Raw genomic sequence first — 112,474 nt, forward strand, 5'->3', positions numbered from 1 at the left:
GACAGCAGACGGCGGACGCACCAATCCGGCATCATGCCGACATGAAGATCTATCTCGTCGGCGGCGCGGTGCGCGACCGGTTGCTTGGGCTGGCTCCCGGCGACCGCGACTGGGTCGTGGTCGGTGCCACCCAGGCGGCGATGGAAGCGCAGGGATTCAAGGCTGTCGGTCGCGACTTCCCCGTGTTCCTGCACCCCGATACGGGCGAGGAGTACGCGCTCGCGCGCACGGAACGCAAGAGCGGACGGGGCTACCGTGGCTTCGTGGTCGATGCCGATCCCTCCGTGACGCTGGAAGAGGATCTACAGCGGCGCGACTTCACTCTCAATGCCATCGCGCAGGACGCCGACGGAACGCTGATCGACCCGTACGGAGGGGCGCGCGACATCGACGCGCGCGTGCTGCGGCACGTGAGCCAGGCCTTCGTCGAAGATCCCCTGCGCGTGCTGCGCGCGGCGCGGTTCATGGCGCGCTTCGCATCGCTGGGTTTCACCATCGCGCCGGAGACGATGGCGCTGATGCGCGAACTGGTCGCCAGTGGCGAGCTCGACGCGCTGGTGCCGGAGCGGGTGTGGCAGGAACTCAGGCGCGCGCTGGCGTCGACGACGCCTTCTGCCTTCCTGTCCACGCTGCGTGCCTGCGGGGCGCTGGCCGTGGTGCTGCCCGAGGTGGATGCGCTGTACGGCGTTCCGCAGCGCGCGGAGTATCACCCGGAAGTCGACACGGGCGTGCACCAGGAGATGGTCAGCGACATGGCCGCGCGCCTGGCGCCCGGTGATGCGTGCATCGGGTTCGCTGCGCTGGCCCACGACCTCGGCAAGGCGTTGACGCCGGCCGACATGCTGCCGAAGCACATCGGGCACGAGCACGCGGGCGTCAGGCCCGTGCTCGCCCTGTGCGAGCGCCTGAGGGTGCCGGCCGACTACCGCGAGCTGGCGGTGATGGCGTGTCGCGAGCATCTCAACGTGCATCGCCTGGCCGAACTGCGCGATGCCACGGTCGTGGAGCTGCTCACCCGCTGCGATGCCTTCCGCCGTCCCGAGCGCATTCCGTGGCTGGCCACGGTCTGCGAGGCGGACAAACGCGGACGTGGCGACCATGCAGAGGCGGACTATCCGCAGGGCCGGGAACTGCTGCGCCTGCACCAGGCGGCCCGGCAGGTCAGCACCCGCGACGTGGCCTGCGACGGCATGACCGGGCCGCAGATCGGCGACGCCGTACGCGCCGCGCGGGTTGCCGCCGTGCAGCGCGCCCGTCGGATCAGCGGCTGATCCACCCGCATCCCATTTCACACGTGGGCGGGTATTGTCGCGTTCGCGGCACGGGAGCCGCATCACGCCATCCCATCACTCGAGGGTCCGTCATGGAATGCACGCGCACCATTCTGTACCTCTGCCTGGCCGGCGCCGGCCTCTGGGGCTCCGAAGCCCGGGCCGACGATGACTATGTCAACTGCGAAAGCCGCAACGACCGCTACCAGAGTTGCCCGATCTCCACCTCGGCCTACGTCACCCTGGACCGCCAGTTGTCCAGCACCTCGTGCGTCCAGGGCCGCAGTTGGGACTACAACCGCCGCGAGATCTGGGTGGACGACGGCTGCCGCGCGACCTTCCGCGTGCACACGAGTTCGTCCGGCCACCATGACGGCAGCAAGGATGCCAAGGTGGCGGCCGGGGTGCTCATCGGCGCGGCCATCCTCGGTGCCATCGCCGCCAACGCGGACAAGAAGGACAACAAGTACGACGACGACCGTTACCAGGGGCCGCGGCATACGTCGTATGTTCCCGGCTGGATGATCGGCACGTTCGAAGGCTACAACCCGATGTACAACAGCGACGTGACCCTGACCATCGACTCCGATGGCCGCGCAAAAGCCCGTTCCGGTGGCCAGACCGTGAACGGCTGGATCAACGACGGCCGCCTCAACGTCGGCAACACCACGTTCGACATCGACCAGTCCCACGACGGCCTGGTCACCTCGCAGGTCGGTGATCGGCACAACGAGGTGCGCTACCGCCGCGTTCGCTGAACGTCGGAAGCCCGTGGAGGAAGGACGCTTGGCGTCCTTCCCTCATGGTCACGGGACAGGCCGGCAGCTGAGCTTGTTGCCGAAGAAGTCCACGCTGGCTTCGCCCTGGTGTTCCCAGTACTCGATACCGCTGCGGCCGTACTTGGCGCCGCTGGCTGCCGGATGCGGGAACACGATGGCCTGGTCGTTGCCCCAGGTCATCACCGCCGCCGCCGGATCGAGGTCGTTGTAGAAGGTCATCGTGAACGGCTTGCTGTTGTCGTCGCAGCGGTATTCCACCGCCTTCTGCACCACCAGGCCGGGCGCATGGATCGCCAGCTCGACCAGGCGGGTCCTGTAGGACTCCAGCACGCACAGGCGCACATCGTCCGCCTTCCAGCACTCGTCGCGTCCCTTCACCCAGCCGCGCTGCATCGCAGGGTCGGCGTCCTTGGCTTCCGCGTAACGCGTGGCAAGCTGACGGTCGAGCGCGGCCAGTTCGGCGTCGGTGCAGACCAGCTTCTCCGCCTCGCTGGCGGCCTTGGCGCAATCGAACGAGGGCGGTGCCAGCGCGGGAGCGGTCTCCGGCGCTGCCACGTTCGCGGCAGGAGCCGTGGCGGCGGGCGCGGGGGCGGGCGCTGTAGCGGCAGGCGCGGGGGTTTCGGGCGCGCAGGCTGCCAGCAGGAGCAGAGGGAAGCACAACAGGGGCGACTTCATCGGCGGTCTCCGGCACGGGGTGCGGCGCATGCTAGCGCCGATCGCGTGAAGGCGTGCCGTCAGCGCGAGAGGCGCAGCCGGCTGATCGTGCCGCGCCCCGGCGCCGACTGGATCGACAGCGTCCAGCCCAGGTGTTCGCACAGGCGGGCCAGCAGATCCAGTCCGATGCCGCCACCTTCGCGACTGCCGCCGCGCGCCAGCTGTGCGTAGATGCGGCTGATGTCTTCCGGCGTCATGCCGTGCCCGGGATCCTGCAGGGTGACGGTGGCATCGGCGTCGAGGCGGATGTGGATCTCGCCGCGGTCGCTGTTCTCGACGGCGTTGCGCAGCAGGTTGCCGATGGCCGCCTGGACGATGTGCAGTGGCGCGGACACCGTGCATGGCAGCAGTTCGTCGACCACGATGGAAAGATCCTTGCCCGCCAGCAGGTGGCGGTGGTCGTCGATGATGTCCGGCAGCAGTTCATGCAGCATCACCACTTCGTTGCTGCGCGACAACCGTGCCGGGTCCTTGGCGAGCGTCAGCAGCAGGGCGATCAGGCGCTCCACGTCGCGGGCCGTGCGATGGATGCGTTGCACCTGCTGGCGCGCCGGCGCCGGCAGGCCGGGTTGCTCCAGCGCCAGTTCGCTGGCGCCCGCCATGATGGCGATAGGCGTACGCAGCTCGTGGCTGGCGGTATCGATGAAGGTGCGCTCGCGCTCGACGAAGTCATCCTGGCGGCGCAGGTAATCGTTCAGGGCGTTGGTGATGACGTGCAGCTCGGAGCTGGCGCCATTCGCCACGACCACGCGCTGGCCGGCATGATCGGGAGAAAGCGCGCCGATATCGTTCGCCAGGTCGGACAGGGGGCGCAGCGCCGTCCGCACGCCCCGGGCGACCATCACCCCTATGACCACCAGCGCGATGAACGCCAAGCCCAGTGATCCCAGGAGCAGGGCGTCCTCGATGGTCTCGATCCCGGTGATGTCGCGCACGACGAAGTAGTCAACGCCCTGCACACGCTGGACCAGCACCACGTTCTCGCGCCCGCCGAACCAGAAATCATCGTGCACGCCCTGCGGCAGCATCGACAGACCGGGCGGGGGCTGGCGGCCCGGCACCCGGTAGAGCTGTATCGCGCCGGTGTCACGCCATTCGTGGCCCGGATCTGCGGCCTTCTGCTGGACGTAGTGCACGATCTCCTGCTGGAGCAGCGACTTCCAGACCCAGTCCTCGAGGAAGTCATCAGCGAAGACCAGGATGATGATGGCGGCCAGCAATACCGCGTAACCCCCGAGCAGGCGCCTGATTTTCGCATGCAGGCTACGGCGCTTTTCCATCGCGTCCCTCCGAGTGGGTGACCGCCAGACGGTAGCCGGTGCGGGGCAGGGTCTGGATCAGCTTCACCGGGAATGGGCCATCCACGCTGCGGCGCAGTTCGTAGATGTGCGAGCGGAGCATGTCGCCATCCGGCGGGTGGTCGCCCCACAGCGCATGTTCCAGCTGCTGCCGGGTGACGGCAGCAGGGCTGGCCTGCATCAGCGTTTCCAGCAGCTTGCGGCAGGCGGGATACAGATGCAGCACCTGCCCGGCGCGGGTGGCCTCCAGCGTGGCCAGGTCGAGTTTCAGGTCGTGCACTTCGAGCACCTTGCGCCGCTGCCGGCCGTGCATCCGCGCCATCAGCGCCTCGAGCCGCACTTCGAGTTCCGGCAGGTCGAACGGCTTGGTCAGGTAGTCGTCGGCGCCCGCGCGGAAACCGGCGATCTTGTCGGGCAGTTCGTCGCGCGCGGTCAGCATGATGACCGGCACGCTGGAGTCGTGCTCCTCGCGCAGGCGGCGCAGCACTTCCGGGCCCTCCAGGCGCGGCAGCATCCAGTCCAGCACGATGGCGTCGTAGACCTGGGTGCTGGCCAGGTGCAGGCCGGTCACGCCATCGGGCGCCGCGTCCAGGGTGTGGCCGCGCGCCTCGAAGTAATCGAACAGGTTCGCCACCAGGTTCCGGTTGTCTTCGATGACCAGCAGCCGCATCGGCAAGGTCCGCGCCAGCAGGGGAAGGACCGGCAGCATCGCAGGCCGGACGTCGAAGCGCCGTCGGAATTCCGACGAATCTCCTACGCCCCATCATCCACGATCATGCGCCGCGTTGCAGACCGGCATGCCCCCCATGCGCCCGATGCGCCTTCAACACGCCCCCGGCTGGCAGACGCCGCTGCTGCTCGTGCTGATGCTGTGGGCGCTGCTGGCGGGACTGGGCATGCGCGAGCCGATGCCGGCGGACGAACCACGCTTCGTGCTGGCCGCGCGGACGATGGTGGAGACCGGCCAGTGGCTGTTCCCGCACCGCGGTGCGGAACTGTATGCGGAGAAACCTCCGACATTCATGTGGTTGCAGGCCACCAGCTACCTGCTGGTGCGCAACTGGCAGGTGGCGTTCCTGCTGCCGTCGCTGCTGGCCGCGCTGCTGACCCTCGGGTTGTCTGGTGACCTGGCGCGCCGTCTGTGGGGCCGGCACACGGTGCCCTACGCCGTCTTCGGCCTGTTCGTCTGCCTGCAGTTCGCCCTGCAGGCCAAGCGCGCGCAGATCGACATGGTGCTGGTGGCCATGACCACGCTGTCGCTGTGGGCACTGTTGCGCTACCTGCTGGAGAAGCCGAGTCCTTGGTTGCTGGCCCTCGGCACCTTCGCCGCCGGCCTGGGCACGGTGACCAAGGGTGTCGGCTTCCTGCCGCTGCTGGTGTTCCTGCCGTGGCTGTGGGCGCGACGGACGGCATCCCGCGCGCTGCCCGCACCGCGTGGCGTGCACGTGCTTGCAGGCGTGGCGGGATTCCTGCTGGGCGCGGGCACCTGGCTCGTGCCGATGCTCGCGACGGCGCTCTCTTCCCCGGATCCTGCGCTGCAGGCGTATGCGCGCGAGATGCTGTTCAAGCAGACCGGCACGCGCTATGCCAACGCATGGCATCACGTGAAACCCGCGTGGTACTACCTGCAAGCGATGCTGACGCTGTGGCTGCCCGGCGTGCTGCTGGCGCCGTGGCTGCTGCCCGCGTGGTGGCGGCGCGTGCGCCGGCCGGATGCGCGCCACGTCCTGCTGCTGGGTTGGACGGCGCTGGTGCTGGTGTTCTTCAGCGCGAGCCCGGGCAAGCGCGAGGTCTACATCTTCCCGATGCTGCCGGCATTGGCGGTGGCGGCGGCACCGCTGCTCCCGGGCCTGTTGCGACGACGCGCGGTGCGCGCAACGCTGTGGTCGTACATGGCCGTGCTGGCATTGGTCGCAGGGGTGCTGGGCGCGTGGCTGTCGATGGCGCCCCCCGAGCGCCTGCAAGCACTGCTCGACGGCCGCGGCATGGACATGGCGACGGTCGCGCAGCTGAGCCGATGGCTGCTGGGATTTGCAGTCGTGGCACTCGCCGCGATAGTCGCCGCGCGACGACATGTGGCGGTGGCGCTGGTCGCCGTGACGGCCGCACTGTGGACGTCGTATGGCATGGGCTTCATGCCGGCGCTCAGCCCCGACAGTTCGGCCCAGGCGTTGATGCAGCGCGTCGGCGAGCGGATCGGTCCGGATGCCGAACTGGCCATGCTGGGCTGGCGCGAACAGCATCTGCTGCAGGCGGACCGGCCCGTGACCGACTTCGGCTTCAAGCAGCCCTGGGCGGCGCAGTGGCAGCATGCGCACGCGTGGCTGCTGCAAGCACCGGCGAAGCGCTGGCTGTTCCTGCGCAGCGAAGCCATCGGCCCGTGTCTGGATCCGGCGAAGGTGGTCGACATCGGCGCATCCAACCGGCGTGCATGGATCCTTGCACCCGGGGATGCCTGGATCGAAGGCTGCGATGTGCCACCCGACTGGTCGGCGGATGTCAGCGAAGACTGAATCCGGAACAACGCCGCGTGCAGGCGGGAATCATTCGCGCGTGACTTAACGCGTTTCCGACGGCTGTCCGACTGCGCTACGACATCGCGGCCACGAGCATGCGTGCACCTTCCTGCATCCGCATCCGCATGCCCGTTCCGTCGCTCCCGTCCTCCGCTCCAACGACAGGTCCCGGACCGCGCCTCGCGTTGGTGTCCATTCCCTTGCTGCTGATCGCATGGCAGCTGGCATGCCGCATCGACCTGCCCTGGGCGGGCTGGCTGTTCCACTGGGAAGGCGATGCGTGGTCGCTCAAGCGCAGCGTGTTGCTGGAAACCGTCCTGCATCGCGGCGGCCGCACCGCGAGCCTGCTGGCCTGGCTTGGCCTGCTGGCCGCCACCCTGGTGCACTGGGCGAAGCCTGCATCGGCTCCATGGACGCGTCCTGCCGCCCGCCTGCTGCTGGCGCTGCTCGCGTCCACCGCATGCGTGGCCCTGTTGAAGGCGGTCACGCAGGTGGATTGCCCGTGGGATCTTGCGGGATTCGGCGGCCAGCGCGCCTACGTGCCGCTGCTGGCACCGCGTCCGGCTTCGTTGGGCCCCGCCGCCTGCTTTCCCGCCGCGCACGCCGCCAGCGGCTACGCCTGGGTGGCGTCGTACTTTTTCTTCCTGCACGTCGCGCCCCGGTGGCGGCTTGCAGGGCTCGCGGTCGGGCTGCTGGCGGGTGGCGTCTTCGGCCTGGCGCAGCAGCTGCGCGGTGCGCACTTCCTGTCGCATGACGTCGCCAGCCTGGCGGTGTGCTGGACCATCGCCTGCGCCGTCGAGGGACTCGGTGCGCGACGCGGCCAGGTGACGATGGAGGCATGCGCATGAGCGTTTCGGTGCTCGATCACGCAGGCGTTCCCTCTCGCTGGCAACGGCTGCGTGCCGCGCTGGCGGTCCGCCCGCTGGTGGGCACGGAAACACTGATCCTGGCGGCCTGCCTTTACTTCAGCCTGTTCGCGAACGCGGTCTTCTGGCGGGCAGCGTCCCCACAGCCATGGGCACAGGGAACTTGGACCCTGTCGTTGTTCCTGCTGATCACCGCGGTGCACGGGATCTGGCTGTCGCTGCTGGTCTGGCGCCGTACCGCGCGCGTGATGCTGTCATTGCTGGTGGTGGTCGCGGCGCTGGCCGGGCACTACATGGCCGCGTACGGCATCTACATCGACGCCGACATGGTCCGCAACGTCCTGCATACCGACTGGCGCGAAGCCGCCGACCTCGCCGGCCCGGATGCGCTGCTGCCATTGCTGGCGGCTGTGCCGCCGCTGTTCGTGGTGTGGCGCGTGCGCCTGCGGCCGCGCGGCGTTGCACGCGCAGTGCTGGCGCGCAGCGTCTTCCTCCTCGGCATGGTCGTGGTCGGGCTGGTCGGCGTGCTGCCTTCCCTGCAGCCGCTTACCGCTTTCCTGCGCAACCAGCGCGAGGTGCGCTACCTCGTCACGCCCGCCAACGTGCTCGTGTCGCTGGCGAAGGTGGTCAGCGAAGACCCGCCCGGCCGCACCCATGCCCAACTTCCCATCGGCGAGGACGCCGTGCAGTCGCCTGCCGCCACGATGCGGCGGCCGCGCCTGCTGGTGCTGGTGGTGGGCGAGACCGCGCGTGCCGCCAACTGGGGCCTCAACGGTTACGCGCGCCAGACCACGCCGGAACTGGCCGCACGCGGCGTGCTCAACTTCCCGCACGTCAGTGCGTGCGGAAGCAGCACTGAAGTCTCGCTGCCCTGCATGTTCTCCCCGTGGGGACGCGAACGCTACGACGAAAAAGCGATCCGCGGCCACCAGTCGTTGCTGCACGTCCTGCAACGCGCGGGCGTGGCCACGTTGTGGCGCGACAACCAGTCCGGCTGCAAAGGCGTCTGCACGGGCCTGCCGGTCGAAGACCTGCATGCACGCAAGGACTCCGCACTGTGCAACGGGGCGCGCTGCTTCGACGGCATCCTGCTTGAAGGGCTGGAAGAAACCGTCGCGCGCAACAAGGGTGACCAGGTGATCGTGCTGCACATGCTGGGCAACCACGGCCCGACCTACTTCGAGCGCTACCCGCCTGCTTTCCGTCGCTTCACGCCGGTCTGCGAGACCTCGGACCTGGGGCGCTGCAGCCGCGCGCAGATCGTCAATGCATACGACAACGCACTCGCCTACACGGACCACGTGCTGGCGGGCGCGATCGATCGCCTGTCGACGCTCCCGGGCTACGACACGGCCCTGCTCTATGTCTCCGACCACGGCGAATCGCTGGGCGAGAAAGGCCTCTACCTGCACGGCATGCCCTATGCCATCGCGCCACGCGAGCAACTCGACGTGCCGATGGTCGCGTGGTTCTCGCCCTCGTGGCGGCAATCCACGCACCTGGATCCGCAGTGCCTGCGCGACCGCGCGGGCAGGCAGGCCAGCCATGACCAGCTTTTCCACACCGTACTGGGACTCACCGACGTGAAGACATCGCTGTATCAGCCGGACTACGACATTTTCCTGACCTGCAGGAGCGCACGCTGACATGGTCGAGACGAGCACTGCCATGACAAGTCTTTCCGTCGTCATTCCTGTTTTCAACGAGGCCGGCAACATCGGGCCGCTGGTGCGCGAAGTGGTCCAGCACCTGCGTGGCCGCATCGTGTTCGACATCGTCTGCGTGGATGACCAGTCCGAAGACGACACCCGCGACGTGCTCGCGGCGTTGAAGGCCGAGGTGCCGGAGTTGCGCGTGGTGGTGCACCACCGGCGCAGCGGCCAGAGCGCCGCCGTCCGCACCGGCGTGAAGCATGCGCTGTCGCCATGGATCGTCACCCTCGACGGTGACGGCCAGAACGATCCCGGCGACATTCTGAAGCTGCTGGCGGCACGCGAGGCGGGCAATCCGCAGACCCGGCTCTACGCGGGTTGGCGGGTGGATCGCAAGGACACCAGCAGCAAGCGCTGGGCATCGCGCTGGGCCAACCGCATCCGCCAGTGGCTCCTGCATGACGACACGCCCGACACCGGCTGCGGCATCAAGCTGTTCGAGCGTGCGGCGTTCCTCGAGCTTCCCTATTTCGACCACATGCACCGTTACCTGCCCGCGCTCATGCAGCGTGCCGGCTGGCTGACGGTCAGCGTGCCGGTGTCGCACCGGCCACGCGGGTCCGGCCAATCGAAGTACACCAATCTGGGCCGCGCACTGGTCGGCATTCGCGATCTGATGGGCGTGTCGTGGCTGATCCATCGCAGCCACGTGACCGCCGTCAGCGAGATCCATGCAGGGCGCAAATCGTGAACATGATGGATCAGGAAATCGTCTGGCTGGGTTGGACCGGCCTGCACATGACGCCGTGGAAGCTGATCGGCCTGACCGGCGCTGGCCTGTTCGGCGCGCGCTGGCTGGTCCAGTTCGTCGCATCGCGGCGCGCGCGCCGCCCGGTGATCCCACGCATGTTCTGGTACATGAGCCTGTGCGGCAGCCTGATGGCGCTGAGCTACTTCCTGTTCTCGTCCAAGCAGGATGCGGTAGGCGTGCTGCAGAACCTGCTGCCCGCCTTCACCGCCGCCTACAGCCTCTACCTGGACATCCATCACCAGCGCCAGCAGCGGGCGCTGGGAAGCACGCCCTGATCAGCTGCGATTGGGCGTCAGCTTCAACAGGCGGCCACCACTGCCGTCTTCCAGCAGCCACAGCGCGCCCTCCGGTCCTTGTTCGACCTCGCGAATGCGGCGGCCCATCGGATAGCGACGCGCCTCGCGTGCCTGCGTGCCATCGAACTCGATCTCGATCAACGCCTGCGAGGCGAGCCCGCCAATGAAGCCCTTCCCGCGGTACCACGGGAACAGATTGCCCGAGTAGATGACGAAGCCCGCCGGCGCGATCACCGGTGTCCACCACGCCTCCGGCGCATTGAACTCCGGGCGTGTCGGGTGATCGGGAATCGGCGTGCCGCCGTAATGGTCGCCATTGGAGACCACCGGCCAACCGTAGTTGCTGCCGCGCTCGATCAGGTTGAGTTCGTCGCCGCCCGCCGGACCCATCTCGTGGGTCCACAAACGGCCACTGCCGTCGAAGGCGATGCCCAGCAGGTTGCGATGCCCGAGCGTCCACACCTGCGCGGCGATACCGCCCTGCGCGGCGAACGGATTGTCCGGTGGCACGCTGCCATCGTCGTTGAGGCGGATCAGCTTTCCGAGCGACGACTGCAGGTCCTGCGCAGGCGCCATCGCCTGGCGGTCGCTGGAGGTGATCCACAGCTTGCCGTCCGCACCGAACGCCAGCCGATGCCCGTAGTGGGCATCGCCGCTGACCTTCGGCAACTGCCGCCACACCACCTGCAGGTTGGACAGGCTGCCGCCGTTGCCGCTGGCATCCAGCACCAGCGTCGCACGCGCCACCGCGGCGCCGCGCGTGCCGCCGCTGCCGGCTTCGGCATAGCTGAGGTAGACCAGCCGGTTGTCGGCGAAACGCGGATGCGGCAGCACGTCACCGAATCCGCCCTGTCCCCCGTACGCGACGGTGGGCACGCCGATGATCTCGCCGACCTGGCCCGTGGCGACATTGGCCAGTCGCAGCCTGCCGGATTTCTCCGTCACCAGCAGGCGGCCATCGGGCAGGAACGTCATCGCCCAGGGCTCGTTGAACGTGGCCACCGGCGTGCTGGTGAAGGGTGGGTCCGGCACCGCCCGCGCCCGCGACAGGCCCGCCATGGTGCGGCCGGTTCCCGATGCGGAGGCATCGGGTGCCGGCGACGCCACCGGCGCAATGCCTGCGGCCGGTCCGGATGTCGCGGAGCCCGTCCGCGAGGCCACCACGACCTTCATGCCCTGGTCGTCCACCGTGGCCCGCTGGCATGCGGGCAGGCTCAGGCAACAGGCGAGCAGCAACGACATCCTCATGCGGGCGCATCCGGCGGGTGACTGGCTGCCGTTGTACTCCCGCGCGGTGAAGAAAAGCGTGATGGTTCCTGTGCTTCAGACCTTCAGGTACCAGCCCTGGCGGTCCATCAGGCGCACGACCAGCCACCACACGCTGACGAACGCCAACGCGAACGCCAGCGACGGCACGCAAGGACCGAATCGCGGCGTCATCCATCCGGCGAAGCCGACCTGGTAGATCGGTCCCATCCAGCCCGTGCCGAGCAATACGTAGGTCATGACCGCCGCACCGACGTACGCGGCAATGGCATTGATGCCGAAGCGACGACCCAGCGCCGGCCAGCCACGCCGATCCACCAGCAGATGGCACGCCGCCAGCGCCAGCGTCGCGCAGCCGGCGGTGAACAGCACGTAGGACGATGTCCAGAGCGCCTTGTTCAACGGAAACAACGGCGCCCAGCCCAGGCCGAGCGCGACCGCGAGCACGCCCGCGACCGCAAGTGGCTTCATCGTGCCCGCACGCAACGCCTCGCCCGCACGCAGTCCGAGCAGCGTGGTGGCGATGGCGGGCAATGTGCTGAGCAATCCTTCGGGATCCTGCCCGCGCCCCGTCGCCGGGTCCCACTGGTACAGCCAGTGTCCGGACAGCGCGGTGTCCACCCGGGCGGGAAGATGCTCGAAGGGCGCGTAGCCCCACGGCGCCAGCAGCGCCCAGTAACCGAGCAGCGTGGTCACGACCACCGTCCATTGCAGGCGCGGTTTCAGGTACAGCGCGATCATCCCCCCGGCCGCGAAACAGAGCCCGATCCGCTGCAGCACGCCCCACGGACGGAACTGCGGACGATCCAGCCACCAGAATGCGAGCAGGTGCAGGGCCATCCCCAGCGCGATGATCTTCGTCGCCCGCCACAGCACGGCACGCACCAGCACCTTGCGCTCCACGCCGGCCTGCATGCGCGGTACGACACCCAGCGCGATCGACACGCCGACGATGAAGAGGAAGAACGGGAACACCAGGTCGGTCGGCGTGACGCCATGCCATTCGGCATGCAGCAAGGGCGCATACACATGCGACCAGTCGCCCGGCGTGTTGACCAGCAACATCGCCGCCACAGTCAACCCACGCAGTGCGTCGACGGAGGCGAACCGGGCAGAGGCGACGCTCATGCGTACCGCTTCACTTCCCGCCGATCCACGTCCCCACCACCTGCAACCCGGCGTCCAGCGCGACCAGATCGGCCTGGTATCCCGGCGCGATGCGACCGTGCGTGCTGCCCAGACCAAGGAATTCGGCCGGATAGGTCGACGCCATCCGCAGCGCCTCTTCCAGCGGCAGGCCCAGCAGATGCACGCTGTTTCGCACTGCCGTGATCATGTCCAGCGCCGAGCCCGCCAGCGCGCCCGCGGCGTTGCGCACCACGCCGTCGATGGCGGTGATGGTTTCGCCGTACAACACGTAGGAGGGATCATCCGCACCGACCGGTGGCATCGCGTCGGTGACCAGGAACACCTTGCCGCGCGGCTTGGCCGCCAGCGCCACGCGCAGGCTGGCCGGATGCACGTGCACGCCATCGACGATCACCCCGCACCAGCAGCCGTCGTCTTCGAGGGCGGCACCGACCGCACCGGGCTCGCGGCCCTGCAGGGGCGACATCGCGTTGTAGAGGTGGGTGAACCCGGATATGCCGGCATCGATGCCGGTGCGGACCTGTTCGTACGTGGCGGCGGTGTGCCCGGCCACCACGATGGCACCGCGCGCCACCATCGCGCGGATGGTGTCCGCAGGCACCTGCTCCGGTGCCAGCGTCAGCAGGGTGACGCCATTGGCCAGCGAGGTGGCCATCGCGACCTCGTCTTCGCCCGGTACGCGGAACTTGCCGGCATCGTGCGTGCCCTTGCGCGCCGGCGCGATGTACGGTCCTTCCAGATGGATGCCGAGGATGCCCGGCACCTGTTGCGCAATGGCGTCACGCGTGGCGGCGATGGCGCGCGCCATCACCTCGGCGTCGTCGCTGATCAGCGTAGGCAACAGCCCGGTGGTGCCGAAACGACGGTGCGCCTCGGCGATGGTGCGTATCGCCTCGACGCTGGTGTCGTTGTTGAACAGCGTGCCGCCACCGCCATTGACCTGCGCATCGATGAAGCCGGGCGCCAGCAGTGCCCCCCCGAGATCGACCCGCTTCGCTTCCGCCGGCACCGCGTCATTGGCGACGAGGTCGGCGATGCGACCATCCTGCATCAGCACCGCCAGGCCATCGATGACGCCGTCGGGCGTAAGCACGCGTGCGTGGCACAGGGCGGTGGCAGGACTCATCGCATTCATACCGTTTCAGTGACCTTGTTGAGATGCGGCGGCACATCGGGATTGTGGCCGCGACGTAGCGCCAGTGCATTGATCGCGCGATAGAAGCTCTGGATGGTCAGCAGCGGCGCGCAGGCCGGATGCGGTGCTTCGACCAGCGGCAGATCGCCCTGCCGCGACGCCACCCACACCTGTGCGCCGCGGCCGCGGAATTCCTGCGCCAGCGCCAGCGTGCCGGCCTCGGTTTCATCGGGCTGTGCGAAACAGAGCACCGGGAAACCCGGCCCCACCAGCGCCATCGGCCCGTGCTTCACCTCGGCCGAACTGTAGGCTTCCGCATGCAGTCCGCAGGTCTCCTTGAACTTCAGCGCGGCTTCCTGCGCGGCGGCCAGGCCCAATCCGCGGCCGAGCACGAACAGGTTGTGTGCCCCCACCAGCCCCTCCGCCAACGGCGACCAGTCCGCCTGCCACGCGCGCCGCAACGCCTCCGGCAGCGCCTCCGTCGCCGCATGCAACGGCGCTTCGTCCTTCCAGTACGCGGCCAGCTGCAGGATGGCCGCGAGCGAACCGAGATAGCTCTTGGTCGCCGCCACGCTGCGCTCGGGCCCCGCGCGCAGAGGCAGCACGGTGTCGGCGAGTTGCGCCAGCGGGGAATCCTCCACGTTGACCAGCGCCACCACGCGCGCGCCCGCTTCCTTCGCCGAGGCCGCGTTGCGCAGCAGATCCGGGCTCTTGCCCGATTGCGAGATCACCACGTACAGCGCGCCGTCCAGCCGCTGCTTCGCTTCGTAGACCGAACCCACCGACGGCGAGGCAGATGCGGTCACCACGCCCAGCTGCGTTTCGAACAGGTACTTCGCATAGGTGGCCGCATGATCCGAACTGCCGCGCGCGCAGGTGACCACGAAGGGCGGCGGATTGCGGCGCAGGTCGTCGGCCAGCGCCTTCACCGTGGCGGCGTTGCGGGCGTACTGGTCGGCAACGATGTCGGCGGTCTGGGCCGCCTCCTGGTGCATCAGCGTATCGGAGGGTGCGGGCAACGAGGTATCGGTCATGGGGATGTCGGTTCGGGTCGGTCCGCGCGCGGCCTGACCGGCGCGGTGGAGCCACGCACCACCAGTTGCGGCACGAAGCCCTGGTTGTGCACGGGCGAGGGATTGTCGTCGTAAGCGTCCTGGCGCAGGCCGGCGATCAGCAGGCGTGCGGCCTGTTTCGCGATGTCCTGCGTGGCCTGCTTGGCGGTGGTCAGCGGCGGCCACGACTGCTTGGAGAACGGGCTGTCTTCGAAACCGGCGATGGACAGGTCGTAAGGCACGTTCATGCCGGTGGACTTGGCGGCGGCCAGCACGCCGGCCGCGATCTCGTCGTTGGAACCGAAGATCGCCGTGGGGGGCTCGCGCAGCGCCAGCAACCGGCGTGCACCCCGGAAGCCGTCGTCGAACGTGTAGTCGCCCGGTACCACCAGGTGTTTGTCGAGCTGGATGCCGTAATCCTTCAGCGCCTTCTCGTAGCCGGCATAGCGCTCCGTACTCGACCGGTGCGCCAGGCCGCCCCAGAGGAAACCGATGCGCTGGTGGCCGAGCTGGATCAGGTGCTCGGTGATCTCGTACGCGGCGTCGCGATCATCCACGTAGACGCAGGGCAGGCCATCGTCCGGATCTTCGGTGGCGGCGATGATGCGCACCAGCTTCACCCCGCGCGCGGCGAGCGCCGTCACCAGGTCGGCGCGCTCGGACATCGGTGCGGTCAGCACCAGCCCGGCCAGGCGCGAACGCTGCACGAACTCGACCAGTTCCTCCGCAAGCAACGGCGAGGTGGAATCGACCGGATGGATCTGCAGGCCGAAGCCGGTTTCCTTGCACGCGGCCAGCACGCCGTTCTGCACGCCGATGATGTGGTACGGGTTGGGGTTGTCGTACACCAGCCCGATCACGAACGGCGTGCCGCTGCGCAGGTTGCGCGCGGACTGGTCCGGCTCGTAGTCCAGTTCTGCGATCGCGTGCAGCACGCGCGCGCGGGTGCCCTGCAGCACCGACGGTTCGTTGTTGATGACCCGGGACACGGTCTTCAGCGAGACCTTCGCGCGTTCGGCGACGTCCTTGATGGTGGGTCGGCGCATGGGCGTTTCCGTCATGGAGGCGAGTCCGCCATGATGCCGCGTTCCGGCACGTCCGTCGCCGGCCGCGACCGGCCCACCCGGTGACCGGCCAGTGCGTAGTACAGGATGTACAGGTACCCAGGCACGGCCAGCCCCGCGAACACCGCCTGGAAGTCGTAGTGCTGCTTCAGCACCGCGAACGCCTGCGGCAGGATGGCGCCACCGGCGATGCCCATGATCAGCAGGGCCGATCCGGTCTCGGTATGCCGGCCGAGGCCCTTGATCGCCAACGGGAAGATCGCCGGCCACATCATCGCGTTGGCGAAGCCCAGCGCCGCGACGAAACCCACCGACACATAGCCATGGGTCAGCAACGCACCAAGCGCGAACAGCACGCCCAGCGTTGCGGAGACGGCCAGGTAGCGTTCCTGCGACACGAAGCGCGGGATCGCGGCCAGGCCGACGAGGTAACCGGCCAGCATCGCGAACAGCGTGTAGGTCGTGAACAGCTTGGTCTGGTCGAGCGGCAGGCCAAAGCCGCGGCCGTACGTGCCGATCGCATCGCCCGCCAACACCTCCACGCCCACGTAGAGGAACAGGCACAACACGCCCAGCCACAGGTGCGGGAACTGCGCCAGGCCGCGTTCGCCATTGGCGGCATCCGCCACGGGCGCGGCGTTGGCGTCGGAAGGCTTCACCTCCGGCAGCGGCGAGAACAGGATGCCGATGGCGACCACCACCAGGATGCCGGCCATCACCAGGTACGGCAGATGGATCTTCGCGGCGAATGCATCCAGCAGCACCGCCTTGCCGGCCGCGTCGGCGGCCTCGACCTGCGCAGCGAGGTCGCCCACCCCATGCAGCACCAGCGTGCCGATCACGATGGGCGCCAGCATGCCGGCGATCTTGTTGCAGATGCCCATCAGCGCGATGCGCCGGGCCGCGCTCTCGATGGGACCGAGGATGCTGACGTACGGGTTCACCGCCGTCTGCAGCAACGCCAATCCGCCGCCGATCACGAACAGGCCGGACAGCGCGCCCGGGTACCAGCGCTGGGTGGAGAACTCGCCGAACATCGCGGCGCCCACTGCCATCACGAACAGGCTGATCGCCAGCCCCTTCTTCATGCCGGTGCGCTTGAGCAATGCCGCCGCCGGCAGGGCGAGGAAGAAGTACGACAGGTAGAACACCATCAGCACGAGGAAGGCATTCACCTCGTCCAGGTCGAACGCGAGCTGCACGAAGGTGATCAGCGGTCCGTTGATCCAGGTGAAGAACCCGATGATGAAGAACAGCAGGCCGACGATGGCCAGCGAGCGAAGCGGGTTGGAGCCGGATGCGATGGTCATGAGAGTCCCCTCGTGCTGGCCGATGAGCGGGTCCGCAACAAACCCGCGACCGGAAACAACGTTGTCAAAGAATCCATCAAAGAGCGACCGTATGGGCAGTTGCGGCGACAGCGCAACCCCTTGTGTGAGCGCCAAGCCTTCGTGCACTGCAGCATGAAGTCCTGCGAGACTTGAAGAAAACTGACCTTCATTTTCAATGATTAACCGCAAATATGCGGACAATCAAATGCTGAACACGCCAATTGTTTCCGTTTCGCTACACCCAACTGCCCGCCAGACGCCTATTTGATGACAGAGTCTTGACAACGTTGTCAAACACTTTCCACACTCGGGCCATATCGGGATGCGGGAGTCCCGGCCGCGAACATGTGGGGAGACGTGTGGTCGCCATTGCAAATCCAGTACCGGCAGATGCCATCCGCAGGGCGGAAGACGCCTTCATCGCGGCGGACGTCGGTGGCACGCATGTACGCATCGGCCTGGTCCGCGGCAGCGGCGATCCTGGCGCGCCGGTCAGTGTGCTCGAGTACCGCAAGTACGCCTGCGCCGAATACGCGAGCCTGGGTGACATCGTCGGCGACTTCCTCGCCCGTCTGGCTCCGGCCGGGGTGAACCGCGCGGTGATCGCCAGTGCCGGCTACGCGCTGGAAGACGGCACCGTCATCACCAACAACCTGCCGTGGCGACTGTCGCCAGTCGAACTGCGCGCGCAGCTGGGCTTCGACGACGTCCGCCTGGTCAACGATTTCGAAGCCGTGGCGCACGCCGCGGCACAGATGGACGCCAGCGAGGTCCTGCAACTGGCCGGTCCCGCCATCGCGCCGGCGCGGGGACCCACGTTGATCCTCGGCCCGGGCACCGGCCTGGGGGCGGCGGTCTGGATTCCCGCCGGCAAGCGTGCCGTGGTCCTGGCCACCGAAGCCGGCCAGGCCGCGCTGACCGCCGGCAACACACTCGAAATGGCCCTGTTGGCCGAGATGCTGAAGACCCGCACCCACGTGCCGGTCGAACAGGCCCTCTCCGGTCCCGGCCTGATGAACCTGCACGCCGCGCTGTGCGCGGTGCGCGGGGCCGCGCCTTCAGCGTATGCGCGCCCCGGCGACATCACCGCCGCCGCCCTGTCCGGCGAGGACCCGATGGCGCGCGAAAGCCTCGACGTGTTCTGCGGCCTGCTGGGCAGCGTGGTCGGCGACATGGCGCTGCTGTACGGCGTGCAGGGTGGCGTGTACCTCGCCGGCGGCATCCTGCCGAAGATCCGCGATTTCCTGATTCAAAGCAGTTTCGTGCCGCGGTTCCTCAACAAGGGATCGATGCGCGAGGCGCTTGAACGTATTCCCGTGAAGCTGGTGGAGCACGGGCAGTTGGGGGTGGTGGGTGCCGCCCGCTGGTACCTGGACCACGACGACAGCAATTGAGTGGAAGCGCCGGAACAGGCGCCGCATTACCGATGGCGCCAAGGCTGGCACATCACCCGAAAACCGGAACCAACCAAGCACGGCGGAATAGCGCGAGCGAACTGCCGAAACTCAGAAAATGATGGGAGAGACGTCATGAAGCACCGCAGATCCATTCTTTCCGCCGCCGTCGTGACCTGCCTCGGCATGGCCGTGCAGGCCCATGCGCAAGAAGCCGCGCCCGCCAGCAATGCCACGGACCTGGACACCGTCGTGGTCACCGGCATTCGCGGCAGCATGGAGAAGTCGCTGGATACAAAGCGCGAGGCGAACGCACACGTCGAGGTCGTCACTGCAGAGGACATCGGCAAGCTGCCGGCGCGCAATGTAGCGGACACCCTGCAGCGACTGCCGGGCGTGAACATCAGCTCCTCCAGCGCCAACGAAGGCGGCTTCGACGAAAGCGATCGCGTGAGTCTGCGCGGCACCAGCCCCAGCCTGACCCAGACGCTGGTGAACGGGCACACCATCGGCACGGCGGACTGGTTCATCCTCAGCCAGATCGAAACGGTAGGCCGCAGCGTCAGCTACTCGCTGCTGCCGTCGGAACTGGTCAGCCAGGTGGTGGTGAACAAGTCCTCGCTGGCGAGCCTGCCCGAAGGCGGCGCTACCGGTACGGTGAACATCATCACCCGCAAGCCGCTGGAGTTCCCCGACCAATTCACGGCCGAAGCCAGCATCGGTGGCGTCTATGCCGATGGCCCCGGCAAGACCACCCCGCAGTTCAGCGGCTTGTTCAACTGGAAGAACGATGCCGGCACCTTCGGTGTGATGGCGCAGGCTTTCTATCAGGAGCGCGAGTTGCGCCGTGATGGGCAGGAGGTGGTGGGCGGCTTCGGCCAGATTGCAGATGACGCCGCCGTGGTCGCCACCAATCCGGACCTGGCCGGCGTCTACTTCCCCAGCCTGATCGGCTCGACCTACTTCACTCAGACCCGCGAACGCAAGGGCGGCCTGATCGAATTGCAGGCCAAGCCCAGCGACAGCTGGACCCTGGGCCTGAGCGCCTTTGTGTCCGACATGGATGCGAAGAACTACAACCGCAACTACATGCTGTGGACGGGCAACTTCGTCAACTCGCAGGCGCCGCTGGCCGGCTACCGCATCGAGAACAACACGCTGGTGCAGGCCGACTATGCCGGCGTCGCCGGCACCGGCTACGGCATCTACGACATGATCTCCCGGCCGAAATCGAGCGCGAAGTCGCACTACGTCACCTTCGACGCGGACTGGGCCGCCAGCGACAATCTCGATATCAAGTTCCAGCTCGGCACCACCGAGGGCAAGGGCGAGACCGGCACACAGAACATCGCGGAAGTCGTGACCGGCGTGGGCGGCGGCGGCGGCTGGACCGTCAACGGCACTGGCCGACCGATCGACTGGTACATGGGCGGCGATCACTCGCAACCAACGACCAACGGTTTCGGCACCTGGGGCATCCAGTACTACGGCGTAGAGGACAAGGAAAACTGGTTCAGCGCCGACGCCGAGCTGTTCGTCGACAAGGGCGTGTTCTCATCGCTGCAGTTCGGCGCGCGCTACACCGACCACACCCGTGAAGTCAGCAGCCCGTACGGCTCCGATCCGGGCAACATCGCCGGCGCGCTGGCCGGTGCCGCCGTGGGCTACTACCCCGGCGACTTCGGGCGGGACCTGGGTGGCAGCTTCCCGACCAACATCTGGTACTTCACCCAGGACGCCCTGGAAGACGCTGTCAACAACAATTCCACTGTTCGCCGCGATGGCGCCCGCCACAACTATGGCAGCGAGTTCAAGATCGACGAGCAGACCGCATCGCTCTACGCGCAAGCGAACTTCACCGGCGACACCTGGAGCGGCAACGTCGGCCTGCGCTACGTCGACATCACCCAGAAGATCCGCTACTACCAGTCCCTGGCGGCCGGCAGCCCGATAACGCCTGACGTCAGCAGCCTGTTCGGCAACTTCCTGCGCATGAACGCAGAAAATTCGCCGTCGCGCCTGCTGCCGAGCGCCAATCTGAAGTTCAATCTCAGCGACGACCTGCTGTTCCGTTTCGCTGCCTCGCAGACGCAGACCCTGCCCGACTATTCGGCATTGTCCGGCTCGTATTCGGTCTCCAACCTCACCCACACCGGCAACGCTGGCAACCCGTCGCTGGAACCGATCATCGCGACCAACTTCGATGCCGCTCTTGAGTGGTACTTCGCCCCGCGTGCGCTGCTGTCGTTCGGCGTGTTCTCGATCGACCTGAAGAACTACGTCAAATTCGGGGTGACCACGCAGGAACTTCTGAACGACCAGAACGGCCAGTACGAGCTGTATGACGTGGTGGCGCCGATCAACACCAATGGAAAGGTCAAAGGCTTCGAGATCGCCTACGAGCAGCCGATCGGCGACTACTTTGGCATCAACGCCAACTACACCTATGCCGATGGCGAGGCAGATGGTGGCGAAGACCTGGTGGGCACGTCGAAGAACACCTACAACGTGTCGGGCTACTTCGAGAACGACCGCTTCAGCGCCCGCCTCAGCTACACGTACCGTTCCTCGTTCTACCACGGCATGCTGCGCGCCGGTCAGTACTACCAGGACGATACCGACAATCTGGCCGCGTCATTGAGCTACAAGGCCACCGACTGGCTGAGCATCAGTTTTGATGCGCTGAACCTCAACAACCCAGACCTCAAGTACTACCAGGCCAACGGCCAGCCGCAGGCGTTCTACAGCAACGGCCGTCAGTACTATCTCAACCTCCGCTTCAAGTTCTGATGCACCTCCGCCGGCAGGCCCCATGGCCTGCCGGCGGCGTTTCACCGCGGCACACGCACGGCTGAACGCCGCAGAGCCGGTGCCCCAGCACCGGCTCGGATCGATACCAGGGGAGCGCCGGTACAGGCGCACAGCGGGAACCGGCGTGGGGACGCCACCCGCAAGCACGCAGGCGGCCGCACCAACGGGTCGTCCATTCTTCGAGCAATGATGGGAGAGACATCATGAAGCATCGCAAGACCGTTCTATCCGCCGCCATCGTGACGTGTCTTGGCTTCGCCATGCATGCGCAGGCACAGGAGGCCACAGCACCTGCTGCAGCCAGTGGTGACGAAGCCACCGAGCTGGACCGTGTCACCGTGGTCGGTATCCGCGCCAGCCTGCAGCAGGCCCTGGATACCAAGCGCAACTCCGACGCCATCATCGACGTGATCACCGCGGAAGATGTCGGCAAGTTCCCGGCCACCAACGTGGCAGAAGCCATGACGATCATCCCGGGCGTGACCATCGACAAGGCCTTCGGGCAGGGCGAGAAGGTCAGCATCCTGGGAACGGATCCGGCCCTGAACCGCACGCTGCTCAATGGTCAGACGGTCGCGTCGGCAGACTGGTTCATCGCCGACCAGCCAGGCCGCACGTTCAACTATTCGCTGCTGGCGCCCCAGATCGTCGGCAAGGTCGAGGTCTACAAGTCGCCCGAAGCGCACATCGACGAAGGTTCGATCGGCGGCACGGTGATCGTCACCACGCGCAAGCCGCTGGACCTGGAAGCCAACAGTGTGTCCGGCCAGGTCAGCTACCTGTGGAACGACCGGGTGAAGGAGAATGATCCGCAGGCGTCACTGATGTACAGCTGGAAGAACGATGCCAGCACCTTCGGCATTCTGGTCTCGGCGCAGACGTCCACAGAGAACATCCGTCGCGATGGCGTGGAATCGTATGGTTCGGTCAGCGCGTTGGACTACCGCGATGGCCAGGGCGGGGGCGGCTCGGTCAACAACCGTCCGATGGATTGGTCCGTCGGCGCACCGAAACCCCAGGTCTGCGTTGATGCGTGCGAGGACGCGCTACAGAACAACCTCACCGCCCGCGGCCCCAACTCGCTGAGCGCGCACTACTTCGAGCAGGAGCGCAAGCGCGACACCTACTCGCTGGCGCTGCAGTTCAAACCGGTCGAAGAGCTGGACATCGAGCTCAATGCTCTGAAGGTCGAAGCCGGCTACGACAACATGAGCCACTCCATGTTCGCCTTCATGGGCAACGCGTGGAACGGCCTGATGAACCTGACCGACGTCACCATCGAAGACGGTGTCATCACCCGCGGCACGTTCGACAACGCACTGGTGGTCTACGACCTGATCAACCGCAAGGCAACCGTCGAAACCGACTCCTACGACCTGAAGGCGAAGTGGAACGCCGAGCGCTGGTTCGTCTCCACCGAACTGGGCACTAGCGAGGCCACGGGCGGCACCGGCCAGCAGGTGTTCGGCGAGTTCCTCAACTGGTCGGACTACACCTACGACATCAGCGGCGCACCGGGCAATCCCGGCAGCGTGGTGTTCCATGGCACCAATCCGTTCCTGGACCCGAGCGCATTCCGCATGGATGGCGGCTGGGGCAGCGATCCGAACAGCGCCGCAACGTGGAACCCGGGTTGGGGCGGCAACATCGTCTTCAAGCCGACCAAGGACGAGGAGACCTACGGCCAGGTCGACTTCGGCATCAAGCTGGATTCGCCGTTCTATCTGCTGCGCTTCGGCTACAAGCAGCGCAGCCATGAAACCTCGCAGGTGATGGGTGGTGTATCGCTGGCCGCGGTGGCGGGCTACGGCGATGCCTCGGCCGCGCAGTTCGATCCTCGTCCGCTGCCGAGCAACTACCTCAGTGGCTTCAACGGCGTGGGCGACCTCAACAACCGCTTCACCATCGATGGCTGGGCGCTGGCCGACTACATCCTCAGCGGTGACTGGCTGGCGCCGTGGCAGACCATGCCGACGCCCAGCACGTTCAACGACCCCTCCTTCGCCGCGAATACCTGGACCATCGAGGAAGACATCAAGGCCGCCTACGTGCAGGCCGACTTCAGCTGGGAGCGGCTGCGCGGCAACGTCGGTGTGCGCTACGTGCAGACCGAGTCGGACAGCGGCAGCTGGGCATGCACCGTCAATGTCAGTCCGTGCCCTGCCACGTCGTACGCCTGGGCGAGCACCAAGAAGAAGTACAACGACTTCCTGCCCAACGTAAACCTGGTGTTCGAAGCCACTGACGAGCTGGTCCTGCGCGCGTCGGCGGCCAAGGTCATCTCGCGTCCGAACTACGGCGACATGTCGACCTACTTGTGGCTGGGCGACCAGACGCTGACCGGTGGCGGCGGCAATCCGGACCTCGACCCGTACGAATCCACCAACCTGGATGCTGCGGCCGAGTGGTATTTCGCTGAGAACGCGATCCTCTCCGGCTCGGTGTTCTACAAGGACATCGGCAGCTACATCCTGGTGTCGACGCGCCCGGAGGTGCACTTCAACCAGGCGCAGCAGGCCGACACCACCTACCAGGTGGCGCGTCCCTTCAATGCCGGCTCGGCCAAGGTCAAGGGTGTCGCGCTGGCGTATCAGCAGAACTTCGACAACGGCCTGGGCGTGATCGCCAACTACACGTACGCCGACGCCGAATCGGATACCGGTCGTCCGTTGCCGTACAACTCGGAAAACCAGGTCAACATCAGCCCGTTCTTCGAAAACGACCGCTGGAACGCGCGCATCACCTACTCCTGGCGCTCCAAGTACTTCACCCAGGTGGACCGTGGTGACGACCTGTGGACGCGCGACTATGCGTCGCTGGATGCATCGGTCGGCTTCAAGATCAACGACTACATGACGGTCAGCCTCGAAGGCATGAACCTGCTGGACGAGGTCTACCACAGCTACGCCACCGACGAGCGCCTGACCCGCGGTGCCTACCGCACCGGTCGCCGTTACATGGCGTCGCTGCGCTTCCAGTTCTGAGTTCTCTCCACCGCTCCAGCGGATTGATGTTCCCTCACGGGCCTGGATTTGTCCGGGCCCGCTTTTTTTGGGCATGCTGTGCCCATCGCTACCGAGGACACCGATGAAACGACCCATCGCCCATCGCGCCCTGGCCGGACTGGCCTTCACCCTGTTGGCTCTCACCGGCTGCACGCCGAAGACGAGCGACGATGGCGGCGTGGCGGCGTCCACGCCGATCACGCCGTCGCTTATTCCGGCGCCTGCCGCACTGCAAACGGGCGAAGGCGCCTTTGCCATCACTGCGGACACGCGCCTGGCCGCCAGCGGCGAGGCCGCAACGCGCGTGGCACAGCAGTTCGCAGCCTACCTGCAGTCCGCGGGGGGGCCTGCACTGGCCACCACGCAGGACGAGGGCAAGGGCGTGATCCGCTTTGTGCTGGAATCGGCCGGTGCGGACAAGCAGAACCCGGAAGCCTACTCGCTCGACGTCACGCCCGACGGCGTCACCGTGAAGGCGCGCGATGAGCGCGGCCTGTTCTACGGTGCCGTGACGCTGTGGCAGCTCGCCACCCAGGGCGACAAGGGCGGCGTCACCCTCCCGGTGCTGCAAATCGAGGACGCGCCCCGCTTCGGCTGGCGCGGCTTCATGCTGGACCCGGCGCGCCACTTCCAGAGCGTGGACGAGGTCAAGAAGGTCATCGACGCGATGGCCCTGCACAAGCTCAACACGCTGCATTGGCACCTGACCGACGACCAGGGCTGGCGCATCGAGATCAAGCAGTACCCGAAGCTCACCGGGATCGGTGGTTGCCGCATCCCCGCCGGTGATGGCGGCAAGGACCCGAAGACGGGCGAGCCGCGTCCCTACTGCGGCTTCTACACGCAGGACCAGATCCGCGACGTGGTGAAGTACGCCGCCGAGCGCCACATCACCGTGGTGCCGGAGATCAACGTGCCGGGCCATGCAACAGCCGCCATTGCCGCGTATCCCGAGCTGGGTTCGATCGACACGCCGCTGGTGCCGTCGAACGAATGGGGCGTGTTCCCGAACCTGGTCAACGTCGAAGAAGGCACCATCACCTTCCTCGAGAACGTGCTGGGCGAAGTGGTCACGCTGTTCCCCGGCACCTACGTGCACATCGGCGGCGACGAAGCGGTGAAGGACCAGTGGGAAGCCTCCGCGCGCGAGCAGGCGCGCATGCGCGAGGTGGGCGCGAAGACCGAGATGGACCTGCAGGGTTACCTGGTCGGACGCCTTGAGAAGTATCTCGCCACGCACGGCAAGCGCCTGATCGGTTGGGACGAGATTCTGGAAGCCAAGCTTCCCGCCGAGGCGACGGTGATGTCGTGGCGCGGCATCGAAGGCGGCCTGCAGGCCGCCCGCGAAGGCCACGACGTGGTGATGTCGCCTTCCAACAAGACGTACCTCGACTACCTGCAGACCGCCTCGCCGAACGAGCCGCCGGGTCGTCCCGCACTGATCACGCTGCAGGATGTCTACGGCTTCGATCCGGTCCCGGCGGAACTGGAAGAGAGCCAGCACCACCATATCCTCGGCATCCAGGCCAACCTGTGGACCGAACACACGCGCACCTTCGCCCGCCTGCAGCACAACGCGTTCCCGCGCCTGGCCGCCGTGGCGGAAACCGGCTGGACGCCGGCGGCGAAGAAGGACTTCGCCAACTTCACCGCCCGCCTGCCGGCGCAGCTGAAGCGCTACGACGCCATCGGCCTGGGCTACGCGAAGACGCCGTTCGAAGCCATGATCGCGACCGAGGACGATCGCAAGGCCGGCACGGCGAAGATCACGTTGTCGAACCCGCTGGGCTATGCCGTGCGCTACACCACGGACGGCAGCGAACCGAAGGCGACGTCACCAGCCTTCACGACGCCGTTGGACGTGAAGCTCCCCGCCACCGTGCGCGCCGCGGCATTCGCCGACGGCCGTGCGCTGGCACCTGCGTCCACGTTCGAACTGACGCCCGCCTCGCTGCTGTCGCGCACCGACGAAGCGATGGCCGTGTGTCCGGACGCCGGACGCCTGCTGCTGCGACTGGAAGACGATGGCCCGGCCGATGGCGAGCGCGCGATCTTCAACGCCACGATCTTCTATCCCTGCTGGCAGTGGAACCAGGCCGATCTCGACGGCATCGCGTCGATCAAGGTGCGGGCCGGACGTATCCCGTACTACTTCCAGCTGGCCCACGACGAACCGCACCGCACGTTCGAGCCGGCGAAGTCGCCGCTGGGCGAACTTGAGATCCTGGGCGGCGGCTGCGAGGGCCGCACGCTGGCGACGGTGGCGTTGCCGGCCGCGCCCAACGCCGATGGTTTCCTCGACCTGGAGGCGCCACTTCCGGCCGGTACGACCGGCAGGCAGGACCTGTGCGTGCGCTTCACCGGCGACACACGCCCGCAGATGTGGGTGCTGGACCGGATCACGCTGCAGCCGCAGTAACCATCAGGATCCTGTAGGAGGGGCTTCAGCCCCGATGCTCTTCGGTCGATATCCCATCGATTTGACGAAAAGCATCGTGGCTGAAGCTCCTCCTACCATCATCCGCGCAGGCGCAGCAGCAGGTCGCGCAGCGGGGTGGTCATCGTCGCCAGTCCGGCCAGCACGCCCAGCGTGTTCGCCACTGCATCGCGCGGATCGGCCATGCGGGTACTGGTCAGTATTCCCTGCGCGAACTCCAGGCCGATGCCCAGCGTGACCAGCAGCAGCGCCACAAGCAGGCAGGCACGGCGCTTGGCGAACAGCTGCACGGCCGACGCGGAAAGCAGTGCGTACGCCAGGAAGTGCTCGACCTTGTCGCCACCTGCCGGCACCGGCGGCAATCCACTCAGATTCACCAGCGACAACACGACCACGGCCGTGACCGCCATCAACCACAGCGGCAGCCACAGCCGCGGACGACGGAACGGCTTGAGCGCGAATGTCCGGCTCACAGGCGCCAGCTCAGGTCGTTGAACAGGAACGCCACGCCGAACTCGACATCGCGCGAAAAACCCATCACCTGGAATCGTTCCCCCATCTCGCTGGGCAAGGTCAGCCGCTTGGCCTCGTTGCGCAGGCGCAACAACGTGGTTTCGTCCGCGCGCGCTTCGGCTTCGGCCAACCGTTCCTGCAGGCCGTTGCCCAGCAGGAAGTTGGCCTGCGTGATGTAACCCGCCATGTCGAAGCCCGCCTGCGTGCCGGCTTCCGCCAGCGCGGTGAAATCCACCGACGCGGTGATGTCCTGCAGACCCGGCCACAGGTAGGGATCGTTGTGCACCCGATGGCGGTAATACGCACGCAGCGTGCCGTCGTCCCGGTCAGGCTGGTAGAACTCGCGCCGCGTGTAGCCGTAATCGGCGAAGAGCATGGCACCGCGATCCAGGCCCCCCATCACCGCCTGTATCCAGTACGGCAGTTGCGGCAGCAGTTCCGAGCGGTAGCCGTCCGGGAACGGCTGCTCGAGATAGCGCTCGACATGGCGCACGGCGGCGGCGAGCAACGCGTCGGCCGGCCGGTCGGTGCGGACGAAGCGACCTTCGCCGTCCAGCGCCACGCCTTCCTCGAACACTTCGCCATCGCGCAGCGTGAAGCGCGGCGTCGGCAGGGCATCGATCACTTCGTTGGCGAACAGGACGCCATTCCAGGCGTCGGACGGCGGGCCATCGAGCCATTCGACCAGATCGAAGACCGGCGGAATCAGTCGCGCTTCCAGGCGCTCGCGCTGGCGCTGGCGCAGGTCGGCACTGGGTTCGAGGATCGCATACCGTGCAGGCAGGGCATCCAGCGCCAGCAAGCGTTTCAGCATGATCTCCGCGAAAGCGCCGCTGCCGCCGCCGATCTCCACGAATTCGGCCTCCGGGCCCAGCTGCTGCAACACCGGTGCTACCGCCTGCGCCACGCAGCTGGCGAACAGTGGCCCCAACTCCGGCGACGTCGTGAAGTCACCCGCCTCGCCGAACTTGGTGCTGCCCGCGCTGTAGTAGCCCAGCCCGGGCGCGTAGAGGCTGCGCTCCATGAACCGCGAAAACGGCATGCTGCCGCCCCCGGCGGCGATCTCGGCGCGGATCAGTACGGCCAGGCGTTCGCTGTGCGCCTGTGCCACATCGTCGGGTAGGGGTAGATCAGCCTGCATGGCGCACCTGAAACGGGAAACCACGTCATTGTACGGGCCGATTCACATTGGCACGGCGGCCCTAGCCAACCCCCGGGGCCACGCATAGAATCGTGGTGCACAGCAGCAACGGACACGCCATGACCTATTGCGTCGGCATCGAAGTCAACGAAGGCCTGGTCTTCGCCGCGGATACCCGCACCAGCGCTTCGTTCGACGATGTGCGCGTGTACCGCAAGCTGCACGTGTTCGAGTGGCCGGGCGAGCGCGTGTTCGTCATCATGTCGGCCGGCAACCTGGCCACCACCCAGCTCACCCTGTCCAAGCTGCAGCGCGACGTGGATGATCCGCATGCGCCGCGCAGCCTGCGCACGTTCTCGCACCTGTACGAGGTGGCCGAGTACGTGGGCGAGACGCTGGTGACCAGCCAGGCGCGGGTGATCGACGATGCCCAGCAGAGTGGCGTCAACGTGCAGTCCACGCTGATCCTCGGTGGCCAGATCGCCGGCGAGCGGCCCGGCCTGTACATGGTCTACCCATTGGGCAACTGCATCGCCACGTCACCGGAAACGCCGTACCTGCAGATCGGCGAATCCAAGTACGGCAAACCCATCCTCGACCGCATCATCCGGCCCGAGACCTCGCTGGAAGATGCGGCGCGCTGCGCACTGGTTTCGCTGGATTCCACGATCCGCTCCAACCTGTCGGTCGGCATGCCGGTGGACATGGCGTTGCTGCGTACGGGCGACCTGAAGATCAGCCAGAAGGTGCGACTGGAAGCCGACACACCGCTGTACGCCGAGATCCACGACACGTGGTCGCGCAAGCTGGAAGCCGCAGTGCACAGCCTGCCGCGGTTTCCCTGGGAGCCGCAGCAGGAACGCGAAGCACCCGCCGGCCCGCTGCCACCGATGCCGCCGCGGCGCGCACCCTCGCGGCAGGATCCCGGCGACGCGCAAGGGCAGCAATAGACCTCAGGCCTCTGTAGGAGCGACGTAAGTCGCGACCGCACGCCCAATCGTCCCGGCACCGCGACCAAGCGAGAGCGCCGGACGACAGGCTGCTGTGCATGATCCAAACGTGGGCGAAAGCATCGGCCGTGCGGTCGCGACTTACGTCGCTCCTACAGAAAGCCGCGTCCTCACCCGTGGAAATAGCCCTCGGCGATGGCCGAATGCAGCGAACTCAGGTGGACCTGGATCTGGTCCATGAAGGGTGCGGGATTGCGTGCCGCGAGTGACACCGGATCGGCATTGCGGGTCATGCCGATCAGGCGGTTGAGATGACGGTCCACGCCGGGGCGTGGGGGCATCGTAGGCAACACGCTCTGCGCGCGCGTCAGGCAGAACTGCACGCTGCGCGGGAACTCGTTGTTCTGCAGCAGGAAGCGCAGCGCCAGTTCGGCGGTGACGCGCTGGCGCACGTGGCGACGGAACATCTGGTAGCCGGCCAGCGAGCGCAGCACGCTCATCCACTGCATGTTCTGGAAGGCCTCGCGGTCATCCTCGTTGCGCGGCGTCACCAGGCCCGAGGCGCCGGCATCGATGATGCGGGTGGTCATATCGGCCTGTTCCAGTGCCGTGCCCAGGCGCAGGAACTGGTAGCCGATGTCGCGGCTTACGTTGGCGCTGAGCAGACCCGATACCTTCAGGCAGCCATCGATGATGCGATTGAGGAACTCGATGCGGTAACGCCGGCTCAGACTGCGCTCGCCGTGCGCGCCGATGTACAGGTGCAGATCGTTGATGGCTTCCCACACATCCTGCGGCAGGCTGTCGCGGATGCTGCGCAGGATCTCGCGCGCCGAATCCACCGACGTGCGCAGCGACGACGGATTGCGCTCGTCCAGCAGCAGGAAATGGATCACGTCCACGTCGGCGGCACCATGGCCGGCACCGGGATGGCATTCCTCGAAGTACGGCCCGGCGCCGACGGTGTCGATCATCGGCCGCCACGCGAAGCGGACGGAGCGCGGCATGTCCAGTTGCAGCTGACTGCCCACGCCTACCAGGCGCGCGGTGTTCTCCGCCCGCCGCACATAGCGGCTGAACCAGAACAGGTTGTCGGCGACGCGCGACAGCATCAGGCAGCCTCCTCGTCATGGTCGGACAGATCGACCACCCAGGTGTCCTTCGCGCCGCCGCCCTGCGATGAATTGACCACCAGCGAGCCCTTCACCATCGCCACGCGGGTCAGGCCACCCGTGGTGACGTAGGTGTCCTCGCGCGACAGGACGAAGGGCCGCAGGTCGATGTGGCGGGGTGATGGTCCCTGCTTGGTCACGATGGGCGCGGTGGACAGCGCCAGCGTGGGCTGCGCCATGTAGTTGCGCGGATTCGCCTCGATCAGCGCCTTGAACTTCTCGCGCTGGCGCTTGGTCGAGCGCGGGCCGATCAGCATGCCGTAACCGCCGGATTCGTTCGCCGGCTTCACCACCAGCTTCTCGATGTTCTCCAGCACGTACTTGCGTTCCTTCGCGTTGTGGCAAAGGTAGCTGGGCACATTGGGGAGGATGGGGTCCTCGTCGAGGTAGTACTTGATCATCTTCGGCACGTAGGCGAAGACCACCTTGTCGTCGGCCACGCCCGCGCCGGGCGCGTTCGCCAGCGCCACCTTGCCCGCGCGCCAGCTGCGGATCAGTCCCGGCACGCCGAGCACGGACTCGGGATGGAATACGTCCGGATCGATGAACAGGTCATCGACCCGGCGATAGATCACGTCCACGCGTTGCGGACCGTACACGGTCCGCATGTAGGTGCAGTCGTCATCGGCGACGAACAGATCGCTGCCTTCGACCAGCTCGATGCCCATGGCCTGCGCCAGGTACGCGTGCTCGAAGTACGCACTGTTGAACACGCCCGGTGTCAGCAGCGCGATGACGGGGGTGTTGCCGGGGCGTGGCGACAGCGCGGCCAGGGTGTCGTAAAGCTGGCTGGGATACTCGTCCACCGGCAGGATCGAACTGGTCTCGAACAGCTCCGGGAACACCCGCTTGGCCACCATGCGGTTTTCCAGCATGTAACTGACGCCCGAGGGGATGCGCAGGTTGTCCTCCAGCGCATACAGCGTGCCATCACCGTCGCGCACCAGGTCCGAACCGCAGATGTGCGCCCACACGCCCAGCGGCGGGGTGACGCCGACGCACTGCTCGCGGAAGTTCACCGAGTCCTTCAGCAGCATCGCCGGGAACACCTTGTCCTTGACGATCTGCTGCTTGCCGTAGATGTCGCCGATGAAGAGGTTCAGCGCGCGCATGCGCTGCTTCAGGCCGGCCTCGGTGCGTTGCCACTCGCTGAGCGGGATGATGCGCGGGATCAGGTCGAAAGGCAGCGTGCGGTCGACGTTGCGGCCATCCGAGTACACGGTGAAGGTGATGCCCTGCACGCGTGCCACCACGTCGGCGGCGAGTTGGCGTTCGGCCAGCTCGCGGCCGGACAGGCCCGCCAGGTACTCCACCAGCCGGCGTGCGGCCGGACGCGGCCGTCCATCGGCCTGGATGAGTTCGTCAAAGGTCGTGGTGCGGTACTTCGCCCAGTCCATTCGCCCTTTCCGTTGTCCCTGGCCGGCGCATCCGGCGAAGGGTGATGCGTCGCAACATGCACGCTAACCGTGCACGTCGTCAAGCTTCCGCAGCAGGGTGGATTCGACTCACATCCGCAGGCGTCGCGTTGCGCCATTCCGGTGCAAAGCAGGGAGAATGTCCGTCCCCGCACCGGAGTCCGCCATGCCCACCTCACGCCGCGTCGTCCTGGTCACCGGTGCCGCCCGCCGCGTGGGAGCGGCGATCGCGCGCCGGTTGCACGCCGATGGCTGGGATCTGGCCCTGCACTATCGCGCCTCGGCCAGCGACATGCAGGCCCTGATCGCAGAACTGGAAACCGCACGCGCCGGCAGCACGCTGAAGCTGCAGGCCGAGCTGACCGCCTTCGATCGCCTGCCCGAACTGGTGGCGAGGACCGTGGGCCATTACGGTCGCCTGGACGCGCTGGTCAACAACGCGTCGGCGTTCTATCCCACGCCGGCCGGCAGCGCCACGCCGGCGCAGTGGGAAGAGCTGTTCGCGGTCAATGCACGCGCGCCGTTCTTCCTGTCGCAGGCGGCGGCGCCGCACCTGCGCGCCGCACGCGGGGCGATCGTCAACATCGCCGACATCTATGCCGACAAGCCGCGTGCCGACCTGGCGGTGTACGCCGCATCCAAGGCGGCACTGCTGGCGGTGTCGCGCGGACTGGCTGTATCGCTGGCGCCGGAAGTGCGGGTGAACGCGGTTTCGCCGGGCGCCATCCTGTGGCCCGACGGCGGGATCGACCCCGGGATGCAATCCAACCTGCTGGCGCAGACGCCGCTGGGTCGCGTCGGGGATCCGGACGACATTGCCGGCACCGTGGCGTGGCTGCTGGGTGACTCAGCCAGCTACATCACCGGGCAGGTGGTCCGCGTGGACGGCGGGCGCGCGCTGGGCTAGGCGCGCACTGTCCTCCTGCCAAGCCTTGCGCAGTTCTGCACAGCGCGCACGGAACTCCATCGAGTACACGAATCCCTGGATAAGCGCGTACACATCATCGTGCTGCACCAGGCCGCGCATGGTGCGCTCGGAGCTGTCCAGCACCGCATCGGGAAGGTGGCCGAACTTCGCTCCACTCCACGCTGCCTCCAAGGGATTGAGCACCATGTAGGCCAGCCAGCGCCGACGGGAGGCATCCGGGTCCGCGCCCTGCTGGTCCGCATGGATCAACTGATCGAGCAGGCGCATGTTGTCGGGGTCCTGCAGGGCGGCCATGTCGATGTTGATCCAGGCGTCCTTGATGCCGCGGTCGTGCTCCATCCTCGCCGACCGCTTGCTCGCCCGGTGTACGGCGAGTGCGATGAAGGCCGTGACCACGATGTTCACGCCGGCCAGAACCACGTTGAGCCAGTCGGCGGTGATCATGCGAACTCCATGCGGGAAGGACTGGGAGGACTGCCGTGGTCCGGATGCGCGCGCCACAGCGAGGCCAGCGTTCGGCCACTGCGCGGATCGACCATGTCGGGCGCGATCTCGGCCAGTGGCAGCAGCACGAAGGCGTGCTTCAGCTCCTCGCGCGGCAGGCGCAGGTTGCCCGGCCCCTGCAGGACCAGATCGTCATAGAAGACGATATCGATGTCGAGCGTGCGGTCCGAGAAGCGCGGTCCGCTGCGGTCCCGGCCATGCGCGTCCTCCAGCGCATGCAGCCAATCGTTCAGCGCAAGCGGGTCGAGGTCGCTTTCCATCACGGCGGCGGCGTTGAGGAAATCCGTGCCGTCGAAACCGACGGAGCGCGTGCGGTAGACCGACGAGAAGCGGACCTCGCCGAAGCGTTCGCGCAGCGCGGCGACGGCGGCACGCAGGTGGCGTTCGGGCTCGATGTTGCTGCCCAGGCTCAGGTAAGCGGTTCCCATGACGTCAGGCCGGGCGTGTGCCGCGTTCGATATGCACGCCGACGTTGCGCGCACCGGTGACCGCACCGGGCTTGCTCAGCTTCAACCGTACCCAGGCCACACCGAATTCGTCGCGGATGATCGCCGCGCACTGTTCCGCGAGGGTCTCGACCAGACCGAAGCTCGCTTCCTCCACGAAGGAGATCAGTCGCTTCGACACCGCCTTGTAGTCCAGCGTGAGTGCGATGTCATCGCGCGCGGCGGGCACGCGGTTGTCGAATGCCATCTCCACGTCCAGCGCCACGGTCTGGCGGATCTCCCGCTCCCAGTCGTAGATGCCGATGACGGTCTCGATGCGCAGGTCTTCGATGAAAACGGTGTCCATGGATGAAAGCCGTGATGGGTGATGGGTGATCGGTGGGACACAGGCTACGTGGAGTCCCGGCTTTTACCAATCACGAATCACAAACTCCGAATCACGGGCGGCAGCGCCGCCATGTCCCAGCGCGGCACCACCTTCACTTCCGGCGTTTCATGCTGGCCCGCCTGCAGGCGCAACGCGCCAGCGAACGCGATCATCGCGCCGTTGTCGGTGCACAGCGACGGGCGCGGGAAGCATGCACGGCCACCGCGCTTCGCCGCGATCTCCTGCAGCTTGGCGCGCAGGCGCTTGTTGGCGCCCACGCCACCGGCGATGACGATGACATCGCTGCCGGCTGCGTCCAGTGCGCGTTCGCACTTGATCGCCAGCGTATCGACCACCGCATCCTCGAAGCCGCGCGCGATGTCGGCGCGGGTCTGTTCCGACTGGTCGCTGTCGCGCCAGGCCAGCAGTACCTGCGTCTTCAGGCCGGAGAAGCTGAAATCCAGACCCGGCCGGTCGGTCATCGGCCGGGCGAACCTGAACCTGCCAACGGTTCCCTGCTCGGCCAGCGCCGCCAGCTGCGGCCCGCCGGGGTACGGCAGACCCATCATCTTGGCCGTCTTGTCGAAGGCTTCGCCGGCCGCATCGTCCAGCGTTTCACCCAGCAGACGGTAGCGGCCGATGGCGTCCACCGCCACCAGCTGGGTATGGCCACCGGAGACCAGCAGGGCCACGAACGGCGGTTCCGGGGGGTCGTCCTCCATCAGGGGCGCCAGCAGGTGGCCTTCCATGTGGTGGACGCCGACGGCAGGCACGTCCAGCGCCCATGCCAGGGAGCGGGCCACCCCGGCCCCGACCAGCAGCGCGCCAACCAGTCCGGGCCCGGCGGTGTAGGCCACTCCGTCCAGATCGGCGGTGGTCATGCCCGCCTCGGCAAGGGTCTGCCGGATCAAGGGCAGCAGCTTCCGCACATGGTCGCGACTGGCCAGTTCCGGAACCACGCCGCCGTATTCGGCATGCAGGGCGATCTGGCTGTAGACCGTATGGGCGCGCAGGCCCACCGTGCCGGGCAGGCCGGTTTCGTAGACGGCCACGCCGGTTTCGTCGCAGCTGGTTTCGATGCCGAGGACTTTCATGACCGGGATCTGGGGCTCAGGGAGGGAGAGGGCAAGCCGGGCCGGTAGCGGGGTGGGTTGCAGCGCCGGAGGCAGCCGCTATAATACGCGGCTCACCCGGTATGCCCGGGCCGTTTACTTCACCGAGATTACGTATGCCCAGCGTCAAAGTCCGCGAAAACGAGCCGTTTGAGTTTGCGCTGCGTCGCTTCAAGCGCACCTGCGAAAAGGCCGGCGTCCTGGCCGAAACCCGCAAGCGCGAGTTCTACGAGAAGCCGACCCAGGAGCGCAAGCGCAAGGCCGCTGCTGCGGTGAAGCGTCAGCTGCGTCGCAGCTCGCGCGACGTCACCAAGCGCCAGCGCCTGTACTGAGCCGCGTCGCTTCGCAAGAAGCCGGCACGCGCGAGCGTCGCCGGCTTTTTGTGTTTTTGGCTTCCGGCCGCCCCACGCCTTCCCCGCCCCCATTCCCCCGGAGTACGCCATGTCCCTGAAACAGCAGCTCACCGATGACATGAAGGCCGCCATGAAGGCCGGCGAGAAAGACCGCCTGGCCGTCATCCGCCTGATCAACGCCGCCATCAAGCAGCGTGAAGTGGACGAGCGCATCGAACTGGACGACGCCGCCGTGCTGGCCGTGCTGGAGAAGATGGTCAAGCAGCGCAAGGATTCGGTGAGCCAGTTCGAAGCCGCCAGCCGCGAGGACCTGGCCGCCATCGAGCGTGCCGAGATCGTGGTGATCGAAGCCTACCTGCCGGCCAAGCTGGGCGAAGCCGAGATCCTGTCCGCCATCGAGGCCGCCATTGCCGAGACGGGCGCCACCGGTCCGGCCGACATGGGCAAGCTGATGGGCGTGCTGAAGCCACGCCTCGCTGGCCAGGCCGACATGGGCCAGGTCTCCGCGCTGATCAAGAAGAAGCTCGCGGGCTGAGCCCGCCGCGGGGCGCCAGGCATCCTGGCGCCTAGCCCCATCCGTGGCATCCTCGCGCCATGGATACCCCTGCCATCACCCTGCGCCCGGCCACCCGCGCCGACATCCCGCAGATCCTCGCCTTCATCCGCGGGCTGGCCGAGTACGAAAAACTCGCCCACGAGGCCGTCGCCACGCCCGCCCTGCTCGAAACCCACCTGTTCGGCGAACGTCCCGCCGCTGAAGTCGTGATCGCCGAGGCCGATGGCACGCCCGCCGGTTTCGCGCTGTTCTTCCACTCGTTTTCCACGTTCCTCGGCCAGCCCGGGCTGTACCTCGAGGACCTGTTCGTGTTGCCGCGCTACCGTGGATTCGGTCTCGGCAGGCGACTGATGGTGCATCTCGCACAGCTGGCCGTCGCACGTGGCTGCGGCCGCTTCGAATGGTCGGTACTGGACTGGAACGAACCCGCGATCCGCCTCTACCGCAGTCTGGGCGCGGTCGGTCTGGACGAATGGACGGTGCAACGCGTCAGTGGCGCCGCCTTGCACGCCCTCGCCGGCGCGGACGCATGAACACCACCGCCACGCAACCCTAACGCACCGCTGACACGGCGTACGCCACCCTCGGCGCATGCCCCGTCGAAACGACCTCGCCACCTTGCGCACGCTGGCACGCGATGCCGGCGAACGCGCCAACCGCAGCCTGCCCGTCGCGCTGGGCCGGCGCTTCATCGAGACCGACCTGATGACGCAGGCAGCGTCACTGTCGTTCTATGCGCTGCTGTCGCTTGCACCGCTGCTGGTCCTGTTGCTCTGGCTGATGGCCTCGCTCTACCCGCCGGCGCAACAGTCGCTGCTCGACCAGATTCACCAGCTGGCGGGCCCCAGCGCCGCCACGGTCGCCGAGACGGTGATCCGCAACGCCAGCGACCGGCCGGATGTGGGCTCGCTGGCGGGATGGTGGAGCACGGCGCTGCTGTTCGTCGGCGCCACCGTCGTGTTCGCGCAGCTGCAGGGCGCGCTGAACCTGATATTCCGCACCGATGCGCAGCGCCTCAACGGCCTGCCCGCATGGCTGATGAATCGGGTGTTCTCGCTCGGTGTCGTGCTGGCCATCGGCTTCCTGCTGATCGTGTCCATGATCGCCACCACCGCGCTGCAGGTGGTGTTCGCCCGGCTGCCTTCGCTGCTGCCCATGCTCGGCTACGCCACCACGCTGCTGCTGTACACGCTCGCATTCGCGTTCTTCTACCACTACCTGCCGGACCGGCGCGTCGCATGGCGGCAGGCATTCCTGGGCGGCGCCATCACCGCGGTGCTGTTCGCGACCGGCCGCTACCTGATCGGCCTGTACCTCGCCCAGGCCGCGCCCGGCAGCGCGTACGGTTCGATGGGGGCGCTGGTCCTGCTGCTGGTGTGGATCTACTACGCCAGCGTGGTGTTCTTCATCGGCGCGCTGCTCACGGCGGTCATCGATGAGCGGAGAGTGGGGAGGGACCAGTGAGGAAGGTGGGCGGTCGCTCGCTCCCCTCCACTCATTCCTTCCATCCGGCGCGCCTGCTGGTCATCCCGATACCGGGATTGAACGTGTTGGTCGGATCCAGTCGCCGGTAGAAATCGGCCAGCGGCGGCTTGGCGCGATAGAGGTGGCCGACGTTGTGTTCGGCCGGATACTCGGCGGCGCGGGCGTCCAGCAGGTCCCACAGGCGGTGCTCGACGGCCAGCGGATCCACGCCCTTCCTCACGATGTAGTCCTGGTGGAATACGTGGCAGAAGAAGTGCCCGTAGTACAGCCGCGCCACCATCGTGTCTGCGACGTCCACAGGCAATGCCTCCACCCAGTCGCGATCATCGCGACGGAGAGCGACATCCAGCGCGACAATGTCCTCCACCTGTGCACGATGCACGGCGCGGTAGCGCACCGCCGCACCCGCCACGGCGAAGCGCAGCAGGAAGGCCTTGCGTCCCTCGTCGGCATCGCAGGCGAAGAAACCGCCCGCGCGTGCGGCGAAGAAGTGTTCGAGGAACGCACGCGTGGCCTCCGCATCGCGCGTTGACACCTTGAGCAGCAGGTGATGCTCGAAACGGTCGCGGCAAGCACGCAGGCGCGGCGGCAGATGGTCCGGGAGCAGCGACGTCGCCGCCTGCAGCAGCCGGTCGGTCAGGCCTCCCAGGCCGATGCGTTCGCACCAGCCGTCCAGGCGGCTCTTCAGCGCGAAGGCCCCGGGCACCTTGTCGGTGCCAAAGCGTTCGATCAGCAGGAAGGTGTCCTTGCCATAGCGGTCGCCGATGTCGAACGCATCGCGATGAAGATACTCGCCCGAGATAGGCAGGCGTTCGAAGGCCGTCAGCATGTGCCGGCGCACCGCGGTGAGATCGTCCGGATCGTTGCTGCCGATGTAGAAGACCGACGCGGCCTCCTTCTCGAAGGTGTCCAGGCGCACGGCGAACACGGCCAATCGTCCTGCACAGCCGGACGCTTCATGCAGGCGCGAGGGATCGGCGTTGTAGCGGGCCGGGGTGGGCGCATCCACCAGCCGCACGTGCGCGGCATAATGCGGATCGGATGCCGCGCGCGCCTGGTCGCGGATGATGTCGCCCTGGCCGTAATCGCCCGCCTGCAGCCGCGACAGGATGTCTTCGGGCGTGTCGCCCAGCGCGATGCCGAGATGGTTGACCAGCTGCAGCCTGCCTTCCGCATTCACCTGCGCGAACAGGGCCAGTTCGGTATAAGCCGGCCCACGCCGCACCAGCGCCCCGCCTGAGTTGTTGCAGACGCCCCCCAGCACCGACGCCCCAATGCATGAAGAGCCGATCACCGAATGCGGCTCACGATCCAGCGGCGCAAGTACCTTCTCCAGTACATCCAGCGTCGCGCCCGGCAGGCAGACCACCTGCCGCCCTTCGTCGATCAGCTGCACGCCGGTCAGGCGCAGGGTGCTGACCAGGACGATGCCGCGATCGTAGTCGTCGCCATCAGGCGTGGAGCCGCCGGTCAGGCCCGTGTTGGCCGCCTGCATCAGCACGATGCGGCCCGCGTCCACCACCGCCTGCAGCACCCGCCACAGTTCCAGCAGCGTGCCGGGGCGCACGGCCGCGAGCACCGGCCCCTCGCCGAAGCGGTAACCGCGCCGGAAACGTCGCGTGGCGCGGGCGCTGGTCAGCACATGGGAAGTCCCGACCGCACTGCGCAACCGGGCCAGCAGGGCGTCATCGGAAGAGGGGTCGAAGGACATGTACCGCATGGTAACGCGCCCCGACGGTGTGCCGGCCCGGCATGGCATCCTATGTGGCCCATGGCCCGCATCCCCGACGCCTTCATCGACGAACTGCTCGCCCGGACGGATATCGTCGAGGTGGTCGGCGCGCGCGTGCCATTGAAGCGACAGGGCAAGGAATACTCCGCGTGCTGCCCGTTCCACGATGAACGTTCGCCATCGTTCACGGTCTCGCCGACCAAGCAGTTCTACCACTGCTTCGGCTGCGGCGCGCACGGCACCGCGCTGTCGTTCCTGATCAACTACGATCGCCTCGAGTTCCTGGATGCCGTGGAGGAACTGGCGCGCCGCAGTGGCATGGAAGTGCCACGCGAAACGCAGCAACGGAACGAGAACAACGATACCCGCGATCTGTTCAACGCCCTCGAAGCCGCCGCACGCTTCTTCCAGCGCAATCTCGACACCAGCGAGAAGGCGAAGACCTATCTCGATGGCCGCGGCGTGGATGCGGCGATCCGCACGCAGTTCATGATCGGCTACGCGCCGGATGGCTACTCCGCGCTGAAGGATGCACTGGGCACCGACGAGCGCCGGATGAAGCTGCTCGACCGCGCCGGCCTGTTCTCGAAGAACGATCGCGGCCACGTCTACGACAAGTTCCGTGACCGGGTGATGTTCCCCATCCACGATCGCCGCGGTCGCGTGATCGCGTTCGGCGGCCGCGTGCTGCAGAAGGACGACGGACCGAAGTACCTCAACTCGCCGGAGACCGCGCTGTTCCACAAGGGCCGCGAGCTGTACGGCCTGTGGCAGGTGAAGCAGGCCAACCAGAAGATCGCGCGGCTGGTGGTGGTGGAGGGCTACATGGACGTGGTGTCGCTGTTCCAGTTCGGCGTGAAGGAAGCCGTCGCCACGCTGGGCACCGCGACCACGCCCGAGCATGCCGAGTTGCTGTTCCGCAATGCGCCGGACGTGTACTTCTGTTTCGACGGCGATGCGGCCGGCCAGCGTGCCGCATGGCGAGCGCTGGAATCGGTGCTGCCGCGCATGAAGGACGGACGGCAGGCGTTCTTCCTGTTCCTGCCCGATGGCGAGGATCCCGACACCATCGTGCGGCAGGAGGGCGCGGCTGGCTTCGACGCACGCCTGCAACAGGCGATGCCGCTGTCGGAATTCTTCTTCGAAGAGATGGGCAAGGACATCAAACTGTCCACGCTCGACGGCAAGGCGCGCCTCGCGGAACGCGCGCGGCCGTTGCTGGCGCAGATCCCCGACGGCGCGTTCGGCGACCTGATGCGGCAGCGCCTCACCGAGATCACCGGCGTGGGCGCCGGCAACACGGCACCGACCGCGCCGCTGCCTGCACGCCGTCCTGCGCCGTCACAGGCCGGCCAGAAACCGAGCCTCGTGCGCAGCATGATCGTGCGACTCCTGCACAAGCCGGCGCTGGCGTTGTCGATCGAATCCACGCATGGCTTCTCGGCGTTGCGGCTGGCAGGCATGGACCTGCTGCTGGAGGTGATCGCGCTGGTGCACGCGCGGCCCGATATCACCACCGGGGCGCTGCTGGAGCACTTCGCCGAGCGCGAGGAGGTCGTCGCGCTGCAGAAACTGGCGATGCAGGAACTGCCCGGCGACGAAGACAACTGGCGTCTCGAAGTCCTCGATGCCGCCGTGCAACTGGAGAAGCAGATGCTGCAGCAGCGTCTGGACGAACTCCAGGCCAAGCAGCGCAGCATGGGTCTGGACGAAGCCGACAAGTACGAACTGCGAACCCTGCTGCAGGCCCGCATCGGCCGCCACTGAGGAGTCCGTGATGACACGTTTCGCGTTTTGCCTGTTCGCCACGCTGCTGTGCGGCACCTCGTTCTCCACACTGGCGGCGGAATTCACCCAGCCGCGTCCCGGCCTGCATACCGGCGGCCAGCCCGCGCTGGATGATCTTGCCCGCTTGCGTGCGCAGGGCGTCCGCACGGTGATCGACCTGCGCGGATCGCAGGAGGAACGGGGCTACGACGAGGCCGCTGAAGCGCGCCGCCTGGGCATGGAATACGTTGCGATGCCCATCGCCGGCAAGGACGACCTCACGCCGGAAAACGCCAAGGCATTGTACGCCCTGCTGAAACAAAGGGAAGGTGAGGTGTTGCTGCATTGCGCCTCGGGCAATCGCGTCGGCGCCCTGCTCGCCCTCGGCGCTGCCCAGGTTGACGGTGCATCGACGGAAGAAGCCCTCGCGCTGGGTCGCGCGGCAGGGTTGAAGTCGCTGGAGCCGGCGGTGGTGGAGCGGCTGGCACCGCCGAAGCAGACAGGGAATACGACTGCCGACTGACCCCCTCTCCGTGGGAGCGACGTAAGTCGCTATCGCTTTTCGATGAGGTCTCAGATGCCTTGAGTGCCCAGTCTTCGGCATCACGACTTGCGTCGCTCCCACACAGGAAGATCGATCGCCCCGAGCTATCCCGCCGGCACGAACTCGATACCGGCAGCCGAGGCGGCCGGTTGCAGCAGCGGCATCACCCAGTGGTCCACCAGCAGGAACGCGAACAGCGCCATCAGGTAGACGATCGAGTAGTTGAACACGCGCATGGCGAAGAACTCGTCCGGTGGATCGAGCAGGCGCCACGCGTACCAGAGGAACACCGCGCCCAGCACCAGCGCGCCGCCCAGGTAGAAGAAACCGCTCATGCCGAATACCACCGGCAGCACGGTCACTTCGACCAGCAGCACCGTGTAGAACAGGATCTGCCAGCGCGTATAGGTCACGCCGTGCGTCACCGGCAGCATCGGCACCAGCGCGCGCGCGTAGTCCTCGCGACGGAAGATCGCCAGTGCCCAGAAATGCGGCGGCGTCCACACGAAGATGATCAGCACCAGCAGCAGCGCGTGCGGCCAGTCCCACTCGCCCTGCATGCCGGTCATCGTGGCCCAGCCGAGCAGTGGCGGTGCTGCGCCGGCGATGCCGCCGATGACGATGTTCTGCGGCGTGGCGCGCTTGAGGAACACGGTGTAGATCACCGCGTAGCCGATCAGCGAAGCGAAGGTCAGGATCGCGGTGATCGTGTTGACCCACAGCACCAGGATGGCCATCGACAGCGCGGCAAGCGCGAGCGCGAACACCAGCGCCTGCCACGGCTTCACCTGGCCCTGCACCAGCGGGCGCCATGAGGTGCGCGCCATCTTCGCGTCGATGCGCGCATCCAGCAGCTGGTTGATGGCGGCCGCGCTGGAAGCCGCCAGCCAGATGCCGAGGAAACCCAACCCGCCGCGCAACACCTGCGCGCCGTCGGGCAGGCCATCGATGGCGAGGAACATGCCGACGATGGCCGTGAACACGATCAGCGCCACCACGCGCGGCTTGGTCAACGCCCAGTACTGGCGGAACGTCGAGGCCATGTCAGTCGGGCCTGCGCAGGCGCGCGGTCAGCGATACGAGGGTGAACAGCAGCAGTACCGCGCCACCGTTGTGCGCCACCGCGACCGGCAGCGGCAGGTTGAGCTTCACGTTGAGGATGCCCAGCGTGACCTGCGCGGTGATCAGCACCAGCAGCGTCAACGCCCAGCTGCGCATGCCCGGCGTGCGGAACAGGCGCCACGCGAGCGCCAGCACATAGAACGCCACCACGACCGCCATGATGCGGTGGGTCATCTGGATCGCGATGCGCGAAGCGCCATCCAGCACGCCGCCCTCATAGTCCACGCCGATGCCGCGCCACAGTACGAAGCCCTCGCCGAAATCCGCCGGCGGCCACCACTGGCCGACGCACTTCGGGAAATCCAGTCCGCAGGCCAGCGCCGCGTAGTTCGCGCTGACCCAGCCACCGAGCGCGATCTGGATGCCGAGCAGCACCAGGCCGCCGATCAGCCAGCGACGCAGCACGGTCGCGTCGGCCAGCGTGATCGGCCGGTCGGTCGCGCGCCACGCCATCCACACCAGCAACGAGAAGGTGGTCAGCCCGCCGATCAGATGGCCCATCACCACGATGGGCTTGAGCAGCCAGGTCACCGTCCACATACCCAGCAGCGCCTGGAAGATGATCACCGCCAGCGTCAGCGCGCCCGCGCGTGCCAGGTCGATGTTGGACCAGCGCAGCGCGGCGAGCAGCAGGATCGCTTCGCCGAGGATCGCGAGCGCTGAAGCCGCGCCGTGTTGGCCATGCATGTACAGCGGGATGGCCGCGCCGACCAGGCCGGCGGCGACCAGGATCTGCGCGATGCCCCAGCGCCGGCGGCGTGCAGCAAGCAGTGCGAGCACCAGCACCAGCACGCCCAGCGAGGCGGCGATGTGGCGGTGCACCTGCTCGCGCCATGCCTTGTGCGTCTCGAACGGCCGGATGTCGCTGGCCGCGTGCGAGGCCGCTTCGTTCACCGCGCCCGGCCATGCGGCCCGGCCATAGCAGGTGGGCCAGTCGGGGCAGCTCAGGCCGGCATCGGACAGGCGCACGAAGGCGCCGAACACCACGACGCACAGCGTCAGGGCGACCGCCAGCCAGGCGATTCTATGGAAATGTCGGTAGATCACGGGACGTGCGACAGCGTTCATCATCGTCTGCAGTTCGGGCGAGCGCTCAGATGAGCTTGATCAGTTTCGAGACATCCGTGCGCAGGCCGGCCGGATCGAAGCCCGGGGCATAGCGCAGGATCACGAAACCGTGCGGGTCGATCACGTACACAGGCGTGCCCGCCGGGTCGTCCACCTGCGGCAGCAGGCCACGCAACGGGTCATCCGAGCGCACCAGGCGCAGTGCGCTGTGCTTCGGCGCCCCATCCGGGTAGTCGCCGACCCACAGGATGTCGACTTCGTCGGCGTTGTGGCCGAACAGCTGCCACACCTTGTCCAGGTCCTGCGCCAGTTTCAGGCAAGCCTCCGCACACCCCGGTGCCGGCGCGGCGACGATGCGCCAGCGGCGTTCGGCAGGCTTCCAGTCGTAGGCGCTGCCGTCCGCGAGCATCGGCGCGATGCTTCGCGCGTCCGCAGGCGGCTGCAACATCAAACCGTGGTTCTTGTGCGTCGCCGGCTGCCAGCCGGAGAAGCGCAGGATGCCCGCACCGAACACGGTGCCGAAGAACAGGGCGAACAGGGCGACGAGCATCCACCGCCCGCGACGCCGCTGGGCGGGATCGAATGGTTTTGGGTCCATGGACGTCATTTTCTCACGCCCGGGCGATCATTGCCCCTCTGGCAACGCCGGGCGACACCGACCAGCTGGCGAAGCCTCTTGAAGACCGTTCGGAGCGGACCTGTCGATCCACGCTCTTTGCGATTCCCTGCAGGACCTGTCCACCCGGCACTTACAAGCCCTTTCGCGTGCCTCTCCGACTGCGCCAGGTCAGCAGCAGCGCGGTGACCAGCACCGCACCGGCCAACCCGAACCACTGCACCGCGTAGCCGATGTGGCGCTCCGGCGGCAGCGTATTGGGCAGGACGTCGAGGTCGCGGGCATAGCCCAGCGGCAGGTCCGGGTCCAGCTTCAGCAGGCGGGGCGCCAATGCCGGCAGCTGCAGTGCCTGCGCCAGCTCCTCACGCTGCAGCGCGATCACCAGCAGACTGCCGTCGGCTTGCACGGCGGGCGGCGCCTGCGCGATGCCTTCCGACGGCGGCGGCACCAGCAGTCCCGACAGGCGTCGCCGACCGGCCACCGGTGCCACGGCCGGCATCGCGCGGTTTCCCGGCACGGGCAACCAGCCCAGTTCCACCAGCAAGGGGGCGGCGTCGACGGGTTGGAAGACGCGATACGCGCGCACGCCGGGCTGCCGGTCGCGCGTCTGGTTGTCGAGCAGGATCGCCGGTCCTGACAGGAACTCGCCTTCGCCACCGGCCCAGTCGTAGGACTGCGTGCGGCCCGCATCTTCCGCCAGTGCCAGCGGCTGCGGGCGACGCTCCGCGAGTACGCGCGCGGTCTCCGCCAGCATGGCCTCCTTCTGCTCGGCCCGGCCCCACTGCCAGGCGCCCAGGCTGCAGAACAGCGACATGGCCAGCACGGCCAGCGTCCAACCGACCGGCAGCGGCATGTGCCGGCTCACGCACTGCGTCCGAATGTCGCACCCACCTTCGGCTCACCCCGGGGGAGCGATAATGCGCGCCTCACCGCCCGGGCCCCGTCGAGGACGCCATGAACGATTCGCTGAAAACCCTGCTGATCATCGCCTTCCTCATCCTCATCGTCTGGAACCTGGGCGCGGGCCTGTACTACATGCTGGTGGACAAGGGCGAAAGCAAGCGCACCGTCAATGCGCTGACCCGTCGCATAGCGCTGTCCGTGGGCCTGATCCTGCTGGTCGTCCTGGCCATCTACATGGGATGGATCACCCCGCACGGGGTCAATCCCGGCTGACGCCGTGAGGCGTGGAACGCGATTCCTGGTTCGCAGAAGCAAAAAAGCGACGGGCTTCCGTCGCTTTTTGCTGGATACGGCGTTCGCTGTCGCGAATCACGAATCCCGGATCACCTGTCCCGTCCCTTACAGCACGTAGACGAACAGGAACAGGCCCAGCCACACCACGTCCACGAAGTGCCAGTACCACGCCACGGCCTCGAAGCCGAAGTGGTTGTCCTTGGTGAAGTGGCCCTTGGCGCAGCGGAACCAGATGATCGCCAGCATGATGGTGCCCAGCGTCACATGCAGGCCGTGGAAGCCGGTCAGCATAAAGAACGTGGAGCCGTAGATGCCCGAGCCCAGCGTCAGGTTCAGTTCCTTGTAGGCGTGGATGTACTCCTCGGCCTGGAAGAACAGGAACACGCAACCCAGCAGCACCGTGGCGCCCAGCCAGATCAGCAGCTGGCTGCGGTTGCCGGCCTTCAGCGCATGGTGCGCGATGGTGATGGTCACGCCCGAGGTCAGCAGGATCAGCGTGTTGAGCAGCGGCAGGCCCCACGCGGGGATGGTCTGGAACTGGCCACCCACCTGACCGGGACCCGCGCTCGGCCACGCGGCCGAGAAGCCTTCCCACAGCAGGCTGTTGGTCATCACGCCGTCGCCTTCGCCACCCAGCCACGGCAACGCCAGCGTGCGGGCATAGAACAGCGCGCCGAAGAACGCAGCGAAGAACATCACTTCCGAGAAGATGAACCACACCATGCCCATGCGGAACGACACGTCCACCTGGCGGTTGTAGTGGCCGCTGACCGATTCGCGGATCACGTCGCCGAACCACATGAACAGCGTGGCGCACAGCATCACCACGCCCGTATAGAAGACCCACATGCCCCAGGCCGCGTCATTGAGCCAGCTGGCCACGCCCACCATGGTGACGAACATGGCGATGGAGCCCACGAACGGCCACTTGGAGCTGTGCGGCACGAAGTAGATGTTGGCGTCTGGCGATTGGGCTTGTGCCATGGCGTTGTTTCCGTTGCGTAAGACGTGGTCAGGGTGCCGCGAGCGGCGAGGGCGACGCGTTGCCCGTGCCGATCTGCGCGGTCAGTGCGTCGTTCTTGAAGAAGGTATAGGACAGGGTGATGGTCTTCACTTCCGCCGGCAGGTCCGGGTCCACGATGAAGTGGACCGGCATGTCGCGGCTTTCGCCGGCCTGCAGGGTCTGGGCCGTGAAGCAGAAGCACTCGGTCTTGGTGAAATAGCCCGAGGCGCGGGCCGGCGCCACCGACGGCACCGCGCTGCCGACGACGGCGCGCTCACTGTCGTTGCGGGCGAAATACTTCGCCTCGTACAGCTCGCCGGGCACCACTTCCATGGTCAGCTGTTCCGGCCGGAACGCCCACGGCAGCTTGGAGTTGACGCCACCATCGAACTGCACGGTCACCGTGCGCGCGACCTTGGTCGCCGCCGCGGCGGCCACCTGGCCGGGCCCTTGCTCCAGGCGGATGCCGAATACCTTCTCGCAGGCGATGCGGTACAGCGGCACCAGCGAGAACGTCAGCACGAACACCGCCACCGCCACGCCCACCAGCTTGAACAGCCCGGCCGAGTTGGACTTGGCCGCGCTCATGCGCTCAACACCGCGCGGCCGATGAAGGCCACGAAGATCGCGAACGCGATGCCGCCGATCACCCACGCCGTCCGCAGCACCGCCTTGCGGCGGCGCGCGAGTTCCTCGGGAGTCAGCACGGGGGCGTTCATGGCGCGATGCTCGGCCGTCTCAGTGCGTCACGTCGCCGTGCGCCAGGTCGCCGTCCTTGATGACCGGCGGCGTGGTGAACGTGTGGTGCGGCGCGGGCGACGGCACGGTCCATTCCAGGCCCTTCGCGTTTTCCCACGCACGCGCTTCGGCCTTCTTGCCGCTGCGCAGCGAAGACCACAGGATCGCGGCCATGATGAACGGCGTCAGGAACATGCCGAACGCACCGATCGAGCTGATGAAGTTCCAGTCCGCGAACACCGGGTTGTAGTCCGGGATGCGGCGCGGCATGCCGGCCAGGCCCAGGAAGTGCTGCGGGAAGAACAGCAGGTTGACGAACACGATCGTCCACCAGAAATGGAACTTGCCCCAGAACTCGTTGTACATGCGGCCGGTCCACTTCGGCCACCAGTAGTAGGTGGCGGCGATGATGGAGAACAGCGCGCCGGTCACCAGCACGTAGTGGAAGTGCGCCACCACGAAGTAGGTGTCGTGGTACTGGAAGTCGGCCGGCACGATCGCCAGCATCAGTCCGGAGAAGCCGCCGATGGTGAACAGGATCACGAAGCCCACGGCCCACAGCATCGGCGTCTCGAAGGACAGCGAGCCCTTCCACATCGTGCTGACCCAGTTGAACACCTTCACGCCGGTCGGGATGGCGATCAGCATGGTGGCGAACATGAAGTAGATCTCGCCACCCAGCGGCATGCCCACCGTGAACATGTGGTGCGCCCACACGATGAACGACAGGAACGCGATCGAGGCGGTCGCGTACACCATGGCCTGGTAGCCGAACAACGGCTTGCGGCTGAAGGTCGGGATGATTTCCGACACCACGCCGAACGCCGGCAGGATCATGATGTAGACCTCGGGGTGACCGAAGAACCAGAAGATGTGCTGGTACATCACCGGGTCGCCGCCGCCGGCCGCGTTGAAGAAGCTGGTGCCGAAGAACTTGTCGGTCAGCAGCATGGTCACCGCGCCCGCCAGCACCGGCATCACCGCGATCAGCAAGAACGCGGTGATCAACCAGGTCCAGCAGAAGATCGGCATCTTCAGCAGGTCGATGCCCGGTGCGCGCATGTTGAGCACCGTGGCGATGATGTTGATCGCGCCCATGATCGAGCTGACGCCCATCATGTGGATGGCGAAGATGGTCAGCGCCACGTTCGCGCCGCCCTGCAGCGACAGCGGCGGGTACAGCGTCCAGCCACCGGCCGGCGCGCCGCCCGGCAGGAACAGCGAGCTCAGCAGCAGGGTGAAGGCGAACGGCATGATCCAGAAGGACCAGTTGTTCATGCGCGGCAGCGCCATGTCCGGCGCGCCCACCTGCAGCGGGATCATCCAGTTGGCCAGGCCGACGAACGCCGGCATCACGCCACCGAAGATCATGACCAGCGCATGCACCGTGGTCATCTGGTTGAAGAACTCGGGGCTGACCAGCTGCAGGCCCGGCACCATCAGCTCGGCACGGATCACCACCGACATGCCCGCGCCGATGATGAACATGATGAAGCTGAAGATCAGGTAGAGCGTGCCGATGTCCTTGTGGTTCGTGGAGAAGAACCACCGCTCGATGAAGCTCTGCTGGTGACCGTGGTGATCGTCATGATGATCGACGGCGGTGTTGGCCATGTGCGTAATCTCTTGCAGCTGATGCGGGCGGTCGATCAACCCTGCGCCGACGGCGCGGGGGTCTCGGCGGTGGGGGCGGCGTCAACGGCCGGGGCCGTCGTGGCGTCGGCCGGCGCGGCCTCTTCCACCGGCGCGGCCGGGGCGGGGGCGGCAGCCGGGGCGGGCTTCTTCGAGGCCAGCCACTGCTCGTACTCGGCCTTCGGCACCGCCTTCACGACGATCGGCATGAAGCCGTGGTCCTTGCCGCACAGCTCGGCGCACTGGCCGCGGTAGATGCCCGGTTCCTTGATGTCGGTCCAGGCCTCGTTGACGATGCCCGGGATGGCGTCCTGCTTCCAGCCCAGCGCCGGCACCCACCACGCGTGGATGACATCGTCGGCGGTGATCACGAAGCGGATCTTGGTGTTGGTGGGCAGCACCAGCTGGTTGTCGACGTCCAGCAGGTAGTGCGGGTGCGCCTTGATCTCTTCCTGCGTCGTCGCCTTGTTCTGGCGCAGGCGGTCGGACTCGCGGTCCAGGCGGCTGGTGAATTCCACGCCCTCGCCCAGGTATTCGTACTTCCACATCCACTGGTAGCCGGTGACCTTGACGGTCATCTCGGAATCGCGGGTGTCGTACATGGCGATCAGCTTGGCGGTCGCCGGCCAGGCCATGACCACCAGGATCAGCACCGGGATGACGGTCCAGATGATCTCGGCCGTGGTGTTGTGGCTGAACTGTGCCGGCACCGCGCCCTTGGAATGGCGGAACTTGAACATCGCGTAGCCCATCGCACCGAACACGATGATGCCGATGACGATGCAGACCCACAGCGCGATCATGTGCGCGTCATAGGCATGCTGCGACGACGCCGTCACGCCCTTGCCCATGTTCAGCTGCCACGGCTTCGGGTCCGCCGACTGCGCCCAGGCCAGCGCCGGCATTGCCAGCAGCGTGCACGCCGTCATCAACCGCTTCCACATCCCATTCACTTGCGTCATTGCCTAGACCCCAATGCGTCATCGGTTGCGGCCACTCGCGGCCGCCAGTAAATCCTGCAATCTGTCCGCCAGCTCCCGGCGTTCGGCCGGCCCCAGGAAGTTGCCCACCTGGACCTGCCTGCCGCTGGAGGCCAGCGAAATCCTTTCGCCATCCCGCTCGATGCACAGACGCACCCAATAGGGATGCGCCCGGAACACCGCCCCTGACACGGAGGTGGTGACCTCCACCGCGTCCGGACCGATGCTGATGTCTTCCCTCCGGTCGCCACTGCGCCACAGCACGCGCAGCGCCGTGGCCAGGATGGCCGAATGAAGCAATGCAAAAGCCGGGGCGAAGGCATTGCCTCCCCACCAGCCCAGCATGGCGACGATCCACATCGCGCCCGACAGCGCCACGAACAACATCACGAACTGGCGGCGCGTCAGCGCCCGCGGCGGCCGCAGCCTGAGCTGCGCGCCGTGTCCGTCCCACGATGACGGCACCACTTCGATCATGTCGCCCGCCACACGATCCGGGCTGCGGAAAACCGTTAAATGGTAGCTCCCGCCACACTTTGCGGCAAGTTTCATTGATCCAGGACAAGGTGCTCGGCCCGGCCGCGCGAACCTCATCCGGCATCCGCGGATGCATTCCGCGACCACCGTCACCGCAGGGCGCAGGAGGACGGGCAACCCCCGCAAGCCGGCAACGGCGGGCATATCCGGGCCGCGCGCACGGGCCTAAACTAGTGGACTGCCTTTGGACTGCCCTGCCGTCATGTCGACACCCTCGCCTGTCCCGTCGCCCGCCGTTCCGCCGGCCGGCCGCATCATTTCCCCCGAAATCCCCGCTCCGCCGTCCCCGTTGCGCGCCGCGATCACCGCCGCCTGGCTGCGCGACGAGACCGGACATGTCCGCGAACTGCTGGAGCAGGCGCGCCTGCCGGCCAACGAGCAGATCCAGGCGCAACGGCTTGCAGTGGACCTGGTGAAGCGGGTCCGCGCCCGCGCACAGGATCAGGGCGCCATTGAAGCCTTCATGCGCCAGTACGACCTCGGCAGCGACGAAGGCGTGTTGCTGATGTGCGTGGCCGAGGCCCTGCTGCGCATCCCGGACCAGGAGACCGCCGACAAGCTGATCCGCGACAAGCTGGGCGACGCGGACTGGGAGCGGCACCTGGGCCAGAGCGACTCCGTGCTGGTCAACGCTTCCACCTGGGGCCTGATGTTGACCGGCAAGCTGGTCAACCTGAACGACCTGACCCGCGCCGACGTGCCTGGCGCGTTCAAGCGCCTGGTCGGCCGCGTGGGCGAGCCGGTGATCCGGCTGGCCGTGCGCCAGGCCATGCGGATCATGGGCCACCAGTTCGTCATGGGCCGCACCATCGACGAAGCGCTGTCGCGCAGCCGCAAGGGTGAGAACGCCGACTACCGCTATTCCTTCGACATGCTGGGCGAGGGCGCGCTGACCACCCGGGACGCCGCCCGCTACCTGGAGGCCTATCGCCAGGCGATCCATGCGATCGGTCGCACCGGCCCCTTCGCCGACGTGTTCGCCGCGCCCAGCATCTCGATCAAGCTGTCCGCGCTGCACCCGCGCTATGAGCACGCCAAGCGCGCCCGCGTGATGAAGGAACTGGCCCCGGCCATCCTCGAACTGGCGCAACTCGCCAAGTCCTACGGCATCGGCTTCACCATCGACGCCGAAGAGGCCGACCGCCTGGAGCTGTCGCTGGACCTGATCGAGGCCACGTTCTCCGATGCCTCGCTCGATGGCTGGGAAGGCTACGGCCTGGCCGTGCAGGCCTACCAGAAGCGCACGCCGTACGTGATCGACTTCCTCGCCGACCTCGCCCGCCGCGTCGGTCGCCGCATGCCGGTGCGCCTGGTCAAGGGCGCCTACTGGGATGCCGAGATCAAGCGCGCGCAGATCGATGGCCATCCGGGCTATCCCGTGTTCACGCGCAAGCCGAACACCGACGTGTCCTATCTCGCCAACGCGCGCCGCATGCTCGACCACGGCGATGCGCTGTACCCGATGTTCGCCACCCACAACGCGCAGACCATCGCCGCGATCCGCTTCATCGCCAACGGCCGTCCTTACGAGCACCAGAAACTGCACGGCATGGGCGACGACCTGTATGCCGAAGTGGTGCCGAAGCACCGCCTCGATACGCCGTGCCGCGTGTACGCACCGGTCGGCTCGCACGAGGACCTGCTGCCGTACCTGGTGCGCCGCCTGCTCGAGAACGGCGCCAACAGCAGCTTCGTCAACCGCATCACCGACGAGAACGTGGCCATCGAGGACCTCGTGCGCGACCCGGTGCAGACCGTGTCGGAATTCGAATCCATCCCGCACCCGCGCATCCCGCTGCCGGTCGATCTTTTCCGGAGCCAGCCGGCTCCCATCGCTTCTTCTGACAGGAACAACTCCATGGGCGCCAACCTCGCCAACGACAACGACCTGCGCGCGCTGGCCGAGCGCATCAACGCGGCGGTCAAACCGTGGCGCGCCGCGCCGCTGGTGCCGGGCGCCGTCGTGTCGAGCGCTGCGTTGCCGGTGACCAACCCGGCCGACCGCCGCCAGACCGTCGGCGAATGGCAGCCGGCCGACGGCGGCACGGTCGAGAAGGCGCTGGCGAACGCTGTCGCCGCACAGCCGGCATGGGACCGCACGCCGGCCGCCAGCCGCGCCGCCATCCTCGAGCACGCCGCGAACCTGCTGGAGCAGCGCCTGCCCGACTACATTGCGCTGTGCGTGACGGAAGCCGGCAAGACCATCCCCGACAGCGTCGCCGAAGTGCGCGAGGCGGTGGACTTCCTGCGCTATTACGCCGCTCAGGCGCGCGCGCAGTTCGGCGCACCGGAACAGCTGCCCGGCCCGACCGGCGAATCCAACCAGCTGCAGCTGCAGGGCCGCGGCGTGTTCGTCTGCATCAGCCCGTGGAACTTCCCGCTGGCGATCTTCCTGGGCCAGGTCAGCGCCGCGCTCGCCGCCGGCAACAGCGTGATCGCCAAGCCGGCCGAACAGACCAACCTGATCGGCCACGCGGCGGTGAAGCTGCTGCACGAAGCCGGCATTCCGGAAGCCGTGCTGCAGTTCCTGCCCGGCGACGGCGCCACCGTCGGCGCCGCGCTGACCAAGGACCCGCGCGTGGCCGGCGTAGCCTTCACCGGTTCCACCGACACCGCGCGCGCCATCAACCGCGCGCTCGCCGGCCGCGACGCCGGCCCGATCGCCACGCTGATCGCCGAAACCGGTGGCCAGAACGCCTTTATCGCCGACTCCTCCGCACTGCCGGAGCAGCTGGTCAAGGACGCGATGGGTTCGGCGTTCACCTCCGCAGGCCAGCGCTGCTCGGCCGCGCGCGTGCTGTTCGTGCAGGACGACATCGCCGACAAGGTGATGACGATGCTGGCCGGCGCGATGGACGAGCTGAAGATCGGCGACCCCGGCCTGCTCTCGACCGATGTGGGTCCGGTGATCGACGCTGACGCGCTGAAAATCCTAGACGACCATGCCGTGCGCATGGCGGCCGAAGCACGTCTGATCAAGCAGGCCAACGCCGGTGAAGAAACGGCGCACGGCACCTTCTTCGCGCCGCGCGCGTGGGAACTGAAGTCGCTGGATCAGCTGCACAAGGAAATCTTCGGACCGGCCCTGCACGTGGTGCGCTGGAAGGCCGACCAGCTGGATGCGGTGATCGACCAGATCAATGCCACCGGTTACGGCCTGACCCTGGGCGTTCACTCGCGCATCGACGAAACCATCGACCGCATCGCTGCACGCGTGAAGGTCGGCAACGTGTACGTCAACCGCAACCAGATCGGCGCGGTGGTCGGCGTGCAGCCGTTCGGCGGCCAGGGCCTGTCGGGTACGGGACCCAAGGCCGGCGGCCCGCACTACCTGCCGCGCTTCGCTACCGAGAAAACGGTCACCGTCAACACGACCGCCGCAGGCGGCAACGCCTCGCTGCTGACGCTCGGCGACTGAGCCCGGGCTCCGCCGCGCATCGGCAGCTCTCACGTTGCATGCACAGCCCCGCTCCGGCGGGGCTTTTCTTTGGGCATGACCCACGGCACTGCTTGCCCGGGCATCGGCAGGCGATGCTGTCCCCACCCCACCCGTCGCTGGACCTTCACCCCGCCTGCGTGAACATCAGCCGATCCCGCCTGCCGGATTGATCCACATCCTGCGTTCTAGCGTCGACAAGGAGTTTCACGGCCAGCAGGGCCCCCGCGCATGACGACCGACTTCTACAACCTGCTGCTCAGCGACTCCGCCCTCGCCGCCGTGCTGCTCGCGCTCTTCTTCTACGTGGGCAGGGTCTCGCGCGGCGTGCGCGGCATCGCCACCTGGGGCGTGGCGCATTTCCTGTATTCCCTCGGCGCCGCGATGCTGGACGGCACTGCGCAGATGCTGGTGCGCGTCGGTGACGCGTCGCTCGCGCAAGCGATTGCCGGCCTGGGTGGCCTGCTGGCCTGCGCCGGCCTTGCCGGCCTGGCCTGGTCGATCATCCAGTTCGTGCAGCAGCGCGCGCTGACATGGTGGGAACGTGCGCTGCTGCCGCTGTGCATCGGCTTCTCATTGGTCGGCGCGGTGGCGGGCGGCAGCGTTGACGCGCAGGGCGCTGCGATGAGCGCCACCGAAGTCATCGTGCTGGCGGTGATGATCCGGCACCTGCTCGCGCTGCGCAGCGCGCCCGACCATGTGCCGGCCAGACTCATGATCACCGGCTGTTTCGTGTTGCTGTGGCTGTATGGCGGCGACCTGCTCGCCGCACTGACCGGGCGCTATGGCCCCAATCCGGTCTGGGTGAACCTGGACCTGTCGATCTGGTTCATGCTCAATTTCTGCATGCTGATGCTGGCCAGCTTCCGCGCGGCCGAACCGCTGCGGCGTGGCGCGCTGTTCGATCCGCTCACCGGCGCGCTCAATCGCCGCGGCCTGGACAACGAACTGCAGGCCCGCAGCGGGCGGCATGCCGCCGAGCACGGGCTGGCCGTGATCGCACTGGACCTGGACCACTTCAAGGCCGTCAACGACGATCATGGCCACGAAGCGGGCGACCTGGTGCTGCAGCGCTTCTCCGATGTCGTGCGCAGCTGTATCCGCGGCGACGACCTGTTCGCGCGCCTGGGGGGAGAGGAGTTCATGCTGGTCCTGCGCGACACGCAGGCCGAAACCGCGCAGGCCCTGGCCGAACGCATCCGCCAGCAGGTGATGGCGCTTGAATTCGCTCCGGTCGGGGCGGGAATCCGCATCACCGTCAGCCTGGGCGTGTCGTTCGCCGCCGACCGCAACGCGCCCTACGACACCCTGATGCGGCTCGCGGACGAAGCGCTCTATGCCGCCAAACACAAAGGCCGCAATCGGATCGAGGTACGCTGGCTGCCCGCCTGACCCGAGGACTGCCATGCCGCGCTACCGCCAACTTGCCCTTGCCCTGCTTGCCTGCTTCGCCACTCCCCTGGCGCAGGCATCGGCCCAAGCTTCCGCGTGCCCGACCGATCCCGGCCATGCGCCGACCGGCCACCTCACCGCCACGCGCGTGGCCGCTGCACGCGCGGACGACAGCGAAGAGCGCCTGTACGAAGGCGCGGTGTGGCGCGACGGCGCGCTGTATCTGTCGGACTTCGTCCACAACGGCCGCTTCCCCTCGCGCATCCGCCGCTTCACCCCGCCGGACCGCTGGGAAACCGTGGTCGAAGACAGCGGCAGTAATGGTTTGGCGTTGGATCGCGAGGGCAACCTGATCGCCGCCACCCACGACCGCAAGCAGGTGGCGCGGGTGGAGCTGGCCGACGGCACGCGCACGCCGCTGGTGTCGACGTTCGACCGCGCGCCGTTCAACTCCCCGAACGACCTGGTGATGGCTGCCGACGGCACCCTGTACTTCACCGATCCCGACTACCAGCGCAAGGCCGCGCCCGGTGGCCAGCCCCTCACCCGCGTGTATCGCCACCACGAGGGCGTGACAACGGTGGTGGACGACAGCCTGCGCAATCCGAATGGCATCGCGCTGTCGCCGGATGGCAGCACGTTGTACGTGGCAGGCGGAACCGGCGATGGCGACGTGTTGCGCGTCTATCCGTTGCGCGACGGCGTGCCCGGCCCGGGCCGCGACCTGGCGCGCATCACCGGCGGCGACGGCCTGACGCTGGATTGCCTGGGCAACATCTACGTCACCGAACACGGCCAACAGCGCGTGCGCGTGTTCTCTCCCGCGGGTGACGTGCTGGCCACGATCCGCGTGGACGCCAACATCACCAATGCCGCGTTCGGCGGCGAAGACCGGCGCACGTTGTTCCTGACCGGCGCCGCGAGCCTGTGGTCGATCGAACTGCCGGTCGCCGGTCTTCCGTATTGATCCGGTGATGCAGGAAGGCAATGAAAAACCCCGCCGAGGCGGGGTTTTTCGTGGTTCGGATCCGTGCCGCGATCAGAACTTGTATTGCATCGCCACACCGAACAGGTCGGCGCCGCCCTCGAAGTCGCCCACCAGGCGCGCGCGCGTGCTGTTGGTCAGGTCCACTTCCGGGGTATCGACGATGTCGATCTTGACGTAGCTGGCGCTGAGCTCGAAATGCTCGGACACGTTCCAGGTCATGCCCAGCGAGTACCACATGCGGTCCTGGTCGGGCAGGCGCGGAGTGCGGTGCGGACGGCTGACCGGGGAGTCGTCGCGCGCCACGCCGGCGCGGAAGGTGAACTTGTCGCTGAACTTGTACTCGCCGCCGATCGAATAGAACCAGTTCTCGTCCCAGCTGTAGTCCTCGACCGAGTCGGGCTGCGCGGGGTTGTCGAACTCGATGCGGATTTCCTGCAGCGACGACCAGTCGGTGCGGGTGGCTTCGGCCATCACGGTGAAGCGATCGGTGGCGTAGTAGGTGGCGCTGAAGGCATCGATGGCCGGCGTGGTCAGATCGGCACCGCCGCCACCGCTGATGAAGACGCCGTTGCCGAGCGCGGCACGCACGTTGGCAGGCACTTCGAACACCGCGTCGCCGTCCAGCTCATGGTCGATCTCAGAGCGGTGCGAGTAACCCAGCGACAGCTTGTCGGTCGGGCGCCAGTTCATGCCGACGATCCAGCCGAAGCCGTTGTCGGTGCCGTTGATGCTGGCGAAACCGTCGTTGCGCTGCGGACCGAATTGCGCCGTCGGGCCCACGCAGGCAGCCGGGCTGCGGCCGCAGATGACGGTGCCGAAGTCGACGGCGTTGGACAGGGTGACGTCGGCGTGCTCGTAGATGAAGCCCGCACCGACCGAGAAACGGTCGCTCAGTTCGAGCGATGCCGCCAGGGTCAGGTCGACGATCTTCACGTCCGATTCCAGCGCGTGGTAACGACCCTTCCAGCCCGCGTCGTAGTCGGTTTTCAGGCCGAACGGCGCGCTGATCATCATGCCCAGCGTCAGGTATTCGAAATCGCCGCTCAGCGGCAGGATGAAGGAAGCGGCCGGCACGGCGGCGACGTCGCCGGCGTCGCCACCGTTGCCGCCGGTCAGCGGCTGCTGGAACGGGGTGCCGGTCGCGGCGGTGCCGCTGCCTTCGAATTCGTAGGACAGGTCGATCGCGGTGACGTCGGCCTGCAGGGTGCGCTCGGTGAAGGTGGACATGACGGCCGGGTTGTTGACCACGACCGAGGCGTCGCCCTTGGCGGAGGCCGCACCGGCCATCGCGCGGCCCTGGGCCTTGACGCTGTTTTCCTTCAGCTGGAAGGCGGCGGCGTGCACGTCACCATAGGCGAGCACGCCTGCGATACCGAGCGCCAGCGCCGAAACGCGGGTGATGTTCTTTGCAAATTCCATGAATGATTTCTCCGGAGACGTGGGTAAAAGCGCCTGCGTCGTCCATGGCCGCGGGTGTTGTGGTCCACCCGTTCGGCCTGCCGGAAGCCCCTCCCGACATACGACGCCGTATGCAGTATACCTGCTAACTAAACTCTAACAATCCGTCGTAAGTCATTGCCCCTATTCAGTTTCGCCGCGACGCACCATGGGCAGTCCGGCAGTGACCGGGTAGAGTGCCGACGCATGTTCGTTTCCCTCCCGTCCCGCCGGAAACCGCCCGTCCGCTGGGCCACGCCGACCCTGTTGGTGCTCCTGTCCGCCGCCTTCTGCTGGGCGTTGACCCTCGGGGAGGCCGCGCAGAGCTACCTGCTGACCCAATGGGGGGCGCTGACCGGCGGCATGGTGGCGCCGGAGGTCTGGCTGGCGTCGTTGCAGCGCGGCACGGTGCTGCGCCTGTTCACCGCGCTGTTCCTGCATGCGGACTGGGCGCACCTGCTGGGCAACCTGGTGTTCCTGCTGATCTTCGGCCTGCCTGCGGAACGGGCGATGGGGCCGTGGCGGTTCCTGCTGCTGTTCCTCGTGGGCGGTGCCGTGGCGAACGTCGCCGCCGTGCTCAGCATCGGAACACCCGACCGCGTCATCATCGGCGCCAGCGGTGCGATCTCCGCCGTCATCGGCGCCTACCTGGCCCTGTTCCCCACCGCCAAGCTGGGCGTGGTGCTGCCGCTGGGCCTGTTCCTCGAATTCGTGAAGGCGCCGGCCTCGCTCCTGATCGGCATCTGGGCACTGCTGCAGGTGGTCTTCGCCTACACGGGCCCCGCCTTCGGCACCGTGGCGTGGTCGGCGCACATCGCGGGCTTCCTGTTCGGCGTGGTGTTCGCCCTGTTCGTGCGCGCCGCCATCGCACGGCGGATGCGCAAGCGGCAGGGATACTGAAGAAGCCACCTGCCACCCACGATGCCCGTCATCATCCCGGCTTGCGCCGGGAACGGAAGCGGGCCCGCCTGTCGACGGGTGCCGGCCGCATGCAGCGCACTCCGTATAATCCGCTGCATGAAAACCACGCTCTACAAGGTCACCTTCCACAACCACACCAAGGTCTACGAGCTGTACGCGCGCAAGGTGGCGGCGAGCAGCCTGTGGGGATTCACCGAGGTGGGCGAACTGGTGTTCGACGTGCACGAAGGCCTGGTGGTGGACCCCACCGAAGAACGCCTGCGCGACGAGTTCGGCAACACCAAGGTCCTGCACCTGCCGATGCAGAGCATCATCCGGGTGGAAGAGGTGGAGCGGAAAGGCCAGTCGGCGATCCGCGACGCGGCCACCGGCGAGAAAGTGGTGACACCGTTCCCGATGCCGGCGAAGCCGCGCTAGGCGCGCCTCCCGCTTCCGATGGAGCGGCATCCGTCGCGATGCAGGCATCCGGCTTCGCGACGGATGTCGCGCCCAGGCCCGCCAACGCTCAGCGCCGCTGCTGGCTCGAGGGCGCCCGCGCCGTGGCGACCACCTTCTTCAGTTCGACCAGCGCCGCCGTGATCGGCGCATCACCGTCGAGCACGTCACCCGGCGTGTAGCCGGCCGCACCTTCTTCGTCGCCGCGCAAATGACCGGGCAGCGTGGCCTCGGTGATGTACGGCTGGCCATCCGGCCCGATCGCCGTGCCCGGCTTGTCATCCTGTTCCGGCTTGACCACCACGTCGGGCACGATGCCGCTGGCCTGGATCGATTTGCCGCTGGGCGTGTAGTAGCGTGCAGTCGTCAGCTTGACCGAATCGCCGTTGTCGAGCGGCAGCACCGTCTGCACCGAGCCCTTGCCGAAGGTGCGACTGCCCACCACGCGCGCGCGCTTGTTGTCGCGCAGCGCGCCGGCCAGCACTTCAGAGGCGCTGGCCGAGCCTGCGTCCACCAGCACCACCACGGGCGCGCCGTTCAAGCGGTCGCCCGGCGTGGCATCGAATTTGGAGTCGTTGATCGACATCCGCCCGCGGGTGCTGACGATGTTGCCCTTGTCGAGCAGGTCGTCGGCCACCTGCACTGCCGCCAGCAGCAGTCCACCCGGATTGCTGCGCAGGTCCAGCACGAGTCCGCGCAGCTTCCCGTTCTCCTGCAGCCTGTCCACCTGCTTCTGGAAATCGGCGGCGGTGTCGGTCTGGAATGCGCTGATGCGAACGTAGCCGTAGCCTGGCTCCAGCACGCGGCTGCGCACGCTGGTGATGCGGATGGTGTCCCGCACCAGGGTCACGTCGAACGGCTTGGGCGTGCCATCGCGCAGGATCGTCAGCACGATCCGGCTGCCCGGCGCGCCACGCAGCGGCTCCATGCCGTCTTCGGCGCTGATCGGCTTGCCGTCGATGGCGGTGATGACGTCGCCGGACCTGATGCCCGCCTTCGCGGCGGGCGTGTCGTCGATCGGCGACACCACCAGCAGCGTCCGGTCGGGCTGCTGCTGCAGTTCCACGCCGATGCCTTCGTAGGCGCCGGTGGCCTGTTCGTCGAAGGCGTCGGAATCTTCCTTGTCGAAGTAGGTGCTGTGCGGATCCAGGTCCAGCAACAGGCCCCGGATGGCGGACTGCATCAGTTCGCGGTCTTCGACCGGTTCGACATACGCCTCCTTGACCGCATTGAACACGGCCACGTAGCGGCGGATCTCGTCCAGCGGCACTTTCGACGGGGCGTTTTCCGCGGCATCGGGATCGTCGCTGGGCGCGACCACCGGCGGCGTCTCCGGCAGTGGCGCCTGCTGCTGCGCCCACGCCGGCATGCACGCGAACAGGGCGACGGTCAGGGTGGCCAGGGAAAGACGCAGCGGCATGCAGACGCTCCAGGAGGGGCTTGATGGGACTTCGCGCACGGGCGCGAAGTTCACCGGATTATGCGCGAAGCCACCTGGCCCGTTTGTTCAAGCCGGGTTAGGGCCCGGCGCCCTGTTCATCGCCGCTGCAGCCACGATGCCGGGTCGACCGGCTGGCCGTTGCGGCGCAGTTCGAAGTACAGCGCAGCCTGGCCCTGTCCGCCCGACGTGCCCACACGCGCCACCGCATCACCCCGCTTGACCCGTTCGCCGCTGTCCTTCAGCAGGCTGTCGTTGTGCGCGTACAGGCTCATGTAGCCATTGCCATGATCGAGGATCAGGATCAGGCCGTACCCCGTCATCCATTCGGAAAACACCACGGTACCGTCCGCCACCGCCGTGACCGGCGTGCCCGAAGGTGCGCCGATCAGCACGCCGGTGCTGGCGCGACCATCGGGCATGCGTCCGCCATAGCGCGCCAACAGGCTGCCCGATACCGGCCAGCCCAGACCGCCGACTTTCAGCGGAGGTGCGGAGGCCACGGCCGGACGCGGCGCAGGCGGGGTGCGCGTACTGCGTGACGCGGTACCGGCACTGTCGCGCTTCTGTGCCGCTGCCGCAGCAGCTTCGCGGCGTGCGGCGGCACGACGTTCGGTCTCGGCACGCGCAGCTGCGGCGCGCAGGTTGTCCAGCAGGCGTTGCAGCGAACGCGCGTCCTGTCCCAGCGCCTTTTCCTTTGCGGCACGATCCTGGTATCGCTCGTCCAGGTCCGCGACCAGGCTCGCGCGTGTCCTGCGGGCCTTCTCCAGTTGCGAGACCTGCTCGCGCTGCCTTGCCCGCGCCGTGTCCAGTTCGGTGCGACGGGCCACGATGTCGCGCTCCACCTGGTCCAACGCCGCCAGCTCGGTGTTCAATGTCGCGATGCGCCGCGCCTGGTCCCGCTGCACGTAGCGGTGGTAGGCCAGCAAGCGGTTCGCATCGGCCACGCGATCCTGCGACAGCAGCACCTTCAACGGGGCGTCGTCGCCCTGCTGGTAGGCCGCACGCACCAGTGCCGTGAGCTGCCGGCGCTGCGACGCCTGCTGCGCCTGCATGGCATCGCGCTTCTGCTGCAGCGCCTGCAGCGCGGTGGCCTCGCGACGCAGGGCCGCTTCGGTCTCGGACAGCGACCGCGTCGTGCGACCGACCTGCTCGTCCGCATCGCGCAGCTGGCGCGACGCCGTGCCACGCTCGCCTTCCAGCTTGCGGCGCTCCTGCGCGATCGACTTCAGCTCGCTGCGCACGCGCTCCAGCTTGCGTTCGGTCTCGCGCGGATTCTGCGCCGGCGCAACCGCCGCGACGGCCAGCCCGGCGAGCAGGAGCGCGGTGAACGCAGTGCGCGCGCGGCTGGGCATCAGGCGCCGATCAGGCTGCGGCCGCTCATGTCGGCCGGCTGCGCAAGGCCCAGCAGATCCAGCAGCGTCGGCGCCACGTCGCGCAACGCACCCCCGCTGCGCAACGTCACCGCACGCTGGCCCGCGCTTTCTGGCAACACGAGGACCAGCGGCACCGGGCCGACCGTGTGTGCGGTATGCGGCTGGCCGGTGGCCGGATCGCGCATCATTTCCAGGTTGCCGTGGTCGGCGGTGATGAGCAGCGCACCACCGGCCTTGCGCACGGCGGCATCCACTTCGCCGATGGCCACGTCCACCGCCTGCGCGGCGAGGATCGCGGCATGCAGGTCGCCGCTGTGTCCGACCATGTCGGGATTGGCGATGTTGCAGATGATGGCGTCGAAGCGGCCCGAGCCGATGGCCTCCACCAGCTTCGCGGTCAGCTCGGGACAACTCATTTCCGGCTGCAGGTCGTAAGTGGCCACTTTCGGGCTGGGAATCAGGATGCGTTCCTCGCCGGCGAACACATCCTCGCGTCCGCCGCTGAAGAAGAACGTCACGTGCGCGTATTTCTCCGTCTCGGCGATGCGCAACTGGGTCAGGCCCGCGTCCGCCAGCAGTTCGCCGAAGGTCTGGCGCAGGTCGTCCGGCGCGAACGCCACCGGCGCGGGCAGCCTGGCGTCGTACTCGGTCAGGCAGACGAAGCGGGCCAGCGACGGCCTGCGTGCATCGAAGCCGTCGAACGCGGGCGACACGAACGCCGCCGTCAGCTGGCGCGCGCGATCGGCGCGGAAGTTCATGAAGACCACGGCATCGCCGTCGGCCATCGGTTGGGCGCCGTCGATCACGGTGGGCAGGACGAACTCATCGTTCTCGCTGCGCGCATACGCGGCCTCCAGCGCCGCCACGCCACTGACGGCATGGTGGTCGCTGCGTGCCTCCACCATCGCGTCCCACGCCAGGCGCAGGCGGTCCCAGCGCTTGTCGCGGTCCATGGCGTAGTAGCGGCCGCTGACCGAGGCGATGTGCGCGTTGCCGAGTTCCGCACACAGGTCCTGCAGCGCGCGCAGGCTGGGTTCGGCCGACTTCGGCGGCGTGTCGCGGCCATCCAGGAAGGCGTGCACGGCGACGCGCGGCACGCCCTGGCGCTTGGCCAGGTCCAGCATCGCGAAGATGTGCAGTTCATGGCTGTGCACGCCGCCCGGCGACAGCAGGCCGAACACGTGCAACGTCTTGCCTGCGGCCTTGGCCGCCTCGCAGGCGGCGACAAGCTCGGCATTGGCGAAGAAGCTGCCGTCCTCGATGGCAGCATCGATGCGGGTCAGGTCCTGGTAGACGATGCGGCCCGCCCCCAGGTTCATGTGCCCCACTTCCGAATTGCCCATCTGCCCCTCGGGCAGGCCCACATGGCGGCCTTCGGTATGGATCAGCGTGTGCGGGGCGTTCGCCAGCAGGCGGTGCCAGTTCGGCAGCGTGGCCTGCGCCAGCGCGTTGTCGGCGGGATCTTCGCGATGCCCCCAGCCATCCAGGATCAGCAGCACGACGGGCTTGGGACGCTTCACGCGCATGTTGTCTTCAGGCGGGGGGGATGCGGACACGGCAGGATTCCAGTGACTTCAGGCAGGTGACGATTGTAGCGAAGCGTGGTGCCATGGCGTCCCCGATGACGGCCGGGCTAAACCTTTCCCTCCCCGCGCGCATCACAGTCATCAACACCACCCGAAGGATGACCCCATGACCCGTACCCGCACCGTCCTGCTGCTGACCCTGGCCCTGGCTGCCACGCCCGCGCTGGCCCAACAGGAGATCTCCAAGGTGAACGGCAGTGTCACCGCCGAGGCCGGCCAGACCTATGCCGACCTGGACACTGTCAACGGCAGCATCCGCATCGGGGATGGCGCCACCGCCGAGGATGCCAGCACCGTCAACGGCAGCATCAACGTGGGCGACAAGGCACGCGTGGATTCGCTGGAAACCGTGAACGGCTCCGTCCGTGCCGGCAAGGACGTGCAGATCCGCAAGGACGTCGAAACCGTCAACGGCAGCATCTTCATCGACCACGGCGGCGTGATCGGCGGCGACATCGAGACCGTCAATGGCGCCATCGGCCTGGTCGCCACCCAGGTCAGCGGCAGCATCCACACCGTGCGCGGCGACATCACCGTGGGCGTGGGGTCCCATGTGCGCGGCGGCCTGCGCGTGCAGAAGTCCACCGGCTTCTTCAACACCGACAGCAAGCGTCCCCCGCGCATCATCATCGGACCGAACGCCGTCGTCGAAGGCGCGCTGGTGTTCGAGCGCCCGGTCACCCTGTACGTGCACAGCAGTGCGAAGACCGGCCCGGTGACCGGCGCCACGGCCACGCCGTACAGCACCGACAGGGCCCCGACCGAGTAAGGAAGGCGGACCGCGGCACATGGCACAGGCCCGGCCTGTCCATTGCCGCTAGAATCGGGATTCCTTTCGTTGAGGAATCCCGATGTCCCGCAAGTTGATGCTGCTGCTTGCCGCTTCCGTCGCACTGACGGCATGCAAGCGCGAAGCCGAGGCCCCGGCCCCCGCGCCCGAAGCCGCCACGCCGCCCGCCGCGGCGCACACCTTTACCACCGACATCACCGAGGGCGACTTCGCCGACATGGTGAACGCGCTGGCGTCGGACGAGTTCGAAGGCCGCGCGCCCGGCTCGGTCGGCGAAGAGAAGACCACCGCCTACCTCGAAGCGCAGATGAAGCGCATCGGCCTGCAGCCGGGCAACAACGGCAGCTATTTCCAGGACGTGCCGATGGTGGAGACCACCGCCGACGAGGCCGCGACCACGCTGTCGCTGACCACGTCCGCCGGCAAGCGCGACCTGAAGTTCGGCACCGATTACGTCATCGGCACCCGTACCGGCGAGACCGAGGTCAAGCTGGACGCCAGCGAGCTGGTGTTCGTCGGCTATGGCGTCGATGCACCGGAGCAGAAGTGGAACGATTACGCCGGCCAGGACTGGACCGGCAAGACCGTGGTGATGTTCGTCAACGATCCCGGCTTCCACGCCAAGGACGAAGCCTTGTTCGGCGGCAACCGCATGACCTACTACGGCCGCTGGACGTACAAGTTCGAGGAAGCCGCGCGCAAGGGCGCCGCCGCCGCCCTGATCGTGCACGACACGCCCGGCGCCAGCTATGGCTGGGACGTGGTGAAGAACTCCTGGGCCGGCCCGCAGTACGACCTGCCCGCCAAGGATGATCCGGAGAAGCGCATCCCGCTGCAGGGCTGGCTGAGCGCCGAAGCCGCGAAGCAGCTGTTCGCCGATGCCGGCGTGGACCTGGACGCGGCCTACGCCAGCGCCGGCAAGCGCGGCTTCAAGCCGGTGCCGCTGAAGGCGCAGCTGTCCGCCTCGCTGAAGAGCAGCATCACCGAGAAGACCTCGCGCAACGTCATCGGCGTGCTGCCGGGCAGCAGCAAGCCCGACGAAGCCGTGCTGTACATGGCGCACTGGGACCACCTGGGCAAGCATGAGGGCGAAGAGGGCGACAACATCTACAACGGTGCCGTCGACAACGCGACCGGCGTGGCCGGCATCCTGGAGATCGCCGAAGCGTTCGCCCACCAGGATCCCAAGCCCGCGCGTTCGGTGGTCTTCGTGGCGGTGACCCTGGAGGAATCCGGCCTGCTGGGTTCCAAGTACTACGTCGCGCACCCGACCTTCCCGCTCGACAAGATCGCCGGCGTGATCAACCTCGACGCCATGAGCGTGGGCGGCAAGTCGCGTGACTTCGTCGTCACCGGCAAGGGCAACTCGCAGCTTGAGGACATGCTGAAGGTCTACGCCGACCAGCAGGGCCGCGTGCTCGCTGAGGAAGGCAACCCGGCCGGCGGCTACTACTTCCGCAGCGACCACTTCAACTTCGCCAAGGCCGGCGTGCCCGCGCTGTATGCCAAGGGCGGCAACGACCTGTTGGACGGCGGCGTCGAAGCCGGCAAGGCAGCGAGCGAGGAATACGCCAAGCGCTACCACCAGGCCAGCGACGAAGTGCACGCAGGCTGGAAGCTGGACGGCGTGGTGCAGGACCTGCAGGCGCTGTACGGCGTGGGCAAGGACCTGGCCGTGGCCGACACGTGGCCGAACTGGTATGACGGCAACCCGTTCAAGGCCGCGCGCGACACGATGATGAAGGCGGAACCGGCGAAGAAGTAAGCCGGCTGCACCAAGCGATACGAAGACGGCGCCGAAAGGCGCCGTTTTTGTTCCTTCTCCCCGCCTGCGGGGAGAAGGTGCCCGGAAGGGCGGATGAGGGGCGAGCGCGGTGATGTTCCGTGCGATGTCTCTCCGCCATCGTCGAACTCGGCAATGCGAGCGCGCAGATCCAAGATGATGCCTCCGTTCGCCCCTCACCCGCCTTCGGCACCCTCTCCCCGCTGCGCAGGGAGAGGGCAACCGCCCATGGACGCCCCACTGCCGTACGCACTACCCTGCGGCATCCTCGGAGGGAAACCGCTCATGTCCATCGCCTACTGGTGCATCCTGGTCACCGCGCTGCTGCCGTATCTGTGGGTCTTCATCGCCAAGCGGTCGGGCGAGCGCTACAACAACCGCAACCCGCGCGCCTGGATCGCCAAGCAGGAAGGCAACTACAAGGTGCAGCGCGCCAATGCCGCGCATCTCAATGGCTTCGAGGCATTCCCGGCCTTCGTCGCCGGCGTGCTGATGGCGCAGCTGGCCGACGTGCCGGCTGAGACGGTAACGCCACTGGCGCTGGGCTTCGTTGCCGCACGCGTCCTGCATGGCGTGTTCTACCTGGCGGACAAACAATCGCTGCGCAGCCTGGTCTGGCTGCTCGGCATGCTATGCGCCGTGGGCCTCATGGTGCTGGCGGCGCTGCGGGTGGCTTGAGGCCTGGATCAAGGACGGCACGCGGTACCAGCAGATCTTCCAGGAAGAACGCAGCCAGCTCCGAGCGACCGGCCAGCCCTGCCTTCGCGTAGATCGAGGCCGATTGCGCGCGCACCGTCTTCTCGTGCGTGCCGCGCAGATCCGCGATCTCGCGCAGTCCGAGGCCCTTCAGCAACAGGAAGGCGACCTCCTTCTCGGCGGGCGACAGGTGCCATCCATCCAACTGCGCATCGATCGAACGCGACAGCCCTTCCACATGGCGTCGTGCCTGCTGACGCCAGGCCTCGGCCTGTGCACGCACCTGGCTGAGGTCTTCCGCCTGCCGCACCAGGCGGCGGCGCAGGCGCAGCGTGCTGCGCAACAGGTGCACGGCGCCCAGCAGAGCCAGCCCGGCCGCCAGGATCTCCAGCGCCACGTGCCAGGCGGACGCGCCCTGCCGCAGGTCGCCCATGACATCCGTCACCACCAGCAATGCGATCAACAGCAGGACGCCCGCAATGACGCCGCGTTCGCTACCATGCATGGGACGACGGTCAACTGTGGGGGACATCCTCGGCCCGCTCCCCGCGCGCATGCGCTTCATGTTCGGCCTGCTCTTCGTCGGCCCCGCTCCGTTCTCCGGAACCCGCATTCGCCTCACGGAGCATCAGCGTCTGGCCGAAGAGCGTGACACGGCCACGGCTGGCATCGTAGCGACTCGCCACGCCTGCGCCCACCGCCACCAACACCGCGACGAACGCCAGCGCCACACCCGCGTGCGGACGCACGTCGGTCTCCCCGGCGGAAATGCCGCGCTTGCGCCCGTTCACCATGCTCAACGGAAGGGCATCGCGGTGTCGCAGTACATGCACCAGCACGCCCGCCACATGCAGCAGCGCCACAGCCAGGAAGGCGTTGGCGAGCACCTCGTGCACCTCCTCGACCGCATGCGGCGCCACGCCCGCGACCATCGCCAGTCCGGTGGCCGCCATGCCCAGGCCCAGGCCCATCATCACCAGCGCCGCCCAGCTGGAGGCGGGGTTGTGTCCCGCCCATGTCCGCGCCCGACCGGACAGCACGCCACGCAAGTAGCCCACCAGCGCGGCAGGGCTCAGGCTGAAATCCGACAGCCGGGCATGCCGCGTTCCCGCCACCCCCCACAACAGGCGCAGCAGCACCGCCGTCGCCAGCAGGCCACCGGCCAGCATGTGCACCACGAACCGCGGCGACTCGTCATCGACCGTACTGCCGATGGCGTACGCGGCGACGAACAAGCCGGCGAAGGTCCAGTGGAAAACCCGCGTGGGCAGGTCGTAGATGCGGGGAGAAGACATGGCGGCGCGCTCCGTGGGAAGGGAGTCCCACCTTTGCGCAGGCGTGCTGCGACGTCATCGGACAAATGCCGCATGCCCGCCGCATCAAGGCGTTACCGGATCAGCGCAGATCCTCTTCCCACCCGAACAGGGCGAACGCCTTGCGGAACTCCGCATCCAGCGGCGCCACCGCTTCGATGCGTTCGCCCGTGACCGGATGCGGGAACGACAGCCGCACCGCGTGCAGCAGCATGCGGTGCACGCCCTGCATGCGGAAGTTCCGGTTGTGGCGGCCATCGCCATGGCTGGTGTCGCCGATCAGGTGATGGAACGCGTGCTTCAGGTGTCGGCGGATCTGGCGGAAGCGGCCTGTCTCCGGCTGGCATCGCAGCAGCGCATAGCGTGAGGTCTCGAAACCGGCGGACGGCAGCGGCAGCTCGCCCGTCGCCAAGCGCACGAAACGCGTCACCGATGGCTTCTTGTCCGGCTTGCCCGGGCCGCCGTCCAGCGGATGGTCGACGATGAAGTCCGGCTCCGGCCAGCCGCGGCATACGGCCAGATAATCCTTTTCCACCTCGCGCGACATCAACACCTTGCCCAGCGTCGATGCGCTGTCGCGGTCGAATGCCACCAGCAGGCAGCCGCTGGTGGCGCGGTCCAGCCGGTGGATCAGGAAGATGGGGCGACCGAACTGCATGCGCAGCCGGTCGGCGACGAAATCCGTTTCCCCACCGGCCAGCTTGCTGTCGTGCGCCATGACACCCGCGGGCTTGTTGACCACCGCAATCTGCGCATCGGCATACAGCACGGGCAATGCGCCATCGCCCGCTTTCGTCTCACCGTAATCCATGAATCTGCGTGCCTTCCAAATCTGCGAAACTCGGGGTTCGCCGCACGCGATGGACGCACGCGGCCCTGATGGAGGATTGTGGATGAAGTCACCCCGTTTCATTGTCGCACTCGGCCTAGCCGTGGCGCTTGCCCTGGGCCAGCCCGCGAGCCTCTACGCCGCGCCCGCGCTGCCCAAGGGCATCACCGCCGGCCCCAGCATCGAAGGCATCAGCGAGTACACGCTGTCCAACGGCCTGCGCGTGCTGGTGTTCCCCGATGCCACCAAGCCCACCGTGACCGTCAACCTGGTCTATGGCGTGGGTTCGGTGCACGAGAACTACGGCGAGACCGGCATGGCGCACCTGCTTGAGCACCTGCTGTTCAAGGGCACGCCCACGCAGTCCGACATCAGCGGCGAGATGAAGAAACGCGGCATCGACTTCAACGCCACCACCGGCCTGGACCGCACCAACTACTTCGCTTCGTTCCCGGCCAATACCGACACCCTCGAGTGGGTGTTGAAGATGGAAGCCGACCGCATGGTCAACTCCAATGTCGCGAAGAAGGACCTCGACAGCGAGATGACCGTGGTCCGCAACGAGCTGGAAGCGGGCGAGAACAGCCCCGGTGGCGTGCTGTTCCAGCGCATCCGCTCGACGGCGTTCCTGTGGCACAACTACGGCAACACCACCATCGGCGCACGCAGCGACGTGGAGGGCGTGCCGATCGACAAACTGCAGGCGTTCTACCGGCAGTGGTACCAGCCCGACAACGCCACCCTCATCCTCGCCGGCCGTGTGGACACCACCGACGCGCTCGCCCGCGTCGCGCGCCATTTCGGCGCACTGAAGAAACCCACCCGCCCGCTGCCCCGCTTCTACACCCAGGAACCGGCGCAGGATGGCGAGCGCGAAGTCACCGTGCGCCGCGTCGGCAACCTGCGGCTGGTCGCGGCCGCCTACCACGCCCCGGCGGTGGCGCATCCGGACAACGCGCCGCTCAGCGTGCTGGCCAACGTGCTGGGACACACGCCCGGTGGCCGCCTGCACAAGGCGCTGGTGGAAACCAAGCTTGCCGCCGGCAGCGGCGCCAACGGCGAATCCATGCGCGACCCCGGACTGCTGACCGTGGTGGCCGTGGTGCCCAACGACGGCGACGCCGCGAAGACCGAAGCCGAACTGCTGAAGCAGGTCGAGCAGCTCGCCGCCCGCCCGGTCACGCAGCAGGAGGTGGACGAGGCGAAGCAGCGCATCGGCAACGCCTACGACCTGTACTTCACCGACGTCAATGCCGTGGGCATGGGCCTGTCCGAGTTCCAGTCCGCCGGCGACTGGCGCCTGCTGTTCACCAGTCGCGACGCCATCGCGAAGGTCACCGCCGACGATGTCAACCGCGTCGCCGCCGCATACCTGAAGTCGAGCAACCGCACGCTGGGCCGCTTCATTCCCACCACCACCCCGGAGCGGGTGGAGATCCCGGCCGCGCCCGCGGTCGCATCGCTGGTGGACGGCTACACCGGCGGTACCGCCGTCAGCGCCGGCGAGCAGTTCGATCCCTCGCCGAAGAACATCGAAGCAAGAACCCAGACCTTCACGCTGGGCGACGGCCTGAAAGTCTCGCTGCTGCCGAAGAAGACCCGTGGCGGCACCGTGATCGTCGATGCCAACTTCCGTTTCGCCGATGAGGCCGCGCTCACCGGCCGCGAAGGTGCCGCCGGCATGGCCGGCGCCATGCTGATGCGCGGCAGCAAGACGATGACGCGCGAACAGATCGATCAGCGACTTGAACAGCTGAAGACGCAGGGCAGCGTGGGCGGAAGCCTGCAGGGTGCCAGCATCGGCCTGCAGACGCGTCGCGAACACCTGGCCGATGCCCTGGCGCTGACCGCCGACGTCCTGCGCAATCCGGCGTTCCCTGAAAGCGAGTTCGAACAGCTGCGCCTGCAGGCACTGACCGGCATGGAAGCCTCGCGGCAGGAGCCGGGGGCGATCGCCGGTCGCGCGCTGGCGGAGTATTTCGACCCGTGGCCGGCCGGCCATCCGCTGCGCAACCGCACGCTGGACGAATCGCTGGCGGAACTGAAGGCGCTGAAGCTGGACGACATACGCGCGTTCCACCGCGACGTGTACGGCACCGCCAACGGCGAGATCGCCATCGTCGGCGACTTCGACCCCGCCGCCGTGCGTGCGCAGCTGGAGCAGCTGTTCACCGGCTGGAAGAGCGGCAAGCCGTACGCGCCCATCGCCACCCGCTACACCGGCGTGGCGGCGAAGCAGGCGCGCTTCGAGACGCCGGACAAGCCCAATGCCGTGCTGCTGGCCCGGCACAACCTGTCACTGAAGGTCACCGATGCGGACTACCCGGCGATGGTGATCGCCAACCGCGTGTTCGGCGGCGGCGCGCTGAAGTCGCGCCTGGGTGATCGCATCCGCCAGCAGGAGGGCCTGAGCTACGGCGTCTCCAGCGGCGTGCGCGCCGACGACAGCCGCACCGGCCAGGACGATGCCGGCAGCTTCAGCATCCAGGCCATCGCCGCGCCGGAGAACATGGCGAAGGTGGAAGCGCTGGTGCGCGAAGAGCTGACGAAACTCGTCAAGGACGGCATCACCGCCGGGGAACTGGAAGACGCCGTGGCCGGCATGCTGACCGAACGCGAGCAGGGCCGCGCGGACGATGGCAGCGTCGCCGGCATGCTGGCCGACCAGCTGTTCTTCGGTCGCACCATGCAGTTCACCGCCGACCTGGATGCGAAGTACGCCGCACTGACGGTGGACCAGGTGAACGCCGCGATCCGCAAGCACTTCAAGCCCGAGGCGCTGAGCGTGTTCCTGGCGGGCGACTTCGCCAAGAAGGCCGGCGCGCCGGCGGCGGCGCCCGCGAAGTGATCCGCATGACGTGAGACGGAACGGCCCCGCAAGGGGCCGTTCTCGTTTTCGCGCTCGCAGAAGATCCTTTCCCGCGCAGATGTTCCCCTCTCCCCGCGTGCGGGGAGAGGGTGCCGAAGGCGGGTGAGGGGCGAACGAAGAGGCGACGTACAACGCGCCCGTACTGTTGCCAGAGGCGCGGCCGCGACGACACATCCCGCGTGCCCGACCATCGCGCCCGCCCCTCATCCGCCCTCCGGGCACCTTCTCCCCGCAAGCGGGGCGAAGGGAAAAACCTTCATCGCGCGCCTGAACGTCGCGAACGCCTGGCGAGCCCCCTCCGCCTCACATTGAGCCTTGTACACCGGCCTCGGAGCCCGGCCATGGAGCCCGGAGCTCCGTCGATGGGGCTCGGAATGCCAACGATCGAGCTCTCCCATGCCATCGATGGAGCTCGGGAGCTCCATCTGTCTCGGATTGAGCTCCATCCGCGAGGCTCGGAAAGCCATCGATGGCACTCGGAAGGCGATGGGATGGCTTTCAGAGCCCCATCGATGGAGCTCGGCAGCTCCATCGTTCTCACATTGAGCTCCACCCGCGAGGCTCGGAGAGCCATCGATGGCACTCGGAATGCGATGGGATGGCTTTCGGAGCTCGATCGATGGAGCTCGGGAGCTCCATCTGTCTCACATTGAGCGCCATCTGCGAGGCTCGGAACGCCGTTGATGGGATTCGGCGCTCCATCGTGCTCACATCGAGCCTCGCCTGCGCGCCCTCGACAGGCAACGCAGGCTTACGGCAGCCGCAGCGTCGCCAGCAGCGGGAAGTGGTCGGACGGATAGCGTCCGCCCCAGCGCGTGGTGATCGAGGCGATCGATTCCAGCTGCACGCCGCGGACGAAGACCCAGTCGATGCGCTTGTCGGCGTTGCCCGTGAACCCATGGAACGTCGCTTCACTGCCTTCCACCCGCGGTGCGGTGGTCCACGCATCCTGCAGCGTCTGCGCGAGCACGGCGTGCACCTGGCTGTCCGGCGCGGTGTTGAAGTCGCCAGTCAGCACCACCGGCACCCCGGCCGGCAACGCGGCCAGGCGGCGCGCGATGGCCTGCGCGCCCTTCACCCGCGCGGCTTCGTCCTGATCGCGGTATGGCAGGTGGGTGTTGAACAGGTAGAAGCGCTTGCCGTCGCTGCGCTGCTCGAACAGCGCCCAGGTCACCATGCGCGGATAGAGATGGTTCCAGGTGATGCTGCCCGGCACGTCGGGCGTGTCGGACAGCCAGAAGTCGCCCGACTCGACCACCTTCAGGCGGTCCTTCCTGTAGAACACGCCCATGTGCTCGCCGCCGCCATCGGCATTGCGACCGCGACCGAACCAGGCGTACTGCGGCAGCTCGCGCGCGAGGTAGTCGGCCTGCGCCTTCACCAGTTCCTGCAGGCCGATCACCTCGGGCTGCTGCTCGCGCAGCATGCGTACCGCCAGCGGCTTGCGTGTTTCCCAGTAGTCCACGCCATCGCTCTCCGCGGGCAGGCGGATGTTGAAGCTCATGATGCGCAGGGCACTGGTGGGTTTTGCCGGCGGCACGTCGGTGGCCTGGGCTTGCAGACCGGTGGTGGCGAGGATCATCACGATCAGGATGGCGCGGAGGAGAGGCATGGCGGTCTTCCGATTCGACTCGCACCAGTATAGGAACTGCGGTAACGTCGCGCCCCATTGGGGAGGGAAGGAGTTCGATCATGCGAGGAATGACGTGCATCGGCCGTGCCGCCTGGCTGTTGTCTGCTCTGGTGTATGCGCAGATTGCATCTGCGCAGAGTGACGCTCCCGTACCGATCGACGACGCGCAAACGACACGCGCGATCCTGGATGCCGATGCCACGGGCCGCTTGATCTACCTGCACGACCAGGCGGCTGCCGTCGCCACTGACGCAGCGATGGAGCTCAAGGCGTTTCGTCGGGACGGCAAGCGCGGAGACCTGGCGGGCTGGATCACCGAGCAGCGCGAGGAAGGCATCGTTGTGAGCTTCGTCAGCAGCGAACCGGTACCACGGGCGCGATACCGGGCGACGGTCACGAGCGACGGCCGCGTCTCGGGAAAGGCGGAAGCGCTCACTGAGCCGGTGGCGTTGACGGCGTACGAACTTGGCGCGGCGCGGGCGCGTGCCACCGCCGCCGCTGCAAAGTTCGAGCCCTGCTCACGGACCTACAACACTGTCGTGCTGCCCACCAACAATGAGGGCGGTGGCTGGGCCGCGTATCTGCTGCCGGGAACCACGCAGCATGGCGTCGTCCCCATCGGCGGCAGCTATCGCCTCGATCTGGATCCCGCCGGAGAACGGATCCTCAAGCAACGGCCCTTCACTCGCACCTGCATTGCGCTCGACAGTCCACGCAACGACAGATCCATGAAAGCCGTGGCCATGATGGTCACCCACCTGCTAGACCCGGTTCCGACCGAGGTGCACGTGTTCTGGAGCCTGTGGGCGCGCCAGCCGATGTATGTGGCTACGTCGGAAGGCAATTGGCTGATCGAGGATGGCAAGACCAGGCTGATGTCGCGCAGGGAGAAGAAAGAACAATGAAGACGGTGGCATCCACTCTTCGTGCACTGTGCGCATGCACGCTGCTGGCGCAGGCGGCCGTGGCTTCGTCGACCTCGCCCGCGCCTGCACCTTCGCCAGCTACCAACGACACCGCGACAGCCTGCGCTGCCGCACGCCTCAAACCTTTCACGAGCCCCTACGGCGTCCGCCAGGCATGGCCGGTGATGGCATCGCCGCCGGCCGACATGCTGCACACGCTGGGCACGCCCTTGTCGGACATGGGCCACGTCGCCGACGGCTACCAGCAGTTCCTGCATGTCGATACGCAGGCACGCGCGGTCTATGTGGTGGAACAAGGCGGTTTCGCCGGCACCACGAAGGTATTCGGACCCCTGCCGCTGCCGCGCTGCACGACGACGACCCTGCCCGCGGCGACGACGACGCCACGCTGAACTGCGTGGCGTCGCGAGATGGGCTTACGCCGAGCGGCGCTGCCCGCCATGCCTTCCTTCCGCGATCTCCTCCACCAGCTTGGCGCAGAACGCGGGCAGATCCTCCGGTGTGCGGCTGGTGACCAGGCCCTTGTCGACGATGACTTCGTCGTCCTTCCAGTTCGCGCCCGCATTCTCCAGGTCCTTGCGGATGTTGGGCACCGAGGTAACGGTTCGGCCACGCAGCACGTCGGCGTTGGCGAGCACCCACGGGCCGTGGCAGATCGCACCAACCGGCTTGCCGGCTTCGAAGAAGCCGCGGGTGAAGGCCAGTGCCTGGTCGTCCACGCGCAGGGCGTCCGGATTGAACAGCCCCCCGGGAATGACGAGCGCGTCGTAGTCCTTGGCGGAGACTTCGGACAGCACATGATCCACGTCCACCTGGTCGCCCTTGTCGAAGTGCTTGAAGCCCTGGATGCGTCCGCCATCGGGCGAGACGATGTCGACCTGCGCGTGGTGCGACTGCAGTACGCGCATCGGTTCGGTCAACTCGGATTGCTCGAAGCCGTCGGTGGCGAGGATGGCGACGCGTTTTCCCGTCAGATGGCTCATGGGAAGGCTCCCGTATGAATGAGATACCACGGTAGCGTGCGCTACGCGCACGGCATGCGAAGGAATCGTTGCCATCGTGTCAACGCGCGTAGTCGATGTGCTCCAATGCCTCATCTGTTCATGGAAGCGCACTCATGCCCCGTCGCATGGTTGTCGTGTTACGCAGCGTGGCGGCGTGCGTCGTGTCGCTCTACGCGTTGCCTCTGGTCAACCGGATCGGCGGTGAACTCGCAGCGGCGCTGCGCCTGCCTTCCGGCGGTGACGCGCGGCTGGCCTACGACCTGCTGTGGGTCGTCATGGCCGGCGTGGCCGGCAGCATGCTGATGGTCGGTGTGGCGGCAGTCGCGAAGACCGCGCACGCCTGGGTGTTCCTCGCGTTGTACCTGGCCCTCGGCGTGACCCTGGTCTGGCTCGCGTGGGAAGACTTCCCGCGCTGGTTCACCCTCGCCTGCCTGCTGACCTTGCCCGTGCAGGTGTGGCTGGGCTGGTGGTTGGCGTGGGGACGTCGGCGCGCCACGCGCGCGGATACGTGAGGCTCAGGACTGCGCTTCGCCCACAGAAGTGTCCACCTCAGCGCCGCGGCCACGCCGCCAGCAACGCCCACAACCCGCCGATGCCGGCGATCCACGCGGAAGCGGGCACGTCGAGCAGGCGTGGCCCACCCGCTTCCAGCGCATACAGCACGGCCGCGACGATCAGCAGGCCCACGCCGAGGATCGCGGCGACGACGCGGCGCTGCAGGCCCTTCATCGTCTGGGTCAGTTCGGTGAGGTCCTTGGAGCGCATCGCCAGCTCGTGCCGGCCTTCCACCTGCTGGCTCAGCCATGCATGCACCAGGCGCGGCATGTCCGGCGCATGGGTCATGATCTCGGGCAGGCGCTTGCGGAACTCCTGCGCGGCGCGTTGCGGGCTGTAGCGCTCCAGCAGGATGCGCTCCAGTACCGGCCGCGCCACCGCCCAGATATCGATCTGCGGGTCCAGCTGCCGGCCGACGCCCTCGATGTTGAGCAGGGTCTTCTGCAGCAGGATCAGCTGCGGCTGCAGGGTCAGTTCGTAGCGCTGCGCGGTACGGAACAGCTTGGCCAGCACTTCGGCCAGCGAGATCTCGCTGAGCGGGCGGGTGAAATAGGGTTCGCAGACGGCGCGCGCGGCGGCTTCGAGTTCGTCGATGCGGATGTGCGCCGGCATCCATCCCGCCTGCACGTGCAGTTCGGCGATGCGGCGGTAGTCGCGGTTGAAGATCGCCATGAAGTTCTCGGCGAGCCAATACTGATCGTCGCGTGAGAGCTGGCCCATGATGCCGAAATCCAGCGCGATGAAGCGCGGATCGGTCTTCCGCTCCGGATCCACCCAGATGTTGCCGGCGTGCGCGTCGGCGTGGAAGAAGTTGTCGCGGAACACCTGCTGGTAGAACACGCGCACGCCTTTGGCGGCGAGTGCCTTGCGGTCGATGCCCGCGGCATCCAGCGCGGCGATGTCGTCGGACGGGATGCCGCGCACGCGTTCCATCGTCATCGCGCGCTCGGCGGTGTGCGACCAGATCACCTCGGGCACGTACAGGTCGGGCGAGTCCGCCCAGTTGCGCCGCAGCAGGCTGGCATTGCCGGCCTCGCGCTGCAGGTCGAGTTCCGCCGCCAGCGTGTTCTCGATTTCGGCGACGATCTCGCGCGGGCGGATCTTGTCGGCGTTCGGATGCGCGCGGTCGACGATGGCCGCGATGCTCTCCAGCAGCGCGATGTCCCCGGCGATCTGCCGGCGGATGTCCGGGCGCAGCACCTTCACCACCACCTCGCGCCCACCGGGCAGCGTGGCCGCATGCACCTGCGCGATGGACGCGGAGGCCAGCGGCGTGGTGTCGAAATGCTCGAAGGCCTCGATGATCGGCCGGCCCAGTTCCTGTTCCACCAGCGCACGCGCGACATCGCCATCGAACGGCGCCACGCGGTCCTGCAGCAGGGTGAGTTCTTCGGCGATGTCGGGCGGGATGAGATCGCGGCGGGTGGACAGGATCTGCCCGAACTTGACGAAGATGGGCCCGAGTTCCTGCAGCGCCAGGCGCAGTCGCGCACCTCGCGGCTGTGCGGCGATCTCCGCCGATGCACGCGGCACGAACGGGCGGCCCAGCTTCAGCCAGCGCTCGACCGGCGTGCCTTCGAGCAGGTCGTCCAGACGATAGCGGAGCAGCACGCGGCCGATGCGGCTGGCCCTCAACACCGACTTCATGCGCGGTGCTCCACGCGAGCGGCGAGGCGGCCGATGCGGACGGCCAACCGCTCCACGTCGTCGCGCATGGCATCGACATCGTCATGGAAGGCATTGAGTTCGTCGCGGCCGACCACGTCGCGCGATTCTTCGGTCACGTACTCGGCGGCACTTTCCGCAAGGTTGCCCGCGGCGACGCGGACCTGTTGCAGACCGGTACGTGCGGCATTCGCCACCTGCACGCCGATCACATCACCGAACACCCGGGTGAACGGCAGCGACCAATCGGGATCGAAGCGCGTGGCCAGCGTCTGCAGGCGGCGTGCGAGCTCAGCGTCGCCGGAGACCTTGACCTTGCCGACCGGGGTCGCGTTGTCGCGACGCAGGAAAGGGAGTTGACCGAGCAGTCCGCCGAGCGTGCTGCGCACGGCGAGATCGGCTTCCAGCACTTCACTGGCCGGACCCACCTGCAGGCGACCACCGCCGACCATGATGTCCATTGCCAGGGGCGGAGCATCGACCACCAGCTGGATGCGGCGGCCTTCGAGAGGACGCAGCGCCGCCGATGTGTCGGGATCAAGCGCGATCGCCTGGTTGAGCGCGGCTTCGAGTGCGCGACCGGCGAGGGGTTTCAGGGCATCGAACGGAGACAGGTCCATGCCGCCATTCTAGCGGCAAAGCCTGCATGCCCTGCCCGCCCGTCGGCTTGCTTCATGCAGGCTCGGGGCGGGCTCGATGGCGTCCTGCCATCCCGGCGGGGAGAGACGGTGGAGAGGTCAGACGCGCTTGCCGCGCAACAGCGAGATGATCGCCAGGATCACGAAGACGACGAACAGTACCCACGCGATGTTGGTGGCGGCACCCGCGATGCCGCTGAAACCCAGTACGGCGGCGATGAGGGCGATGACGAAGAAGATGATGGCGTAGCGCAGCATGGAAACTCCTTTGGGCTGTGGCCAGCGATGCAGCCGGTAGTGGCGTGCGCCATGCTGGAACGCGGGGAGTCATCGCCGCGTGATTTCCGCGCGGTGCGATATGGACACGCTTCAGTGTCGTGATTCGGACGTGAAGGTCAGGCGTTCTGCAGGAGGGGCTGCAGCCCCACCTCTCTCACACCAGGGATGCAGTCGCCCTCAGAGCCATCCACTCTCCTGCCGCACTGCGGCGCGCTCATCGACGCAGGCACGGCACGTTGGTCGAGGCGCGGACTGAAGCCCTTCCTACAACGGATGATCGCGCAGCCAGGCGCGCAGGCGCTCGAACCCTTCTTCCATCGACACGCGCGGTACATAGCCGAAGTCGCGACGTGCGGGTGCCATGTCGTACCAGTGCGCTGTGCTCAGCTGTTCGGCCAGGAAGCGCGTCATCGGCGGCTCGCCTTTCAGTGGCAGCACCGTCCACAGGGCTTCGCACACGGCACCGATGCGATACGCGGCCTTGAAGGACAGGTGCTTCTCGACGCGCGGCGCATGGGCCGATTCCAGCAGCGCGTTGAGCAGCTTGCGCATGGGCCATGGCTCGCCGTTGGAGATGAAGTACGCCTTGCCCGCGCAGGCCGCACCGGGTGCCAGGTGGTCGAAGGCGTCGAAGTGCGCTTGCGCGGCGTTGTCGATGTAGGTGGTGTCGACGTGGTTCTCACCACTGCCGACGATGCGCAGGCGACCGGCGCGGGCACGCGATACCAGTCGCGGCAGGATCTGGTGGTCGCCCGGACCCCAGATCAGGCGCGGGCGCAGCGCGACCGTCGCCAGCGATGCATCGTTGGCGGCGAGCACCGCCTTTTCGGCGATCGTCTTCGTGGTGGCATACGGCGCCTTGAAGCCTTCGCCGTAGGGCACGGTGTCGGCGGTGCCGCCTTCCACCGGATGCGTGGCACGGTGGGTCACGCTGGGCGTTGAGGTGTAGACCAGGCGACCGATGCCGTGCGTGCGACACGCCTCGAGCACGTTCTGCGTGCCGACCACATTGGCGTCGTGGTAGCTCTTGTAGCTGCCCCAGGCCCCGGCCTTCGCGGCGTTGTGGAAAACCGCGTCCACGCCATCGGCGGCATGCATCACCGCATGCGCGTCGGCGAGATCGCCCTGCACCTGGCCCACGCCGAGTTCGCGCAGCACCGGGTAGTAGCCACGGTTGAGGCTGATCACCTCGTGCCCGCGTTCGACCAGGCCACGGCACAGCGCCTGGCCAAGGAAACCACCGCCGCCGGTGACCAGGATCTTCATGCGTGGTGTCCTTGTTGCGTGCGTGCCCATGCCGCCAATGTCTCCCGACCGATCTTGGCGTTGTGGCGGATGTCGACGGGGAAGCCGGGGTGCGGCAGGAAGGTGGCGATGCGCGCGGTGTGCGGATGGCGTGCACCGATGGCGCGCAGCTCGGCCTCCATCTGCGTGCGGTCGGCGCTGGCGCCGGGCTGCAGTTCGTAGCAGAGCACCGGCGATTGGCGTCCGGGCTCGCCAACCCCGACCAGTGCGGTGCGGCGGACCCGCGGATGGGTGTTGAAGACGGGTTCGACCTGCTCGGTGTAGAGCGGGCCGTCGGCGTTCTCGACGCGTTGCGTCTTGCGACCGCAGAACCACAGTCGGCCTTCGCCATCGAACCAGCCCACGTCGCCCATGCGGTGCACGGTGCGTTCGGCACCCTCGGGCAGGGTTTCGCGGATCTTAGCCGCGCGCGTGGCGGCGTCGCGACGGAAATAGGTATCGGTGGCGGTGGGGCCGGCGACGGTGATCTCGCCAACTTCGCCGTCGGGCAGCACCTCGACATCGGTCCAGCGTTCGATCGGCGCGTCGGTGATGCGGATGATGCGGACCTCGTTCGGCGGCACGGCGCGACCGACGCAGGTGCCGGCACCGGCTTCCGTGTCCACGCGCGTGGCGTCCAGTTCGCGGCCTTCGATGACGGCGACCGGCAAGCATTCGGTGGCCCCGTACGGCGTCCAGAACTGCGCGGTATCCGGCAGCAGCGTACGGATCTTCGCCACGACATCCGGCGGCACCGGTGCGCCGGCCGAGGTCACGCGCTGCACGCCCGGCAGTGGCGCGCCATGGTCGGCGAGCACCTTCATCAGCGCAGGGGAGCCGAACAGCTGGGTGACGCCGAAACGCGCGATGGCCGCGTGCAGTTTGCGCGGATCGGCGCTGGCCGGGCGCGTGGGATCCATGTCCGGGATCACCGAGGTGAGCCCGAGCGCGGGATCGAACAGCGCGAACGGCGGGAACGTGGGCAGGTCGACGCCACCGGGCTGCATGCCGAAGGCGTTGCGCAGCAGTTCGATCTGGGCGACGAAATGGCGGTGGCGGTAGACCACGCCCTTCGGCACGCCGGTGGAGCCGCTGGTGAACAGGATGCCGGCGACATCGTCGGGTGCGGTGGCCGCCAGCTGCGGACCGGCGCCGGCACCGCGCGCCTCGATCTTCGCCAGCGTGGTGCCACCCCACGCCCAGCGCGTGCCGACGGTGACGATCCTCTTTGCGGACTTCGCCCAGCCCAGCACGCAACGCGCGGCCTGCGCCAGCGGGATGCCGATGAAGGCCTGCGGTTCGGCTTCGTCCAGGCACTGCTTCAGCGCGCGCCGGTCGATGCCGGGGTCCACCAGCACCGGCACGGCGCCGGCCTTGAACAGCGCGAACATCAGCAGGAAGAATTCCGGGGTGGGCCGCACCATCACCACGGCGCGGTCGCCGCGACCGATGCCGTACGCACCCAGGCCGGCGGCGATGGCGTCGCTGCGCGCGTCCAGCTGGGCGTAGGTGAGTTCGCGGGTGTAACGTCCGGCGGCGTCGGGACAGCGCATGGCCACGCGGTCGGGCTGCTCGCGGGCCAGCCGGGGCAGGCTGGCGGCGATGTTGCACGGATCGGTCATGCCGCCATTGTCGCCGCTGGACGGTACTTGCGTCAGCCGCCCGGGTTGGCAGAATGCGCGTCCCGCCCGCGCACCGCCGCCAGCCAAGCCCCGATGCATCCCTGCCTGACCTGCGGCGCCTGCTGCGCCCACTTCCGTGTCAGCTTCCACTGGAGCGAGGCGGATCCCGACCAGGGCGGCGTGGTACCGATCGAACTGACCGAGCCGCTGCGGGTGCACGAGCGGGTGATGCGGGGCACCTCCCAGAAGCACCCGCACTGCGTGGCGCTGGATGCCGACATCGGCCGCTACAGCCGCTGCACGATCCACGACCGGCGACCGTCGGTGTGCGCGCTGGTGCCGGCGTCACTGGAGTTCGGCGAGCGCAGCGCGCAGTGCGACAAGGCGCGGTTGGCGCACGGTTTGCCGCTACTGGTGGAGACGGACTGGACGGGCGTGGTGGAAGCGGAGAAGAATCCACTGCCAGAGCTCTAGTCCTTCTCCCCTTGTGGGAGAAGGTGGCGCGAAGCGCCGGATGAGGGGACGCGAGCGCAGCGAGCCGCTCGGACATCCGTCAAATAGAGCAACGGCAAGAGCACCCCTCATCCGCCTTCGGCACCTTCTCCCCGCTGTCGCAGGGAGAAGGGAATACCTCCGTGGGAGATGGGATCAATCCAGCGGATGGCGGTTCAGGAAGTCGCGGATCAGCGGTACCAGGATCTCGTGCCTGTCTTCCAGCACGTAGTGGCCGGCGTCCTCGTAGGCGTGCACTTCCGCATTCGGCAGTGCTGCGCGGAAACCATCGAGGAAGTGCCTGTCGAACACGAAGTCCTTCAAACCCCAACCCAGGAACGCGGGCCGGTCGGCGAACGACGGCAGTGCCTTGCCGGCGGCTTCGAGCAGCGGCCACGCCTTGTCCTTCGGGCCCAGCGGGATGTCCTGCATGAAGCGGATCGTCGAAATGCGGTTCGCCCAGGTGTCGTACGGCGACACGTACGCGCGACGCACATCGGGGGGCATGCGGCGCTCCACGCCGATCCATGACGCGCCTGCGGAAAACGCGTTGAAGCCGCGGATGATCCACTCGCCGATCTTCCAGTCGCGGCCGAGTGCGATCTGCCATGGCATCGGCTTGGCGGCCGGCATCGGGAACGCGGCGGTGTTGGTGATGACCAGACGCTTCACCTGCGCCGCATGCGAGAGCGCCCAGCCGAAACCGATCATGCCGCCCCAGTCGTGCACGGCCAGCGTCACCGGGCCGGTGATGCCCAGGTGTTCCAGCAACGCTGCAACATCATCCACGCGCGACTGCAGCGTGTACTCGTAACGGCTGTCGTCGGGCTTGTCCGACAGGCCCATGCCGATGTGGTCGGGCACGATGCAGCGGTAACGCTTGCTAGCAGCGGGGTCCGTCAGCCCGGCCACCAGCGTGCGCCAGTAGTAGCTCCACGACGGATTGCCGTGCAGCATCACCACCACCTCGCCATCGCGCGGGCCTTCGTCGAGGTAGTTCATCGACAGGCCCGGGCGGACCTCGAAGCGCTTCGGATGGGAGGGGTAGCCGGGAAGGTTCATCGCGCGTCGCCGCCGTCAAAGAAAAGGGCCGGCGAACCGGCCCCTGGAATGCGAATGCCGGGTGGGGTTACCACTCCACCTCGGCCATCGTGCAATTCAGGCCCGAGCCGATGCCGAGCAGGGCGATGCGGTCGCCCTTCTTCAGCTTGCCCAGTTCCTTCAGCTTGCTCAGCACGATCGGCACGCTGGCCGGGCCGATGTTGCCGTGCTCGGTGAAGATGGTCATGACCTTCTTAGGGTCGATGCCGAACGACTTCACGAACGCCTGCGTGTGCGGGCGGCTGACCTGGTGGATGACGAACTGGTCCAGTTCGTCCACCGCCCAGCCCAGTGCGATCTTGGCCGCGGCGAAGGTCTTGGTGGCCAGCTTCATGCCCTCGATCAGCAGCATGCGGGTATCGGTGACCATGCGGTCTAGGTTGCCGCGGCAGAGCTTGTTCCACTCGGTCGCCGAGCGGGTCACGCCACCCTTGTAACGCGGGGCATCCGGCGCCAGCTCGCGGCGCGTCATCACCATCGCCACGGCACCGCAGCCCAGGGTCAGGGCCGCCAGCTCGTCACGGAACTGCTGCTCGGTGACATCCGGGGCATTGAGGCGCTCGATGGTCTTGTCGTAGACGAGGTTGGCGGTCTCGCCATCGACGACCAGCGCGTAATCGATCTCGCCGCGTTCCAGCATGCGGGCGGCGATGTCCATGCCGTTGATGAAGGCCAGGCACGCATTGGTCACGTCGAAGGTCTGGCAATGGTCGCTGACGCCCAGGTTGCCGCAGACGATGCTGGCCGTGGACGGCTCCAGGTAGTCGCGGCTGACGGAGGTGTTCACCACCAGGCCGATCTTGTCAGCGCCGATGCCGGCATCGAGCAAGGCCTTCCGTGCCGCCAGCGTGGCTGCGTCGGAGGCCTGCACATCGTCGTCCCACAGGCGGCGGGCATGCACACCGGCGACGTCGTTCAACACGTCGGTCTTGATGCCCAGGCGGTCGAGCGTGGGCTGGAGGCGGGCGTTGATCTCGTCGGACGTCAGCGTGTGCGGCGCATCGATATGCGCCAGTCCCGCGATGGAGACATTCTTGAAGAGCATCGAGGTTAGCGCCAAGGCTCAGGCAAAGGGGGCCGACAAGGGTACTCACTTCCCGCCTTCACCGCATCTTTACGCAGGATCACCCTGGGCGCACGCCATCGTGAACAGTGATGCGCGTCACATTTCATCGACCGCAACGGAACGCGGCGAAACGCTGCTCGCCGTTGGCCGGATCGCCCAAGGGCTGCAGGGTATCGGCCTGCAGGCCGGGGGCCTCGTTGCGGGCCAGGGTTTCCAGTTCGTCGCGCACCCTCAGGGCGTTGCGCTCATAGAAGGCCACACTGTCCTTGACCGATACCGATACCTCGCCGCGCTTCTCGCAGCCGGCGGGAACGGCGCCCGCGCCGACCACGCGGACATCCCGGGCGGTGGGCGCCAGGTGCACCCAGGTGCAGGCGGACAGCAGCACGGTGGAAGCGGCGGCAAGCAGGACGAGTCGCATCGGGATCACCTGGAAAGGGGAGTCGCGGCCATTCTGGCCCACGCGGGATGAATCGCTCCGGGCACGCGCACCGCTCCCCGCGCGGAGGAGCGGTGCCGTTCGGGCCTTACGGCTTCTGTTTGCCGTCGGCATCCAGTTCCACCGCTTCGCCCAGCTGCAGCGCGCGGACCGATTCGCCGACCTTGGACAGGTCACCCACCACCACCCAGGTCAGCGCGGACGGCGACAGGGTGGACGCCGCCCTGGCCACGTCGGCCGCGCCGATCGCTTCGTTGCGGGCCTTGTACTGGACGATGTAGTCGTCCGGCCGGCCGTACCGCTGGTTGGTGGCGATCTGTCCCAGCACGGCGGACGCGGTTTCGTACGCGCCCGGCAGTTCCAGCGTGTTGGCCGCGCGGATCTTGGCGATTTCCTCCGGCTTGGACGGCGCCTGTCCGGTGGCGAACTGGCTGATCTCCTTCTGCAGCTCCTTCATCGAGTCGGCAGTGCGGTCGCTCTGTACCGCGGCGCTGGCCCACCACGGGCGCTGGCCAAGCGCATTGCGGGCACCGCTGTACGAGCCGTACGCCCAATGCTTGTCCTCGCGCAGGTTCATGTTGAGGCGGGAGCTGAACTGCCCGCCCAGCACGCCGTTGGCGAAGTCGAAGTCGATGGTGCCGGTGTCACCGGTGGGCGGCACCAGCTGGGCGGCGTAGACGTTGGACTGGATGGCGCCCGGCTGGTCGATCAGGAACACGCGCGGCTTGGTGGCGTTGGCCACCTTGGGCACGGCCGCCAGCTTCGGTGCGTTCGGCGCGGGCTTCCAGTCGCCCAGGCGGGCTTCCAGCAACGGCACGATCTGCGCCAGCGTGGTATCGCCGACCACGGTGATGCGGGCCTGATCCGGCTGCAGCCAGTCACGATGGAAGGCGACCAGGTCGTCGCGGGTCAGCGAGGCGATCGATGCCTCCGTGCCCGAGCCGGTGAACGGGATGGCATACGGATGGCCGGCGCCATACAGCAGCGGCGGCAACGTGCGCAGCGCGGCGGTCTGCGGGCGCGCCTTCTCCTGCTTGATGCCGGCGATCCAGGTGGCGCGCACGCGCTCGATCTCGGCCGGGGCGAAGGTCGGGCGACGCAATACGTCGGCGAGCAGGTCCAGCGACGGGTCCAGCTTTTCGGTCAGTGCCGACAGGCCCACCGAAGCACTGTCCAGGCCGGCGCCCGTGGTCAGTTCCGCGCCCAGCGCTTCCTTGCGGGCGGCGAAGTCCAGCGCGCCGTACTGGCCCGCGCCTTCGTCCATCATCTGCAGCGCGAAGCTGGCGGTGCCCAGCTTCTTGCCGACATCGGCGGCGTAACCGCCGGGGAACTCGACGCTGATCTGCACCACCGGCGTTTCATGCCGCTCGGCCAGCGCGACCTGCATGCCGTTGGACAGGGTGGCGCGCTGTACGGCCGGGAACTTCAGGTCCGGGAAGGTCGCGGTCTTCGGCACGCCCTGGCTGCGGTCCACGTCGGTCTTCACCGTCTTGAACTTCGGATCGACCTTGGGTGTGGGGGCCGGTTGCGTGGCGGGCGCGGCGAACACGGTTTCCGGCAGGGCCGAGGCCGGCGTCTCGCTGGGCTGCACGAGGATGGTGTGCGAGGCCCCTGCCAGCCATTTCCTGGCCACGGCCTGCACTTCCGCCGGCGTGGCGTTGGCGAGGATGTCCAACTCTTCCTTGTAGCAATCCGGCGTGCCCTGATAGACGGCGCACGAGGCCAGCACGTCGGACTTGCCGCCGAAACCGCCGATGCGCTCGATGCCGCGCACGAACGCCGCGCGCCCGGAGACCTTGGCACGCTCCAGCTCTTCGGCTGTCGGGCCCTGGGTGACCAGGCGCTTGAGTTCCTCGTCCAGGGCCTGTTCGACCTTGGCCGGCTCCACGCCTTCCTTCACGGTGGACATCAGGAAGAACGTGCTGCTGATTTCGCTGCTCCACTGGAACGCGCTGGCCTGGTCGGCGATCTTGTCGCCGTGCACCAGGCGGGTGTCGAAGCGCGAGGCCGCGCTGCCGCCCAGCACCTGCGCGAACAGGTCCAGCAGGGTGGCGTCCTTCGTGCCCATCTCCGCCACTGGCCAGGCGCGGTAGACGCGCACCTGCGGCACGCGGTCGGGGATCGTCTCGCGGGTGTCCCTGGCGTGCTTCGGGATGTTGGTTTTCATGTCCGCCAGCGTGGCGCTGGCCGGGATGTCGCCGAAGTAACGGGTCACCTTCTCCTTGGCGGTGGCCACGTCGATGTCGCCGGCCAGCACCAGCACGGCGTTGTTGGGGCCGTACCAGCTGCGGAACCAGGTCTTCACGTCATCCAGGGTGGCGGCGTCCAGGTCGGCCATGGAGCCGATGGTCTGCCAGCTGTAGGGATGCCCGGCCGGGTACAGCGCCTCGAACATGCGCGCGAAGATGCGGCGGCCATAGGGCTGGTTCTCGCCCTGGCGCTTCTCGTTCTGCACCACGCCGCGCTGCTCGTCGAGCGCCTTCTGGTCGATCGCGCCCAGCAGGTGGCCCATGCGGTCGGATTCCATCCACAGCGCCATGTCCAGCGCGGTGGTGGGCACGTTCTGGAAATAGTTGGTGCGGTCCTGGTTGGTGGTGCCGTTCTGGTCGGTGGCGCCGACCAGCTCGAACGGGGTGAAGAACTCGCCGTCATGGTTCTCGCTGCCCTGGAACATCAGGTGCTCGAACAGGTGCGCGAAGCCGGTGCGGCCCGGGGTCTCGTTCTTGCTGCCCACGTGGTACCAGACATTCACCGCCACGATCGGCGCCTTGCGGTCGGTGTGCACGATCACGCGCAGGCCGTTCGGCAGGGTGAACTCTTCATACGGAATCACGACGTCCGCGCCCGCCGGCTTCGCATGCGTCGACGCCGGCGCGTAGGCCAGTCCCCCGAGCGCGGCGGACAGGGCGATGGCGAGCAGGGCGGCGCGGGGCCGGCGGGAAAGGTGCATCGGACACTCCTTTGAATACTGAATGGGCCTGGAGAACCCCCGATGCTAACCGCCGCCCGCGGTCATTACACTAGGCCACAAGCCATGACGAATGGCTCATCCGCCGCCCCGCTGCGGCCCGCCAATCCTGTTGTGCGGAGGTGCCATGGACCGCAAGCACTGTCTGGTGACCGGGGCCAACCGGGGCCTGGGCTTGGAACTTGTCCGGCAGCTGCTGGCCCGCCATTGCCACGTCATCGCGACCTGCCGGCAGCCCGGCAAGGCCACTGCGCTCAACAGCCTGGCGGGCGAGTACCCCGGCCGCCTGCATGTGCTGCCGCTCGACGTTGCCGACGCCCGCAGCCGCAACCAGCTGCTCCACGAGGTGTCGCTGGTTACCGATGAAGAACCCCTGCACCTGCTGGTGAACAATGCCGGCGTGCTGCGCGGCGGCGAGCGTTTCGGCCACGTGACCGCTGCCGATCTCGACGCCAGCTTCCATACCAACGCCGCCGGCCCGTTCCTGCTGGTGCAGACGCTGGCCGCACGCCTGGCCGAGGGCGGCGTGGTGGCCAATATTTCGTCCGAGGTCGGATCGATCGGCCTTAGGCAGGAATTCCGCACCCCGAGCTATGCCATCGGCAAGGCCGCGCAGAACATGGCCACCTCGCTGTTGTCGCAGGCCCTGGCCGCACGCGGCATCACGGTCGTCGCCCTGCATCCGGGCTGGGTCCGCACCGACATGGGGGGCGACAACGCAGCGCTGTCCGTGCAGGAGTCCGCCACAGGGCTGCTTCATGTGATCGACCATCTAGGCGCAGAAGACAGCGGCCGCTTCCTCGACTGGCAGGGCGCTCCGCTGCCCTGGTAAAGCTGAATGCCGGCTGCGCCGGCGCCAGTGGACCGCAACGGTTCCTGGTTGAACGGCATCCAAACCAGAACACACCGCATTGACCGGGATCGGGCCGAAGCGGCGTGTTCGCAGTCACAACGCACACCCAGGCGCGTCCTGTTGCATGCAGGACGGACACCCGGGCGGACATGCACTCGGACACCGGACACGCAGAACAGAAGCCTAAAGCCCTATTGGATCAATAACTTGCGATTGGCACGGTTTCTGCTCTACCCATAACAAGCCTTCCGCTGTCCGACGTCAACCTGACTGAAACCTGAATCAACTCACCGAAACGAACGGTTTTGCTTGATCTGTCTGTCTAGGTGTACTACCTTACTACCACACCACACAACAACATCACTACAGAGGCATGACAATGAACACCAAGAACCTCCTCCCGCTGACCGCCGCCGCCGTGTTCGCCCTGTGCGCCGGATCCATGGTCGTTTCCGCCACTCACGCCGACAACAACCGCAACACCGCCGAAGCCACCCACATCGTCAACCTGCCCACTGTCACGGTGAAGCCCGATGCGGCCGACCTGGCCCACTACCTGACCTACAAGGACACCAAGATCGTCGACCTGGCCACGGTCACCGTGAAGCCCAGCGCCGAAGACCTGGCCTACTTCGTTGCCCAGCAGGCAGTGCGCGTGGTCGACATGCCGGCGGTCACCGTGCGTCCGTCCGCCGAGGACATGCAGCAGATCGCGGTGCAGGCGGGCGTGCTGGCCGGCCAGCTGGCTTCGCGCTGATACGCAGGCAACACACCACGCTCCACCTGCGTTTCCACGCAAGCCGGCAGCCGCCGGAGTTCCACCGCACCACATGCCCGTGAGGCCATGCAGCGCCGCGTAGAATGCGCGCCATGACCGACACCCTGGACATCGATGTCCTGCTGTACCAGCCGGAAATTCCCCCGAATACCGGCAACGTCATCCGCCTCTGCGCGAACACCGGCGCGCGGCTGCACCTGATCGAACCGCTCGGGTTCGCATTGGAAGACAAGCAGCTCAAGCGCGCCGGCCTGGACTACCACGAATACGCCACGCTGCAGGTCCACGCGTCGCTCGAAGCGGCCCTGCAGCACGTGCGACCCACGCGCCTGTTCGCACTGAGCACCCGCGGCGCCCTCCGCTACGACCAGCCTGCCTATCAGCCCGGCGATGCGTTCCTGTTCGGCCCCGAGACCCGCGGCCTGCCGCAGGAGGTACTGGAGGGCCTGCCCGAACAGCAGCGCCTGCGCCTGCCGATGCGCCCGCAAAACCGCAGCCTCAACCTGTCCAACACGGTGGCCGTGGTGGTGTTCGAAGCGTGGCGGCAGGCGGGGTTCGGCGGAGGCGCGTGATCGCGCGCAGACTGTCGCCATGACCCGCCCTGCTACGCCGCCGCCATCGCCACCCTTCGAGGTCACCCGATTGCTGGATACGGCCACGGTATCGGTGCGCGAGGTCTGCTGCCGCGGCGAGTGCCGGCATCGCAGCGGCGAGGAATGCACGAACGCGACCCACCTGGTGTTTCCGTACCGCGGTGTCTACCTGCGCCATGTCGGCAGCGCCCAGACTGTCGCCGACGCCAACCATGTCCTGTTGTTCAACGCCGACGAGGACTACCAGGTCAGCCATCCCGTCGCCGGCGGTGACGCCAACCTGGTGCTGCAGCTGGCCGAACCACTGCTGCGCGAACTCTCGCCGGTATCGCAGATCCGTAACGGCGGACGCGCCGTGTTCCGCCATCAGGCGTTGCGCATCGACGCGCGCGCGCAGGCGCTGGTCGCCCTGATGCGGCATGCACTGCGGCAGGGCGGGATCGAGCCGCTGGAAGCGGAAGGCCTGGCGCTCACCCTCGCCTCGCGCAGCCTGGGTCCCCGCACCGCGCACGTCCCCGGCGCCACCCGGGCACGGCAGCGGTTGGTCGATCGCGTCAAGGTGCTGCTCGCCAGCGATCCCGGTCGGCGCTGGACCTTGGCGGACATCGCGGCCGACACCGGCGGCTCTCCCGTCTACCTGACCCAGGCGTTCCGGCAGGTCGAAGAGATGCCGCTGTACCGCTACCAGTTGCACCTGCGGCTGGCGCGCGCACTGGATCTGCTGAAAGGCGACGACGACCTGTCCACGCTCGCGCAGGACCTCGGTTTCTCCAGCCACAGCCACTTCGCCGCCGCGTTCCGGCAGACCTACGGCCGCACGCCCAGCGCCTTCCGCGCGCTCACCCGCCGACCTGCCGCAACCGGCTAAAGATTCCGACAGCGCCCACGCTGCCCGCATGGTCTCCTGCGCCTGCCCGATCCGGGCTGCCCAAGGAACGTGTCATGACCGAACAGACCTGCGCTGCCTGCGACTACCCGCTGGACGGCGGCGCCATTGAAGTCACCCTTGGCGGTCGCACCGTTGAGGTGTGTTGCGAGGAATGCGCTGCCAAGCTGCGCGAGGCCGGCGCCGACGCCGATGCGGCTGCCTGACGTGCACAAGGCTGCCCTGCTGGTGCTTGCCGTCATGCTGACGGCAGGCACCTGGCCTGTCCTGGCGAAGACCCTCCTTCCTCCTGGGGCGGAAATGCAGCTGCGCGCGATCCATCATCGCCATGTCGCGGCGCATCGCGTGCCGGACCCGGCGTTCCTGCATGCACTTGCCGCGCCGGACCTGCTGGTGATCGACAGCGACGGTCAATGGTTGGACCGGACCGCATTTCTCGCATCACTGCCCACCGCATCGCCCTTGGCGGACGTCGCCTACGACGATGTGCAGGTGCGCCTGTTCGGCACGGCCGCAGTGGTGCACGGCACCCTCCTGGGCCATCCGCACACAGGCGATGCACGGCGGGTGCGTTACACCGATGTCTATGCGTGGCGGGAAGGGCGCTGGACATGGATGCATGGACAGCGCACGCGCATCGCGAACGCCGTTGCTACCCCCGCATCGATGCAGGCGCCCTCCTCCGCGCCATCGCAGTGGCGTGGCTCCGATCCCGTCGGCGACGATGCCACCGTGCTGGCAGCCTTGAACGAACAGTACGTGCAGGCTTTCCGCGACGCCGACGCGGGCTGGTACGACGCGCATCTGGCGCCGGACTATCGGGTCGTCTCCGGCGACGGCTCGCTGCAGGACCGTGCCGCTGCCCTGGTCGACTTCGCCAGGCCGGTGTTCGCTGAAAGCATCGCCACGTTTCCGCTGGACAAGGTGCGGATCAACCGCATCGGGGAGCTCGCCTTGATCCATGCCGAGAACGCCTACACGCTGAAAGACGGCCGCCGGGGCATCAACCGCTATACCGACATCTGGATCAAGCGCGCCGGGCGCTGGTGGTGCGTGGCGGCGCACATCACCGTGCACACTCCACCCGCGTGACCCTGTCCTCGCAGAACGCTACGCGAACCGCGCCAGCCCGTAGGGCGTCAGCGGAATGTCGGTCGCTTCGCCCGCCATCATCTGGTCGAGCAGCCGTCCTGTTACCGGGCCCTGCGTCAAGCCGAGATGGCCATGCCCGGTGGCGACGAAGATGTCCTCGCCCGGCACCCGATCGATGATCGGCAGCGAATCCGGCGTGCATGGCCGATTGCCCGCCCATTCCGATACCGGTTCGGTCGTTATGCCGGGGAACAGCTTGCGCGCCTCGGGGTCGAGCCGGCGGATCAGGTGGTAATGCGGGTCGCGGCCCAGCGCCGTCAGCTCCTTGATGCTGGTCATGCGGATGCCGGACTGCATGGGCGACACCACCATGTAGCGCTCCGCCCACAGCGTGGGCCGACGCACGATTACATCCTTCTGCGGATACATCAGGTGGTAGCCGCGTGCGGGAATCACCGGGATCTTCACCCCGAACGGACGCAGCAGGGTGTTGCTCCAGGCGCCCGCGGCCACCACCACGCGCCCGGCATGCACCGCGCCATGATCGGTGTCGAGGCGATAGCCGCCGTCCTGCCGCAGGATCGCCGAGACGCTGGCGATCAGCGGCGTCGCGCCGCGCGCGCTCAGGTGATTGAAGAGGCGCCGGCAGAAGTCCCCGGGGTCGCGCATCGCCAGCGATTCGCGCTGGAAGACCGCCCGCTGGAAGCCCGTGCCGATGCCGGGTTCGAGCTCGCGCAGCTGGCCGGCGTCCAGCACGTCGAACGCCACGCCGCGGTCACGCATCAGGCCACGTTCCCATTCGCCCTTCGCGAAGCTGGCCTCCTCGCTGTAGACGTGCAGGTAGCCGGTGTGCGCGATGAGGTCCTGTGCGCGGATCCGCTCGCCCAATTCGAGCCACGCCGAGCGCGAGGCGGTATTGATCGCACTCAACGCATCGATGATCGGCAGCACGTGCTCCATCCTGCCCTGGTCGAGGAACTGCAGCAGCCAGCGCGCGTAACTCGGGCTGACGCCCCAATCGAGCTTCAATGGCGCCAACGGATTGGCGAGCATCCGCAGCGCCTTCATGACGATGCCGGGCGTGGACTGCGGCATCACGTTGCCCACGGAAATGGAGCCGGCGTTGCCGAACGACGTTTCGCCAGCGGGTCCCTTCGCATCGATCAGCGTGCACGACAGCCCGCGATCGAGGAGGTGGTGGGCCGTCGACAGGCCGACAATGCCGCTGCCGATCACCGCGACATCGGTGGTGCGCGGTGCAGGGGAGGAAAGGGAAGCACTCATCGGATCGGAACGTCGTAGGCGGTCTTGGGGGAGGGTTCGGGGCGGAAGGTGTAGTGCCACCATTCCATCGGATAATTATGGAACCCATGCCGCGCCATCGCCTGCAGCAATTGGTCGCGGTTGCGTCGCTGCTCGTCGCCCAGTTGCGGATGCGCGGTATTGGCGCGCGGATCGAAGAAGTCGAACGGCGTACCCATGTCCAGTTCCGTACACGCGCCACCGTTGCAGCGCACGAGCGTCAGATCCAGCGTCGCGCCCCGGCTGTGCCCCGAGGACTCGGCAATGTAGCCATCGAGCAGGCGCGCCTTGTCCAGATTCGGGTAGTACGCCGCCTTGGTGCGCTGGTCGGCAGGGTCGCGTGCCCAGGCGACGAAGTGCTTCACCGCGCGTACCGGGCGATAGCAGTCGAACACCTTCAGCGACAGGCCTTCGCGCTGCACGTCCTGCTGCACGCGGGCGAGCGCCCGTGCGACCGGTGCCAGCAGCAGGCACTTGGGCGCGTCGTAACCGGCGACCGGCGCGCCCACGAAATTGTTCTTGCCCGCATAGCGGATTTCCTGCTGCAGACCGGGCACGACCGTCACCGCATCGACCAGGTCCGCCTGCGCCGCTTCCTGTGCCGGAGACACCTGCACGCCCGGCGCGGAAGCGCAGGCGCCGAGCAACGGAAGCGCACTCAACAGGAGCAGCGCCATGCCTCGCACGTCAGCGGCAGGCCTGCGTGCGGTGGAAATCGAGATCGGCATAGTCGTAGCTGAAGTCTGCTTCGGGGTCGACGTGCGACAGTTTAAGCCCGGCATCGCTGCCGGCCTGGGCTGGGGCGAAGTGAAGCCAAGGCTCGGCATCCACGCTGTCATCATCCCAATCCACCAGCCAGCGCTCGTCCACCCGCATCACGGTACCCGTGAGCATGGGTGAGCGCGCCGCGGAAAAGCGCACGCGATCGCCTGTCGCACACAGGGTCACTTCACCGAACCAGGGATCGCGGTAATGTCCCATCCACGGCGCCATCGCGCGCACCGTCGCGCGCGTGCGATGCCCCGTGTCGGGCTTGGGCCTGGTGGCCCGCTCACCGGTGCGCTCCTTGTCCAGCAGCGCCGCATAGTGCGCGACGGTGGGCGATGTCCCCGGCGCGGTGAAGTGCTTGGTAAGCACCTGTCCCAGCACCGTCCGCGCGGCCTCGCCTTCGCCATTGATCAGGATGACGATGCCGGTGCGCTGGTCCGGCAACAGGATCACCGAGGAGTACATGCCTGCCAGGGTTCCGGTATGCGCGACCTTCCAGACTCCATCGACGTCGGACAGGCGCCAACCGTAGCCGTAAGCGGAGAAATGGCTGTTGTCCCAGGCACGCATGCGCGCGCTCACCGGCATCGGCATGTGCGCGGTCCACACGGCCTTGCGCTGCGCGGGCGACAACCACGCCGGGGTACGCTCCGGCGACAGCCACATGTCCATCCACACCAGCATGTCGTCGAGGCTGCAGCGGATGCCGCCGGCCGCCATCGAGGTGAGATCCGGCACTACCTCGGCGTCTTCTCGGATGACGCGATTGCCCTGCGCGGTACGCATGTGCGGTTGCGCCACGTTGCCGACCTGCGCACGGTTCCACTCGCCCACCTGGCACCGGTGCATGCCGAGCGGCTGGAACAGTTCGCGCTTCACCAATTCTTCGTAAGAGGCGCCGCCTGCCGCCGCTGCGACCTCGCCGGCGACGACGTAGAGCAGGTTGTCGTAGGCGTAGTTGGCGCGGAAGCTGTGCGTCGGCTTCAGGTGCGCCAGCCCTGCGATGATGTCCGCGCGGGTGAACCGGTTGGGCTCCGGCCACAGCATCAGGTCGCCCGCACCCAGGCCCAGGCCGCTGTTGTGGATCAACAGGTCGCGCACCTGCATCTGCTGCGTGACCCACGGATCGTGCATGCGGAACTGCGGCAGGTACTTGGTGACCGGGTCGTCCCATTTCAACTTGCCCGCGTCGACCAGGCGCGCCAGCACGCCTGCGGTCATCGCCTTGCTGTTGGAGGCGATCTTGAACAGTGTGTCATTGTCGATCTTCCCGCCGCCGCCAGCGCGTACCTCACCCAGCGTGCGCGTGTAGACGATCTTGCCGTCTTCGATGACACCGACCGCAAGACCGGGCAGCTGGTAGTGCTCGAAGGTCTGCTCCACTGCCGCATCGAAGGTTTCGTTGCCGGGCGCGGCATGCGCGAGCGGCGCGACCAGGGCAAGACAGACGAGGAGATGTTTCATGGCGTGGCTCAGGGCTCCGCGGAATCGCAGGCGAGGCATCCCGCATGCAGGCGGGCCGCCACCGGAAAGCCGGCGACGGCCCGAACCTTCAGACGGTCCGATGGCGGATCAGGTCAGTCGAACTTGTACTCGACCATCAATGCGAACGAACGACCGCGCGGATCGGCGACACGCGGCTCCCACGCGGCACCGGAAGCGAAGTCGTTCTGGTGCGCAGTGAACGGAGGATCTTCGTTGAGCAGGTTGCGCACGACGAAGGTGAACTTGGCATTGTCCAGACCCGTCCAGCCCACGCTGTAGTTGTACGTGATGTAGTCGTCCACGTCCGGGTTCCAGTCTTCCGGAATGTAGCTGCCGTTCCTCACGCTGACCGGCAATTCATCCTTGTAACCGTCGCGGTAGATCTGGGTCAGCGTGTGCGACCAATCGCCCTTTGCCCAACTGACGCCCAGCGTATGCTTCCACTTCAACGGCAGGCTGTAGTAGCGGACGTACTTGCCCACCAGGTTGTCGCCATAGGGCGAGTTCTCCAGCGCCTTCTCCTGGAAACTGTCGATGTAGCTGCCATTGAGGTTGACGCGCCACGTGCCGCCGGCCAGTTCACCGGTCAGGTTGGCGTCCACCTCCACGCCGCTGATCAGCGTGCCGCCCGAGTTGATGAAGCGGCGATCGATCGCCACCACCTCGCCGCTGGCGTCGCGGATCCAGTTGTCGACGAAGAGATCGTAGTTGGCGATCAGGGTCGCCTGGTTGGGCGTGCGGATGGTGTTGGTGCGCTCGATCTCCCACCAGTCCAGGCTGATGTTGAAGCGATCATTGGGCGCGAACACCACGCCGAAGCTCTTCTGGTCGGACGTTTCCGGCTGCAGGTCGGCCTTGCCGCCCGTGAAGATGGCGGGCTGGATGGCTTCGCAGCCCGGCACTGCGGGATTCGCCGCGCCGCCGGGACAGGTTGCCGGGTCGGCCAGGTCGAAGCCGGTGTACGGGCTTTCGGTGACACCGCTGAACAGCTTGGTGAACTCGGGCACCTTGAAGCCTTCGCTGATGGCGCCACGGAATGCCAGCGAATCGATCGGCTGCCACTTGAACGAGAACTTCGGATTGACCGTGCTGCCGAAGCCGTCGTAATCGTCGCGGCGCACGGCCACGCTCACTTCCAGGCTATCCAGTACCGGCAGGAAGGCTTCCGCATAGACCGCCTTCACATCGCGCTGCACCTTGGGCAGGTTGTTGGTCGCATCGAACGGCGCACCGAAGATGTAGCTGTTGTCCAGAACAATGCCGTCCGAAGTCGAGCCGAACTCGAACTCCTCGCGACGCAAGTCCACGCCGACCGCTGCCATCACCTCACCACCCCAGAGGTTGAAACCCAGTCCACCGGAGAACGCCGCATCCAGCGTCGTGACCGTGGACTCGCCGCCGTACAGGCGGACGCCCGCCGCCGACGCGGCCTGCAACGCTGCAACGCCCGCCGGATCGTGCTGCTGGCCGGGCATCAGGAAGGGATTGAGCAGGCCACTGCCCAGCACCGCCTTGAACGCCGGGGTGAAGTAATAGCCGGTGCCCAGCACCGACTCGGCCTCGCTGGAGGCGCGCGACAGGCCGATATCGTAGTCCCAGCTGCCCAGGGTGCCGTCGAAGCCCACCAGGAAACGGTATGCCTTGGTGGTGGTCTCGATCTGGCGCGGTCCGCAGATCTCGCAACGCCACCGGTAAGGGATCGGACGGCCGTAGACGAGGTTGGCGGGACCGAAATAGCCGACCAGCGCGTTGTAGATCATGTTGTAGGTCGCCGTGGTATTCGCGTTCAGCGGATACCACGTGCTCGGCCCGAGCGCCGAGGCCGCGGTCGAGGTGCTGGAGGTGATCTGCTGCGCTTCGAACTGGCGGTTGGACTCCGAGCGCGAGGCCATCGCTTCGGCGTAGAAGCGGTGGTTGTCACTGATCTTGAACGTGGCACGGCCCAGGGCCTGGAGGCTCTCCTGTGGCTGTTGCATCACCTGCGCGGCCGGGTAGTCCCACGCACAGGCGTACCTGGAGTTCGCCACGCCCCACAGCTGGTAGGCATAGGGCCCCATCATGTCGCCACCGGCTTCGCAGCCCGCTGCGCCCGGCAGGTTGAGGATGTTGATCAGGGCCTGTCCGCCGCCGCCGGCCGGATCGGCCAGGGTGCCCGTGATCATGCCGCCGGCAAGGTTGGACACGGTGGCGAACGGCGTGCCGCGCGTGTCGGGCGACAGGCCGCGGTTGAGCTGGAAGGTGTTGGAGAAATCGCGATCACTGCCCAGCAGGATCTCGTTCTCGCGATAGTTCATCGTGCCCCAGACGTTCCAGCCATCGTTGTCGATGTCGCCCATGCCTCCCAGGACGCTGTAGGTGAAGATGTTGCCGCCACCTTCCTGGGTCATGTCGAACCCGGCATTGACCGTGATGCCCTGATAGTCGCTGCGGGTGATGAAGTTGATGACGCCGCCGATCGCATCGGTGCCGTAGACGGCGGACGCGCCGTCGCGCAGCACCTCGACCCGGTCGATCGCCGCGAACGGAATCGAATTCAGGTCCACCGCCTGGCCACGCAGGCCGTGGGTGGCGACGCGGCGGCCATTGAGCAGCACCAGCGTGGCATCCGCGCCCTGGCCGCGCAGGTTGGCACCGGACACGCCATTGTTGCCGCGCAGATCCGCCGGAGCGATACCCGCGTTGGAAGCAAGACTGTCGGAACCGTTGCTGGCGATGTTGAGGAACTGCAGCAGTTGCTCCGCGGAGGTGATGCCCTGCGCCTCGATCTCCGCCTTCTGGATGATGGTGACGGGCAGTGCGGCTTCCACGTCGGTGCGCTTGATGCGCGAACCGGTGACGGTGACGGTATCCAGCGTGCGCGCACCGCCTTCCTGGGCAGGCGCTGCATCCTGCGCGAGGCCGACTGCGGGGATGGCGAGTCCCAGCACGATGGCGGCGGCGAGATGGCTCGGCTTGAGCGGATGGGATCGAACGGGCATGCGGAATCTCCTGGATGAAAGAACGCTGCAATACGCGGCCACTACACTGTCGCTGCGATGCGCCGACGCGTCGTTCCAGGGGAGCTCGATGGTCCTCGCATGGCTTCCGCGACGGACGCGTTGCCTGCCATCTCCCCGGAACGCACGAATCCCCACTGGCGCCTTCCGGCGCACCCGTCCCGGATGCGCACCGCAGTACGTAGTACGTTGTTCTGATTGCTATGACGTGCGCCGGCACCCCGCCGGCACCCATGGATGGACGATGCCGCCATCCATCACAAAAACCCTTGTACATCCGTGTAGCACGCCCCCCCGGAGTGAGTCAATAATTTATTCTTGTTGCACGAAAAAACTGACTTGAATATTCCTGATCAAGGCGACGGAGTGCCCGCGCCCTGTGCTGGCGCCACGCGGGTCAGCGCATGCAGGATGCGGAGGTCCTCCGCATCCAGTTCGGTTCCTTCCATGCCACGGAAGCGGTGATGGAACGCGCGCACGGCGGAGCCACGATCCTCGACGGAGTAGCCGACCGCCTGCAGGGCGAGCCAAGGATCGAATCCCGCGGGGGGGTCGCCTGCTCCTTCGGCGGGCCAGATGCCGAACCCGGCATCGTGCAGGCGCTTCCACGGGAACAGCGGGCCCGGATCGATCTTGCGCGACGGTGCGAGATCGGAATGGCCGATCACCTGGGCAGGGGGAATACGCAGGCGTTCGGACAGGTCGCGCAGCAGTACGATCAGGCTCTCGATCTGGGCATCGGGATACGCCGTCTTGCCATCATTGTCGATCTCGATGCCGATCGAGGCATTGTTGACGTCGGTGATGCCGCCCCAGCGGCCGGCGCCCGCATGCCACGCACGCTGTGAATCCTTCACCAACTGGTAGACCTTGCCGTCCTTGCCGACCAGATAGTGGGCACTGACGCGACCGCCGCTGTTGCGGGTGCGCAGCGTGTCCAGCGACTGCTCGACCGAGTCCTGTTCGGTGTAGTGCAGCACGATGACGACCGGGCGCCGCTCATCGAAGTTCTTCGAGGGTACCCAGCTGGCGAGCGGGTTGCGCGGACCGGAATGGGCGCAGCCGCCGAGGAACAAGGCCAGCGCAGCAATCAGCGCAGCGCGGCAAGCGAACGGGACGGACGTGGTCATGATGAAACCCTCGTTGGGCAGCCGTGCCAAGGAATAGCACGGACGATGCCGACTGGCGCAGACGGCGAAAAAGAAAGGCCTGCCGCGAACGGCAGGCCACCGGAGAAACACCGCTTCGATCGCATGCGCTGCGCGATCAGAAGTTCCAGGTCACGACGAGTTGGGCATAGCGCGGAGACTGCCACACGGTCCCCTGACCGAAGTGCGGCATCGCGGTTCCGGGCGTGCTTTCGTAGCGGGAATGCACGTTGATGACCGTCTGTCGATTGAGCAGGTTGTACACGGAGAGCCTCGCCTTGAGGTCGATACCCTCAACCGGCAATGTCCAGGTCACGTTGGCGCCCAGATCGTAGACCCAGGGCATGCGGCCGAATGCACCGCGTTCTGAGTACACCAGCTCACGTGTCGCCCAGTTGGAGCAGTTGGCCACGCAGAGCCACCCCGACCCACCACCACTGAATTCGCCTGGACCGCCGGCGGCGCGATTGTCGTTCGGCCAGACCACGCCGTAAGCCGTGATGGGACCACCCGAACGGGCGGAGAACGTGCTGCCGAATGACCACTGCTCGCTGAGCTTGTAGCTGCCCCGCAACTTGATCTGATGCCGGGAATCGTTGAACAGCACGCCATAGCGTTCGTTGACGGCCGGATGATCGTAGTACTGCACCAGATTGGTATCGGCATAGCCGGTGTCCGAGTTCACCGGGCCTTCCATGTTGCCTTCGGACTTGGACCAGAGATAGCTGGCGTTGAATGCCCACTTGTCGTCCCACGCGCGGTCCAACTGGAACTCGACGGCCTTGTAGGTGCGCTTGGGCTTCTTGTAGCCCATGATCTCGCCGCTGCCGGACGCGATGTAACCGTCCCGGGAGGAATCGAACGTCACCCAGTCGCTGGTGGTGGGGCACCATAAGGTGGTGGTTTCGCCGGGATTGATGATCGGCCAGTCGCCCGAGTACCAGGGGCAGCCTTCGACATGGTTGATGCGCGCGTCTTCCACCGCTCGGGTCATCCGGCGATATGTGGCATTGACACCGTACGACCAGGCTTGGTTGATCGCCTGCTGGAACCCGAGGATGAACTCGTCCTGGAACACCATCTTCAGGTCTTTCGCGACGGCGGTCCGGAAGTCTTCGGGCGCGGGCACGTTGTTGGATGTGTTCACCGGACCGATCTGCTGGCCGAGGATGGGCAACAGATAGGTTCCGGCAACCGGATGCTCCATCTGGGTCCAGCCATCGAGCACATAGTAGGTGTGCTCGTCGGTGCTGCCGGCGAAGTAGTCCGCGAGCTTGTTGGTCAGGGGCAGGTAGTATCGGCCCGCATTGCCGAAGAACTTGGTCGAACCATCGCCCTTCATGTCCCAGCTGAAGCCGACGCGCGGGGCAATCATGTCGGAGAAGTCCGCCTTCGCGAACGTCACCCCCGATGCGTACTTGTTGTGGAACTTGTCAGCGCGCAAGCCGAGGTTCAACAACAGGTTGGGCGTTACGCTCCAGTTGTCTTCGATATAGAACGCCTGCGCCTCCGTCGTGACGGGGGTGCCGGTGATGTAACGGCGCGCATCGACGATCGCGGTGGTGCCCGCGGGAATAACCGTGCCGTTGAGCGCGCCGCCGGCGTTGGCGGACTGCACCTGATAGCTGACGCCATCATTCGGGTAGCGCACCGCGCTGTTGGAATCCATCACTTCCTGGTCCACGCCGAAGCGCAGCAAGTGATCGCCGAGCGTCCATTCGAAATCGAGACGCGCTGCCTCGCGCTTGTCCTCGCGGTCACTGATGCCGGTGTCCGTGGGGTGGCAACCTTCAAACACCGTTTCCGGGCCGAACCGGGTGGTGTAGCTTCCCGATCGCGTCACGATGCTGCAGTCCGGATCCTGATTGCTGCTGTTGGACGCGCTGCGTTCGTTCACGCCGTACATCGCCTTGGCCGTGAAGCTGTCGCTTAAATGGCCGGTGTAGGTGAGCGACCAGTTGTCGCCGCCGGAACCCGAAACGCTGTCGCCCTTCAGCCTATCCTTCGTGCCTGTGTTCCACGTGTACTGGTAAATGTCGGTCGTCGATTCGCTTTTGTCGGAGAAGGCCAGCAACTCGAGCGAATGGTTATCGTTGATGCGCCAGTCTAGCTTGGCACCCCAGAAGTCGTTGTCGCCCTGAGTGATGAAGGCCGCATTGTTGTCATAGTCCTGCGGCTGGCTGTCCCGCTTCTCGTACATGGCGAAGAAGAACAGCTTGTCCTGCACGATGGCGCCGGATGCCCAGACATTCGCCTTGTAGAACGAACTGGAATCCCGACTCGTACGATTGCGCTCATCGAGGGTGCCGTCGCGATGGAAATGATCTTCCTTCGATGCTTCCCAGGCAGACGGTTCCAGGGTCACCTCCGCGCCAGCGCGGAACTCGTTGCTGCCCGAACGGGTCACGGCATTGATGACGCCACCCGTGCTGCGGCCAAACTCCGCGGAGTAGCCACCCGTCTTGACCTGGAATTCCTCGTAGAAGCCGAACGGTACTGAAGAGAAGCCCTGGCGACGGTACGGATCGGTGACGTTGAGGCCGTTGATGTAGACGGCGTTTTCCGCGACGGACGAACCCCCGAACGAAAGACCTCCGAACGTGGCGCCCGAGTTGATCACGCCAGGCGCCAGCAACGCGACGGAACTGAGGCTCTGGTCGACGGGCAACCTCGACAGCTCCTGTCTGTTGATGTTCGTCGCCGATTCCGTCGATCGCACGTCCACGCGGTTGACCACACGCGAGCCGACCACCTGCACCGCGTTGAGATTGACCACGCCGCCATCGGCACCCAGGTTGACCGTGGTCGTGCCGCCGAGCGATACATTCACACCGACGGCGTCGCCGACGTTGGCGCCGTCGCGCTTGACCTGCAACTGGTAATCGCCAATCGGCAACTGGGTCAGGCGGTAACTGCCATTGCCTTCCACCGTGACGGTGCGGCTGGCACCCGTCGCGGTATTGGTGATCGTGATCTGGTCGCCCGCACTGGCCCGTCCCGCGACAGCGCCGGTCGCGCTCTGCGCCATCGCCAACGGCGCCATGGTCGCGATACATGCCCCCAGCGCGATGCCCAGCGCCGCCTTTTTCAATACCTTGCCTTTCATCCCCGCTCTCTCCTGCTAAAGATGTTGGTTGAACAGTCTGTCGTGGTCAGTCGTGCCGGTCCTGCGGCAACACGGTCCATTCGAACCGGTAATCCCATTGATCGAAGTAGAGGTTCCCGCCCTGCCACTCCGCTTCGCCGCGCTGGAGGTCCACCGTCTCCGAACGCACGTGCTGCTTGGCGGGAACGAACTCGCGCGAATAGTCGTCGTTGAACGCGATGCGATAGGCGTCCAGCCCACCCAAGTAGAACCAGCGCAGCGCGGGATCGTCCGACTGCAGCTGGCCGGTGGTCACGTCCATCGGCACCCAGCCGTAGGGCGCCAGGTACACCCAGCCCCAGTCGTGCATGTTGTCGTAGCCGACAGCATCGTCCGAGTACACCCAGCCGGACTGCCAGCGCGCGGGAATACCGTTCATGCGCAGCAGGGTGATCAGCAACAGGGTCTGCTGCCCGCAATCGGCGTGCCCGGCGCGGAGCGCGGAGTCGCTGATGTTGCTGATGGTCGAGTACTCGCGCGCACCTGCCCACGGAATGCGATCCACGGCGGCAAACAGCTTCTGCGCGATGCGATAGGGATGGGTCTCGTCGCCAACGACGCTGGCGCTGAAGCGGCGCAGGTCCTCGCTGAAGACCACATGCGGTGCGCGTTCGGTCACGAACGGCGCCAATGCCGGCGTGATGTCCGCAGGCACCACTTTGTCGGGATCAATGGGGAAATGGCGCGCATGGACGGTCATCTCGTAGGTCACCGAGAACGTCGTCGGCGCTTCGGCCAAGGCGGGCTGCTCAAGATAGGCCGTCCGCTGCAGCGCGGACTCCGGCGCGACCTGCGCACCCGCCGGCAGACTGCCCAGCAGGCGAATGCCTTCCTGCTGGCCGGGGATCGCTCTCGGGTAAGGGATCCACGCGCGCACCCTCTCTCCCGCCGGCACCGCACCCGGCTTCACCGTCAGCGACTGGGTTACGCGGATGCGGCGCGGCGCCACGCTGCTCGATCGCGAGGCCGCAGCCGCACGCACCACTTCATGGTGGTGGGGATGCAGGGATTCGAACGGGCCCTCGGTGAACGGCTTGACCGGTGGCGCCCGGCGCGCGGCCGCCTCCGGGCTGAGCCGGAACAGGTTCGAGACGGAGCGGCTGAAATAGCGCGGCTCGCCATCGATATCCAGCCGCTCGATAAGGCCGGCACGATCCCAGCGCTGGAATTCGTCCTCGCGCAGGTCCGGTACCTGCGCACGGATCCGGCGACGGACGGCGTCTGCGTCGAGCGTGAAGTCCAGGCGGATCCGGCGCATGCGTTCGCGCTGGAACAGCAGCGCCTGGCGCCCGGCGTCGTCGGTGGGGCCCGCCGCCAGCGCTCGGGTGATGGCAGCGTCGGCGTCGCGGAAGCGCCCCTGGTCCACGCCGGCGACGATCTCCACCAGCGGGTCTCCCGCCCATGCAGCCGGGGGAGCGAGGAGTACCATCGGCCACCCGCACAGGCACAGCCACGCCGACAGCCGGCGCCGGGGGCGCCTGCCGCGTGCTGCAACCGTGTGCTGGCGCTTGCTGGCATCCACGTCGTACATCCCCACGTCGACTGGTCACGGCTGTGTAACACGGCATTAATGCATGGGTCAATAATTTATTCTTGATTTTTATCTCGGAAGAAATAAATATTCTTGCAGAACCTACCCCCGGCATGGCGTCATGTATGTCCGGCGGACCAGGCCTGACCAAGGGGAGCGGATGAACGCATCGACGCCTTACCGGCCCACGGTGGGACGGGACACTCCGGGGCACGCCCCCCATCGCCGGTGGCTGCACTGCTTCGCCCTGACGGCGCTGCTGTGCGCCACGCCGCCCGCGCTGGCACGCGCGTCATTGCCGCTACCGCAGCATGCGGTGATCGGCGTGGAGGACCACCACCTGCAAGCCGGCTATTGGACGGGCAAGCTGGCGCACCCGCAGCGCGCACTGCTCGATCGTGCCGGCGTGGCCGCGCAGAACCAGCGCATGCAGCAGACCGACCGTCACGTCCATGCACTGGAAGCACTGCCGGCGGAATTGACCCGCGCCGAGGTGCGGGCATGGCTGCTGCCGCTCTCGGCACCGCCCACCCGTACCCTGTACGACGCACGGGGTCGCGAGGTGACGAAGACGCAGTTGGCCGCGATCGCCGCCAATGCGGCCGTGGATGCCGTCGCTGAGCGTGCCCCGGCACGTTACGGCCTGGTCGTGCACCGTGCCGACCTGCGCACGTTCCCGAGCCGCGAGCGTGTGTTCAGCAGCCAGGGCGACACGGATATCGACCGCTTTCAGGAAAGCGCCCTGTTTCCCGGTACCCCCGTCGTCATCGCGCATACCAGCGCTGACGGCGACTGGTACTTCGTGGTCAGCCCGCTCTACGCGGCATGGATCGAAAAGCAGTACGTCGCCGAGGGCGATAGAGGGGTGGTGTTCGGCTATGGACGCGGCACACCTTCACTGGTGGTGACGGGCGCGACAGCGCGCACCGTCCACAACCCGGAGGAGGCCGGCCTGTCCGAACTGCAACTGGACATGGGCGTGCGCGTCCCGCTGCTTGCGGATTGGCCGGCCGACACGCCGGTGAACGGGCAGCACCCCTACACCTCGCATGTCATCCAGCTGCCTGTGCGGCGCGCCGACGGCGCGCTGGCGCTGCTGCCCGCTCTGCTGCCGCGCACGGCGGACGTGGCACCGGACTACCTGCCGCTGACGCAGGCCAACCTGCTGCAACAGAGCTTCAAGTTCCTTGGCGAGCGTTACGGCTGGGGCCACAGCTACAACACCCGCGACTGCAGCGGCTTCGTCTCCGAGGTCTACCGCAGCATGGGCATCACCCTGCCGCGCAACACCAGCGCGCAGGCCGTCAGTCCCGCTCTCGAGCGGGTAGGCTTCGAGGCTTCCGACAGCCACGAGAAGCGCCTCGCCGTGCTGCGTACGCTGCAGGTAGGCGATCTTGTCTATATCCCCGGCCACGTGATGATGGTGATCGGCCACGACAATGGCACCACCTACACCATTCACGACACCACCGGCATCACCTATCGTGGCGCGGATGGGAAGACCGTGCGCACCCGGCTCAATTCGGTGGCCGTCACCCCGCTGGAGCCGCTGATGTTCAACAGCGAGCAGCCCACCGTGGACCGCATCACCGCCATCCAGAGAATCCGTGCCCAAGGGGCTCCATGAAGATCACCGACATCAAGTTCGGCATGCTGCGCGTGCCGTTGAAGACCCCGTTCAAGACCGCCCTGCGCACCGTCGACACGGTAGAGGACATCGTGGTGATCGTGCACACCGATACCGGGCACATCGGCTATGGCGAGGCACCGGCCACCGCCGTGATCACCGGCGATACGCATGGCTCCATCATCGAAGCCATCGGCAAGTTCATCCGGCCGCGCCTGATCGGGCAGGAAATCGCCCACCTCAACCGGATCACCGACCTCATCCAGACGTCACTGGAGCGCAACACCAGCGCGAAGGCCGCGGTGGAGATCGCGGTCTACGACCTCTGGGCCCAGTTGTACGACGCCCCGCTCTACAAGATGCTCGGTGGTGGCGACCCGGTCATCACCACCGACATCACCATCAGCGTGGACTACATCGACAAGATGGTGGCCGATTCCATCAGTGCGGTGGAGCGTGGCTTCGAGTCGTTGAAGATCAAGGTGGGCAAGGACATCGGCCTGGATATCGAACGGGTGAAGGCCATCTATTCCGCCGTCGAAGGCCGCGCACTGCTGCGGTTGGACGCCAACCAGGGCTGGACCGCCAAGCAGGCGGTCTTCGCCATGCAGCACCTGGAAGATGCAGGCGTAGTGCTCGAACTGCTGGAACAGCCGGTCAAGGCGCGCGATCTCGAGGGACTGAAGTACGTCACAGACCGCGTGCACACCCCGGTGATGGCCGACGAGAGCGTGTTCGGGCCCACCGAAGTCATCGACCTGATCAAGATGCGCGCCGCCGACATCATCAACATCAAGCTGATGAAAACCGGCGGCATTTCCAACGCCATCCGGATCGCCGACATCGCATCGCTGTATGGCGTGGAATGCATGATCGGCTGCATGATCGAGACCAGCATCAGCGTGGCGGCCGCCGTCCACGTGGCCGCCGCGAAGGCCAACGTGATCACCAAGGTGGACCTTGACGGTCCGTCGCTGGGCCAGTTCAACCCGGTCGAGGGCGGGGTGATCTTCAACGAATCCGAGATCACGATCACCGACGCGCCCGGCCTGGGCATCCGCGAGATCCGCGGCCTCGAGATGCTGCCGGGCTGAGCCCGGTGGCGAAGGCCCGTTGTCAGCACCGCCCACCGCCATCACACTCACGCCATGACAACGCCCCTGGTGAAGATCCGCTCCGAACGCGACCAGATGTCGGCCATCGAGCGCCGCATCGCCGACTTCATCCTCGACAACGCGCACCTGCTGCGCGACTACTCCTCGCAGCAGCTGGCCAGCGCGCTGGGCGTCAGCCAGTCGAGCGTGGTCAAGTTCGCGCAGAAATTCGGCTTCAAGGGCTATCCCGACCTGAAGTACACCATCGGCGAGGCGGTCGCGCGCAACGGCAACGGGCAGGCGCAACCCCCGGCGTCCGCAGGTGACGAGGCGGGCGACGCCTACCAGCGACTGCAGGATGGGCTGCGGCGCAGCAAGGCCTCGGCCGAGGAAGAAACCCGCAGCCTCAACCCGCGCTCGCACATCGAGCCGATCGTCGAACTGATCGACCGGGCGGACAAGGTGTTCGTCTGCGGCCTGGGTGACGACGGCCTGTTCGCGCGCGAGTTCGCGATGCGGCTGTCACTGCTCGGCGTACTGACCGTGCACCATACCGATCCGATCCTGATGATGGCCAACCTGTCGGCAACGCGGCCCGGCGACGTGCTGCTGATGTTCTCCGAATTCGGCAAGTTGCCCGAGCTGTCCCAGGTCAGCCGGCAATTCCAGGCATGCGAAGGCAAGGTCATCTCGATCACGCGGCATACCGCCAATCCCTTGCGCGCGCATGCCGATGCCGCGCTGGTGATTTCCGCGCATGACCCTGCGCCGCACGTGGAACAACTGCTGTACCGTTCTTCGCTGCAGTCGCTGCTGGATTTCGTCTTCGTGCTGCTGTGCCAGACCAATCCGGACCGGAACCGGCAGCTCGCCATCAATCTCGAACGCATCCATCATCTGCTGGAGTCGTGATGCCCGCACTGCCGTCCATGCGCCACTCGTTCCGCTCGCTCGCCTTCGCAGCCCTCATGCTCGCGTACGGCGGCAGCGCATCCGCCGCAGGCACGCAGGCGTCCACTTCGCTACCCTGGCGCGATGCACGCCAGATGGTGCTGGTCCTGACCGATGGCTGGGATGCCACCAGCGGCACGCTGCAGCGGTTCGAATTCAGGGACGGGCGCTGGCAATCCGAGGCTTCCGCCGCGCCCATCACGGTGGGACGCAATGGCTCGGCATGGGGCGACGGGCTGCACCCGGCGCAACCGCAGGGGCCGGTGAAGCAGGAAGGGGATGGACGCGCGCCCGCCGGTATCTTCACTCTGGGCGAGGCATTCGGCTACGAATCCAAGGCAGGCACGGCCATGCCGTATCGTCCGATGCATGCGACCAGCTACTGCATCGACGTGCCGGACTCACCGCTCTACAACCGCATCATCGATACCCGCGAGCAGGGCGAAGCGGCCGCGAAGGGATCGACAGAACCCATGCGGCTGGACCTGCACAACAACGGCGACCCGCGTTACCGCAACGGCCTGGTGATCGGCCACAACCCCAACGCGACACCGCGTGGCGGCAGCTGCATCTTCGCGCACCTGTGGCGCACCCCCGGCGAAGCGACGGCGGGCTGCACCGCCATGGCATCCGGGACGATGGACAGCTTGCTGGCCTGGCTGCGGCCGGACGCACGGCCGGTGTTCGTGTTGCTGCCGCGCGAGGAATACGCGCGCCTGGCGCATGACTGGCGGCTACCGGAGGCGACGCGATGAGGTGGCCCGGCGCCACGGCGCGCGTACTGCTCGGATTGGGCGCCGGTGCCGTTGCCGGCCTGTCCCTGGCGCACTGGCTGCCGGACAGCGCGGGCAACGCAGTCGCGATCGCGCAGCCGATCGGCAAGCTCTGGCTCAGCGGTCTGCAGATGACCGTGGTGCCGCTGGTGCTGTCGCTGGTGATCCTGGGCGTCGCCACCGCCAGCGATGCGGCGGCCTCCGGCCGCGTCGCACGACGCGCGATGGTGGTCTTCATCAGCCTGCTTTCCCTGTTCGCCGCCTATGCCGCGATCGTCGCACCGCTCGTGCTGTCACTGGTGCCGCCGAGTGCCGGCCTCACAGCCACCTTGCGCGGCACATTGCCCGCAGCTGGCGAGATGGCAACACCCGGGCTCGCGGACTGGATCGGATCGGTGGTGCCCAGCAACGCCATCATGGCGGCGGCGCAGGGCGCGATGCTGCCGGTGGTGGTGTTCGCGCTGTTCTTCGGGTTTGCATTGACCCGCGTGCAGGAAGATCGACGCGTGCAGATCATCGCGTTCTGCCATGGCATCGCAGACACCATGATCGTGATCGTGCGCTGGATGCTGCTCGCGGCACCGATAGGCGTCTTCGCGCTGGTGCTGGCCGTGTGCGCGCAGGCGGGCATCGGCGTGATCGGCGCGCTGGCCGGGTACATAGGCCTGCAATGCGGCATGTATCTCGGCGCCACGCTGATCTGCTACGTCCTGATTGCGGCCTTCGCACGCCAGTCGCCGCTCGCATTCGCCAAGGCGATCCTGCCGGCCCAGGTGGTGGCCGCCAGCACGCAGTCATCCCTGGCTTCGCTGCCGGCGATGGTGGAAAGCGCACGCTTCCGTCTGGGGCATCCGCGCGCGGTGGCAGCGCTGGTATTGCCGATGGCGGTGACGCTGTTCCGGATCACCAGCCCGATCCAGTACATCGTCGCTGCATGCTTCGTCGCGTGGGCATACGGTATCGACGTGAATGCGGTAACGCTGGCAGCCGGCGCCGCACTGGCGGTGGTGATCAGCCTCGGCTCGATCGGCCTGCCCGGGCAGGTCAGCTTCATGGCAACGGTGATGCCGGTGACGCAATCGATGGGGCTGCCGATCGAGCCGCTGGGCCTGCTGCTTGCTGTGGATACCATTCCGGACGTCTTCGCGACCACCGGCAATGTCACCGGAGACCTCACCGCGACCAGCATCGTCGCACGCCAGTCTCCCGACGCGCGCGATGCGGATGACGTCGCCAACTGAGGCGGCGAACTGCATCCAGGCACAAGATGCTCCATCGGCACCACGGATGACAAGGCAGGATGCCTCGAGCGCCTACGGACCTGCAGCCACGCTGCTCAGAGCGGCTGAGGCCGCTGCTCGGCACGCCGCGCGCTTGACGCGGGATGGTTCGAGTTCCGGTAGGCGCTGACAAGCCGGCGCAGGGCATCGGCGACGTCTGGATGGGATTCCAGGGATGCGATCACCACATCCCAGATGCCTTCGTGGGTCCATCGCGTGAAGCGGACGTAGACGCTATGCCAGGGGCCGCATGCCCTGGGCAACCGGCCCCAGGGCTGCTGCGTGACGGCGACCCAGAGCACTCCTTCGAGAAAGCTCCGGGTGCCCACTCCATTCAGTGCCCTTGCGCGCACAAGTGGCGGCAATGTCGCGACGATCGCATTCCATCGCATTTCATCCAGTAGAACGGCGGGCGCGTCCATGTCCCCGCATCCGTGTTCCTGCACCACCCCACCGCCGTGGTCTTCCATCATCGCGTAGCTCCTGCCGCTCCGAGAAAAGCCTGCGCGCCTGCACGCGCTGCGAAATCCTTCCGCTTGCCAGTTCAATTCGTTGCCCTTTGCCGGAAGAGGACAAACCCAGGTCCACATCAATCAAGGCGTGAAATACAACCGGCAAAAGTTCCCCGCGCGACCGCTCAATTTATGTACTGCTAAGTTTTATATTCAGGGCTTGTTGTGAGCTGGAGCGGATACTTCGGCCACCGTCGCTTCCCCGAGGCGACGGATACACAACAACAAAATAAAAAGGCGTTCCCATGAAGAAGTCCTTGCTTGCCCTGACCCTGCTGGCTGCCGCTCCTTTCGCTGCGTCGGCTGCCGAAGGTGTGTCCTACAACTATGTGGAGGGCGGTTATGTCGCCTCCAACCTGAGCGATGGCCTGCCCGATGCCGATGGCTGGGGCGTGAAGGGTTCCGTCGCGATCGCGCCGAACTTCAGCATCTTCGGCGACTACACCACGCAGGAAATCGACAACACCAATTTCGATATCGACAACTGGCGCCTGGGCCTGGGCTACAACCACGAGATCAGCCAGCGTGCCGACCTGATTACCCGCGTGGCCTACGAGCGCTATGAAACTCCGGTCGACGACTTCAACGGCTACAGCGCCGAAGTCGGCGTGCGCGGTGCCATCGCGCCGAAGTTCGAGGGCTATGCGACCGTCGGTTACGAAGACGGCAGCGACTTCGACGGTGATTTCTACGGTCGCCTCGGCGCGCAGGTGAAGTTCAACCAGAACTGGGGCCTGAGTGGCGATGTGAAGTTCGCCGACAACGACACCCAGTGGTTCGTCGGTCCGCGTTTCACCTGGTAACCCGCAACAGCGTTCCCCGCGACGCGTCCCTCTCTCCCCGCGTCGCACCCAGCCCGGCCCTTGTGGCCGGGCTTTTTCATGCGTCAAAGAAAAAGCCCGGCCACAAGGGCCGGGCTGATTCGATACGCCGCGTCGGATTACTTGAACAGTGTTTCCGGATACTCCGGCTTCTGTTCGCGCGACAACAGGTGCTGCAGGCCGGCCGCGGGCGTGAGATCGCCATGCAGCACGGCACGCACCGCGCTGGAGATCGGCAGGTCGATGCCATGGCGATCAGCCTGGCGCATAACCTCGTCGGCGGTCTGCACCGATTCCACCACCTGGCCAATCTCGCGTACCGCGTCCTGCAACGACTGACCACGACCCAAAGCGAGGCCAAGCCGGCGGTTGCGCGACAGGTCGCCGGTGCAGGTCAGCACCAGGTCGCCCAGGCCGGCAAGGCCCATGAGGGTTTCCGGCTTGGCACCGATCGCTGCGGAAAGGCGCAGCATTTCGTTCAGGCCACGGGTGATGAGGCCTGCACGCGCATTGAGGCCCAGTTGCATGCCATCGGCTACGCCGGTGGCGACCGCCAGCACGTTCTTCATAGCGCCACCAAGCTCGGCGCCGACCATGTCATCGCCGGTATAGGCGCGGAACGCCGGACCGTGCATGACATCCGCCACGGCCTGGGCGAACGCGGCGTCGGCACCGTGCACCGTCACCGCCGTGGGCAGGCCCAGTGCGACTTCCTTGGCGAATGACGGGCCCGTGACCACGGCCAAGGGCACGTCCGGGCCCAGGATGTCCTCGGCCACTTCATGCAGGAAGCGGCCCGAGCCGGTTTCGAAACCCTTGGTGGCCCACGCCACGCCGGCACGCGCCGGGCGCAGCGGGGCGACCAGTTTCAGTGTCTCGGTGAAGGCGTGCGACGGCACCACGATCAGCACCTGGTCCGCATCGGCGAGCGATGCGGCCAGGTCGGTGGTGGCGCGCAGGTTTTCCGGCAGCGGAATACCCGGCAGGTAGCGGGAGTTCTCGTGCTGCTGGTCGATGGCGGCGGAGACCACGGGATCGCGGCCCCACAGGGTGACCGCGTGTCCGTGCCGGGCCATCAGGGCCGCCAGCGCGGTGCCCCAGGAACCGGCACCGAGGACGGCGATCTTCAGTGGATTGTCCGGCACTGGTTCGG

The 112,474-nt window shown here is 67.0% G+C and carries 98 protein-coding genes and 3 pseudogenes (1 of these 101 only partly in view); 46 read left to right on the top strand and 55 right to left on the bottom strand.

All coding sequences use genetic code 11. The features are described from left to right. The first annotated feature begins 41 nt into the window (after positions 1-41). Complete coding sequence (locus ACIPRS_RS13280; RefSeq protein WP_446538870.1) at positions 42-1,271, top strand: multifunctional CCA addition/repair protein; 1,230 nt, start codon at positions 42-44, stop codon at positions 1,269-1,271. A gap of 92 nt (positions 1,272-1,363) precedes the next feature. Continuing rightward, complete coding sequence (locus tag ACIPRS_RS13285; protein WP_446538871.1) at positions 1,364-2,029, top strand: DUF3011 domain-containing protein; 666 nt, start codon at positions 1,364-1,366, stop codon at positions 2,027-2,029. Between the two features lie 48 nt (positions 2,030-2,077). Here the strand turns inward: ACIPRS_RS13285 and ACIPRS_RS13290 are convergent, their stop codons facing one another. From ACIPRS_RS13290 to ACIPRS_RS13300, 3 genes are read right to left on the bottom strand one after another with little or no spacing between them, the layout of a single operon-like run. Beyond that, positions 2,078-2,725, bottom strand: coding sequence for an MliC family protein (locus ACIPRS_RS13290; protein WP_446538872.1), 648 nt, complete (start codon positions 2,723-2,725; stop codon positions 2,078-2,080). A gap of 59 nt (positions 2,726-2,784) precedes the next feature. Continuing rightward, positions 2,785-4,044: a sensor histidine kinase gene (locus ACIPRS_RS13295; protein WP_446538873.1), complete on the bottom strand. Its 1,260-nt coding sequence runs from the start codon at positions 4,042-4,044 to the stop codon at positions 2,785-2,787. Further along, positions 4,028-4,732 (bottom strand): response regulator transcription factor, encoded by a 705-nt coding sequence (locus tag ACIPRS_RS13300; protein WP_446539101.1) that lies wholly within the window; start codon positions 4,730-4,732, stop codon positions 4,028-4,030. The genes ACIPRS_RS13295 and ACIPRS_RS13300 overlap by 17 nt, the downstream gene beginning before the upstream one ends. Before the next feature lie 127 nt (positions 4,733-4,859). Here ACIPRS_RS13300 and ACIPRS_RS13305 point away from each other — a divergent pair, with 127 nt between their 5' ends. The 5 genes from ACIPRS_RS13305 to ACIPRS_RS13325 all read left to right on the top strand — a co-directional run bounded on the left by ACIPRS_RS13305 (position 4,860) and on the right by ACIPRS_RS13325 (position 10,182). Then, entirely contained in the window at positions 4,860-6,575 is a 1,716-nt protein-coding gene (locus ACIPRS_RS13305; RefSeq protein ID WP_446538874.1) for an ArnT family glycosyltransferase, read from the top strand. Between the two features lie 191 nt (positions 6,576-6,766). Further along, positions 6,767-7,426 carry a phosphatase PAP2 family protein gene (locus ACIPRS_RS13310; RefSeq protein ID WP_446538875.1) on the top strand — a complete coding sequence of 220 codons (660 nt, stop codon included), beginning with the start codon at positions 6,767-6,769 and terminating at the stop codon, positions 7,424-7,426. Continuing rightward, positions 7,423-9,090 (top strand): phosphoethanolamine transferase, encoded by a 1,668-nt coding sequence (locus tag ACIPRS_RS13315; RefSeq protein ID WP_446538876.1) that lies wholly within the window; start codon positions 7,423-7,425, stop codon positions 9,088-9,090. The genes ACIPRS_RS13310 and ACIPRS_RS13315 overlap by 4 nt, the downstream gene beginning before the upstream one ends. A 22-nt stretch (positions 9,091-9,112) precedes the next feature. Next, positions 9,113-9,847: a glycosyltransferase family 2 protein gene (locus ACIPRS_RS13320; RefSeq protein WP_192199778.1), complete on the top strand. Its 735-nt coding sequence runs from the start codon at positions 9,113-9,115 to the stop codon at positions 9,845-9,847. A gap of 2 nt (positions 9,848-9,849) precedes the next feature. Next, positions 9,850-10,182 carry a lipid-A-disaccharide synthase N-terminal domain-containing protein gene (locus ACIPRS_RS13325; RefSeq protein ID WP_446539102.1) on the top strand — a complete coding sequence of 111 codons (333 nt, stop codon included), beginning with the start codon at positions 9,850-9,852 and terminating at the stop codon, positions 10,180-10,182. Here ACIPRS_RS13325 and ACIPRS_RS13330 read toward each other — a convergent pair whose 3' ends face one another. The 6 genes from ACIPRS_RS13330 to ACIPRS_RS13355 form a co-directional block, all read right to left on the bottom strand. After that, positions 10,183-11,262 (bottom strand): PQQ-dependent sugar dehydrogenase, encoded by a 1,080-nt coding sequence (locus tag ACIPRS_RS13330; protein WP_446539103.1) that lies wholly within the window; start codon positions 11,260-11,262, stop codon positions 10,183-10,185. It abuts the gene before it with no gap. A gap of 264 nt (positions 11,263-11,526) precedes the next feature. Further along, positions 11,527-12,597 (bottom strand): acyltransferase family protein, encoded by a 1,071-nt coding sequence (locus ACIPRS_RS13335; protein ID WP_446538877.1) that lies wholly within the window; start codon positions 12,595-12,597, stop codon positions 11,527-11,529. 10 nt (positions 12,598-12,607) lie between these two features. Next, positions 12,608-13,744 (bottom strand): N-acetylglucosamine-6-phosphate deacetylase, encoded by a 1,137-nt coding sequence (nagA, locus tag ACIPRS_RS13340; protein WP_446538878.1) that lies wholly within the window; start codon positions 13,742-13,744, stop codon positions 12,608-12,610. Between the two features lie 5 nt (positions 13,745-13,749). Then, entirely contained in the window at positions 13,750-14,787 is a 1,038-nt protein-coding gene (locus tag ACIPRS_RS13345) for an SIS domain-containing protein (RefSeq protein WP_446538879.1), read from the bottom strand. After that, positions 14,784-15,851: a LacI family DNA-binding transcriptional regulator gene (locus ACIPRS_RS13350; protein ID WP_192199775.1), complete on the bottom strand. Its 1,068-nt coding sequence runs from the start codon at positions 15,849-15,851 to the stop codon at positions 14,784-14,786. Before ACIPRS_RS13350 ends, ACIPRS_RS13345 begins: the two co-directional genes overlap by 4 nt. An 11-nt stretch (positions 15,852-15,862) precedes the next feature. After that, positions 15,863-17,179, bottom strand: coding sequence for a sugar MFS transporter (locus ACIPRS_RS13355; RefSeq protein WP_446538880.1), 1,317 nt, complete (start codon positions 17,177-17,179; stop codon positions 15,863-15,865). Between the two features lie 380 nt (positions 17,180-17,559). Between ACIPRS_RS13355 and ACIPRS_RS13360 the strand changes: the two genes are divergently transcribed. From ACIPRS_RS13360 to ACIPRS_RS13380, 5 genes and pseudogenes are all read left to right on the top strand, one after another. Then, positions 17,560-18,594 (top strand): glucokinase family protein, encoded by a 1,035-nt coding sequence (locus tag ACIPRS_RS13360; protein WP_446538881.1) that lies wholly within the window; start codon positions 17,560-17,562, stop codon positions 18,592-18,594. A 135-nt stretch (positions 18,595-18,729) separates the two neighbouring features. Next, on the top strand, positions 18,730-21,384 hold the full coding sequence (locus tag ACIPRS_RS13365) for a TonB-dependent receptor (RefSeq protein ID WP_446538882.1): 2,655 nt from the start codon (positions 18,730-18,732) through the stop codon (positions 21,382-21,384). Between the two features lie 224 nt (positions 21,385-21,608). Beyond that, positions 21,609-24,389 carry a TonB-dependent receptor gene (locus tag ACIPRS_RS13370; RefSeq protein WP_446538883.1) on the top strand — a complete coding sequence of 927 codons (2,781 nt, stop codon included), beginning with the start codon at positions 21,609-21,611 and terminating at the stop codon, positions 24,387-24,389. 103 nt (positions 24,390-24,492) lie between these two features. Then, positions 24,493-26,829 (top strand): beta-N-acetylhexosaminidase, encoded by a 2,337-nt coding sequence (locus tag ACIPRS_RS13375; RefSeq protein ID WP_446538884.1) that lies wholly within the window; start codon positions 24,493-24,495, stop codon positions 26,827-26,829. 25 nt (positions 26,830-26,854) lie between these two features. Then, positions 26,855-26,914: pseudogene (locus ACIPRS_RS13380) on the top strand (hypothetical protein); the annotation flags it as partial. Positions 26,915-26,927: 13 nt separating this feature from the next. Here ACIPRS_RS13380 and ACIPRS_RS13385 read toward each other — a convergent pair. Together ACIPRS_RS13385 and ACIPRS_RS13390 are read right to left on the bottom strand one after the other, a co-directional pair. Next, positions 26,928-27,257, bottom strand: a complete 330-nt coding sequence (locus tag ACIPRS_RS13385) for a VanZ family protein (protein ID WP_446539104.1) — start codon at positions 27,255-27,257, stop codon at positions 26,928-26,930. A gap of 59 nt (positions 27,258-27,316) precedes the next feature. Then, a complete protein-coding gene (locus tag ACIPRS_RS13390) occupies positions 27,317-28,501 on the bottom strand; it encodes a class I SAM-dependent methyltransferase (RefSeq protein ID WP_446538885.1) in 1,185 nt (394 codons plus the stop codon). Positions 28,502-28,620: 119 nt separating this feature from the next. Between ACIPRS_RS13390 and ACIPRS_RS13395 the strand changes: the two genes are divergently transcribed. Next, the gene (locus ACIPRS_RS13395) at positions 28,621-29,451 is read left to right on the top strand and encodes a 20S proteasome subunit A/B (protein ID WP_446538886.1); all 831 of its coding nucleotides are present in this window, start codon (positions 28,621-28,623) and stop codon (positions 29,449-29,451) included. A gap of 170 nt (positions 29,452-29,621) precedes the next feature. Here ACIPRS_RS13395 and ACIPRS_RS13400 read toward each other — a convergent pair whose 3' ends face one another. Then, a complete protein-coding gene (locus tag ACIPRS_RS13400; protein ID WP_337732429.1) occupies positions 29,622-30,563 on the bottom strand; it encodes an alpha-E domain-containing protein in 942 nt (313 codons plus the stop codon). Beyond that, positions 30,563-32,020 (bottom strand): circularly permuted type 2 ATP-grasp protein, encoded by a 1,458-nt coding sequence (locus ACIPRS_RS13405; RefSeq protein ID WP_337732430.1) that lies wholly within the window; start codon positions 32,018-32,020, stop codon positions 30,563-30,565. The genes ACIPRS_RS13400 and ACIPRS_RS13405 overlap by 1 nt, the downstream gene beginning before the upstream one ends. A 184-nt stretch (positions 32,021-32,204) precedes the next feature. Between ACIPRS_RS13405 and ACIPRS_RS13410 the strand changes: the two genes are divergently transcribed. Beyond that, positions 32,205-32,945, top strand: coding sequence for a pteridine reductase (locus tag ACIPRS_RS13410; protein ID WP_446538887.1), 741 nt, complete (start codon positions 32,205-32,207; stop codon positions 32,943-32,945). Here the strand turns inward: ACIPRS_RS13410 and ACIPRS_RS13415 are convergent. The 4 genes from ACIPRS_RS13415 to tsaD form a co-directional block, all read right to left on the bottom strand. Further along, positions 32,886-33,410, bottom strand: a complete 525-nt coding sequence (locus ACIPRS_RS13415) for a hypothetical protein (RefSeq protein ID WP_337732432.1) — start codon at positions 33,408-33,410, stop codon at positions 32,886-32,888. The genes ACIPRS_RS13410 and ACIPRS_RS13415 overlap by 60 nt on opposite strands. Further along, entirely contained in the window at positions 33,407-33,898 is a 492-nt protein-coding gene (gene folK / locus ACIPRS_RS13420) for a 2-amino-4-hydroxy-6-hydroxymethyldihydropteridine diphosphokinase (protein ID WP_446538888.1), read from the bottom strand. The genes ACIPRS_RS13415 and folK overlap by 4 nt, the downstream gene beginning before the upstream one ends. A gap of 4 nt (positions 33,899-33,902) precedes the next feature. Beyond that, positions 33,903-34,262: a dihydroneopterin aldolase gene (gene folB, locus ACIPRS_RS13425; RefSeq protein ID WP_446538889.1), complete on the bottom strand. Its 360-nt coding sequence runs from the start codon at positions 34,260-34,262 to the stop codon at positions 33,903-33,905. Between the two features lie 77 nt (positions 34,263-34,339). Beyond that, positions 34,340-35,377 (bottom strand): tRNA (adenosine(37)-N6)-threonylcarbamoyltransferase complex transferase subunit TsaD, encoded by a 1,038-nt coding sequence (gene tsaD, locus ACIPRS_RS13430; RefSeq protein WP_446538890.1) that lies wholly within the window; start codon positions 35,375-35,377, stop codon positions 34,340-34,342. A gap of 134 nt (positions 35,378-35,511) precedes the next feature. Here tsaD and rpsU point away from each other — a divergent pair, with 134 nt between their 5' ends. From rpsU to ACIPRS_RS13450, 4 genes are all read left to right on the top strand, one after another. After that, entirely contained in the window at positions 35,512-35,727 is a 216-nt protein-coding gene (gene rpsU / locus ACIPRS_RS13435; protein WP_002808376.1) for a 30S ribosomal protein S21, read from the top strand. Positions 35,728-35,836: 109 nt separating this feature from the next. Further along, on the top strand, positions 35,837-36,283 hold the full coding sequence (locus ACIPRS_RS13440) for a GatB/YqeY domain-containing protein (RefSeq protein WP_337732437.1): 447 nt from the start codon (positions 35,837-35,839) through the stop codon (positions 36,281-36,283). A gap of 59 nt (positions 36,284-36,342) precedes the next feature. Next, on the top strand, positions 36,343-36,837 hold the full coding sequence (locus tag ACIPRS_RS13445; protein ID WP_192199760.1) for a GNAT family N-acetyltransferase: 495 nt from the start codon (positions 36,343-36,345) through the stop codon (positions 36,835-36,837). 58 nt (positions 36,838-36,895) lie between these two features. Continuing rightward, complete coding sequence (locus tag ACIPRS_RS13450; RefSeq protein ID WP_446538891.1) at positions 36,896-37,768, top strand: YihY/virulence factor BrkB family protein; 873 nt, start codon at positions 36,896-36,898, stop codon at positions 37,766-37,768. Between the two features lie 31 nt (positions 37,769-37,799). On the opposite strand, the gene dld is transcribed toward ACIPRS_RS13450, so the two are convergent. Beyond that, positions 37,800-39,500: a D-lactate dehydrogenase gene (gene dld / locus ACIPRS_RS13455; protein WP_446539105.1), complete on the bottom strand. Its 1,701-nt coding sequence runs from the start codon at positions 39,498-39,500 to the stop codon at positions 37,800-37,802. 60 nt (positions 39,501-39,560) lie between these two features. On the opposite strand from dld, the gene dnaG reads away from it, so the two are divergent. After that, the gene (dnaG, locus tag ACIPRS_RS13460) at positions 39,561-41,288 is read left to right on the top strand and encodes a DNA primase (protein WP_192199757.1); all 1,728 of its coding nucleotides are present in this window, start codon (positions 39,561-39,563) and stop codon (positions 41,286-41,288) included. Between the two features lie 10 nt (positions 41,289-41,298). Then, a complete protein-coding gene (locus ACIPRS_RS13465) occupies positions 41,299-41,811 on the top strand; it encodes a beta-lactamase hydrolase domain-containing protein (protein WP_446538892.1) in 513 nt (170 codons plus the stop codon). A gap of 125 nt (positions 41,812-41,936) precedes the next feature. Here ACIPRS_RS13465 and cyoE read toward each other — a convergent pair whose 3' ends face one another. From cyoE to ACIPRS_RS13485, 4 genes are all read right to left on the bottom strand, one after another. Next, a complete protein-coding gene (gene cyoE / locus ACIPRS_RS13470; RefSeq protein WP_337732441.1) occupies positions 41,937-42,875 on the bottom strand; it encodes a heme o synthase in 939 nt (312 codons plus the stop codon). Position 42,876: 1 nt separating this feature from the next. Continuing rightward, positions 42,877-44,022, bottom strand: coding sequence for a COX15/CtaA family protein (locus ACIPRS_RS13475; RefSeq protein WP_446538893.1), 1,146 nt, complete (start codon positions 44,020-44,022; stop codon positions 42,877-42,879). Between the two features lie 25 nt (positions 44,023-44,047). Next, the gene (locus tag ACIPRS_RS13480; RefSeq protein WP_446538894.1) at positions 44,048-44,629 is read right to left on the bottom strand and encodes a hypothetical protein; all 582 of its coding nucleotides are present in this window, start codon (positions 44,627-44,629) and stop codon (positions 44,048-44,050) included. Positions 44,630-44,771: 142 nt separating this feature from the next. Beyond that, positions 44,772-45,503 (bottom strand): SURF1 family protein, encoded by a 732-nt coding sequence (locus ACIPRS_RS13485; RefSeq protein WP_446538895.1) that lies wholly within the window; start codon positions 45,501-45,503, stop codon positions 44,772-44,774. Between the two features lie 89 nt (positions 45,504-45,592). Between ACIPRS_RS13485 and ACIPRS_RS13490 the strand changes: the two genes are divergently transcribed. Then, entirely contained in the window at positions 45,593-45,814 is a 222-nt protein-coding gene (locus ACIPRS_RS13490; RefSeq protein WP_192199751.1) for a twin transmembrane helix small protein, read from the top strand. 126 nt (positions 45,815-45,940) lie between these two features. Here ACIPRS_RS13490 and ACIPRS_RS13495 read toward each other — a convergent pair whose 3' ends face one another. Genes ACIPRS_RS13495 through ACIPRS_RS13520 form a run of 6 tightly spaced genes read right to left on the bottom strand, consistent with a single transcriptional unit; the run spans position 45,941 to position 50,665 of the window. Beyond that, the gene (locus tag ACIPRS_RS13495; RefSeq protein WP_192199750.1) at positions 45,941-46,819 is read right to left on the bottom strand and encodes a cytochrome c oxidase subunit 3; all 879 of its coding nucleotides are present in this window, start codon (positions 46,817-46,819) and stop codon (positions 45,941-45,943) included. A gap of 28 nt (positions 46,820-46,847) precedes the next feature. Next, positions 46,848-47,426, bottom strand: coding sequence for a cytochrome c oxidase assembly protein (locus ACIPRS_RS13500; RefSeq protein WP_446538896.1), 579 nt, complete (start codon positions 47,424-47,426; stop codon positions 46,848-46,850). Continuing rightward, positions 47,423-47,557 carry a hypothetical protein gene (locus ACIPRS_RS13505; RefSeq protein ID WP_255431468.1) on the bottom strand — a complete coding sequence of 45 codons (135 nt, stop codon included), beginning with the start codon at positions 47,555-47,557 and terminating at the stop codon, positions 47,423-47,425. Before ACIPRS_RS13505 ends, ACIPRS_RS13500 begins: the two co-directional genes overlap by 4 nt. Positions 47,558-47,576: 19 nt before the next feature. Then, positions 47,577-49,190: a cytochrome c oxidase subunit I gene (ctaD, locus tag ACIPRS_RS13510; protein WP_337732446.1), complete on the bottom strand. Its 1,614-nt coding sequence runs from the start codon at positions 49,188-49,190 to the stop codon at positions 47,577-47,579. A 35-nt stretch (positions 49,191-49,225) separates the two neighbouring features. Beyond that, positions 49,226-50,170, bottom strand: coding sequence for a cytochrome c oxidase subunit II (gene coxB, locus ACIPRS_RS13515; protein ID WP_337732447.1), 945 nt, complete (start codon positions 50,168-50,170; stop codon positions 49,226-49,228). 18 nt (positions 50,171-50,188) lie between these two features. Then, on the bottom strand, positions 50,189-50,665 hold the full coding sequence (locus ACIPRS_RS13520) for a DUF2244 domain-containing protein (protein ID WP_337732448.1): 477 nt from the start codon (positions 50,663-50,665) through the stop codon (positions 50,189-50,191). Between the two features lie 262 nt (positions 50,666-50,927). Between ACIPRS_RS13520 and putA the strand changes: the two genes are divergently transcribed. The 3 genes from putA to ACIPRS_RS13535 all read left to right on the top strand — a co-directional run bounded on the left by putA (position 50,928) and on the right by ACIPRS_RS13535 (position 56,520). Next, a complete protein-coding gene (gene putA, locus ACIPRS_RS13525) occupies positions 50,928-54,143 on the top strand; it encodes a bifunctional proline dehydrogenase/L-glutamate gamma-semialdehyde dehydrogenase PutA (RefSeq protein ID WP_446538897.1) in 3,216 nt (1,071 codons plus the stop codon). Positions 54,144-54,392: 249 nt separating this feature from the next. After that, positions 54,393-55,553: a diguanylate cyclase domain-containing protein gene (locus ACIPRS_RS13530; protein WP_446538898.1), complete on the top strand. Its 1,161-nt coding sequence runs from the start codon at positions 54,393-54,395 to the stop codon at positions 55,551-55,553. Between the two features lie 13 nt (positions 55,554-55,566). After that, positions 55,567-56,520: an SMP-30/gluconolactonase/LRE family protein gene (locus ACIPRS_RS13535; RefSeq protein WP_446538899.1), complete on the top strand. Its 954-nt coding sequence runs from the start codon at positions 55,567-55,569 to the stop codon at positions 56,518-56,520. Between the two features lie 72 nt (positions 56,521-56,592). Here ACIPRS_RS13535 and ACIPRS_RS13540 read toward each other — a convergent pair whose 3' ends face one another. Continuing rightward, positions 56,593-57,960, bottom strand: a complete 1,368-nt coding sequence (locus ACIPRS_RS13540) for an OmpP1/FadL family transporter (RefSeq protein ID WP_446538900.1) — start codon at positions 57,958-57,960, stop codon at positions 56,593-56,595. A gap of 354 nt (positions 57,961-58,314) precedes the next feature. Here ACIPRS_RS13540 and ACIPRS_RS13545 point away from each other — a divergent pair. Next, positions 58,315-58,878 (top strand): annotated as a pseudogene (locus tag ACIPRS_RS13545) (rhomboid family intramembrane serine protease); the annotation flags it as partial. A 117-nt stretch (positions 58,879-58,995) separates the two neighbouring features. Continuing rightward, on the top strand, positions 58,996-59,316 hold the full coding sequence (locus tag ACIPRS_RS13550) for a DUF1820 family protein (protein WP_192199739.1): 321 nt from the start codon (positions 58,996-58,998) through the stop codon (positions 59,314-59,316). 91 nt (positions 59,317-59,407) lie between these two features. On the opposite strand, the pseudogene ACIPRS_RS13555 reads toward ACIPRS_RS13550, so the two are convergent. The 3 genes and pseudogenes from ACIPRS_RS13555 to gpmI all read right to left on the bottom strand — a co-directional run. Beyond that, positions 59,408-60,754 (bottom strand): annotated as a pseudogene (locus ACIPRS_RS13555) (S41 family peptidase); the annotation flags it as partial. A gap of 116 nt (positions 60,755-60,870) precedes the next feature. Beyond that, positions 60,871-62,127, bottom strand: coding sequence for a murein hydrolase activator EnvC family protein (locus ACIPRS_RS13560; RefSeq protein ID WP_337732455.1), 1,257 nt, complete (start codon positions 62,125-62,127; stop codon positions 60,871-60,873). Continuing rightward, a complete protein-coding gene (gpmI, locus tag ACIPRS_RS13565) occupies positions 62,127-63,704 on the bottom strand; it encodes a 2,3-bisphosphoglycerate-independent phosphoglycerate mutase (RefSeq protein ID WP_446538901.1) in 1,578 nt (525 codons plus the stop codon). Before gpmI ends, ACIPRS_RS13560 begins: the two co-directional genes overlap by 1 nt. Before the next feature lie 136 nt (positions 63,705-63,840). Between gpmI and ACIPRS_RS13570 the strand changes: the two genes are divergently transcribed. The 3 genes from ACIPRS_RS13570 (at position 63,841) to ACIPRS_RS13580 (ending at position 66,985) form a co-directional block, all read left to right on the top strand. Further along, positions 63,841-64,503: a hypothetical protein gene (locus ACIPRS_RS13570; RefSeq protein WP_337732456.1), complete on the top strand. Its 663-nt coding sequence runs from the start codon at positions 63,841-63,843 to the stop codon at positions 64,501-64,503. Between the two features lie 82 nt (positions 64,504-64,585). Beyond that, the gene (locus ACIPRS_RS13575; protein WP_446538902.1) at positions 64,586-66,289 is read left to right on the top strand and encodes a M28 family metallopeptidase; all 1,704 of its coding nucleotides are present in this window, start codon (positions 64,586-64,588) and stop codon (positions 66,287-66,289) included. A gap of 303 nt (positions 66,290-66,592) precedes the next feature. Next, the gene (locus ACIPRS_RS13580) at positions 66,593-66,985 is read left to right on the top strand and encodes an MAPEG family protein (RefSeq protein WP_446538903.1); all 393 of its coding nucleotides are present in this window, start codon (positions 66,593-66,595) and stop codon (positions 66,983-66,985) included. Here the strand turns inward: ACIPRS_RS13580 and ACIPRS_RS13585 are convergent. From ACIPRS_RS13585 to ACIPRS_RS13595, 3 genes are all read right to left on the bottom strand, one after another. Further along, the gene (locus ACIPRS_RS13585; protein ID WP_446538904.1) at positions 66,954-67,535 is read right to left on the bottom strand and encodes a helix-turn-helix transcriptional regulator; all 582 of its coding nucleotides are present in this window, start codon (positions 67,533-67,535) and stop codon (positions 66,954-66,956) included. The genes ACIPRS_RS13580 and ACIPRS_RS13585 overlap by 32 nt on opposite strands. Continuing rightward, entirely contained in the window at positions 67,519-68,298 is a 780-nt protein-coding gene (locus tag ACIPRS_RS13590; protein ID WP_446538905.1) for a cytochrome b/b6 domain-containing protein, read from the bottom strand. Before ACIPRS_RS13590 ends, ACIPRS_RS13585 begins: the two co-directional genes overlap by 17 nt. Before the next feature lie 100 nt (positions 68,299-68,398). Beyond that, on the bottom strand, positions 68,399-69,127 hold the full coding sequence (locus tag ACIPRS_RS13595) for a pseudouridine synthase (protein WP_337732461.1): 729 nt from the start codon (positions 69,125-69,127) through the stop codon (positions 68,399-68,401). An 82-nt stretch (positions 69,128-69,209) separates the two neighbouring features. Between ACIPRS_RS13595 and ACIPRS_RS13600 the strand changes: the two genes are divergently transcribed. Then, positions 69,210-71,993, top strand: coding sequence for a M16 family metallopeptidase (locus ACIPRS_RS13600; RefSeq protein WP_446538906.1), 2,784 nt, complete (start codon positions 69,210-69,212; stop codon positions 71,991-71,993). A 772-nt stretch (positions 71,994-72,765) separates the two neighbouring features. Here the strand turns inward: ACIPRS_RS13600 and ACIPRS_RS13605 are convergent. Continuing rightward, positions 72,766-73,626 carry an endonuclease/exonuclease/phosphatase family protein gene (locus ACIPRS_RS13605; protein ID WP_446538907.1) on the bottom strand — a complete coding sequence of 287 codons (861 nt, stop codon included), beginning with the start codon at positions 73,624-73,626 and terminating at the stop codon, positions 72,766-72,768. Between the two features lie 80 nt (positions 73,627-73,706). Between ACIPRS_RS13605 and ACIPRS_RS13610 the strand changes: the two genes are divergently transcribed. Both ACIPRS_RS13610 and ACIPRS_RS13615 read left to right on the top strand, forming a co-directional pair. Beyond that, entirely contained in the window at positions 73,707-74,552 is an 846-nt protein-coding gene (locus ACIPRS_RS13610) for a hypothetical protein (RefSeq protein WP_446538908.1), read from the top strand. 5 nt (positions 74,553-74,557) lie between these two features. Next, positions 74,558-74,965, top strand: a complete 408-nt coding sequence (locus tag ACIPRS_RS13615; protein ID WP_446538909.1) for a hypothetical protein — start codon at positions 74,558-74,560, stop codon at positions 74,963-74,965. Between the two features lie 24 nt (positions 74,966-74,989). On the opposite strand, the gene ACIPRS_RS13620 is transcribed toward ACIPRS_RS13615, so the two are convergent. Next, the gene (locus ACIPRS_RS13620) at positions 74,990-75,556 is read right to left on the bottom strand and encodes a type 1 glutamine amidotransferase domain-containing protein (protein ID WP_446538910.1); all 567 of its coding nucleotides are present in this window, start codon (positions 75,554-75,556) and stop codon (positions 74,990-74,992) included. 134 nt (positions 75,557-75,690) lie between these two features. Here ACIPRS_RS13620 and ACIPRS_RS13625 point away from each other — a divergent pair, with 134 nt between their 5' ends. Next, complete coding sequence (locus ACIPRS_RS13625; RefSeq protein ID WP_446538911.1) at positions 75,691-76,089, top strand: hypothetical protein; 399 nt, start codon at positions 75,691-75,693, stop codon at positions 76,087-76,089. Between the two features lie 37 nt (positions 76,090-76,126). On the opposite strand, the gene ubiB is transcribed toward ACIPRS_RS13625, so the two are convergent. The 5 genes from ubiB to oleC form a co-directional block, all read right to left on the bottom strand. Beyond that, the gene (ubiB, locus tag ACIPRS_RS13630; protein ID WP_446538912.1) at positions 76,127-77,779 is read right to left on the bottom strand and encodes a ubiquinone biosynthesis regulatory protein kinase UbiB; all 1,653 of its coding nucleotides are present in this window, start codon (positions 77,777-77,779) and stop codon (positions 76,127-76,129) included. Then, complete coding sequence (locus tag ACIPRS_RS13635; protein WP_446538913.1) at positions 77,776-78,417, bottom strand: ubiquinone biosynthesis accessory factor UbiJ; 642 nt, start codon at positions 78,415-78,417, stop codon at positions 77,776-77,778. The genes ubiB and ACIPRS_RS13635 overlap by 4 nt, the downstream gene beginning before the upstream one ends. 117 nt (positions 78,418-78,534) lie before the next feature. Continuing rightward, positions 78,535-78,693, bottom strand: a complete 159-nt coding sequence (locus ACIPRS_RS13640; protein ID WP_082563134.1) for a DUF1328 domain-containing protein — start codon at positions 78,691-78,693, stop codon at positions 78,535-78,537. Positions 78,694-78,978: 285 nt separating this feature from the next. Beyond that, the gene (oleD, locus tag ACIPRS_RS13645; protein ID WP_337732469.1) at positions 78,979-79,980 is read right to left on the bottom strand and encodes a 2-alkyl-3-oxoalkanoate reductase; all 1,002 of its coding nucleotides are present in this window, start codon (positions 79,978-79,980) and stop codon (positions 78,979-78,981) included. Beyond that, positions 79,977-81,620 (bottom strand): olefin beta-lactone synthetase, encoded by a 1,644-nt coding sequence (gene oleC, locus ACIPRS_RS13650; protein ID WP_446538914.1) that lies wholly within the window; start codon positions 81,618-81,620, stop codon positions 79,977-79,979. Before oleC ends, oleD begins: the two co-directional genes overlap by 4 nt. A gap of 93 nt (positions 81,621-81,713) precedes the next feature. Between oleC and ACIPRS_RS13655 the strand changes: the two genes are divergently transcribed. Continuing rightward, positions 81,714-82,094 (top strand): YkgJ family cysteine cluster protein, encoded by a 381-nt coding sequence (locus ACIPRS_RS13655; RefSeq protein ID WP_337732471.1) that lies wholly within the window; start codon positions 81,714-81,716, stop codon positions 82,092-82,094. A gap of 174 nt (positions 82,095-82,268) precedes the next feature. Here the strand turns inward: ACIPRS_RS13655 and ACIPRS_RS13660 are convergent, their stop codons facing one another. The 4 genes from ACIPRS_RS13660 to ACIPRS_RS13675 form a co-directional block, all read right to left on the bottom strand. After that, positions 82,269-83,174: an alpha/beta fold hydrolase gene (locus tag ACIPRS_RS13660; protein ID WP_446538915.1), complete on the bottom strand. Its 906-nt coding sequence runs from the start codon at positions 83,172-83,174 to the stop codon at positions 82,269-82,271. A gap of 67 nt (positions 83,175-83,241) precedes the next feature. Next, a complete protein-coding gene (locus ACIPRS_RS13665) occupies positions 83,242-84,258 on the bottom strand; it encodes a 3-oxoacyl-ACP synthase III (protein WP_142122995.1) in 1,017 nt (338 codons plus the stop codon). A 124-nt stretch (positions 84,259-84,382) separates the two neighbouring features. After that, positions 84,383-84,700, bottom strand: coding sequence for a DUF4156 domain-containing protein (locus ACIPRS_RS13670; RefSeq protein WP_192199720.1), 318 nt, complete (start codon positions 84,698-84,700; stop codon positions 84,383-84,385). Positions 84,701-84,806: 106 nt separating this feature from the next. Next, positions 84,807-87,668, bottom strand: coding sequence for a M16 family metallopeptidase (locus ACIPRS_RS13675; protein ID WP_446538916.1), 2,862 nt, complete (start codon positions 87,666-87,668; stop codon positions 84,807-84,809). Positions 87,669-87,813: 145 nt separating this feature from the next. On the opposite strand from ACIPRS_RS13675, the gene ACIPRS_RS13680 reads away from it, so the two are divergent. The 6 genes from ACIPRS_RS13680 to ACIPRS_RS13705 all read left to right on the top strand — a co-directional run bounded on the left by ACIPRS_RS13680 (position 87,814) and on the right by ACIPRS_RS13705 (position 91,888). Continuing rightward, positions 87,814-88,518, top strand: coding sequence for an SDR family oxidoreductase (locus ACIPRS_RS13680; protein ID WP_337732475.1), 705 nt, complete (start codon positions 87,814-87,816; stop codon positions 88,516-88,518). Positions 88,519-88,918: 400 nt separating this feature from the next. After that, positions 88,919-89,296 (top strand): hypothetical protein, encoded by a 378-nt coding sequence (locus ACIPRS_RS13685; RefSeq protein ID WP_446538917.1) that lies wholly within the window; start codon positions 88,919-88,921, stop codon positions 89,294-89,296. Between the two features lie 113 nt (positions 89,297-89,409). Beyond that, a complete protein-coding gene (trmL, locus tag ACIPRS_RS13690) occupies positions 89,410-89,889 on the top strand; it encodes a tRNA (uridine(34)/cytosine(34)/5-carboxymethylaminomethyluridine(34)-2'-O)-methyltransferase TrmL (RefSeq protein WP_337732477.1) in 480 nt (159 codons plus the stop codon). Positions 89,890-89,908: 19 nt separating this feature from the next. Next, on the top strand, positions 89,909-90,778 hold the full coding sequence (locus ACIPRS_RS13695) for a helix-turn-helix domain-containing protein (protein ID WP_446538918.1): 870 nt from the start codon (positions 89,909-89,911) through the stop codon (positions 90,776-90,778). A gap of 74 nt (positions 90,779-90,852) precedes the next feature. Next, positions 90,853-91,002, top strand: a complete 150-nt coding sequence (locus ACIPRS_RS13700; protein ID WP_446538919.1) for a hypothetical protein — start codon at positions 90,853-90,855, stop codon at positions 91,000-91,002. Next, positions 90,989-91,888 (top strand): DUF4440 domain-containing protein, encoded by a 900-nt coding sequence (locus ACIPRS_RS13705; protein ID WP_446538920.1) that lies wholly within the window; start codon positions 90,989-90,991, stop codon positions 91,886-91,888. Before ACIPRS_RS13700 ends, ACIPRS_RS13705 begins: the two co-directional genes overlap by 14 nt. A gap of 18 nt (positions 91,889-91,906) precedes the next feature. Here ACIPRS_RS13705 and ACIPRS_RS13710 read toward each other — a convergent pair whose 3' ends face one another. The 7 genes from ACIPRS_RS13710 to ACIPRS_RS13740 all read right to left on the bottom strand — a co-directional run bounded on the left by ACIPRS_RS13710 (position 91,907) and on the right by ACIPRS_RS13740 (position 104,161). Beyond that, positions 91,907-93,172 (bottom strand): NAD(P)/FAD-dependent oxidoreductase, encoded by a 1,266-nt coding sequence (locus ACIPRS_RS13710; RefSeq protein ID WP_446538921.1) that lies wholly within the window; start codon positions 93,170-93,172, stop codon positions 91,907-91,909. Next, positions 93,169-93,867 carry a M15 family metallopeptidase gene (locus ACIPRS_RS13715; protein ID WP_446538922.1) on the bottom strand — a complete coding sequence of 233 codons (699 nt, stop codon included), beginning with the start codon at positions 93,865-93,867 and terminating at the stop codon, positions 93,169-93,171. Before ACIPRS_RS13715 ends, ACIPRS_RS13710 begins: the two co-directional genes overlap by 4 nt. A 10-nt stretch (positions 93,868-93,877) precedes the next feature. Further along, on the bottom strand, positions 93,878-95,422 hold the full coding sequence (locus ACIPRS_RS13720; protein ID WP_446538923.1) for a serine hydrolase: 1,545 nt from the start codon (positions 95,420-95,422) through the stop codon (positions 93,878-93,880). A 113-nt stretch (positions 95,423-95,535) separates the two neighbouring features. Next, a complete protein-coding gene (locus ACIPRS_RS13725) occupies positions 95,536-98,421 on the bottom strand; it encodes a TonB-dependent receptor domain-containing protein (protein ID WP_337732485.1) in 2,886 nt (961 codons plus the stop codon). A 371-nt stretch (positions 98,422-98,792) separates the two neighbouring features. Next, a complete protein-coding gene (locus ACIPRS_RS13730; RefSeq protein ID WP_446538924.1) occupies positions 98,793-99,569 on the bottom strand; it encodes an N-acetylmuramoyl-L-alanine amidase in 777 nt (258 codons plus the stop codon). 136 nt (positions 99,570-99,705) lie between these two features. Next, positions 99,706-102,693, bottom strand: a complete 2,988-nt coding sequence (locus ACIPRS_RS13735; protein WP_446538925.1) for a TonB-dependent receptor — start codon at positions 102,691-102,693, stop codon at positions 99,706-99,708. A gap of 46 nt (positions 102,694-102,739) precedes the next feature. Beyond that, the gene (locus ACIPRS_RS13740) at positions 102,740-104,161 is read right to left on the bottom strand and encodes a transglutaminase-like domain-containing protein (RefSeq protein WP_446539106.1); all 1,422 of its coding nucleotides are present in this window, start codon (positions 104,159-104,161) and stop codon (positions 102,740-102,742) included. A 262-nt stretch (positions 104,162-104,423) separates the two neighbouring features. Between ACIPRS_RS13740 and ACIPRS_RS13745 the strand changes: the two genes are divergently transcribed. The 5 genes from ACIPRS_RS13745 to ACIPRS_RS13765 are packed head-to-tail and all read left to right on the top strand — an operon-like array spanning position 104,424 to position 109,949. Then, a complete protein-coding gene (locus tag ACIPRS_RS13745) occupies positions 104,424-105,890 on the top strand; it encodes a C40 family peptidase (protein ID WP_446538926.1) in 1,467 nt (488 codons plus the stop codon). Next, positions 105,887-106,984 carry a dipeptide epimerase gene (locus ACIPRS_RS13750; RefSeq protein ID WP_337732489.1) on the top strand — a complete coding sequence of 366 codons (1,098 nt, stop codon included), beginning with the start codon at positions 105,887-105,889 and terminating at the stop codon, positions 106,982-106,984. Before ACIPRS_RS13745 ends, ACIPRS_RS13750 begins: the two co-directional genes overlap by 4 nt. A 54-nt stretch (positions 106,985-107,038) precedes the next feature. Then, positions 107,039-107,896, top strand: coding sequence for a MurR/RpiR family transcriptional regulator (locus ACIPRS_RS13755; RefSeq protein WP_337732490.1), 858 nt, complete (start codon positions 107,039-107,041; stop codon positions 107,894-107,896). After that, positions 107,896-108,690, top strand: coding sequence for a L,D-transpeptidase family protein (locus tag ACIPRS_RS13760; RefSeq protein ID WP_446538927.1), 795 nt, complete (start codon positions 107,896-107,898; stop codon positions 108,688-108,690). Before ACIPRS_RS13755 ends, ACIPRS_RS13760 begins: the two co-directional genes overlap by 1 nt. Further along, positions 108,687-109,949 carry a dicarboxylate/amino acid:cation symporter gene (locus ACIPRS_RS13765; RefSeq protein ID WP_446538928.1) on the top strand — a complete coding sequence of 421 codons (1,263 nt, stop codon included), beginning with the start codon at positions 108,687-108,689 and terminating at the stop codon, positions 109,947-109,949. The genes ACIPRS_RS13760 and ACIPRS_RS13765 overlap by 4 nt, the downstream gene beginning before the upstream one ends. A 95-nt stretch (positions 109,950-110,044) precedes the next feature. Here ACIPRS_RS13765 and ACIPRS_RS13770 read toward each other — a convergent pair whose 3' ends face one another. Beyond that, positions 110,045-110,461, bottom strand: coding sequence for a transposase (locus tag ACIPRS_RS13770; protein WP_446538929.1), 417 nt, complete (start codon positions 110,459-110,461; stop codon positions 110,045-110,047). Between the two features lie 284 nt (positions 110,462-110,745). Between ACIPRS_RS13770 and ACIPRS_RS13775 the strand changes: the two genes are divergently transcribed. Next, positions 110,746-111,303, top strand: a complete 558-nt coding sequence (locus ACIPRS_RS13775) for an OmpO family porin (protein WP_192199701.1) — start codon at positions 110,746-110,748, stop codon at positions 111,301-111,303. 137 nt (positions 111,304-111,440) lie between these two features. On the opposite strand, the gene ACIPRS_RS13780 is transcribed toward ACIPRS_RS13775, so the two are convergent. Further along, positions 111,441-112,474, bottom strand: partial view of an NAD(P)H-dependent glycerol-3-phosphate dehydrogenase gene (locus ACIPRS_RS13780; RefSeq protein ID WP_446538930.1) — the 3' portion only. 4 nt of this gene lie beyond the right edge of the window; only the last 1,034 of its 1,038 coding nucleotides appear in the window; its start codon lies off the right edge, out of view; its stop codon occupies positions 111,441-111,443.

This window comes from Pseudoxanthomonas sp. LARHCG66 (assembly GCF_052871755.1).

Excerpts from the sequence above, each read along its gene's own strand:
- ACIPRS_RS13500 (WP_446538896.1), bottom strand. The coding sequence starts at position 47,426 with ATGAGCGCGGCCAAGTCCAACTCGGCCGGGCTGTTCAAGCTGGTGGGC.
- ACIPRS_RS13465 (WP_446538892.1), top strand. The coding sequence starts at position 41,299 with ATGACACGTTTCGCGTTTTGCCTGTTCGCCACGCTGCTGTGCGGCACC.
- ACIPRS_RS13665 (WP_142122995.1), bottom strand. The coding sequence starts at position 84,258 with ATGCTCTTCAAGAATGTCTCCATCGCGGGACTGGCGCATATCGATGCG.
- oleC (WP_446538914.1), bottom strand. The coding sequence starts at position 81,620 with ATGACCGATCCGTGCAACATCGCCGCCAGCCTGCCCCGGCTGGCCCGC.
- ubiB (WP_446538912.1), bottom strand. The coding sequence starts at position 77,779 with ATGAAGTCGGTGTTGAGGGCCAGCCGCATCGGCCGCGTGCTGCTCCGC.
- ACIPRS_RS13305 (WP_446538874.1), top strand. The coding sequence starts at position 4,860 with ATGCCCCCCATGCGCCCGATGCGCCTTCAACACGCCCCCGGCTGGCAG.
- ACIPRS_RS13750 (WP_337732489.1), top strand. The coding sequence starts at position 105,887 with ATGAAGATCACCGACATCAAGTTCGGCATGCTGCGCGTGCCGTTGAAG.
- ACIPRS_RS13610 (WP_446538908.1), top strand. The coding sequence starts at position 73,707 with ATGCGAGGAATGACGTGCATCGGCCGTGCCGCCTGGCTGTTGTCTGCT.
- ACIPRS_RS13400 (WP_337732429.1), bottom strand. The coding sequence starts at position 30,563 with ATGCTGTCGCGCGTCGCCGACAACCTGTTCTGGTTCAGCCGCTATGTG.
- ACIPRS_RS13550 (WP_192199739.1), top strand. The coding sequence starts at position 58,996 with ATGAAAACCACGCTCTACAAGGTCACCTTCCACAACCACACCAAGGTC.
- ACIPRS_RS13410 (WP_446538887.1), top strand. The coding sequence starts at position 32,205 with ATGCCCACCTCACGCCGCGTCGTCCTGGTCACCGGTGCCGCCCGCCGC.
- ACIPRS_RS13735 (WP_446538925.1), bottom strand. The coding sequence starts at position 102,693 with ATGAAAGGCAAGGTATTGAAAAAGGCGGCGCTGGGCATCGCGCTGGGG.
- ACIPRS_RS13495 (WP_192199750.1), bottom strand. The coding sequence starts at position 46,819 with ATGGCACAAGCCCAATCGCCAGACGCCAACATCTACTTCGTGCCGCAC.
- ctaD (WP_337732446.1), bottom strand. The coding sequence starts at position 49,190 with ATGGCCAACACCGCCGTCGATCATCATGACGATCACCACGGTCACCAG.
- ACIPRS_RS13480 (WP_446538894.1), bottom strand. The coding sequence starts at position 44,629 with ATGACGTCCATGGACCCAAAACCATTCGATCCCGCCCAGCGGCGTCGC.
- ACIPRS_RS13700 (WP_446538919.1), top strand. The coding sequence starts at position 90,853 with ATGACCGAACAGACCTGCGCTGCCTGCGACTACCCGCTGGACGGCGGC.
- folK (WP_446538888.1), bottom strand. The coding sequence starts at position 33,898 with ATGGGAACCGCTTACCTGAGCCTGGGCAGCAACATCGAGCCCGAACGC.
- ACIPRS_RS13530 (WP_446538898.1), top strand. The coding sequence starts at position 54,393 with ATGACGACCGACTTCTACAACCTGCTGCTCAGCGACTCCGCCCTCGCC.
- ACIPRS_RS13770 (WP_446538929.1), bottom strand. The coding sequence starts at position 110,461 with ATGATGGAAGACCACGGCGGTGGGGTGGTGCAGGAACACGGATGCGGG.
- ACIPRS_RS13375 (WP_446538884.1), top strand. The coding sequence starts at position 24,493 with ATGAAACGACCCATCGCCCATCGCGCCCTGGCCGGACTGGCCTTCACC.
- ACIPRS_RS13655 (WP_337732471.1), top strand. The coding sequence starts at position 81,714 with ATGCATCCCTGCCTGACCTGCGGCGCCTGCTGCGCCCACTTCCGTGTC.
- ACIPRS_RS13720 (WP_446538923.1), bottom strand. The coding sequence starts at position 95,422 with ATGAAACATCTCCTCGTCTGTCTTGCCCTGGTCGCGCCGCTCGCGCAT.
- ACIPRS_RS13450 (WP_446538891.1), top strand. The coding sequence starts at position 36,896 with ATGCCCCGTCGAAACGACCTCGCCACCTTGCGCACGCTGGCACGCGAT.
- ACIPRS_RS13440 (WP_337732437.1), top strand. The coding sequence starts at position 35,837 with ATGTCCCTGAAACAGCAGCTCACCGATGACATGAAGGCCGCCATGAAG.
- ACIPRS_RS13290 (WP_446538872.1), bottom strand. The coding sequence starts at position 2,725 with ATGAAGTCGCCCCTGTTGTGCTTCCCTCTGCTCCTGCTGGCAGCCTGC.
- ACIPRS_RS13355 (WP_446538880.1), bottom strand. The coding sequence starts at position 17,179 with ATGACCATCGCATCCGGCTCCAACCCGCTTCGCTCGCTGGCCATCGTC.
- ACIPRS_RS13540 (WP_446538900.1), bottom strand. The coding sequence starts at position 57,960 with ATGGAATTTGCAAAGAACATCACCCGCGTTTCGGCGCTGGCGCTCGGT.
- cyoE (WP_337732441.1), bottom strand. The coding sequence starts at position 42,875 with ATGGCCTCGACGTTCCGCCAGTACTGGGCGTTGACCAAGCCGCGCGTG.
- ACIPRS_RS13385 (WP_446539104.1), bottom strand. The coding sequence starts at position 27,257 with ATGGCGGTCACGGCCGTGGTCGTGTTGTCGCTGGTGAATCTGAGTGGA.
- ACIPRS_RS13295 (WP_446538873.1), bottom strand. The coding sequence starts at position 4,044 with ATGGAAAAGCGCCGTAGCCTGCATGCGAAAATCAGGCGCCTGCTCGGG.
- ACIPRS_RS13345 (WP_446538879.1), bottom strand. The coding sequence starts at position 14,787 with ATGACCGATACCTCGTTGCCCGCACCCTCCGATACGCTGATGCACCAG.
- ACIPRS_RS13680 (WP_337732475.1), top strand. The coding sequence starts at position 87,814 with ATGGACCGCAAGCACTGTCTGGTGACCGGGGCCAACCGGGGCCTGGGC.
- ACIPRS_RS13315 (WP_446538876.1), top strand. The coding sequence starts at position 7,423 with ATGAGCGTTTCGGTGCTCGATCACGCAGGCGTTCCCTCTCGCTGGCAA.
- ACIPRS_RS13715 (WP_446538922.1), bottom strand. The coding sequence starts at position 93,867 with ATGGCGCTGCTCCTGTTGAGTGCGCTTCCGTTGCTCGGCGCCTGCGCT.
- ACIPRS_RS13730 (WP_446538924.1), bottom strand. The coding sequence starts at position 99,569 with ATGACCACGTCCGTCCCGTTCGCTTGCCGCGCTGCGCTGATTGCTGCG.
- ACIPRS_RS13320 (WP_192199778.1), top strand. The coding sequence starts at position 9,113 with ATGACAAGTCTTTCCGTCGTCATTCCTGTTTTCAACGAGGCCGGCAAC.
- ACIPRS_RS13365 (WP_446538882.1), top strand. The coding sequence starts at position 18,730 with ATGAAGCACCGCAGATCCATTCTTTCCGCCGCCGTCGTGACCTGCCTC.
- ACIPRS_RS13300 (WP_446539101.1), bottom strand. The coding sequence starts at position 4,732 with ATGCGGCTGCTGGTCATCGAAGACAACCGGAACCTGGTGGCGAACCTG.
- ACIPRS_RS13390 (WP_446538885.1), bottom strand. The coding sequence starts at position 28,501 with ATGCAGGCTGATCTACCCCTACCCGACGATGTGGCACAGGCGCACAGC.
- ACIPRS_RS13625 (WP_446538911.1), top strand. The coding sequence starts at position 75,691 with ATGCCCCGTCGCATGGTTGTCGTGTTACGCAGCGTGGCGGCGTGCGTC.
- ACIPRS_RS13580 (WP_446538903.1), top strand. The coding sequence starts at position 66,593 with ATGTCCATCGCCTACTGGTGCATCCTGGTCACCGCGCTGCTGCCGTAT.
- ACIPRS_RS13560 (WP_337732455.1), bottom strand. The coding sequence starts at position 62,127 with ATGCCCAGCCGCGCGCGCACTGCGTTCACCGCGCTCCTGCTCGCCGGG.
- rpsU (WP_002808376.1), top strand. The coding sequence starts at position 35,512 with ATGCCCAGCGTCAAAGTCCGCGAAAACGAGCCGTTTGAGTTTGCGCTG.
- ACIPRS_RS13635 (WP_446538913.1), bottom strand. The coding sequence starts at position 78,417 with ATGGACCTGTCTCCGTTCGATGCCCTGAAACCCCTCGCCGGTCGCGCA.
- ACIPRS_RS13520 (WP_337732448.1), bottom strand. The coding sequence starts at position 50,665 with ATGATCGAAGTGGTGCCGTCATCGTGGGACGGACACGGCGCGCAGCTC.
- dld (WP_446539105.1), bottom strand. The coding sequence starts at position 39,500 with ATGTCCTTCGACCCCTCTTCCGATGACGCCCTGCTGGCCCGGTTGCGC.
- ACIPRS_RS13415 (WP_337732432.1), bottom strand. The coding sequence starts at position 33,410 with ATGATCACCGCCGACTGGCTCAACGTGGTTCTGGCCGGCGTGAACATC.
- ACIPRS_RS13490 (WP_192199751.1), top strand. The coding sequence starts at position 45,593 with ATGAACGATTCGCTGAAAACCCTGCTGATCATCGCCTTCCTCATCCTC.
- ACIPRS_RS13280 (WP_446538870.1), top strand. The coding sequence starts at position 42 with ATGAAGATCTATCTCGTCGGCGGCGCGGTGCGCGACCGGTTGCTTGGG.
- ACIPRS_RS13285 (WP_446538871.1), top strand. The coding sequence starts at position 1,364 with ATGGAATGCACGCGCACCATTCTGTACCTCTGCCTGGCCGGCGCCGGC.
- ACIPRS_RS13445 (WP_192199760.1), top strand. The coding sequence starts at position 36,343 with ATGGATACCCCTGCCATCACCCTGCGCCCGGCCACCCGCGCCGACATC.
- ACIPRS_RS13660 (WP_446538915.1), bottom strand. The coding sequence starts at position 83,174 with ATGAACCTTCCCGGCTACCCCTCCCATCCGAAGCGCTTCGAGGTCCGC.
- dnaG (WP_192199757.1), top strand. The coding sequence starts at position 39,561 with ATGGCCCGCATCCCCGACGCCTTCATCGACGAACTGCTCGCCCGGACG.
- ACIPRS_RS13765 (WP_446538928.1), top strand. The coding sequence starts at position 108,687 with ATGAGGTGGCCCGGCGCCACGGCGCGCGTACTGCTCGGATTGGGCGCC.
- ACIPRS_RS13760 (WP_446538927.1), top strand. The coding sequence starts at position 107,896 with ATGCCCGCACTGCCGTCCATGCGCCACTCGTTCCGCTCGCTCGCCTTC.
- ACIPRS_RS13640 (WP_082563134.1), bottom strand. The coding sequence starts at position 78,693 with ATGCTGCGCTACGCCATCATCTTCTTCGTCATCGCCCTCATCGCCGCC.
- ACIPRS_RS13705 (WP_446538920.1), top strand. The coding sequence starts at position 90,989 with ATGCGGCTGCCTGACGTGCACAAGGCTGCCCTGCTGGTGCTTGCCGTC.
- ACIPRS_RS13595 (WP_337732461.1), bottom strand. The coding sequence starts at position 69,127 with ATGGATTACGGTGAGACGAAAGCGGGCGATGGCGCATTGCCCGTGCTG.
- coxB (WP_337732447.1), bottom strand. The coding sequence starts at position 50,170 with ATGACGCAAGTGAATGGGATGTGGAAGCGGTTGATGACGGCGTGCACG.
- ACIPRS_RS13740 (WP_446539106.1), bottom strand. The coding sequence starts at position 104,161 with ATGGTACTCCTCGCTCCCCCGGCTGCATGGGCGGGAGACCCGCTGGTG.
- ACIPRS_RS13475 (WP_446538893.1), bottom strand. The coding sequence starts at position 44,022 with ATGAACGCTGTCGCACGTCCCGTGATCTACCGACATTTCCATAGAATC.
- ACIPRS_RS13575 (WP_446538902.1), top strand. The coding sequence starts at position 64,586 with ATGTCCCGCAAGTTGATGCTGCTGCTTGCCGCTTCCGTCGCACTGACG.
- ACIPRS_RS13600 (WP_446538906.1), top strand. The coding sequence starts at position 69,210 with ATGAAGTCACCCCGTTTCATTGTCGCACTCGGCCTAGCCGTGGCGCTT.
- oleD (WP_337732469.1), bottom strand. The coding sequence starts at position 79,980 with ATGAAGATCCTGGTCACCGGCGGCGGTGGTTTCCTTGGCCAGGCGCTG.
- ACIPRS_RS13710 (WP_446538921.1), bottom strand. The coding sequence starts at position 93,172 with ATGAGTGCTTCCCTTTCCTCCCCTGCACCGCGCACCACCGATGTCGCG.
- ACIPRS_RS13395 (WP_446538886.1), top strand. The coding sequence starts at position 28,621 with ATGACCTATTGCGTCGGCATCGAAGTCAACGAAGGCCTGGTCTTCGCC.
- putA (WP_446538897.1), top strand. The coding sequence starts at position 50,928 with ATGTCGACACCCTCGCCTGTCCCGTCGCCCGCCGTTCCGCCGGCCGGC.
- ACIPRS_RS13405 (WP_337732430.1), bottom strand. The coding sequence starts at position 32,020 with ATGGACTGGGCGAAGTACCGCACCACGACCTTTGACGAACTCATCCAG.
- ACIPRS_RS13370 (WP_446538883.1), top strand. The coding sequence starts at position 21,609 with ATGAAGCATCGCAAGACCGTTCTATCCGCCGCCATCGTGACGTGTCTT.
- ACIPRS_RS13685 (WP_446538917.1), top strand. The coding sequence starts at position 88,919 with ATGAACACCAAGAACCTCCTCCCGCTGACCGCCGCCGCCGTGTTCGCC.
- ACIPRS_RS13695 (WP_446538918.1), top strand. The coding sequence starts at position 89,909 with ATGACCCGCCCTGCTACGCCGCCGCCATCGCCACCCTTCGAGGTCACC.
- ACIPRS_RS13675 (WP_446538916.1), bottom strand. The coding sequence starts at position 87,668 with ATGCACCTTTCCCGCCGGCCCCGCGCCGCCCTGCTCGCCATCGCCCTG.
- ACIPRS_RS13585 (WP_446538904.1), bottom strand. The coding sequence starts at position 67,535 with ATGTCCCCCACAGTTGACCGTCGTCCCATGCATGGTAGCGAACGCGGC.
- ACIPRS_RS13590 (WP_446538905.1), bottom strand. The coding sequence starts at position 68,298 with ATGTCTTCTCCCCGCATCTACGACCTGCCCACGCGGGTTTTCCACTGG.
- ACIPRS_RS13350 (WP_192199775.1), bottom strand. The coding sequence starts at position 15,851 with ATGCGCCGACCCACCATCAAGGACGTCGCCGAACGCGCGAAGGTCTCG.
- ACIPRS_RS13330 (WP_446539103.1), bottom strand. The coding sequence starts at position 11,262 with ATGGCGGGCCTGTCGCGGGCGCGGGCGGTGCCGGACCCACCCTTCACC.
- ACIPRS_RS13335 (WP_446538877.1), bottom strand. The coding sequence starts at position 12,597 with ATGAGCGTCGCCTCTGCCCGGTTCGCCTCCGTCGACGCACTGCGTGGG.
- ACIPRS_RS13620 (WP_446538910.1), bottom strand. The coding sequence starts at position 75,556 with ATGAGCCATCTGACGGGAAAACGCGTCGCCATCCTCGCCACCGACGGC.
- ACIPRS_RS13570 (WP_337732456.1), top strand. The coding sequence starts at position 63,841 with ATGACCCGTACCCGCACCGTCCTGCTGCTGACCCTGGCCCTGGCTGCC.
- ACIPRS_RS13325 (WP_446539102.1), top strand. The coding sequence starts at position 9,850 with ATGATGGATCAGGAAATCGTCTGGCTGGGTTGGACCGGCCTGCACATG.
- ACIPRS_RS13755 (WP_337732490.1), top strand. The coding sequence starts at position 107,039 with ATGACAACGCCCCTGGTGAAGATCCGCTCCGAACGCGACCAGATGTCG.
- tsaD (WP_446538890.1), bottom strand. The coding sequence starts at position 35,377 with ATGAAAGTCCTCGGCATCGAAACCAGCTGCGACGAAACCGGCGTGGCC.
- nagA (WP_446538878.1), bottom strand. The coding sequence starts at position 13,744 with ATGAGTCCTGCCACCGCCCTGTGCCACGCACGCGTGCTTACGCCCGAC.
- ACIPRS_RS13725 (WP_337732485.1), bottom strand. The coding sequence starts at position 98,421 with ATGCCCGTTCGATCCCATCCGCTCAAGCCGAGCCATCTCGCCGCCGCC.
- ACIPRS_RS13605 (WP_446538907.1), bottom strand. The coding sequence starts at position 73,626 with ATGCCTCTCCTCCGCGCCATCCTGATCGTGATGATCCTCGCCACCACC.
- trmL (WP_337732477.1), top strand. The coding sequence starts at position 89,410 with ATGACCGACACCCTGGACATCGATGTCCTGCTGTACCAGCCGGAAATT.
- folB (WP_446538889.1), bottom strand. The coding sequence starts at position 34,262 with ATGGACACCGTTTTCATCGAAGACCTGCGCATCGAGACCGTCATCGGC.
- ACIPRS_RS13745 (WP_446538926.1), top strand. The coding sequence starts at position 104,424 with ATGAACGCATCGACGCCTTACCGGCCCACGGTGGGACGGGACACTCCG.
- ACIPRS_RS13535 (WP_446538899.1), top strand. The coding sequence starts at position 55,567 with ATGCCGCGCTACCGCCAACTTGCCCTTGCCCTGCTTGCCTGCTTCGCC.
- ACIPRS_RS13670 (WP_192199720.1), bottom strand. The coding sequence starts at position 84,700 with ATGCGACTCGTCCTGCTTGCCGCCGCTTCCACCGTGCTGCTGTCCGCC.
- ACIPRS_RS13505 (WP_255431468.1), bottom strand. The coding sequence starts at position 47,557 with ATGAACGCCCCCGTGCTGACTCCCGAGGAACTCGCGCGCCGCCGCAAG.
- ACIPRS_RS13775 (WP_192199701.1), top strand. The coding sequence starts at position 110,746 with ATGAAGAAGTCCTTGCTTGCCCTGACCCTGCTGGCTGCCGCTCCTTTC.